General features: G+C 40.4%; 77 protein-coding genes, 3 tRNA genes and 1 CRISPR repeat array. Of the genes, 40 read left to right on the forward strand and 40 right to left on the reverse strand.

Annotation, left to right across the window (positions count from 1 at the left end; genetic code table 11):
• Positions 1 to 501: 501 nt before the first annotated feature.
• Genes abc-f through nudC form a run of 3 tightly spaced genes read left to right on the forward strand, consistent with a single transcriptional unit; the run spans position 502 to position 3,772 of the window.
• Positions 502 to 2,091: a ribosomal protection-like ABC-F family protein gene (gene abc-f, locus HCG69_RS13175; RefSeq protein WP_221650408.1), complete on the forward strand. Its 1,590-nt coding sequence runs from the start codon at positions 502 to 504 to the stop codon at positions 2,089 to 2,091.
• A gap of 59 nt (positions 2,092 to 2,150) precedes the next feature.
• Positions 2,151 to 2,996: a hypothetical protein gene (locus HCG69_RS13180; RefSeq protein ID WP_221650409.1), complete on the forward strand. Its 846-nt coding sequence runs from the start codon at positions 2,151 to 2,153 to the stop codon at positions 2,994 to 2,996.
• Positions 2,993 to 3,772, forward strand: a complete 780-nt coding sequence (gene nudC / locus HCG69_RS13185) for an NAD(+) diphosphatase (protein WP_221650410.1) — start codon at positions 2,993 to 2,995, stop codon at positions 3,770 to 3,772. Before HCG69_RS13180 ends, nudC begins: the two co-directional genes overlap by 4 nt.
• Positions 3,773 to 3,900: 128 nt before the next feature.
• On the opposite strand, the gene HCG69_RS13190 is transcribed toward nudC, so the two are convergent.
• The 6 genes from HCG69_RS13190 to HCG69_RS13215 all read right to left on the reverse strand — a co-directional run bounded on the left by HCG69_RS13190 (position 3,901) and on the right by HCG69_RS13215 (position 12,571).
• On the reverse strand, positions 3,901 to 5,334 hold the full coding sequence (locus HCG69_RS13190) for a basic amino acid/polyamine antiporter (protein ID WP_221650411.1): 1,434 nt from the start codon (positions 5,332 to 5,334) through the stop codon (positions 3,901 to 3,903).
• A 2-nt stretch (positions 5,335 to 5,336) separates the two neighbouring features.
• The gene (locus HCG69_RS13195; RefSeq protein WP_007486558.1) at positions 5,337 to 5,966 is read right to left on the reverse strand and encodes a pyruvoyl-dependent arginine decarboxylase; all 630 of its coding nucleotides are present in this window, start codon (positions 5,964 to 5,966) and stop codon (positions 5,337 to 5,339) included.
• Between the two features lie 45 nt (positions 5,967 to 6,011).
• A complete protein-coding gene (locus HCG69_RS13200; protein ID WP_221650412.1) occupies positions 6,012 to 6,899 on the reverse strand; it encodes a histidine decarboxylase, pyruvoyl type in 888 nt (295 codons plus the stop codon).
• A 498-nt stretch (positions 6,900 to 7,397) separates the two neighbouring features.
• Positions 7,398 to 9,143 carry a phospho-sugar mutase gene (locus tag HCG69_RS13205; RefSeq protein ID WP_195349319.1) on the reverse strand — a complete coding sequence of 582 codons (1,746 nt, stop codon included), beginning with the start codon at positions 9,141 to 9,143 and terminating at the stop codon, positions 7,398 to 7,400.
• A 107-nt stretch (positions 9,144 to 9,250) separates the two neighbouring features.
• On the reverse strand, positions 9,251 to 10,891 hold the full coding sequence (locus HCG69_RS13210) for a C69 family dipeptidase (RefSeq protein ID WP_221650413.1): 1,641 nt from the start codon (positions 10,889 to 10,891) through the stop codon (positions 9,251 to 9,253).
• Positions 10,892 to 10,921: 30 nt separating this feature from the next.
• Entirely contained in the window at positions 10,922 to 12,571 is a 1,650-nt protein-coding gene (locus HCG69_RS13215) for a M23 family metallopeptidase (RefSeq protein ID WP_221650414.1), read from the reverse strand.
• A gap of 398 nt (positions 12,572 to 12,969) precedes the next feature.
• Here HCG69_RS13215 and ald point away from each other — a divergent pair, with 398 nt between their 5' ends.
• Complete coding sequence (ald, locus tag HCG69_RS13220) at positions 12,970 to 14,061, forward strand: alanine dehydrogenase (protein WP_221650415.1); 1,092 nt, start codon at positions 12,970 to 12,972, stop codon at positions 14,059 to 14,061.
• 92 nt (positions 14,062 to 14,153) lie between these two features.
• Here ald and HCG69_RS13225 read toward each other — a convergent pair whose 3' ends face one another.
• The 7 genes from HCG69_RS13225 to HCG69_RS13255 form a co-directional block, all read right to left on the reverse strand.
• Positions 14,154 to 15,074: a nitronate monooxygenase family protein gene (locus HCG69_RS13225; protein ID WP_221650416.1), complete on the reverse strand. Its 921-nt coding sequence runs from the start codon at positions 15,072 to 15,074 to the stop codon at positions 14,154 to 14,156.
• Positions 15,075 to 15,284: 210 nt separating this feature from the next.
• Positions 15,285 to 15,968 carry a DUF4858 domain-containing protein gene (locus HCG69_RS13230; protein WP_221650417.1) on the reverse strand — a complete coding sequence of 228 codons (684 nt, stop codon included), beginning with the start codon at positions 15,966 to 15,968 and terminating at the stop codon, positions 15,285 to 15,287.
• 136 nt (positions 15,969 to 16,104) lie between these two features.
• Complete coding sequence (locus HCG69_RS13235; RefSeq protein WP_221650418.1) at positions 16,105 to 16,626, reverse strand: DUF4943 family protein; 522 nt, start codon at positions 16,624 to 16,626, stop codon at positions 16,105 to 16,107.
• Between the two features lie 20 nt (positions 16,627 to 16,646).
• Positions 16,647 to 17,699 (reverse strand): outer membrane beta-barrel protein, encoded by a 1,053-nt coding sequence (locus tag HCG69_RS13240; RefSeq protein WP_221650419.1) that lies wholly within the window; start codon positions 17,697 to 17,699, stop codon positions 16,647 to 16,649.
• Positions 17,683 to 18,231, reverse strand: coding sequence for an RNA polymerase sigma factor (locus HCG69_RS13245; protein ID WP_044095369.1), 549 nt, complete (start codon positions 18,229 to 18,231; stop codon positions 17,683 to 17,685). The genes HCG69_RS13240 and HCG69_RS13245 overlap by 17 nt, the downstream gene beginning before the upstream one ends.
• A gap of 379 nt (positions 18,232 to 18,610) precedes the next feature.
• A complete protein-coding gene (gene nadC, locus HCG69_RS13250) occupies positions 18,611 to 19,459 on the reverse strand; it encodes a carboxylating nicotinate-nucleotide diphosphorylase (protein WP_221650420.1) in 849 nt (282 codons plus the stop codon).
• Positions 19,452 to 19,844 (reverse strand): DUF4783 domain-containing protein, encoded by a 393-nt coding sequence (locus HCG69_RS13255; RefSeq protein WP_221650421.1) that lies wholly within the window; start codon positions 19,842 to 19,844, stop codon positions 19,452 to 19,454. The genes nadC and HCG69_RS13255 overlap by 8 nt, the downstream gene beginning before the upstream one ends.
• Before the next feature lie 127 nt (positions 19,845 to 19,971).
• On the opposite strand from HCG69_RS13255, the gene rlmH reads away from it, so the two are divergent.
• From rlmH to HCG69_RS13275, 4 genes are all read left to right on the forward strand, one after another.
• On the forward strand, positions 19,972 to 20,445 hold the full coding sequence (rlmH, locus tag HCG69_RS13260) for a 23S rRNA (pseudouridine(1915)-N(3))-methyltransferase RlmH (protein ID WP_025867180.1): 474 nt from the start codon (positions 19,972 to 19,974) through the stop codon (positions 20,443 to 20,445).
• A 731-nt stretch (positions 20,446 to 21,176) separates the two neighbouring features.
• On the forward strand, positions 21,177 to 21,350 hold the full coding sequence (locus HCG69_RS13265) for a hypothetical protein (RefSeq protein ID WP_221650422.1): 174 nt from the start codon (positions 21,177 to 21,179) through the stop codon (positions 21,348 to 21,350).
• 190 nt (positions 21,351 to 21,540) lie between these two features.
• Positions 21,541 to 21,867 carry a helix-turn-helix domain-containing protein gene (locus HCG69_RS13270; RefSeq protein WP_221650423.1) on the forward strand — a complete coding sequence of 109 codons (327 nt, stop codon included), beginning with the start codon at positions 21,541 to 21,543 and terminating at the stop codon, positions 21,865 to 21,867.
• Positions 21,851 to 22,963: a type II toxin-antitoxin system HipA family toxin gene (locus tag HCG69_RS13275; protein WP_221650424.1), complete on the forward strand. Its 1,113-nt coding sequence runs from the start codon at positions 21,851 to 21,853 to the stop codon at positions 22,961 to 22,963. Before HCG69_RS13270 ends, HCG69_RS13275 begins: the two co-directional genes overlap by 17 nt.
• 26 nt (positions 22,964 to 22,989) lie before the next feature.
• On the opposite strand, the gene queF is transcribed toward HCG69_RS13275, so the two are convergent.
• The 4 genes from queF to HCG69_RS20720 all read right to left on the reverse strand — a co-directional run bounded on the left by queF (position 22,990) and on the right by HCG69_RS20720 (position 26,080).
• Positions 22,990 to 23,445 carry a preQ(1) synthase gene (gene queF / locus HCG69_RS13280; protein WP_002561353.1) on the reverse strand — a complete coding sequence of 152 codons (456 nt, stop codon included), beginning with the start codon at positions 23,443 to 23,445 and terminating at the stop codon, positions 22,990 to 22,992.
• Between the two features lie 125 nt (positions 23,446 to 23,570).
• Positions 23,571 to 24,227, reverse strand: coding sequence for a 7-cyano-7-deazaguanine synthase QueC (gene queC / locus HCG69_RS13285; protein WP_221650425.1), 657 nt, complete (start codon positions 24,225 to 24,227; stop codon positions 23,571 to 23,573).
• A 106-nt stretch (positions 24,228 to 24,333) separates the two neighbouring features.
• The gene (locus HCG69_RS13290; protein WP_002561351.1) at positions 24,334 to 25,014 is read right to left on the reverse strand and encodes a queuosine precursor transporter; all 681 of its coding nucleotides are present in this window, start codon (positions 25,012 to 25,014) and stop codon (positions 24,334 to 24,336) included.
• Between the two features lie 940 nt (positions 25,015 to 25,954).
• Positions 25,955 to 26,080 (reverse strand): hypothetical protein, encoded by a 126-nt coding sequence (locus tag HCG69_RS20720; protein ID WP_255585954.1) that lies wholly within the window; start codon positions 26,078 to 26,080, stop codon positions 25,955 to 25,957.
• Positions 26,081 to 26,275: 195 nt separating this feature from the next.
• On the opposite strand from HCG69_RS20720, the gene HCG69_RS13295 reads away from it, so the two are divergent.
• From HCG69_RS13295 to HCG69_RS13315, 5 genes are all read left to right on the forward strand, one after another.
• Positions 26,276 to 27,199, forward strand: coding sequence for an IS1595 family transposase (locus tag HCG69_RS13295; RefSeq protein WP_221650426.1), 924 nt, complete (start codon positions 26,276 to 26,278; stop codon positions 27,197 to 27,199).
• A 422-nt stretch (positions 27,200 to 27,621) separates the two neighbouring features.
• Entirely contained in the window at positions 27,622 to 27,846 is a 225-nt protein-coding gene (locus HCG69_RS13300) for a hypothetical protein (protein WP_221650427.1), read from the forward strand.
• A 91-nt stretch (positions 27,847 to 27,937) separates the two neighbouring features.
• Positions 27,938 to 28,915, forward strand: coding sequence for a hypothetical protein (locus HCG69_RS13305; protein ID WP_221650428.1), 978 nt, complete (start codon positions 27,938 to 27,940; stop codon positions 28,913 to 28,915).
• A 1,402-nt stretch (positions 28,916 to 30,317) separates the two neighbouring features.
• Entirely contained in the window at positions 30,318 to 31,280 is a 963-nt protein-coding gene (locus tag HCG69_RS13310) for a hypothetical protein (RefSeq protein ID WP_221650429.1), read from the forward strand.
• 95 nt (positions 31,281 to 31,375) lie between these two features.
• Positions 31,376 to 31,765, forward strand: a complete 390-nt coding sequence (locus HCG69_RS13315; protein ID WP_221650430.1) for a hypothetical protein — start codon at positions 31,376 to 31,378, stop codon at positions 31,763 to 31,765.
• A gap of 246 nt (positions 31,766 to 32,011) precedes the next feature.
• On the opposite strand, the gene HCG69_RS13320 is transcribed toward HCG69_RS13315, so the two are convergent.
• Positions 32,012 to 32,512 (reverse strand): RNA polymerase sigma factor, encoded by a 501-nt coding sequence (locus HCG69_RS13320; protein ID WP_007486503.1) that lies wholly within the window; start codon positions 32,510 to 32,512, stop codon positions 32,012 to 32,014.
• A gap of 246 nt (positions 32,513 to 32,758) precedes the next feature.
• Here HCG69_RS13320 and HCG69_RS13325 point away from each other — a divergent pair, with 246 nt between their 5' ends.
• Positions 32,759 to 34,045, forward strand: a complete 1,287-nt coding sequence (locus HCG69_RS13325; RefSeq protein ID WP_195348635.1) for a DcaP family trimeric outer membrane transporter — start codon at positions 32,759 to 32,761, stop codon at positions 34,043 to 34,045.
• Between the two features lie 114 nt (positions 34,046 to 34,159).
• Here the strand turns inward: HCG69_RS13325 and HCG69_RS13330 are convergent, their stop codons facing one another.
• On the reverse strand, positions 34,160 to 35,680 hold the full coding sequence (locus HCG69_RS13330) for an OmpP1/FadL family transporter (protein ID WP_221650431.1): 1,521 nt from the start codon (positions 35,678 to 35,680) through the stop codon (positions 34,160 to 34,162).
• 345 nt (positions 35,681 to 36,025) lie between these two features.
• Here HCG69_RS13330 and HCG69_RS13335 point away from each other — a divergent pair, with 345 nt between their 5' ends.
• From HCG69_RS13335 to HCG69_RS13360, 6 genes are all read left to right on the forward strand, one after another.
• Positions 36,026 to 37,027 carry a 2-hydroxyacid dehydrogenase gene (locus HCG69_RS13335; protein WP_221650432.1) on the forward strand — a complete coding sequence of 334 codons (1,002 nt, stop codon included), beginning with the start codon at positions 36,026 to 36,028 and terminating at the stop codon, positions 37,025 to 37,027.
• A 60-nt stretch (positions 37,028 to 37,087) separates the two neighbouring features.
• On the forward strand, positions 37,088 to 37,792 hold the full coding sequence (locus HCG69_RS13340; protein ID WP_221650433.1) for a pirin family protein: 705 nt from the start codon (positions 37,088 to 37,090) through the stop codon (positions 37,790 to 37,792).
• A gap of 13 nt (positions 37,793 to 37,805) precedes the next feature.
• Positions 37,806 to 38,450 carry a pyridoxamine 5'-phosphate oxidase gene (gene pdxH, locus HCG69_RS13345; RefSeq protein WP_221650434.1) on the forward strand — a complete coding sequence of 215 codons (645 nt, stop codon included), beginning with the start codon at positions 37,806 to 37,808 and terminating at the stop codon, positions 38,448 to 38,450.
• A 66-nt stretch (positions 38,451 to 38,516) separates the two neighbouring features.
• A complete protein-coding gene (locus HCG69_RS13350; RefSeq protein ID WP_221650435.1) occupies positions 38,517 to 39,248 on the forward strand; it encodes an MBL fold metallo-hydrolase in 732 nt (243 codons plus the stop codon).
• Positions 39,249 to 39,259: 11 nt separating this feature from the next.
• Positions 39,260 to 40,330, forward strand: a complete 1,071-nt coding sequence (locus HCG69_RS13355) for a DUF4468 domain-containing protein (RefSeq protein WP_196039688.1) — start codon at positions 39,260 to 39,262, stop codon at positions 40,328 to 40,330.
• Between the two features lie 93 nt (positions 40,331 to 40,423).
• Positions 40,424 to 40,804, forward strand: a complete 381-nt coding sequence (locus HCG69_RS13360; RefSeq protein WP_195660828.1) for a VOC family protein — start codon at positions 40,424 to 40,426, stop codon at positions 40,802 to 40,804.
• 82 nt (positions 40,805 to 40,886) lie between these two features.
• Here HCG69_RS13360 and HCG69_RS13365 read toward each other — a convergent pair whose 3' ends face one another.
• Positions 40,887 to 41,072 carry a hypothetical protein gene (locus HCG69_RS13365; RefSeq protein ID WP_195660829.1) on the reverse strand — a complete coding sequence of 62 codons (186 nt, stop codon included), beginning with the start codon at positions 41,070 to 41,072 and terminating at the stop codon, positions 40,887 to 40,889.
• 95 nt (positions 41,073 to 41,167) lie between these two features.
• Between HCG69_RS13365 and HCG69_RS13370 the strand changes: the two genes are divergently transcribed.
• Positions 41,168 to 41,899 carry a bifunctional 2-polyprenyl-6-hydroxyphenol methylase/3-demethylubiquinol 3-O-methyltransferase UbiG gene (locus HCG69_RS13370; protein ID WP_122200726.1) on the forward strand — a complete coding sequence of 244 codons (732 nt, stop codon included), beginning with the start codon at positions 41,168 to 41,170 and terminating at the stop codon, positions 41,897 to 41,899.
• Between the two features lie 87 nt (positions 41,900 to 41,986).
• Here HCG69_RS13370 and HCG69_RS13375 read toward each other — a convergent pair whose 3' ends face one another.
• Complete coding sequence (locus tag HCG69_RS13375; RefSeq protein ID WP_221650436.1) at positions 41,987 to 43,846, reverse strand: SLC13 family permease; 1,860 nt, start codon at positions 43,844 to 43,846, stop codon at positions 41,987 to 41,989.
• Between the two features lie 90 nt (positions 43,847 to 43,936).
• The gene (locus tag HCG69_RS13380; protein ID WP_221650437.1) at positions 43,937 to 44,542 is read right to left on the reverse strand and encodes a TlpA disulfide reductase family protein; all 606 of its coding nucleotides are present in this window, start codon (positions 44,540 to 44,542) and stop codon (positions 43,937 to 43,939) included.
• A 142-nt stretch (positions 44,543 to 44,684) separates the two neighbouring features.
• On the opposite strand from HCG69_RS13380, the gene HCG69_RS13385 reads away from it, so the two are divergent.
• The 3 genes from HCG69_RS13385 (at position 44,685) to HCG69_RS13395 (ending at position 46,882) form a co-directional block, all read left to right on the forward strand.
• A tRNA-Thr gene (locus tag HCG69_RS13385) sits at positions 44,685 to 44,758 on the forward strand.
• Between the two features lie 204 nt (positions 44,759 to 44,962).
• Positions 44,963 to 45,187, forward strand: coding sequence for a winged helix-turn-helix domain-containing protein (locus HCG69_RS13390; RefSeq protein WP_221650438.1), 225 nt, complete (start codon positions 44,963 to 44,965; stop codon positions 45,185 to 45,187).
• A 318-nt stretch (positions 45,188 to 45,505) separates the two neighbouring features.
• Positions 45,506 to 46,882, forward strand: a complete 1,377-nt coding sequence (locus HCG69_RS13395; RefSeq protein ID WP_221650439.1) for a sulfatase — start codon at positions 45,506 to 45,508, stop codon at positions 46,880 to 46,882.
• A 279-nt stretch (positions 46,883 to 47,161) separates the two neighbouring features.
• Positions 47,162 to 47,592: direct repeats of the CRISPR family, unit length 36 nt; unit sequence GCTGTTAAAGATACTAATTTGAAAGCTAATCACAAC.
• A 111-nt stretch (positions 47,593 to 47,703) separates the two neighbouring features.
• On the opposite strand, the gene HCG69_RS13400 is transcribed toward HCG69_RS13395, so the two are convergent.
• The 3 genes from HCG69_RS13400 to feoB form a co-directional block, all read right to left on the reverse strand.
• Positions 47,704 to 47,775, reverse strand: a tRNA-Cys gene (locus HCG69_RS13400).
• A 52-nt stretch (positions 47,776 to 47,827) separates the two neighbouring features.
• Positions 47,828 to 48,046 carry a hypothetical protein gene (locus tag HCG69_RS13405; protein ID WP_007486464.1) on the reverse strand — a complete coding sequence of 73 codons (219 nt, stop codon included), beginning with the start codon at positions 48,044 to 48,046 and terminating at the stop codon, positions 47,828 to 47,830.
• The gene (gene feoB / locus HCG69_RS13410) at positions 48,043 to 50,529 is read right to left on the reverse strand and encodes a ferrous iron transport protein B (RefSeq protein WP_221650440.1); all 2,487 of its coding nucleotides are present in this window, start codon (positions 50,527 to 50,529) and stop codon (positions 48,043 to 48,045) included. The genes HCG69_RS13405 and feoB overlap by 4 nt, the downstream gene beginning before the upstream one ends.
• A 163-nt stretch (positions 50,530 to 50,692) precedes the next feature.
• Here feoB and tilS point away from each other — a divergent pair, with 163 nt between their 5' ends.
• Positions 50,693 to 52,006 carry a tRNA lysidine(34) synthetase TilS gene (tilS, locus tag HCG69_RS13415; RefSeq protein ID WP_221650441.1) on the forward strand — a complete coding sequence of 438 codons (1,314 nt, stop codon included), beginning with the start codon at positions 50,693 to 50,695 and terminating at the stop codon, positions 52,004 to 52,006.
• 121 nt (positions 52,007 to 52,127) lie between these two features.
• Here tilS and HCG69_RS13420 read toward each other — a convergent pair whose 3' ends face one another.
• The gene (locus tag HCG69_RS13420; RefSeq protein ID WP_221650442.1) at positions 52,128 to 52,964 is read right to left on the reverse strand and encodes a 4Fe-4S binding protein; all 837 of its coding nucleotides are present in this window, start codon (positions 52,962 to 52,964) and stop codon (positions 52,128 to 52,130) included.
• 268 nt (positions 52,965 to 53,232) lie between these two features.
• Here HCG69_RS13420 and rho point away from each other — a divergent pair, with 268 nt between their 5' ends.
• The 9 genes from rho (at position 53,233) to HCG69_RS13465 (ending at position 67,103) form a co-directional block, all read left to right on the forward strand.
• Entirely contained in the window at positions 53,233 to 55,290 is a 2,058-nt protein-coding gene (gene rho / locus HCG69_RS13425) for a transcription termination factor Rho (protein ID WP_221650443.1), read from the forward strand.
• A gap of 260 nt (positions 55,291 to 55,550) precedes the next feature.
• The gene (locus HCG69_RS13430; protein WP_221650468.1) at positions 55,551 to 57,377 is read left to right on the forward strand and encodes a HAMP domain-containing sensor histidine kinase; all 1,827 of its coding nucleotides are present in this window, start codon (positions 55,551 to 55,553) and stop codon (positions 57,375 to 57,377) included.
• Entirely contained in the window at positions 57,374 to 59,332 is a 1,959-nt protein-coding gene (locus HCG69_RS13435; protein WP_221650444.1) for a histidine kinase dimerization/phospho-acceptor domain-containing protein, read from the forward strand. Before HCG69_RS13430 ends, HCG69_RS13435 begins: the two co-directional genes overlap by 4 nt.
• Positions 59,333 to 59,372: 40 nt before the next feature.
• Positions 59,373 to 60,695 carry an MATE family efflux transporter gene (locus HCG69_RS13440; RefSeq protein ID WP_221650445.1) on the forward strand — a complete coding sequence of 441 codons (1,323 nt, stop codon included), beginning with the start codon at positions 59,373 to 59,375 and terminating at the stop codon, positions 60,693 to 60,695.
• Positions 60,696 to 60,914: 219 nt separating this feature from the next.
• Entirely contained in the window at positions 60,915 to 62,237 is a 1,323-nt protein-coding gene (gene ffh / locus HCG69_RS13445; RefSeq protein WP_221650446.1) for a signal recognition particle protein, read from the forward strand.
• 342 nt (positions 62,238 to 62,579) lie between these two features.
• On the forward strand, positions 62,580 to 63,461 hold the full coding sequence (gene folD / locus HCG69_RS13450) for a bifunctional methylenetetrahydrofolate dehydrogenase/methenyltetrahydrofolate cyclohydrolase FolD (RefSeq protein WP_221650447.1): 882 nt from the start codon (positions 62,580 to 62,582) through the stop codon (positions 63,459 to 63,461).
• Entirely contained in the window at positions 63,458 to 64,600 is a 1,143-nt protein-coding gene (locus HCG69_RS13455) for a CapA family protein (protein WP_221650448.1), read from the forward strand. Before folD ends, HCG69_RS13455 begins: the two co-directional genes overlap by 4 nt.
• 73 nt (positions 64,601 to 64,673) lie before the next feature.
• Positions 64,674 to 64,752 (forward strand) — tRNA-His (locus tag HCG69_RS13460).
• A 116-nt stretch (positions 64,753 to 64,868) separates the two neighbouring features.
• Positions 64,869 to 67,103 (forward strand): ankyrin repeat domain-containing protein, encoded by a 2,235-nt coding sequence (locus HCG69_RS13465; RefSeq protein ID WP_221650449.1) that lies wholly within the window; start codon positions 64,869 to 64,871, stop codon positions 67,101 to 67,103.
• Between the two features lie 150 nt (positions 67,104 to 67,253).
• Here HCG69_RS13465 and HCG69_RS13470 read toward each other — a convergent pair whose 3' ends face one another.
• The gene (locus HCG69_RS13470; RefSeq protein WP_221650450.1) at positions 67,254 to 69,080 is read right to left on the reverse strand and encodes a DNA polymerase III subunit gamma/tau; all 1,827 of its coding nucleotides are present in this window, start codon (positions 69,078 to 69,080) and stop codon (positions 67,254 to 67,256) included.
• 223 nt (positions 69,081 to 69,303) lie between these two features.
• Between HCG69_RS13470 and HCG69_RS13475 the strand changes: the two genes are divergently transcribed.
• The gene (locus tag HCG69_RS13475; RefSeq protein WP_002561156.1) at positions 69,304 to 69,603 is read left to right on the forward strand and encodes a septum formation initiator family protein; all 300 of its coding nucleotides are present in this window, start codon (positions 69,304 to 69,306) and stop codon (positions 69,601 to 69,603) included.
• On the forward strand, positions 69,603 to 69,944 hold the full coding sequence (locus HCG69_RS13480; RefSeq protein WP_221650451.1) for a hypothetical protein: 342 nt from the start codon (positions 69,603 to 69,605) through the stop codon (positions 69,942 to 69,944). Before HCG69_RS13475 ends, HCG69_RS13480 begins: the two co-directional genes overlap by 1 nt.
• 359 nt (positions 69,945 to 70,303) lie before the next feature.
• On the opposite strand, the gene HCG69_RS13485 is transcribed toward HCG69_RS13480, so the two are convergent.
• Positions 70,304 to 70,915: an OmpH family outer membrane protein gene (locus HCG69_RS13485; protein WP_221650452.1), complete on the reverse strand. Its 612-nt coding sequence runs from the start codon at positions 70,913 to 70,915 to the stop codon at positions 70,304 to 70,306.
• Between the two features lie 27 nt (positions 70,916 to 70,942).
• Positions 70,943 to 71,173 (reverse strand): hypothetical protein, encoded by a 231-nt coding sequence (locus tag HCG69_RS13490; protein WP_221650453.1) that lies wholly within the window; start codon positions 71,171 to 71,173, stop codon positions 70,943 to 70,945.
• Positions 71,174 to 71,334: 161 nt separating this feature from the next.
• Between HCG69_RS13490 and HCG69_RS13495 the strand changes: the two genes are divergently transcribed.
• From HCG69_RS13495 to HCG69_RS13505, 3 genes are all read left to right on the forward strand, one after another.
• Complete coding sequence (locus HCG69_RS13495; RefSeq protein ID WP_221650454.1) at positions 71,335 to 72,795, forward strand: aminoacyl-histidine dipeptidase; 1,461 nt, start codon at positions 71,335 to 71,337, stop codon at positions 72,793 to 72,795.
• A 77-nt stretch (positions 72,796 to 72,872) separates the two neighbouring features.
• Positions 72,873 to 74,306, forward strand: coding sequence for a hypothetical protein (locus HCG69_RS13500; protein ID WP_221650455.1), 1,434 nt, complete (start codon positions 72,873 to 72,875; stop codon positions 74,304 to 74,306).
• A complete protein-coding gene (locus HCG69_RS13505) occupies positions 74,299 to 75,342 on the forward strand; it encodes an endonuclease/exonuclease/phosphatase family protein (protein WP_221650456.1) in 1,044 nt (347 codons plus the stop codon). Before HCG69_RS13500 ends, HCG69_RS13505 begins: the two co-directional genes overlap by 8 nt.
• 182 nt (positions 75,343 to 75,524) lie before the next feature.
• On the opposite strand, the gene HCG69_RS13510 is transcribed toward HCG69_RS13505, so the two are convergent.
• The 11 genes from HCG69_RS13510 to HCG69_RS13560 all read right to left on the reverse strand — a co-directional run bounded on the left by HCG69_RS13510 (position 75,525) and on the right by HCG69_RS13560 (position 98,868).
• The gene (locus tag HCG69_RS13510) at positions 75,525 to 77,054 is read right to left on the reverse strand and encodes a sulfatase (RefSeq protein ID WP_221650457.1); all 1,530 of its coding nucleotides are present in this window, start codon (positions 77,052 to 77,054) and stop codon (positions 75,525 to 75,527) included.
• A gap of 54 nt (positions 77,055 to 77,108) precedes the next feature.
• On the reverse strand, positions 77,109 to 78,923 hold the full coding sequence (locus HCG69_RS13515) for an alpha-L-fucosidase (protein WP_221650458.1): 1,815 nt from the start codon (positions 78,921 to 78,923) through the stop codon (positions 77,109 to 77,111).
• A gap of 125 nt (positions 78,924 to 79,048) precedes the next feature.
• Positions 79,049 to 81,715, reverse strand: coding sequence for a glycoside hydrolase family 2 TIM barrel-domain containing protein (locus tag HCG69_RS13520; RefSeq protein ID WP_221650459.1), 2,667 nt, complete (start codon positions 81,713 to 81,715; stop codon positions 79,049 to 79,051).
• A 34-nt stretch (positions 81,716 to 81,749) separates the two neighbouring features.
• Positions 81,750 to 82,880 carry an acyltransferase family protein gene (locus HCG69_RS13525; RefSeq protein ID WP_221650460.1) on the reverse strand — a complete coding sequence of 377 codons (1,131 nt, stop codon included), beginning with the start codon at positions 82,878 to 82,880 and terminating at the stop codon, positions 81,750 to 81,752.
• Positions 82,881 to 82,978: 98 nt separating this feature from the next.
• Positions 82,979 to 86,041: a glycoside hydrolase family 2 TIM barrel-domain containing protein gene (locus HCG69_RS13530; protein WP_221650461.1), complete on the reverse strand. Its 3,063-nt coding sequence runs from the start codon at positions 86,039 to 86,041 to the stop codon at positions 82,979 to 82,981.
• Positions 86,042 to 86,088: 47 nt separating this feature from the next.
• Positions 86,089 to 88,413, reverse strand: coding sequence for a glycoside hydrolase family 20 protein (locus tag HCG69_RS13535; RefSeq protein ID WP_221650462.1), 2,325 nt, complete (start codon positions 88,411 to 88,413; stop codon positions 86,089 to 86,091).
• Positions 88,414 to 88,434: 21 nt separating this feature from the next.
• The gene (locus HCG69_RS13540; RefSeq protein ID WP_221650463.1) at positions 88,435 to 90,015 is read right to left on the reverse strand and encodes a sulfatase; all 1,581 of its coding nucleotides are present in this window, start codon (positions 90,013 to 90,015) and stop codon (positions 88,435 to 88,437) included.
• 304 nt (positions 90,016 to 90,319) lie between these two features.
• Entirely contained in the window at positions 90,320 to 92,026 is a 1,707-nt protein-coding gene (locus tag HCG69_RS13545; RefSeq protein ID WP_221650464.1) for a RagB/SusD family nutrient uptake outer membrane protein, read from the reverse strand.
• A gap of 9 nt (positions 92,027 to 92,035) precedes the next feature.
• On the reverse strand, positions 92,036 to 95,236 hold the full coding sequence (locus HCG69_RS13550; protein ID WP_221650465.1) for a TonB-dependent receptor: 3,201 nt from the start codon (positions 95,234 to 95,236) through the stop codon (positions 92,036 to 92,038).
• Between the two features lie 24 nt (positions 95,237 to 95,260).
• A complete protein-coding gene (locus HCG69_RS13555; RefSeq protein ID WP_370634150.1) occupies positions 95,261 to 97,870 on the reverse strand; it encodes a LamG-like jellyroll fold domain-containing protein in 2,610 nt (869 codons plus the stop codon).
• Between the two features lie 20 nt (positions 97,871 to 97,890).
• Positions 97,891 to 98,868, reverse strand: a complete 978-nt coding sequence (locus HCG69_RS13560; protein WP_221650466.1) for a T9SS type A sorting domain-containing protein — start codon at positions 98,866 to 98,868, stop codon at positions 97,891 to 97,893.
• An 894-nt stretch (positions 98,869 to 99,762) separates the two neighbouring features.
• Between HCG69_RS13560 and HCG69_RS13565 the strand changes: the two genes are divergently transcribed.
• Positions 99,763 to 100,278, forward strand: a complete 516-nt coding sequence (locus HCG69_RS13565) for an outer membrane protein (RefSeq protein WP_221650467.1) — start codon at positions 99,763 to 99,765, stop codon at positions 100,276 to 100,278.
• The last annotated feature ends 528 nt before the right edge of the window (positions 100,279 to 100,806 follow it).

Genomic DNA, 100,806 nt, shown 5'->3' on the forward strand with positions numbered 1-100,806 from the left:
TGATTTTGAATCCCATAGAGCCTACTTTGCAAAAGTGACTTATCAAACACGGTTCAACTAAATTGAAGAAGAACCATTTTAGTATGACAAAGGTGTACAATTAACACTCGCATAATTGTACACTCTTGCCTATCTTTAAACTGGAGGTTTATATTCATTATAAATCAGCAGATTACATCAGAGTGAGTATTTATATTCTACCTTATATTCTCTCTTAAAGGATTTTTATAATTGCTTTTTTGACAACTACACATTTATCAAATGAATCTTTATTTTGTCTATTCCATTTTTTAATCTATCTTTGCCGCCGAATCAATTTAAACTACCCCGATGAGAATATCCAAGTAAGACAACACATTTCGGTAAACATCACTTTTTATATGCTATCTTTCTATTGACGCTAAGCATCACAAACGTGCATGTTTAGTCACTATTGTGTTTGTCCCTCCCCTCCCTTTTTTAATTATCCCAAGTATTTAACATTCAAACCCAGTAGTTAGTATGAGTATATCCATTCAACAAATCACGTATATACATGCAGATAAAGAAATTCTGTTTAAAGACCTTAACCTCTCCGTAAACAAGGGACAAAAGATTGCATTAATCGGAAATAATGGTTCGGGCAAATCGACCCTGCTACAGATTATAGCCGGATGGCTGCCGCCTTCATCAGGAACGGTAGTCCGGCCGGACGATATCTATTATATTCCCCAACATTTCGGACAATATGACGGGCAGACCATTGCACAAGCCTTACGAGTAGACAAAAAAATAGAAGCACTACACGCCATACTGAACGGTGATGTGTCTGTAGAAAACTTTAATACTCTTGATGAAGATTGGAATATTGAAGAAAGAATACAAGCTGCTTTAGAGTCCTGGGGATTAGGAGATAAACCAGCCTCACTCCCCCTGTGCCAACTCAGTGGCGGAGAGAAAACCCGGGTATTCCTGGCTGGTATGGAAATACATTCTCCTTCCGTAATTCTGCTGGATGAACCGACCAACCATCTGGATATTCAGGGAAGAAAACGGCTTTATGATTTCGTAAAGAAAGCAGCTTCCACACTTATTGTTGTCAGCCATGACCGGACACTGCTCAATCTGCTGAACACCACCTGTGAACTTACAAAAAACAACATCACCACTTATGGAGGCAACTATGAGTTTTATAAAGAACAAAAAGGGATCATGCTAAATGCCCTGCAACAACAACTCGAAGAAAAAGAGAAAGAACTACGATTAGCCAGAAAGATAGCCCGCGAAGTGGCCGAACGAAAAGAAAAACAGAATGTGCGTGGCGAGAAAGCAAGTGCCAGGAAAGGTACTCCCCGCATTATGATGAATGTGCTGAAAGACAGAGCAGAAAAGAGTACCACCAAACTTAATGATATACATGCTGAGAAAGCGGAAAAGTTAACCGGTGAAATGACTCAAATCAGAAGTTCCCTTTCTGATGCGGCAGTATTAAAAACCGATTTTGATACTTCAGGATTACGCACCGGGAAAATTCTGATTACGGCAACCGATATTAATTTTGGCTATGAAGACGAACTATTATGGAAAGCTCCACTCAACTTTCAATTGAAAAGTGGTGACCGTCTTTGCATTGAAGGTTCAAATGGATGCGGTAAGACCACTTTGCTCAAACTCATCACCGGAGATGTCACGCCCAAGGAAGGAACATTACTCCGTGCCGATTTCAAATATGTCTACCTCAATCAGGAGTACTCTATCATTCAGAATGAACGGAGTGTTCTTCAGCAAGCGGAAGCTTTCAACATTCGCAACCTGCCCGAACATGAGGTAAAAATCAGGCTCAACCGCTATCTGTTTCCCTCCACAGTATGGGATAAACCTTGTAAGAAACTCAGTGGCGGAGAAAAGATGCGGCTTGCCTTCTGTTGTCTGATGATCAGTAACAATACACCCGATATGTTTATTCTGGATGAACCGACCAACAACCTGGATATTCAAAGTATAGAAATTATCACATCGACCATCAGAGATTATACAGGCACAGTGCTGGTAGTATCACATGATAAATATTTTATAAATGAAATAGGAGTGGAAAGGAAAATCATCCTTTAAAATTCATATCTTTGTAACTCTATTAAATCAGAGGTATTCCTGATGAGAGCATAAAGAGAATGAAAGAACTAAGCAACAAGCTACTACCTATACAGATAGAAGGAGAACTGAATAAAGAGTGGGATTTTTTATCCGAAGAATATATCGGACTACTGGCAAGAACCGGACGGGGAATGAAGTATTCCCTGTCGTTTCCGGTAGAGAGCCATGTGAGTGTCACCTCTCCCCGCACAGGAATAGTATGGAACATTATGATCATGCTTGAAGATCCAAAGGTCATTCATTACGCCTTTTATACCTTCTATACCAACGAATATGGTGAAAGAGGCATCTACCTCATCGACGAATACAGGTGTAGCCGGGTGACGCCCCACTATATGAAGAGGCTCAACAGCCGGTATCTGAAGCCAAAAGGTATCCGGTATAATGACGAACATGACATAATCAGATTCATCTATCTGTCTCTTCTGAAAGATACCGTCATGTGTGGGCATCGCAATACAAAATACCTGGCACACAACGAAGGACTAAGTGTAATAGACCACGCCGGAAACGGAACGGTTACTTACATCACTTTTGTAAACAAAGAAATGCTGCGGGAATATCAGGAACCTTTTGACAAGCGCCGAAAACTGATGTACCTCATCAAAGAACACCCGAATGCTAAAGAACCACGCCGGCAGCTAAAATTATTAATGGAAGAATTAGGACTCGATTTTCCAAAAGAATATTCCAGTATCAAACCCCGTCGGAAAGATCCCATGCAAGCCATGCAAACAGCTTGCGAAAAGGCGCAAATGAGGCAGGTGAGAATGCCGGAAACGGGAACTACTATTGGATGCGGACGCCCGTCACAACAGCAATGGATTAATGAATCGGATATAAAAAAGTTATTAAAGAAATGAGCAAATTAACTACTACCTGGTGGATTGTATTCTACAAAGACCAGCTACTACTTAAAAAGCAGAATAATAAGTTGACAATCCCTTGTAACGAACAACCTCCTATACCTATCCCGACAGATACCCATGTACACGAAATATGTATTCTGGAGGGACACCCTTGCAAAGCCTTCGTCATCAGCCATCCCATAGAAGAATCCGACGAATATTGTATGACCGGGCTACGTGCTTCTTATGATTTTATCCCGTTGAAACAATACCATACAGCCGGAAAAGCTTTTGAAATACTACATTGGGATCAGCATAGCCGCTTCTGCCCGGTATGTGGCACAAAAACGGAAATGAAAGATGCCATCATGAAAAGGTGTCCGGCATGCGGAAACGAAATGTATCCTTCTATTTCGGCAGCCATACTGGTGTTGGTACGTAAAGAAGATTCGTTACTATTGGTACATGCACGAAATTTTAAAGGAACTTTCTATAGCCTGGTAGCAGGGTTTCTGGAAACCGGAGAAACACTGGAAGAATGTGTAATGCGCGAAGTAAAAGAGGAAACAGGACTTGATATTAAAAACATCACTTATTTTGGTAACGAGCCGTGGCCCTATCCCAGCGGACTAATGGTAGGATTCATTGCCGATTATGCCGGTGGAGAAATCAGTTTACAAGACGAAGAGTTGAGTTCAGGGGCTTTCTACACACGTGAGAACCTACCGGAACTGCCACGTAAACTCAGCCTGGCACGTAAAATGATCGATTGGTGGATAAAAAACAATTAAAAAAGAGATACAGGTTACGAAGCACTTACAAACTACAAACGAACAACTTATGAATGAAACGAACACTCCGTTCCTCTCTCAAAAGTATCAATAAACCCGTGTGCCCTCGCAACCTGTATTTTCTCTTTCTATAATCCTGCCTTTCCCTCAGCCATGAGCACCACAGCTATTACAGAACAAACCGCAATAGCTATAGCCAACCAGCATTCGGGACGGGAGAATACCTTTTCACCCTTTACCATATTCTGCTTGCGAGCCACTACATAGAAATAGAATCCCGCCAGATAGAAAATGGAAGTAATGAGCAATAACAACAGACTGCCTGCATACAATAACCACAGGCAAAAAACGGAAGATATGATACCGATAATCCGGTATTGCATAATCTTCTTTGTATCGGTAGTCTTCAACTCCCCTTTTGTAAAGCTCGCCTTCACCAGATAAAGGCCGCAGAAAAGGTAAGCAGGAAGGATCATTACGCCGGTAATATCTATTGCCGCATCGTAAACCGACTTGGCCATAGCTACCAGTATCATAAACACCTGCATGATAATGCTCGATATGAGCAATGCATGAATCGGTGTCTCTTGTTTGTTCTCACGCAGAAACGACTTCGGAAGGATTTTCACCTGTGCCGCTGTATAAGGTACTTGTGCACACAACAGTGTCCATGCAATCCATCCTCCGATAACGGAGACAATCACACTAAGGACTACAAAGGTGTATGCCCATTCTCCCACCGCAGCTTTCAATACGTAAGCCACTGAAGGATCATCTAACTTAGCCAGTTCGGGTTGCTTCATGATACCGTAGGATAAAATACTGATAAGCGCATAAAGCACCAATGCCAGCAAAAAACCGATGACACCGGCTTTACCCACATCCTGACTGTTCCGGGCGCGGGCAGACATTACAACTGCACCTTCTACACCAATGAAACACCACAATGTTACAAGCATTGTACTCTTGATTTGTGTACCGAGAGAACCCAAATCAGAAACATGCCCCCAAAAGTCATAACTCAGCGCTCCTACCTTAAAAAAGATAAAGAGAATGACAACAATAAGAATCAGTGCAGCAAACTTCACGATAGTAACAACGGTATTCATTGCCGCCGCTGCTTTTACGCCACGCGCCACAATGAGGTACATTGCCCAAATGAAGAAAGAACCGAAAACTACTGTCTGCCAGCCATGCTTTAGCAATACAGGGAAGAACTCTCCGAACGAATCATTGAGCATCACAGCAAAAGCTACATTTCCCATCGCGGCACAGAGCCAATAGCCCCAGGCTACATTGAAACCTACATAGTTACCAAAACCTTCTTTCGCATACTGATAAATTCCTGCATTGAGATCAGGACGGGCATCAGCCAGTATCTTGAAGTTGAGCACAAGGAACAACACTCCTACCCCTGAGATAACCCAGGAGATGAGAGTAGCCCCTAGCCCTGCCCCCTGAGCCATGTTCTGTGAGATATTGAAAATACCTCCACCGATCATAGACCCAAAGACAATGGCAACCAGCCCGCCCAATCCTAATTTCTTTGAACCATCAGCCATGATTATTTAACTAAAGGTGCATATCCGAAGTTGAGGAAACCAATAGCCGTAAGGCAGTAAGCAAACGGATTATCACTCGGAATGTTAATGAAGTTGTGAAACAGCTCCTTATCGCCATCCTGTTCTAATCCACGCATTGAAAGTTCATGATTCAACGATTTGGTTAGCCACATCCGGGCTTCTGCTCCAGCAATCTCATCATCAATCTTTGAGTCGTAGAACTGTACATATTCTGCGGCAAAGCCACCTATAAACTTACCATTCTTCTTTGCCCACACAATACCAACTCCTGTAGCAATAGCCTTATGCTCGGCATAGTTGGCACCATGACCGGCTATGATTACTTCGAGTATTGCCCCATGATGGAATTGATCTTTCAAGTCGGGACGGAAAGGTAAATAAGGAAATTTATCATTCATCTCAGGAGTGATAGACACCAGATTCCCCCTCATTTCGGGAGGCATCACAGAAGTATAAGGTATCACATTGAAGTTTTCAATTCCAGCCTGATGCAAAGCAAGGTCATATGCAAATGTTTCGTACGGCTGAGGTGGTATGCCATCATTAAACGCTCCGGTTCCACCGGTTACAAATCCGAAAACCGGATAGCGGGTTCCTCTTTTTTCATCCATAATTCTTTTGGTTTTAATGGTTAATAATCAGAAGGGAAGGCTCCATTACCAGATAGTCAACTCTTCAAGTTTCAATTTCTTTTCCCACTCACTGATAGTGAGTTGACGCAGGTCGGAAGCTTGCATACCCTCAGGAATTGCATTCTGAGCGAGGTTAATATAAGGGGCACAGGTAAGAGCACAACCTACCTGATGAGGTTCTACGAATGTGTATTTGTAACCTACATAGATACGTTCGTATTCCACTCCCTGATCTTGTCCGCACAAGGCGATACTATTGGTCACTTTGCGAAGAGTACCTTCAAGATAGCCAATCATCTCAGACTCTGTAGTAGAATCATTGCCGTAGGTATTGGCATCTTCAATAAAAAGAGAAGAACCTTTGCTACGGTCTTTCAGAATGGCGATACCAATGGCAGACCATACCCATAGCGGACCACGGGCAGTGACATCTTTATTAGCACAGATAATGTGTGAACCGGGCATAGGCGGAAAACGGCGTTGTTGCTCTTTACCGAACAAGCGCTCGGTAGCTTCGAGTAGCGGACGAACATTGTAAACAGGAATATCAGGTCCATCGGGTTGAGATTGCATGTACATCGGCTTCTCTGTTCCACTTGCAATGTCGTCATGTTTAGCAAGGTCAAAACCCCAGACCGCACCATTCAGTCCACAAAAAGAAGAGACAGTAAGCATGTTGATCTGGCCGATATAAGCATCATTCTTCTCGCAACGGTCATAAGAAACAATGTTCTCAGTTACTGCATCGAGGTCTTTCACATCGACTGTACCGACGGAGAGCTTCATGGTAGAGATGTATCCCTCACCAGCACCGGGATTCATATACCCCATGCAAAATTCTTTACTTGGCCCCACGGCCTGATTAATCACTTCTGAGGCATCATACTTGATGTCAGCTACTAAATCTTTCATATTACTATTGGTTTAGATGTTGCTCATAGAACAACGTTTAACACAGAATGATTAGCCCCAATAGTCTAAAGAATCAAAAAAAAACGAAATGTACTTCCTTCCCGCAACGGGGAGATTCGCCAAGCGATGGAAAAAAAGAAATACAAAAATAAAATAGCTTCCGGAACGGAGGTGTTCCAAAGGCTATCTATCAATTTCCAAGAGAACTTTCATCATATCCTTTAGTCATGAGATATCCACTCTGATAAATCATCTGTATCGGATTCCATGAACTAGAGTCAATACTATTCAGTATATCAGAGATAGCTTCACCATTAGTCAGCCGACGTAAATCAACTAAAATTTTCTGTCTTGATGATCAATTGACCAATAAGAAAACAGATACCAATAAATATTTGCCTTTGAAAGGCATGAAGTAATAAAAGAAGCGGCTGGTCCTATTCGAACCAGCCGCTTCTTTATTATCGCTCGGCGTATCTCCCCGTGCGGGAAGCACCACTAAATACCTAATGATTTCATTACAGCTTCGATCTTCTCGTCAGCGGCAGCATCGGCACTGGCAAAGCAGTTGCGACAGCCCATCTCGCCCTTCACCTCGATATAGAACTTAATCTTAGGTTCTGTTCCCGACGGACGGATAGAAACCTTACCACCATCTTCGGTGAAATACTGAAGAACATTTGATTTATCCGGCATATCAATCTTCGTCACACGACCGTCAGCATCAATCTGCTTCAAAGTCTGGAAGTCCTTCCAAAGAATTACTTTAGAACCAGCTAATTCGCGTGGAGGATTGTTGCGGAAGTCTACCATCATCTGTTTGATCTCTTCGGCACCACTCTTACCCGGCTTCACTACGCTGATACCCTTTTCTTTGGAGAATCCGTATTCTACGTAGATATCCAACAGCATTTCATACAATGACTTACCGTTATCTTTTGCCCATGCAGCTATTTCAGAGATGAGGCAACAAGCAGAAACTGCATCTTTATCGCGAACGAAATCTTCGGCAAGGAAACCATAGCTTTCTTCTCCACCACCGATATATACTTTTTCACCCTCACGCAGACGAATTTCACGGGCAATCCATTTGAAACCGGTGTAGCAATCGAGCATTTCAATATTATTCTTTTCAGCAATCTTCTTGATAAGTTCAGTAGTTACGATGGTCTTCACAACGAACTCCTTGCCGGTCATCTTACCCAACTTCTTGTACTGAGTGATGATGTAATACAGATACATCAGACAAGTCTGGTTACCATTGATAAGTACCCACTCGCCCTTATCGTCTTTGCAGGCAATACCTACACGGTCGGCATCAGGATCACTTGCCATCACCAAGTCGGCATCTATCTCTTTAGCCAGATTCACAGCCATAGTCAATGCTTCAGCATTTTCCGGATTCGGAGAAACTACAGTCGGGAAGTTACCATCCTTAATCATCTGTTCGGGAACGGTATATACATTCTCAAATCCCCACATCTTCAATGCACGCGGAATAAGTTTCATACCCGTACCATGAATCGGTGTATAAACGATCTTCATATCTTTCTGGTGAGCGATAGCCTCCGGATCGATAGAGATAGTCTTTACCATATCCAAATAAGGTTTATCGATGTCTTCACCAACAATCTGAATCAAATCAGGATTACCCTTAAAATTAATATCGGCAGCCGAAGTTACCTTGTTTACTTCGTCAATAATCCCTTTGTCATGCGGAGCTAATACCTGTGCACCATCGTCCCAGTACGCCTTATAACCGTTGTATTCTTTCGGGTTGTGAGAAGCTGTCAGGATGATACCACTCTGACAACCAAGATGACGAATGGCAAATGACATTTCCGGTGTAGGACGCATATCTTCAAACAGATACACTTTAATACCATTACCAGAGAATATATCAGCAGAGATACGGGCAAAAAGATCACTGTTGTTACGGCAATCATATCCTACCACTACAGAAATCTGAGGGAGATCTTTGAAATTCTTCTTCAGATAGTTGGAAAGTCCCTGCGTAGCAGCACCCACTGTATAGATATTCATACGGTTGCTACCAACACCCATGATACCGCGTAAACCGCCTGTACCAAATTCAAGGTCTTTATAGAATGCTTCTATCAACTCAGTTTTATCTTCGTTTGCCAACATACGTTTCACTTCAGCCTGAGTTTCGGCATCATAGGCCGGGGTTAGCCATTTTTCGGCTTTCTCAGTTACCTGCTTGATGAGTTCCTGATTCTCCATTTAGATTGTTATTTATTGGTTAATGTTTGATTAATCTTTTCTCAGAGTCACAAATGTAAAAGAATAAAATAAGAATTCCTAATAAATAATTTTAAATAATCTATTATTTACTCTTTCACTTTATAGCGTTCACCCGTCTGTTTTACGTATTCTTCAAGGAATTCTTTCGGATACCCCGGACGGATAACACCTGCCGGCTGACCAATAGAGTTGCGCTCAAATTTACCATCTTTCATTTTGCGAATTACCCCATCAGCATATTTCACAATAATGAACTCGCCCAACCGTTTCCAGGTGTCAAAAGTGCTTTGTGCCGTCATATTGGTATAATTGGTTAAAAAAGCTTTTGCTTCATCCGGATTTTTCTGATAAAGACGGGTAGCCATACTCTCAATACCGGCCTGTGCCTCATGGAAGGTACCTTCCAATTCGTGCTGTGTAGCACGGATATCACCAATCATAAGATCATAGCGGGGATATACCATATTGGATACCCAGTTGAAAATCCAGAAAGAAGAATCCCAGGAGAAAGTAATATAATCGGCTCCACCTACGCGGGTATAACATACAGGAACTTTATCCGTACAGCAATATACCGGAGTGAAAACTGTCATATTCGCATCATCCGTACCAAACCAGAGCACTCCACCCACCGCATCGGGCATACTGGCACGCATCTGTGCTACAAATACAAATCCACTCTGCTGAGTAGAGATAGGACGCTCATTGAAGTATTCCTGACCATCCACCTTGAAATTCAACGGAGAGAGACGATAAGGAGTTTTATAAGGACCGGCACCAAAGTCATTGCTAATGTCGAGCGGCGTTCCTTCATAATGATCACGCATTGCATTCTGTACATCCTGCACGGAGATTTTACGATTCGGTTTTATAAACAACGGCATGGGGTCATTTGTCTCACCCTGTATATAGGGAAGGAATGCCTTACCCTGATCTGTGAACATATTGAAGTAACTCCACACACGGGCCTCACAAAAGCGGCGTGCACCAAAATCAAGCGGAGCATAGGCATCGGCAAAACTAAAATCTTTATTCACACCGCTGAAGTATCCTTTCTCGCGGGCAAAAGAAATCACATCCGGCGAATAGAGGCAATTCTCCTTATCATTCATATCAAACTGATGGATGCGCGACTGGTTGGCATGTGCCGAAATACAATCATCGGGCACGCGGACAGCTACCCATACAGCTCCACGGATTCCGGAGCCTTTACCTATTAGTTCCATGATCCATATTTCATTAGGATCGGCAATAGTGAAAGACTCTCCGCTACTATAATAGCCATACTCCTGCACGAGATCCGTCATAATCTTAATAGCCTCACGCGCCGTACGCGAACGTTGCAAACCGATATAAATCAAGCTTCCATAATCGATGACACCGGTAGAATCGACCAGTTCGGGACGTCCACCAAAAGTAGTTTCACCGATAGTCACCTGAAACTCATTCATATTACCAATGACATTGTAGGTCTGGCGTGCCTGTTCAATCTTCCCGAGATATTTACCGGTATCCCACTCATAGACATCGAGCAAAGTACCCTTCTTATAGGTAGCAGCCGGATAGTGGTATAATTCTCCGAAGAGCCCGTATGAATCGGCAGAATAGGAAACGATGGTTGAACCATCAGCAGAAGCATTCTTGCCGACAATGAGATTGGTACAGGCGAAAGCATTCGCCACAGCCGCCACAAGAAAGGCAGCACAAAGGATCAGTTTCTTGTTCATTGTTGTTATATTACTTTATTATGTGATTATTTACCATACGAAAGTGTTACGCACCACCGTTTCATTACCACAGTCATCCGTGGCGACCATCTCTACTGTATGTTTACCGCCTTTCTTCACACGCTTCGGATCAAGCTTGTATACGTACTGTGAACGAATCATATTGGGCCTGCCAAATAACGCATACTTCCCGTCAATGGTTCCGCGATAAGAACGGATTCCGGTAGACTTATCTTTGATGGTATACACTATTTCTCCCGTACGTGCCCAATTTTTAGGATTGACCGGAGTAATCACAGGAGGGACTGTATCTATTGCAACCGTGTAAGTGCCTAACTCACGAATGCGCGTTTTCATAAACCCGTCTTCATACTTACCGCCTGCACCATACAAACCTTTGGGAGTTACACGTGCCACATAATACTTCGTAGTATCCTCTATTGGTTTACGCCGCAAGCCAATGCGCAATTCACAACTGTTATGCAATGAAACAGGTTTATCATGCAACTGATAGGTGAAAGCAATGGCACCACTATCGGCTTTTACCTGATAATTCAAAGCAACATCATCATAAAGCATTCCTTTGGGTACAACCAACGTTAACCCCGGTTCTTGCAGAAAATTGGTTTTATCCCAGGCAAAGAAATATTTCTCACGGTGTTGTAACGGCTCTATCGGCTGTTTTTTTCCACGCACTGTAAAACGACATCGTGAAGTATTGCCAAACGCATCCGTCAGCGTATACAAAAACTGATAGTCTCTTTCTTCATTAATAGTCACCAAACCGCGATTACCATTAGAGGCCTTCAGCAAACGAAGGGTATTTCCCGGATCAATAAACGACTTCATGTATTGTCCGCATGTCCAGGAATTTATCATCCGGTTCTCTTCCTGAGAAAAACGATCCACAGTGCTGCGAAACACCTCTTCCCCATCTACGGTAAGGACAACCGTATGTACTCCGTAACGATTGTGTACACCATCCATGTAGTCGTATGCTTTGATACCGGTGCCAATCACTCCCCAGGCTTCAACAGGATGTGCCACATTAGGTAAGAATGTACGATGTTCCGGACTTCCTTCCACTACCCCTTTGCCCGGTTGAGGAAACAACATAATACCCTCCACTTTCGGTGCAGTCGTATCTTTGATCTTTTTAAGGAAAAAAGGCATCGGATCTACATAATCACCCGTAGCCGTTTCAAAGACATCCAGGTGCAAGTGCGGACCAAAAGAATAGCCTGTGTTACCACTCCACGCAATCTGCTGTCCTGCTTTGACAGGATATTCACCCGGTTCGGGAATAATTTCCACTTCATAACTCTCCTCTTTATACTGCAAATCTTCTACCCGCTTTGCAATAGCTCCTGTAAATCCGCTAAGGTGCCGATTGATGGTAGAATAGCCATTATCATAACAAACATCGAGTACATACCCCGATCCGTGAGTAACACGAATACGTGAGATATACCCGTCTGCCAACGCCCGAACCGGCTTTCCAATAACACCTCCGGTCTTAAAATCGAGCCCGCCGTGAAAATGATTGGTACGTATTTCTCCGAAATTACCACTCAAAGTCAACGGAAAGTCAAATGGCGGGACAAAAGATGCCTGTGGCTTTTCCTGCGAAAAAGCCTGTACACTACAGATAAGCAACAAAGCTGCAATATATAGTTTCATATAGTTCATTAAGTGGTACTTCAAATTTAATTCATACTATACCAATGTTTTATTGAAACGCAAATGATCGCAGATTTTCGCAGATTAGATGGCTTGCTACACTTAAGGGACGATATTCTTTGCGTAAATTTGCGATAATCTGCGTTTCAATGATACGATCATTTAATTAGGATACAGTACTTATCTATTTAGAATCACAAATGTACGTCATTCCGGGTAAATATTAAAACCCACCGGCAGAATTAATTCAAAAAACAGTAAGATCGACCTATTATAAACAGAAATAGTCAAAGGCTACTCATTTTTGACAATATGCTGTTAAACATCCGGTTACGAGTAATAGTATAAGGATCTTTTCCGTACATTCGCCTATAATTAATCCTTAATACAATAACATTATGATTATCGGAGTACCAAAGGAGATCAAGAACAATGAGAATCGCGTGGGTATGACACCCTCCGGAGTTGCTGAAGTTGTGAAATGCGGGCATACTGTGTATATACAGCATACTGCAGGTATCAACAGCGGCTTTCCGGACGAGGCATACACTGCCGTGGGTGCACAGATTCTGCCGACAATGGAAGAAGTTTATGCCATTGCCGAAATGATTGTGAAGGTAAAGGAGCCGATAGCTCCTGAGTACAAGCTTATTAAAAAGGGACAATTACTGTTCACTTACTTCCACTTCGCCTCCGATAAAGAGTTGACACTGGCAATGATGGAGAATGGTTCTGTATGCCTGGCGTATGAAACAGTAGAAAAGGCAGATCACTCACTCCCCCTGTTAATACCGATGAGTGAAGTTGCCGGACGAATGGCAACCCAGGAGGGGGCCCGTTTTCTGGAACGTCCGCAAGGTGGTAAAGGGATCTTGTTGGGCGGTGTACCTGGCGTAAAACCGGCCAAAGTACTGATTCTTGGTGGCGGTATCGTGGGAAGTAATGCAGCACAAATGGCAGCAGGCATGGGAGCAGACGTAACAATAGCTGATATCAACCTGGCCCGCTTACGTTATTTAAGCGAAACATTACCCAAAAACGTAAAAACACTCTATGCTTCAGAGCTACGATTAAAAATGGAATTGCCGACGGTAGATCTCGTGATAGGTTCCGTACTTATTCCGGGAGATAAAGCTCCTCACATCATTACACGTGATATGCTGAAAATGATGCAACCGGGTACGGTATTAGTAGATGTGGCCATTGACCAGGGAGGATGTTTCGAGACTTCACATCCCACCACACACAGTGACCCAACCTATATAATAGATGGCATCGTACATTACGCTGTAGCCAATATTCCGGGAGCCGTACCATATACCTCTACCTTAGCATTGACAAATGCAACACTACCGTATATAAAAGCTCTTGCCGGAAAAGGATGGAAACAAGCCTGTAAAGATGATCCCGCATTAGCACTCGGTCTTAATATAGTAGAAGGTAAAGTAGTGTATAAGGCTATAGCGGATGTTTTTGGAATTGAAAATTGAAAGTTGAAAATTGAAAGTTAGCTGCGCTTCTATAATGGACAGTGGACAATTGACAATGGACAGTGGTCAATTGTCAATTATAGAAGCGCTGCCTAACTTTCAATTTTCAACTCTTTAGTCAGTTCTTTCATAACTTCTGCCACCGATTGTTGCTGACGAAACAAAGCAGCTACTTGTCCTATTTCCAATTCTCCTTCTTCAAGATCACCTTCAAAAATACCTTTCTTCGCACGCCCTCTTCCCAATAGTTCACGCAGTTCATCTGCCGAAGCACCACGCGCCTCAGCTTCTTCTACCGCATTACGAAAATGATTCGTAACCAAACGGGTGGGGGCTAATTTTTTAAGTAATAATTTCGTATCACCTTCATTCAGCCGCAGACAGTACTCTTTGAAAACATCACTGGCAGAACTTTCATAAGTCAGTGCAAAACGGGTACCTATTTGTACACCTTCGGCCCCCAGCACCATAGCAGCCAGAACACCTTCGCTTGTAGCAATACCGCCGGCAGCAATCAAAGGAAGAGTCGTTGCACGACGTACTGCCGGAATAAGACAGAATGTAGTCGTCTCTTCGCGCCCGTTGTGTCCGCCTGCCTCAAAACCTTCAGCAACAACAGCATCTACTCCGGCTTCTTCACACTTCACAGCAAATTTAGAAGAAGACACTACATGGACGACAGTTATACCACGTTCTTTTAACCAACCTGTCCACGTTTTAGGATTACCGGCAGAGGTGAATACGATTTTCACTCCTTCTTCGACCACAATATTCATTATCTCCTCAATTTGAGGGTACATCAAAGGGATATTTACTCCAAAAGGAAAATCGGTAGCTGCCTTACATTTACGGATGTGCTGGCGAAGAACCTCCGGATGCATAGACCCGGCACCAATAAGTCCCAATCCACCTGAATTACTTACTGCCGATACCAGACGCCAACCGCTGCACCACACCATACCGCCTTGAATGATAGGGTAACGAATACCCAATAGAGTAGAAATTCTATTCATAAACTGAATTTGTTTTGATTTTATTTTGTATACTAATACGTCTTTTATTAAACGCAGATTAACGCAAATTTTCGCAAACTATAAAGCAACGCGATAATTGAATTGAATCAATTCTTTGCGAAAATTTGCGTTAATCTGCGTTTCAACTAAATTATTTGAATGCTGAATACTCCTTAACTATTTACTAAACAAATCGGGCTTTCAGATAGTTCAATGAGCGATGGGCTGCAATATAGGCATCGGAATAAGCCTGGTAGTCGAATCGCCATAGGCTTTCAGTACCTCTAACGTACGGCCACGTCGTTCACGCCCTTTCACATCCCAAAAATCTTTTGTAAAGATAGACATAAAATCAAGGCCACCAATGCCCACACCCGCCATTGCACCATTTGCCTGCCCCATCAACGGATTATATCGCAGGTTCACAGCTTCAATATCGGATGGTACCCCTCCTGTTCTTTTCGGCTTTTGAGGAACTTTTTCCATGTTAGTATAGGATCTCAGCGTCTTTATCCTATAAAAGGGATCTCCCCGCCAGGTGTCCTGCCCTACTTTTATCTTTTTTTGATATACCGGATCCCAGTCATAAGGTGTATTCGGCTTATAAGGACGCAGGGTAAGCATCTGTTTTTTATTCAGTGGCAACGTATTAGGCAATACAGACGGAAGCGTCGCATCCGGCAACATCCAGCTCTTTTCCGTAGACATGAGAGGAGTGCCCATAACTTCAGAACCGAAATCAATCTGTTTCACAGCCTCCGGGTTCAGTTTAATCTCTTCGTTGCCCTGCAGGATTCGATTCAATTTAATAGAATCCTGTGTGGTCCATTCTTGCGAACAGACTACTGAGGCAGTCAGACTGATTAATATAAATAATATAAAGCGCTTCGTCATTCTCTAATGCATTAATCATTTTAATAAGTTAGTAGTACATCCTTCTTTTTCCATCGGGCATGTACTGTCCCGGCCACTGAAAAAATCAGCAGCAATAGATTAAAACGTTTAGCCATGTTCAGTTGTTTAGTCTACCCTACCACCAGCGGTAACCGCTACCACAAAGCGGCTCGTCGTAGCAAGGATCAATGGTCCATGCCGTTCGCGGATACTGCCTGTTTTCCCACCAGCGACGGTAACGGACTGCAGCATCCAGCAGTTCTTCATCGGACAAGAAATAGATTGCTTCGTAATTTTCGGCATTCACTTCTACCATATGACACCCCATCGAAGCCGGAAAACCCAGACGAATACTTTCTACTGTCCATAAAATGCATTCGCCCAAACGGATCTTGCCACTATTGCTGTTATATACGGAAGGAAATGAGGGGATCACACTCATATCCTCGGCATAATTCAGCAATTCGGGAATGTCATTTTCGGTAAAATGAGGGACTTCAACAATCCCTTTGTCATTTTTTGTATTATAGGTTCCGGCTTTGAGTTGCTTCACAAAAAGATCAACATCCGGATTATTATAGTCCAGGGTTTCTTTACTGCATCCGGTCAATGCGAAAACCGCAAAAACGGTGAGCAGCAGTATCCATGTCTTTTTCATAACGTTCGTTCTTTTAATGGTTAATAAGTCATGCGAATTCCGCACATAAGGTTAAAATTCGTGGGACGCTTTGTACGTATCGTTTCAAGTTTTGAATCCGTATTGAAATGATGCGATACTCCCGGCTCTGCAAAAAGTGCTATCCGGTCATTTACTTTATAATTAACCCCTACTCCGGCTATTACAGCCAACTGTACAGGCTCATTCTTAAAATCATTATTCGGCGCACCTGCTATACATTTTTCAACTATTCCTCCTATAGAAGCATACAAATCCAGCTTCTTTGTTTCCGCCAGATGCACATTCACTTTTACCGGAACACCCAGATAATGAAGATTCTGATTCTCTGAACGAAAATTTGAATAAGTCAATCCGGTTTCTACTCCCAGGTACTTATTCAACATCTTCTCTACCGTGACACCTGCCATTACAGGCATCTTATATTTCCCGTTTCCTGCCGGAAGAGCCGTACCAACAGCAGCTTTCACAGCCCAGGTACGTGGTTTCTTAACCTCTGCCAACACCGGCTTCACAGGTTGTTCTTCTGTAACAGTAGTAGCAGGCTCATTGTTTACTCCTGCCTTCCAAATATTTTCTCCGGAATTCTCCGTTTCTCTTCCATACCCATGATGACTTGAGGTGGTTGATGAAAAGCTGAATGACAAAGATACAGTTACTGATATCGAATCATCCTCTTCTCCTTCGGACTGAACCAACATAGCATACCGACCAGGAGCCGGTTTCTGCAATACCGGTTCGGTATGGGCAGGTGAGAACGATTGATTCACCCGATCACCATCCAGATTTCCTACACCGGAAACTGCTAATTGTGTAAATGCCTCTTCTATTTCTTCTTTCGGTGAGAAAAACCAGAAAGCTGCCGAAGATGCTGCCAGCACTAATAAAACAGAGGCTGCGGCAGCTACCCGGAAGAATAGCACACGACGGCGCTGATGGCTACTAACTGCCACATCACAGCTCAACTCTTCCCAAAAACCATCCCTTACCGTCATCTCGGCATGCCCAAGACGCGAACGGAACAGATCGGTTATTTCATCATTTTCTCTCTTCATGGTTTCTATATTCTTTAATCCTTTTTGCTAACAAATATTTGGCCCGGTGAAGTTGCGAAGTAGACGAATGCTCTTTTATATGAAGCATGCCTGCTATTTCTTTGTGCGACTTCTCCTCAAACACATAGAGGTTAAACACGGTTCGGCACCCATCGGGTAGTTCAGCCACAAACGCCATCAGTTGTTCTTCGGAGATACTGCTTCCTCTATCAGATGATATATCGGGGATATCGGGCAGTTGTTCTTCATGAACCATCACCTGTGTGATGCGTTTTTGCCGTCGGAGATAATCAAGTGCCTGAGTTACCATCACCCTCGTGATCCATGTAGACAGTGATGCCTCTCCACGAAACGAGAAATTGGTGAATATCTTGATAAAACCGTCGTGCAACACATCATGGGCCGCATCCATATCGCCCGTATAACGGTAACATACCGCCAGCATCTGCTTAGAATAGAGGGTATAAAGCTCCTTTCGAGCGGAATCTTTCCCTGCCCGGCAGCCCTTTATCAGTTCTATCTCGTTTTCCAATGTCAGTGCTTTTTTTACGGACGCCTCTCTGCGTCGTTTGTTAGTTAGACGCAGCATTCTGAGAAATGCTGCAATGATAATATTTAAAAGAAGTTAAAGACAAAAAACAATAGACTTTAAGTAGTACTTCAAATTTAGTTCATACTATGACAACATTTTATTGAAACGCAAATGATCGCAGATTTTCGCAGATTAAATGGCTGCGCTATACTTGAGCGATGATATGCTTTGCGTGAATCTGTGAGTTTCTGCGTTTCAATAAGAGTATCATATAATTTTGAACGATTACTTACCTATAATAAACAACCTCCTGCATACTACAATAGATTGAGCATACAGGAGGTTAAGTCTATTTTATTTTATCAGAATAAATCAGTTGTCAACAGGCCTTGAAACTCATATCAAGTCCTTTCACCGAATGCGTCAAAGCACCCACAGATATAAAGTCCACTCCACATTCGGCATAATCGCGCAATGTATCGAAAGTGATACCGCCGGATGATTCCGTCTCATATTTGCCAGCCACCATCTCAACAGCTTTCTTTGTCATCTCAGGAGTGAAATTATCAAACATAATACGATCTACTCCACCCAAATCAAGCACTTGTTGCAATTCGTCGAAGTTACGCACTTCAATTTCTATTTTCAGATCTTTGCCTTTCTCCTTGCAATACTCCTTTGCACGAGTGATAGCCTTATCAATGCCACCTGCAAAATCCACATGATTATCTTTCAGGAGGATCATATCAAACAGCCCTATGCGATGATTCACCCCACCACCAATCTTCACAGCCATCTTTTCAAGAATACGCATGCCCGGTGTTGTTTTACGGGTATCAAGCACATGAGTATTCGTACCAACCAGCTTTTGAGCGTATTTACGGGTCATAGTAGCAATACCGCTCATACGTTGCATTACGTTCAGCATCAGACGCTCTGTTTGCAATAACGATTGTACTTTTCCTTCTACTATCATTACCACATCACCAGGTTTTACTTCAGTACCGTCATTGATAAACACTTCCACCTTCATAGTGGGGTCGAAACGATTAAATATCTCTTTAGCAACTTCAACGCCCGCCAATACACCGGTTTCTTTAATGAGGAGTTTTGATTTTCCCATTGCTGTAGCAGGGATACACGAAAGGGTGGTATGGTCACCATCACCTATATCTTCAGAAAAGGCAAGGTCAATCAACTTGTCTATAAGTTCTTTTTCCTTATTCATTGGTTTTGTCAATTCTTATTTGATGAATTAAATATTTGTTCTGTACTCTTTTGAAGAAACAATTCACCCGAAAGTTTCCATTAGCAGTTGTCAAGGTACCAATGACAAAACTCGATTCGTCACGCTTTCCCTGATGATTTACATTAAAAGCACTGACCTTATTTTCAGTAAAAAAAGTATTCATGGTACTTTCTGCTGCTTGCTTGTCAGCATTCGTCGAACGATTCTGAATGATGAGGTCTACCTTATCACCCAGGAATTTGTTCAGCTCCTGAGAGCTTCCTTTTTTAAATGCCAGAACTACACCCACCGGTACATCTTGTGCCAAAAGCGCAGACGCGGAAAAGAGCAATCCGGCAATCCATAAAAATACTTGTTTTTTCATAACCACAAGCTTTTCAGATATCAGTTTTCAACTTAATCTGGTATCTAATGATACGCAAAGGTAAGCATTTATTGCAGAATACAATAAAAAATGCCTATTTTTGTGCGATAATCAGAACTGTATCAGCATGAAAACGACTTTGCTCGTCGTAGGACGAACGGTAGAACAACATTATATTACTGCTATCAACGACTATATCCAACGTACAAAACGCTTCATATCTTTCGATATGGAAGTCATTCCTGAACTTAAAAACACCAAAAGCCTCTCGATGGAACAACAGAAAGAGAAAGAAGGAGAACTTATATGCAAAGCCTTACAACCGGGAGACGTGGTGGTGCTGCTTGATGAACATGGCAAAGAAATGCGTTCTCTCGAATTTGCCGAATACATGAAACGAAAGATGAATACGGTGAACAAACGGCTGGTGTTCGTCATCGGAGGTCCTTACGGTTTCTCGCAGCGGGTATATGATGCCGCACAGGAGAAGATTTCAATGTCGAAAATGACCTTCTCTCATCAGATGATACGCCTTATCTTTGTAGAGCAGATATATCGTGCAATGACAATATTGAATGGAGGCCCCTATCATCATGAATAATTGCTTCGGGGAGCCTGAATTGGATTTCTTTTCAACTTACTATTTGACAAAGTGATATTCCTGACGTCACAGACTCCTCTTATTTGGATCTGAATGAAGTACCAGTCACTAAAATCGCCTTGATTTCCATATTCATTTTTTCAGATAACACGGATTATTGTCCATCAAGTAACATTTTCCTTCTTTCTTTCATATTTACTACACAATATATTATCAAAACCAGCAGATATAATTCTTTTTTCTACCTGAAGACAGATCAAATATCAGTATCAGTTAGCCTAAAAAAAGGGACTTTACGGAGAAATATTTTTTCCCCGTAGAGTCTCGGAATGTTTCTCTACGAGACTTGGACCGTTCCCCGTAGAGAAACCGGACTTATCTTACCAGGATAAATGAGTTTACACACCGGGATACAGTACATATCTATGCAGATAGAGCAAAAATATACAATACAGACCGCATATTATTACAAGTATTTATGCAATTCGTCCTCTAACAGCAACATTTGTCCCAAAGCACGTGTTATAGGATCGGCCAACAAAAGAGCAAAACGAAAGTTATTCTTAAATTTTAAAAACTTTTAGGCTAATTCTTTATTTTAGTCTACACCTATTTGCCCCAACAGGTGTAGACTAAAATAATTGTATTTTTCCCCACTAAATTATATCTTTGCAACGTTACCAAACAAAAAAAGAATACAACAAACAGAAGAGGATCCTACCAGCGAAGTTGTGGATACTGCTGACGAAGATACAACAGAGCAACAGCAAACAGCTACAGCCGATTCCTCTCCGGACATTACGAACGACACGGAATCAGAGACGGAAAAGAAAATGAGCAGTAAAGAACTGGAGAACCTCAAAATCTTTGACCGCCTTGTGTTTTTCGTGAGAAATACAGCATGACACCGGCGGAGTTCAGAAAAAGCTTAGAATAACTCTGTTATTCGTGATTCATCAACCGACACAGGAATAGGCATTAACAAATCGAAATAAAAGCAGGAATATTTTGTTTGTCAGCAAAAAAGGAATACTTTTGTATTGGATACAATGATATTCAATATATCCTATTTTCTATTTTTTCAAATACAATAGTATGCCATTACTTTATAATTTCGACATTGATACACCCGATGAATTATTAGCGATACTTGCTTCTAATCTACAAAAGCGCAGATTAGAAAAGGGGCTGTCACGGGAAGCTCTTACAGAACTTAGCGGAGTTCCAACTCCCACTATTGCTAAATTTGAACAAAAACATACCATTTCACTGGCTTCCTTCGTGGCATTAGCAAAAGCATTGGGTTATACCAAAGACATGAAAGCACTACTCTCCGAACCACTCTACAACACAATGGAGGAACTGGAGATGATTAACAAGAACAAAAACAGAAAAAAAGGGCGAAATGAGATTTACAAATAAAGTAACAGTCACGTATCACAATCGTACTGTTGGAACACTTAGTATGACTCCCGACAACCGATTATGCGCATTTCAATATGATAAAGATTGGTCAGTAAACGGGTTTTCCATTTCACCACTTGACTTGCCCTTAAAGTCGGATCTGTTCATCGCCAAACCGGAACCATTTTGGGGTAACTTTGGTATTTTCGAAGACAGTCTGCCCGACGGATACGGGCGCTATTTACTGAATCGTATGCTGAAAAAACAAGGAATCAACGATAGTAAGCTAACTCCTTTGCAGCGTTTGAGCATTGTCGGTACATCGGGAATGGGGGCTTTGTGCTATATTCCCGAAACATATATAGGCGAAGAAAAAACATTACCGGAGCTGGACGATCTCCAACAGATGGCACTGGACGTACTATCTGAAAGGTCTGATAAAGATGAAGATATCTTATATTTTAATAGCGGTAATTCGGGAGGATGTCGCCCTAAGTGCCTGTATCACGATGCAGAGGGGGCATGGTTAGTAAAATTCAGACACACATACGACCCCAAAGATATGGGGGTAATGGAATACCAATATAATGAGATAGCACGTAAATGCGGTATCACTGTACCTGATTATAAGTTAATGAACGGAAAGTATTTTTCAACCAAACGTTTTGATATTGAGCATGGAGAAAGGTTGCATATCGCTACAGCCGGGGCAATCTTAAACGAATCGATTATGCAACCCAAACTGGAGTACAAAACCTTACTCCATCTGACGGGATACCTCACACAAGACCCGAAACAAGTTGCTGAAATGTTTCGACGCATGGTATTCAACGTTTTAACCGACAATAAAGACGACCATGCCAAAAATTTCAGCTTCATTTATCGGGAAGGTACCTGGTCATTAGCTCCGGCTTACGACTTAACCCGATGTAGCAATGGCTATAATGGAGAACATGCCACCTCTGTCAATAATAACGACAATCCAACTATCGAAGATATGCTTGTTGTAGGTGAAAGTATTCGCATTCCCAGAAAAAAAGGAACAGACATTATTATGAGTATTGCCGAAGAATGCTCGGAAATTCTATCGACGGAATACAAACGAATAATATAAACTATACTTTGTATCCAATACTTCATCTATTCGTGATTCATCAACCGGTGTTCCGCCATTTGCTCATATTTCGTTCCCGGACGACCATAGTTAGCATACGGATAGATGGAAATACCTCCACGCGGAGTAAAGATGCCGGTCACTTCGATATATTTCGGATCCATCAGGCGGATAAGATCTTTCATAATGATATTCACACAATCTTCATGGAATGCGCCATGGCTACGGAAGCTGAAGAGATAAAGTTTCAGGCTCTTGCTTTCCACCATCTTCACATCCGGAAGATAACTGATACGTATCTCAGCAAAATCCGGCTGTCCGGTAATGGGACAAAGGCTGGTAAACTCAGGACAGTTAAAACGTACCCAGTAATCATTTTCGGGATGCTTATTATCAAAAGCTTCCAATACTTCGGGAGCATAATCTTGTTTGTACTCTGTTTTTCTACCCAAAAGGGAGAGTTGATCTTTTAATTCAGTCATAAAATGAAAAGTTGTGCTTCCCGCACGGGGAGGTACGACAAGCGATGATTATATATAAAAGAAACAGTGGTAAAAGAGAGATAACAGCTCTTTTATCTGCGTTTTATTAAAGAAAATACTCTATGTTACTCTCTGGCGAGATACTCTTCCAATCCCTGCTGACGTAATTTACATGCCGGACAATGCCCACAGCCATCACCCTGTATACCGTTATAGCAAGTCAATGTATCATTACGGATGATGTCAAGCACCCCTAATTCGTCAGCTAATGCCCAGGTCTGTGCTTTATCAATCCACATCAACGGAGTATGCAAAACGAACTGTTCATCCATTGCCAGATTCAATGTTACATTGAGAGACTTAATAAAAGCATCCCGGCAATCGGGATAGCCACTGAAATCGGTTTGCGACACACCGGTCACAATATGGTTGATACCTCTTTCACGTGCATATACGGCGGCAATACTAAGAAAAAACAAGTTACGCCCCGGTACAAACGTATTCGGAAAACTATCGGCAGGCTTATCCTGATCCATCTCCATCGTTGTATCCGTCAATGAATTGTGCCCCAATTGTCCTATAAAGGAAACATCCATTGCTTCAAATTCCACACCGGCATTACGGGCTATCTCACGTGCCAGTTCTACCTCCTTCTTATGTTTCTGCCCATAAAGAAAACTCAGGGCAACCACTTTCTTAAATTCACGCTTTGCCCAAAACAGGCAGGTCGTTGAATCTTGCCCACCGCTGAACACGACTAAGGCTGTATCTTTATTAATCATAAATTATGACTTTTGAGTAGTGATAAGTGAGTAGTGATTAGTGATTAGTGCCATGCGGATCATAGCGCAGCTTACTAATCACTTATCACTACTCACTTATCACTTATTAAACGTCTTTTATTTTAAGTACATTATAGGAAATATCTTTATCGTAGACATCGCTGCCGTCTATCTTCTTGATAGCATTTACAACCCGAATCGTCACAGGAAGGATAATAACCTCGTACATAGATTTCAGCACGATTTGGATTCCCATCATTACCAACAGTTCCGGCCAGGCAATGATACCACCAAAAGCAACAGGAAAGAAGATAAAAGAGTCCGCCGTTTCTCCGACAACCGTAGAAATAATAGCACGTGCGGAGAAGTTCTTTCCACCGCTGGCAACTTTCATCTTACTCATCACATAAGCATTAAGGAATGAACCCACCAGAAATGCCATCAAACTGGCAAAGACAATACGTGGTGCCATACCAAACACAAAATCAAAATGCTCTTCCCCCTCCCAAAAAGGAGCAGCAGGAATAGCTACGGCAATCAAGCCCAATGCTACAACAAAGAAGTTCATGGCGAAACCACTCCAGATAATGAGACGGGCTTTTTTGAATCCCCATACTTCGGCAATACAGTCGTTGATTATATAGGAAATAGGAAATACAAGCAATCCGGCAGTAACGGTAATACTACCTACCTGAATCACTTTGGTTTCAAGAAGATTGGCTGCAATAAGGCATACATTAAACAATATGCCAAGCAACATGAAGGGAATGGATACTTTTTCTTTCATACTCCTGTTTTTTACGTGGTGTTCTAGAATACACGACCGCTATTCACGGCATCATACGTTTTTTTAATTCGGGCAACAAAGATACGGCATCTTTAGAAAACCGACAAGCGATTAGGATGTTTTTTCAAGAAATCAAAAAAGGGTAACGGATACTATATCATTTTTCACAAAATAATTGAACATAATTATTCGCAACTATATACTTTATTGTACCAACGATTGTGTACAATGATTGGTTATACCAATAATAACGAGTTCACTCCAAGGTTAACTTTTGCTCACCGTACTTATTCTCTTGATTTAGCTGAGAAAAATACAAAATGTGCCACAATGTCTGTCTATTTGGCAGATATTGCGGCATTAAAGATTATTTGTATTAATTGGTACTGTTTTTGAAAGTTTTTATCAGTGTCATCGGCATTCCGTTTTGCTTAAAATTCATTTTTTGGATATAACGGCAGTTTACACCTATCTTTCTGAAATCAAGATGGCGGAGTTCCTTCCGTTGAAAAGGAAAATTCACATGTTTAACTAAGGAAAATGTTATTATGGGTATCAAAACAGGTCCAAAAAGAATTGCTATTTCCACAGGAAAGCCTGACCGTCGTCAAAGAGACAACAAGCAGACTCCAGGAAATACACCATCTTTGAAACCCCATATTCATAAGAAGGGGGATTAAACTCCAAGTAAAAACGGATGCCTTTGTCTGACATCCGTGGAGTAAAATGTTAATGTTCATCCTCATCGTGTAGCAGCACAATTTTGAGGTCTATCAAAGCTTCTGTCATTTTGACATTATGACGGTGGCTTTTTTATAATGGTGCAAATGTAACGCATCAAGATGAAATAGGTTGTGTTACTCTGAAAAAAATTAAGATTTATTGTCATTACAATTATATCATTCTACAACATTTGGTTTCAACCAATCTTCGAGTAAACTTAATCATTTTCTTCATTTGTTGTTCCTTCTTGTTTCTCTTCTGATTGACTATCTGCCATTTTTACAATTTCTATTTGCAACGTATTTTCCAACGTTTCATTCAGGGTTTCTGTAAGAGTTTTCATTTCGATACAATTTTGATTTGATAGAATATGTATTTACTCTCATAAAACAAATAAAAATCTACGTTTTAATGCAACCAATAACCTAATAATCAGTTGCTATTATTTTTTTTGCGAAAATTCTTAAGATTCTTCTCTAAAACTGAAATTATCCTCCCATTTCGTGTACAATTTCTCTATTAATCAATAATTGTACACATGAAACCATTCCACTCACTACTTCAAATGATAGATACTTTGCATACCGAAGAGGATTGCAGAGAGTATCTTGAAGATATGCGGTGGCATGGTGAGCCTGTTTGTCCGCATTGTGGCTCTATAACTAAGCACCACTATAAACTGACTCAAAACGGAGAGTTTAAAGGTTTGTACAAGTGTAAAGATTGTCGGGAACGGTTTACGGTTCGGATTGGTACAATGTTTGAGGATTCCAATCTTCCGTTAAAGAAGTGGTTCTATGCTATCTTTCTGTTCCTTTCGCACAAGAAAGGCATTAGTAGCTGCCAATTGGCGCGTGATATCCATGTAACCCAAAAGACAGCATGGTTTATGCTGCACCGCATTCGTCATAACATAAAGGATGATGATGCAACTTTTGATGATATGACTCAAATGGACGAAACCTATATGGGTGGTAAAAGTAGAAGTCATGGTAACGGTACACAAGGTCGTAGCCTCAAGGAAAAAACACCTATATTCGGCATGGTTTCAGACGGTCTTGTTTATGCACAAGTAGTGCCTAATGTTCAGAAAACAACTTTATACCCGATTATCAAGGAACGTGTGCGTAAAGGGTCTACAATCATTACAGATGAACTAAATGTATATAACACATTAAGTAAAGATTACGAGCATAAGACTATTCCACACAAGCAACATATTTACGCTTTGAACGGATTTCATACAAACTCAATAGAAGGATTTTGGAGTCATATTAAGCGTGGCATCAAAGGGATATATCACCTTGCGAGTAAAAAACATCTTTCTAAGTATTGCAAGGAGTTTGTATTCCGATACAACACACGTAAACAAACAGATGGCGAGCGTTTCAATGATTTCTTGCAAAGTTTCACGGAACGGTTGTACTATGGCGAATTGTTAATGAAACCTGAATGGGCATAGGAATCAAATTAAGAAACAATTATATAAGTAGTCTGTGATTTGTCTAAAGCATATTTGTCTGTTTCCACCTTTTTTGTTTACTTTGTACACTAACTAAAAAATGAGGTATAAGAACAGATATTATTTCTAAATAGACATATTGCATAACTTGCAGACAATTATTTGACTTGGTAAAATCTGGTAAATTTTAAATGAAGTTCAAAATAATGAGTCTAAGCATAGTTTGCACCCTCAATCGAGGGCGCAGACTGCTTTTTCTTATTTGAACTTCGGGCTTACCAGAGCCTTACCAATCAATGAGGAAGAGTATGTTTGTGCCCTTTTCTTGTATCTACTCATTTGATTATCCAAAAGGCAAAACTCTTCTCTAAAAGTCTATAATACATATATCAAATATTAATCATTAAAAAAAGGAGAAACCTATGGGTAAAATTGCAACAAGAGCGTTTTGTAACATACTAAAAGCTGGTGCGTTTAGTTCAGATTTGACTAAATGCCCGATTAGAAGTGAAATTGAAGCAATCTCTGGATTCTTTGTAAAGGGCACTTACGCCAATAATCAATTAGTAATGGAAGGAGATATTATTGGTCCTGTTACCGTTGTTATAGTTGGTGCAAGTGGTAATATTATAAAGACACAAGTATAAATTGTAAAACAGGAAAGTGCCGTTTCCGGAACAACCCGCTTTCTTGAAATTATCTCATCCCAGTGGTTGTGGGATAAAACAAATTTAAATAATGAAAACAAAAATCTTTTGTATGATGGTACTGTGTACCGGATTATTGATTGGGTGTGACAAAGAACCTATAATTCCCGAAATTCCGGTTAAGCCTCCTGTTGAAGAACCAGAGAAACCCGAAAAGCCAGACGAGCCTGGAGAACCCGAGGAACCAGAAGAACCTGAGAAACCAATAGAACCGGGAGAATTACCTTCAACAGAAAAGATTATTAACTTTAATAACGAATTTATGATAGTAGGAGCTGATAACAATGTATGGTGGAGTGGCATTACCTATGGAAATGGGAAATATGTTGCAGTAGGAAATGGAACATCAGACAGTGGTTATATCACTACATCCACCGATGGAGAAAATTGGTCACCAGTTAAAACATTAGGAATGAAAGGTTGGTATAATATTGCATACGGAAATGGGAAGTTTGTAGTAGTAAGTTCGGCATTTGATTCATATGCAGCTTCATCAATTGATGGTGAAAACTGGTCAGAACTGATTCATTTTGATAATGAAATTGGTTTTAGAAGAATTATATTTGGTAATGGGAAATTTGTAGCGGTGACTCGTAGCGGAATAAAAGAAGGCTCACCAATTATATCATCAACAGATGGAATGAATTGGACAGAACCAGTATATACAGGAAGAACCTATGCCACAATAAATGACATTGCCTATGGAAATGGGAAATTTGTAGCTATTGGCAAAGTTAACAATGCAAACTTCGCTATAACATCAACGGATGGAAGAAGTTGGTCTGCTCCTAATGTAATTGCAGGAAGCAACACCGTGAATACTATAGGTTTTGGTAATGGGAAATTTGTAGTAGGAACTATGAATGGTGAAATTACTGTATCAACAGATGGAATTAACTGGTCACCGATAAAAGTGATACAATCTGGTATGCAAATTATGGATATAACACTTGGAAAAGGGAAATTTATTATGACAGGTATTGTTTTCAATCCTGTATATGGTGGATAGTTTCAACGTCTGTTGATGGAGAGAATTGGTCTGAGCCCCAACAGGTAAGTAATAAACCGTTAAGTGACATTTGCGCTATGCCATAGACAATCGAACTCTATATCAAATATTAGTAGGGTATGCTGGGAAACTGGCATGCCCTCTTGTTGCTTGAAGAAGTTTCTAACAACATCTCCCTATTCATTTATCCCAAGTTAAGATTATATCAATGTGAATCCTTTAGAATATAGCTGCTTAAATTGTAGCTCACGAGGGACTTTTACTTCAATATAATGAAACCCTTCAAATTTTTTAAAGATGAAATACTGATAGTTTGGTATTGGGTAACATATCGGATATGCTATCAGTGTTTTATTGAAAAAGCTATTGTTTAAAGCGTCGAATCCTTGATAGCATACAAACTTATCGTTGTTTTGTATGTTGGGTTTTAATTGCATTTTAGGATTTTGGTATGCCCCAATAGCAGTTGGTTCATATGCATTGTAGAATAAAGTACCTAATGGATAAGACATTATTGTATCAATTTGGTAATATAATGATTGGGATGTTAAGCTATAAAGAAAACCAAATCTTTTTCCGTTATGGTTTAGGCAATAGAATCCTGTATGTATTACCTCATTATCTAAATCTAAATTATGTTCTGAATGTATTGCTGTGTTTATAATATTCAATACATCTTGAACATTAGGCGAATACAGATAAAGTATAGCATTGTAAAAGTCCATTTTATGAGGTGGTTTGAATGTGTAGCAATGTACTGTACAGTTTTTATAAAGAGATTAATCATCAAAAAAATCAAGATAATCTTCATCCCTTTCACTTTAGTTTTCTATCCCAATCTGATGGCGAACTGTGCTTTTTATTATTTCTCCGTTGGCGTCGTAATGTTTCCATAATAATTGTTTGTAAGATTGATATCTATTCGTATTTATCTGCAAATATAATTAAAATTAACGGTAAAATGAAATTTGAAAATGATTTCAATAACGACTGATGTGGTTTTAATAATGCCAATCTGCTAAGTCGCAGATTGGCACATTAAAGTCCAACCAGTCATTATACACAATCGTTGGTACAATAAAGTATATAGTTGCGTAATTATTTATATAAATAGAGTAAAAAAGATAGAATATCTCTTGATTAATTCAGAATAATTTCTTAACATTGCGAATATTGGGTGTTAAAGCTTATTTATCTTCGGTTCTCCAGCATTCATTTATGAAGATACAAAATGATAAAGACGTATGGTATATCTGAAACTTACCTGCCGTGCTATTTTGAGTGATTACTACATAAATAGTAATACATTAAAAGTAAGCACGTTATAACAAACCTTACATGACTCCTATGAGTGCTGAAATGGGAAAAGCAATGAAATAATAATCTTAAATACAATACAGATATGAAGAATTTTATAGGGTTCATCGTTTTAATAGTTGCAGTTTGTTCTAAGTTACAAGCGCAACATTCCGAAGGAAATCCTTTTCTCCGCTTGGGCTATAAAGCTGATGTATATACTTTCGGAGAAAAGAAAGAATTTCACGATCAAGAGGAAATTGTAGAGATAGGTGATGTATTTTTTAATACGAAAACAAATGAAGTGGTCGGATTTGTAGAAAATAATACAGATTCATTGATAGAATTGCAGCCTGAATTACAGAGTATGTCAATAGATCCACATTGTGAGAAGTATTATTCAATTAGTCCTTATGTATATTGTATGAATAATCCAGTTAAACTTATTGACCCAGATGGAAAAGATGTATATGGGTTTGATATTAATACAGGACAACTATCAATAACTCAACATACGGATGATGACTATGATAGAATAATGATAGGAAACTTCAATAAAGAAAATGAATTTACCGTTACAGATAAAGATAATTATTTAGATATCTCGAAAGGAATTCTTTTAGGAGATTATTTTGATGATATTTCAAAATCAGGACTCGTATTTAGTGAAGCTCATTTAAATGAAGGTATTAGCACCATCAAATTTTTATCATTCAATTCCAATATTGAGATGTCGGCATGGGGATATAAAACAAGTGTAGGTGAAGGACTTGCAGTTTCTCCATGGGTTTTCAATAAAACAATTAAAGAAAATGGTGTTGAATATATGACATCTAAAGATTTTTATGGTAAAAAGGAAAGAGTTGGATATTTAGGAGAAAAAGATTTTAACATTCACACTCACCCTGGTTCAAAAGATGGACGAGGTGGTTTAGGAACTCCTTCGAAAAAAGATATTTCCAATATAAAAAATGATGACAAACACTCTTATTATATACTATCTAAAAGAGATGGAATAACTCAATATTATCCTAATGGAAAATGGAAAAAATCTGCTATAAAATTCTGAATATATTATTGTTTCTTTTCATCTGTATTAGTTGTACAACTAATACAGATGAAATTATTAAAGAAGTATGTACCAAACTTTCTTACCAAGAAAGGATGATACAGAAAGAAATTTCTGTAATATCTTACTTAATGGTAATTGAACAACCTTCTAAAGGTAATTATTGCATTTACACAATAGACTCTAATGTTTATCAAGAAGGAGACACATTGATAAAATACACAAAATATTTTAGATTAAACGATGTCTATGTTTTCATTGAACAAAAAAATAATCTCAAACAATCAATATCAAAGAATATACAAGAAGAAATATATAATTGGGGAGAAGGGCTGATAACATACGAAGCTCCTCAATATACACTTATTATTGATACTTCTAATAATAAATACAAATTATTCAATGATTATGAAGATTTTTGTTTTTCGTATGATTCTTTACTGTTGTGGGACGTAAAAAAAATAGAATCCATATTTCATAATTAACAATTATAGTTACCAATACTTATAAATGAATATATTCCCCTCATACGAATTAACTCCAACAAAAATTAGCTCAATAAATCCATACTACAACTCACCAAAAATAGTAACATCGTAGATACAAACAGGAAATATGTATATAAAAGCGTGGAACAAACGTGCTGAACAATATGACATAGAATTAATCCGTGCCGATTTTCCAACACAAAAAATCAGCAGTTATAAACACCGACAATGCATCTTTAATTATTATTTACCAAATTCTTTCAATTCCCTCTGCAACCTTTTACGCACAAAGAACAAACGACTTTTTATCGTACCAATCGGAAGCCCCATTTTCTCTGCGATCTCATTGTATTTGAATCCGGCAACGTACATGAGAAAAGGTTTTCGCATAGATTCCGGTACCGCATTAATCACTTTATGAAGTTCCTTCAGATCATAAGCATATTCAAAACGTTCTCCATCTTCTACCTCCAACAGATTCTGACGGCCAATGCTATAACTATCATCCATCATAGACATTTCACGCGTAACCCGACGATAATTATTAATAAAAAGATTACGCATGATTGTGTACATCCAGCCCTTAAAGTTTTGCGCATGAACAAACTTCTCCTTATTATCCAGAGCTTTCAACATACAATCCTGCACCAAATCATTAGCCGAATCCTGATCGGCAGTCAGCTTGAGAGCAAAGTGACGCAACTCTGATTCCATCCCTACTATTTTACTTGTCAGTTTATCCATTGTGGTTTTATTATTCAAATTATTACTGAATGCAAAGATGAGGTTTCTAAAAGAATTTACCTATGGCAATACTTCCGCAATATTTGTCTATTTTTCCCAAAGATAATGCAAACCGAGAGCAGAATAAAATGAACGAGTTCATTTTTTATGCCAAGGTGCAGCTTATCTTCGCTTTTTTGGCAAAGATGTCTCAACCTTTTCAAATTTTAGTTGTTCTTTGCACATTCACCTAAAACTTAACTTATAATGGAAACAACATTTAGAACAGTAGCGCTGCTACTTGGAATGGGACTACTCCCACTCTGCGCAAATGCCCAGAAAAAAGTAATCATTGAAGACAAAGAGCCAAACTCTATCATGTTTGTCTCAAGGGATAAAGCCGGAGATGAGATTATCCGAATCATGGAGGAGACACAACTTAAACGCTTTCACGAACCCAAAGCTCCCCGCTTCTTGCTGACAGATCAAAAAGGGAAGTTTGCCCTCGGTATTGGAGGATACGTACGTGCTACGGCAGAATATGACTTCGGAGGTATCGTTAAAGATGTAGATTTCTATCCGGCACTTATACCCAACAGAGGGACGGATTATGCAAGAAATCAGTTTCAGATGGATGCTACCACTTCTACCCTATTTTTAAAGCTGGTAGGGCATACCAAGAATCTGGGAGACTTTGTTGTCTACACTGCAGGAAACTTCCGGGGAAATGGAAAAACATTTGAACTCCAGAATGCATACGCTTCATTCTTAGGATTTACATTAGGATACAGCTATGGTTCATTTATGGATTTAGCAGCACTTCCCCCTACCATAGACTTTGCCGGGCCTAACGGTTCTGCATTCTATCGTACCACTCAGTTAAGTTATATGTATAGCGGATTGAAGAACTGGAAATTCGGTATTGCTGCCGAGATGCCTTCGGTAGACGGAACAACCACCGACAAACTGTCTATCAGCACACAACGTATGCCGGACTTTGCCACTTCTGCTCAATACAACTGGAATAAGAACAGCCACATCCGCCTGGCAGCTATTCTTCGCAGTATGACTTATTCAAGTGATGTTTATCAGAAAGCCTATTCCACCACCGGATTCGGATTGCAGGCATCCACCACATTTGCTGTTACTCCGAAATGGCAACTATTCGGACAGTTTAATTATGGAAAGGGAATCGGGCAGTTTCTCAACGATCTTAGCAATCTGAATGTAGACCTTGTTCCAAATCCGGAGAAAGAGGGCAAAATGCAAGCACTTCCTATGCTCGGATGGTATGCAGGAGTACAATACAATTTATGCAAGAATATGTTTGTATCAGGGACTTATAGTTTGTCAAGACTTTACTCCGAACATGGATATCCAAGTGAAAATCCGGAAGCATATCGTAAAGGACAGTATCTGGTAGCTAATTTATTCTGGAATGTAACCAGCAACCTACAGGTAGGTGCCGAGTATCTGAGAGGATGGCGCACGGATTTTAATGATGATACCCGCAATGCGAACCGTATGAATCTGTTGGTACAGTATTCTTTCTAAAAAAGAAAATATTTCATCTCTATAAAAACGAAAAAGGAGATTTCACCGCCTTCTCAATAGAAGTAGCAGAGAAATCTCCTTTTATTTATATATAAGAGAATTAGTTCGTGTTATTTAGAACTTATAGTCAAGACCGATACCGAATACTTTATTGGTACGTGAGAAAACATCTGTTCCCGGAATGGCTTGTCCTGCCAAAGCAGAAATCCCGTTATAGTCACTCCAATTCTTTGTATAATCTTCATAATCAGTCCAGAAGTAAGCTATATTCAACTTCAGGTTTTTAGCGATATTGAAACCGGCACCAAAACCAAAAGAGTAAGAACTTACAGCAAAGCTCATATCACTTTGATAACTATCTTCCACACCATATTTTGTGCGTTGCATACCGGCACTGATTTGTGCCCATTTGCATACATCCCATTCGATACCAGCCAGATATTCATTAGTACCTTTATCTATGAAATGCTGTTTCCCGGTTCTTTCTCCAGTAATTAGATTAGTAGCATCGGCCATCTTAGCATGAGTATCGAAGAAATGATGATAACCTACAGAAGTACGAAGCACAGGAAGAATTTCATAAGACACACCAACAGTTAATAAACTTGGAATATCATGTGGAGTGTTTACACCCGGAGCAAATAACTTAGTATCATCCACACGTGTTTTATTCTCTACATTCAGTTTGGTATTAAACTCATATTTCACACCAACATTCCATTTGTTCATCTTAAAGTCAGCACCAATAATAGGTGTTACTCCCCAACCGGTCTGGTCGCAATCCAAATATTTATCTTGAGTATTTTTCGCATACTTATTAGCCATTGCAGCAGCTGCTGCATACTTTTTTGCCGCTTCAGGTTGTCCGGCAACTTCCGCTGCTGCCGCCAGTTTATTAAACTGGTCTGCATAGGCAGTAAACGTCTGGTTCAAATTCACCATTTTATCGCCTATATTAGCCTGAATGTCACGAATATGTCCTTCATACCCATTACTTACATAATTCATACGTAGTCCACCAAAAACAGACAGATAATCTGTTATTTTATAGGTGGCTCCCAATTGAAGACCAAAAATCATCTGCTTTCCACGCATATAACTATCTACAGAATACTTATTCGTATTTGCAAACGGATTTTCAGGAAGCAATCCTCCGCTTACTAAACCCGCTCCAGCTGCTTTCATCGCCATTGGAATGACAGATACCTGAGACTCAAAAGAACCAAGCCCTTCATTAAAGGTAGCCTTACCACCACCTCCTGTCACGGCAAAACTTCCTGAGAATGCCCAGTCACCTTTTTTATATACAGCAAAAAAACTGGGGACAAACGGAGCAGAAGCTTCGCCCTTATATTCTTTAGTAGCATTTCCACCGAAGCCGGCAAATGGAGCAAACGTAGAAGTTATTGTTCTCGTCTGAAACGCACTCTGACCATTAAAAGAGAGATGAAATCCATCTTCCATAAAAGCCAGACCGGCAGGATTGGAATATACAGCATCAATATCTGTTGAAGCATCACGAGCCAACATTCTTAAAAATAAAACATGCTGATTAGTATTTGTCAGGAGACCTCCCGCAAAAGTTGGAATTGAAACGATCAGCAACACAATGCTAATCAAAGATAATTTTCTCATTTAAATCTTTTTTAAGTTATTTCGGGCGCAAAGGTACAATAATATTGCACACAAGAGGCATCTTTGTGCATTTAATTTCACTAATAAGAAGTATTTGATGAAAAAACGAAATAGTTTCGTTTGTAACAAACACATCAAAGCCCAATTAACAATATTAACATACGGACAAACTATCCATCTTTAGTGATGCAAAGTATAGTACTTTTGAAGTATAAACTATGCATTTTCACAGTGACTTAAATAGGTATTTAACACACTGTTAAAATAGAACTTTTAAAAGCAAGATAACAGATACGAACTTATTGAGGTTTTCCAGTGTTATTATAGATAATAAACATAGAAATTATGGCATATACAATCGCATTTTTTGGTACCAAGCCCTATGATGAAACTTCATTCAACGAAAAAAATAAAGAGTTCGGATATGAAATACGTTATTTCAAAGGACATCTGAACAAGAACAATGTGTTATTAACCCAAGGTGTGGATGCCGTCTGTATCTTCGTTAATGATACAGCTGATGCAGAAGTCATCCGCACGCTGGCAGCCAATGGCGTAAAACTCCTGGCGCTAAGATGTGCCGGATATAACAATGTGGACCTCGATGCTGCGGCCGACAACGGAATAACCGTATTACGTGTTCCTGCCTACTCTCCCTATGCTGTAGCAGAATATACCGTAGCACTCATGTTATCACTCAACCGTAAAATACCACGTGCTTCCTGGCGTACCCGCGACGGAAACTTCTCCCTGCACGGGCTTATGGGCTTTGACATGCATGGAAAAACTGCCGGTATCATCGGTACGGGAAAAATAGCTAAAATACTGATTCATATCCTACGCGGATTCGGAATGAATATACTGGCATATGATCTCTATCCGGATTATAACTTCGCCCGTGAAAACCAGGTAGTATATACTTCATTGGACGAACTGTATCATAGCTCGGATATTATTTCTCTGCATTGTCCGCTTACCGAACAAACCAAATATCTGATCAACGATTACTCTATCAGCAAGATGAAGGATGGAGTAATGATTATCAATACCGGACGTGGGCAACTCATCCACACCAATGCGCTTATAGAAGGTTTAAAAAATAAGAAGGTAGGTTCTGCCGGACTGGATGTTTACGAAGAAGAAGGTGAATATTTCTACGAAGATAAGTCCGACCGTATCATCGATGATGATGTACTGGCACGCTTGCTATCATTCAATAATGTAATTGTTACCTCTCATCAGGCTTTCTTCACCAAAGAGGCATTAGGAAATATTGCAACGACCACTTTACAAAATATCCGTGATTTTATAAATCATAAACCCTTGCTAAATGAAGTGAAGAGATAGAACCTTTCGTTATCCGCAACTGTTGACTGTATATATAAACTTATAAACCAAGAAGAAATAATGAAAAAGGTAATACATAAAGCGGATACCCGCGGACGTTCACGCTACGATTGGCTGGATAGTCACCATACATTTAGTTTTGATGAATATTTTGACTCGGAACGTATCAATTTTGGTGCATTACGGGTATTGAATGATGATCGTGTTGCTCCCGGAGAAGGCTTCCAGACACATCCTCACAAGAATATGGAGATTGTATCTATCCCCCTGAAAGGAAAACTGGAACACGGAGACAGTAAGAAGAACAACCGGGTGATTACTGTGGGCGATATACAAGTAATGAGTGCCGGTACGGGTATCTTCCATAGTGAAATAAATGGTAGCAAAACGGAACCTGTGGAATTCCTGCAGATCTGGATCATGCCACGCGAACGGAATACACATCCTGCTTACAATGATTACAGTATCCGCGAACTGGAACGAAAAAATGAACTGTCACTGATTGTATCACCTGACGGTAGTACTCCCGCCTCACTACTACAGGATACATGGTTCTCCATCGGTAAAGTGGAAGCCGGTAAAAAGTTAGGTTATCATCTGCATCAGACTCACGGAGGAGTTTACATTTTCCTTATTGAAGGAGAGATAGTAGTGGATGGTACAGTGATGCAACGCCGGGATGGCATGGGCATCTATGATACCAACAGTTTTGAGCTTGAGACTCTGAAAGACTCACATATTCTGTTAATAGAAGTTCCAATGTAATAGCATTAAAATCATGGAAATAAATCTCGCCGGCATCCGGCAAGAATACACCAAAGGCGGATTGAAGGAAAGTGAACTTCCCGACAATCCGCTTTTGCTGTTTAGCCGCTGGCTCCAGGAAGCCATTGATGCCAAAGTAGACGAACCTACTGCAGTGGTCGTAGGCACTGTGTCGCCCGAAGGACAACCCTCGACACGAACCGTTTTATTGAAAGACCTTCATAATGGCAAGTTCATATTCTACACGAATTATGAAAGCCGTAAAGGCAGGCATCTGGCAAATAATCCACACGTGTCTTTGTCATTCATCTGGCATCAGCTGGAAAGGCAGGTACATATAGAAGGCATTGTAGCCAAAGTTCCGGCCCATGAATCGGATGAATATTTTAAAAACCGTCCATATAAAAGCCGTATCGGAGCCCGTATCTCTCCACAAAGCCAGCCCATCAAAAGCCGGATGCAGTTAATACGAAGCTTCGTGAAAGAAGCAGCACAATGGATAGGAAAAGAAGTGGAACGCCCGCAGCAATGGGGAGGATATGCCGTCACTCCTACCCGGATAGAATTCTGGCAAGGCAGGCCCAACAGGCTACATGACCGTTTTCTGTATACGCTACAGAAAGACGGAACCTGGAAAGTAACACGTCTGGCTCCCTGATTTTCTTACTTTTTCTTGTTTGTAATGAGAAGAATATGTAATATTGCATTCCTAAACCATTAACCCATGAAACTGGATTATATCTACCACAGTGGTTTTGCCATCGAAGCCGAAGGTGTAACCCTTATTATTGATTATTATAAAGATTCGTCAGAAACAGAACGAAACCGGGGAATCGTACATGACTATCTATTGGAGAAACCCGGTAAGCTATATGTTCTTTCTACCCATTTCCATCCCGATCATTTTAATCGCGAGATACTGACGTGGAAAGAACAACGTCCGGACATCATCTATATTTTCTCAAAAGATATCCTGAAACATCGTCGTGCCAAGCAGGAAGATGCTATTTATATTAATAAAGGAGAAAGCTATGAGGATGATGCTTTGAGAATTGACGCATTCGGCTCGACAGACGTGGGAATTTCTTTCCTCATTCACCTGCAAGCTATGCATATATTCCATGCCGGCGATCTCAACAATTGGCATTGGAGTGAAGAATCTACCGAAGAGGAAATACGTAAAGCGAATGGCGATTTTCTGGCAGAAGTGAAATATCTGAAGCAACAAGCTCCTGCCATTGACCTCGTCTTATTTCCGGTAGACCGGCGAATGGGAAAAGATTACATGAAAGGAGCCAAACAATTCATTGAACAAATAAAAACTACTATATTTGTACCCATGCACTTCAGTGAAGATTATGAGGGAGGAAATGCTTTCCGAAACATAGCAGAGGCCAATGGATGCCATTTTATCAACATCACTCACCGAGGAGAAACTTTTGATATTACTAAATAAAACATAGAATTATGAACAGATTAACACACTTTTTTCTTGTATTATTTCTTCTCTGCCTGCCGGTAAGTATCATGGCACAGAAAGATAAAGATGACAACGACGACAGCAGATACCTTGTTGGTGCGGTTCCCGAAGTAGATGGAAAAGTTGTATTTTCCAAAGAATTCAGCATACCAGGTATGTCACAGGATCAGATATTCGACAGAATGATGAAATGGATGGAAAACAGGCTGAAAGAGAATAAAAACCAGGGAAGCCGTATTGCTTACTGGGACAAAGAAAAAGGAATGATAGCGGGAATTGGCGAAGAATGGATCGTATTCAGATCGAGTGCCTTGTCATTAGACCGCACACTGACAAACTATCAGATTACTGTAACCTGCAAACCCGGTCAGTGCCTGATGGAAATAGAAAAGATACGTTTCAGTTATCGTGAAACCGAAAGATATACCGCCGAAGAGTGGATTACTGATAAATATGCACTCAACAAATCAAAGACCAAGTTGATACGCGGTCTGGCCAAATGGCGTAAAAAGACAGTAGACTTTGCAGATGATCTATTTGCCAGTGCAGCCCGGGCATTAGGAGCAGCAGAAGCAGTAGAACCTGAAGTACAGACTACGAAAAAAGCAGTAACAGCTCCCGGACCGGTAGTTATCACTCCGGCAACACCCGTTACTGTTGCCACCCCGTCTGCAAGTGCCACTCCGTCTGCATCAGGTAGCATACCCGGTTATACGGAAGTAGAACCTTCAAAGGTACCGGCCAGTGCTATTCAGATGGGTGCAGGCAAACTTGTAATTGCTATTGGTAAAGATGCATTCAACATGACGATGATGACTGCCAATGCAGGTGGTTCATTAGGAAAAATGGACGGTAAACCTGTTGTTTTCACCATATTCTCTCCCGATCAGTCCAACGAACAGATAGAGAAAGCAGAAACTTACTCTGTAAGATTCTATCCTTCTAACCAGACAGAGCCTTCGGTAATTCTTGAATGCAAGAAACTCCCGTCACAAGCTCCACTGGAAGGGCAACCACGTACATATGCAGGAGAAATTGTAAAAGCCTGGATTAAATAATTATTCAATGTGCCAATATGCCAATTGGCTGCGCTATTACCCTGCACAGCAATTGGCACATTGGCATATTAGCAAATTATCACATTATTAAATATGGAAATAAAAAGCAGATTTGATCACTTCAACATCAATGTAACCAATTTAGAGCGCAGTATCGCATTTTATGAAAAAGCGCTCGGCCTGAAAGAACATCATCGTAAAGAGGCTAAAGACGGCTCATTCATATTGGTTTATCTCACTGATAATACGACCGGATTCCTACTGGAACTTACCTGGTTGAAAGAACATACAGAGGCTTATGAATTAGGAGAAAACGAAAGCCATCTTTGCTTTCGCGTAGCTGGCGATTATGATGCCATCCGTCAGTATCACAAAGAGATGAACTGCGTATGCTTTGAAAATACAGCTATGGGATTGTATTTCATCAATGATCCGGACGATTACTGGATTGAAATATTACCTTTATTTAGTTGAAAATTGAAAGTTGAAAATTGAAAATTAGTTGCGCTGTCACGCTGCATAGTAATTTTCAATTTTCAACTTTCAATTTTCAATTCTACTTACGTCTTCCCGCCCTTTTCCTTCTTATTTCCGCCTTCATTTTTGCAGCGCCAGAGCCATGCGTTCCTTTAATATAAGTTGTTTTCTTAGCTTTCGTCTTCACCTTATCTTCCTCTTTTTTAGGACCGTCTTTCTTCCCTTTAAAAACGATACCCCCCATCATTGCATCTTCTAAGCTCATAATCTTACTTCTTTAATTCATATTTTCAATGTACAAAGATAATCCTTTTCTCCGAATTATCTATCTTTGCTTCCTTAACAACCAATAACGACGTAATGGAAACAACCTTACTCACAACAGACAAAGATCCTATGGGAGCTGCCATAGCCGACTATTTCAATCATCATAAGGCTAACCGCTTACAAGTATTCTCATCACAGTTCGATGAGGACGAAATCCCCGTAAGACAGCTTTTCCGTAATGCCAAAACAATGCCATTGCTTGAACGCACCGCTCTGCAACTGGCAAACGGAAGTATTCTCGATGTTGGTGCCGGAAGTGGTTGCCATGCCATCGCTCTTCAGGAAATGGGGAAAGAAGTATGTGCTATCGACATTTCCCCGTTGTCTGTAGAGGTAATGAAACAACGTGGTGTTACTAACGCCCGACTTATTAATTTGTTCGATGAACAGTTTGTTGACACATTCGATACAATCCTAATGTTGATGAATGGATCCGGTATCATCGGACGACTGGAAAATATGCCTGCTTTTTTCCGGAGAATGAAAATGTTACTTCGCCCGGGCGGCTGTATATTAATGGACTCAAGTGATTTACGCTATCTTTTTGAAGACGAAGATGGTAGTTTTGAAATAGACCTTGCCGGAGACTACTATGGTGAGATTGATTTTCAAATGCAATATAAAGATATTAAAGGAGACTCATTCGACTGGCTATATATCGATTTCCAGACTCTCAGCCTCTATGCTGCTGAATATGGTTTCAAAGCCGAGCTTGTCAAAGAAGGAAAGCATTACGATTATCTGGCTAAATTAATAATGTGTTAATGTGCCAATATGCCAATGTGCCAATTGCTGCGCAGTGTAATAGCACAGCCAATTGGCACATTGGCATATTATCATATTGGCACATTATCAAAACGGAAACAGTAGTGGCAATGCAAATACCATCACTACCCCCATTATTATTTGAAGTGGTAATCCTACTTTTATATAATCCATAAACGTATATTGCCCTGCCGGCATCACCAAAGCATTGGGAGGTGTTGAGAACGGAGATGCAAAACACATACTGGCAGCTACAGTGACAGCAAACAAGAAGGGCACGGGGCTAACCCCTACCTGCAAGGCACTTTGTAAGGCAATAGGTGCCATCAATACTGCCGTCACAGTATTACTGATAAACATTGTCATCAGTGAGGTAGTGAAATAAATACCTGCCATCAAAACAATCGGTCCATAGCTCCCCAATCCACTGACAAGGCTATTGGATATGTATTCTGACGCTCCCGTTTTTTCCAATGCCAACGACATGGGAAGCATACCTGCAAACAATACGATTGTTTCCCAGTTTATTGTTTTATAAGCCGCCTCTACATTTCGGAAACAACCTGTAAGCACCATTAATACTCCCGCAATCATCACCGCAGTAACAGGAGCCACCGGGATAAAATCGAATACCATCATCACTACCATCAGGAGCATGATAGCAGCCGCCACAGGAGCTTTATAATCCAATGTTACTTTAGCTGCCTCATCCAAAGGTTGACCCAACACTACCCAATCGGCATCTTCCTTACTCAATCGTGCTATATCCTGCCAGGTACCCTGCACCAAAAGTACATCTCCACTGTGCATCTTCTCATTACCCAGTCCTTGCAGGATATACTCTTTTTTACGGCGGATACCCAACACGTTCAAATTAAACTTATCGCGGAAACCAGCCTCTTTCACGGTACGATTCGATAAATTGGAAGAAGGCATCAATACGATTTCAGCAATACCAATATCATAAAAATCAAGTGATTTATCAGCCTTTGCGGCTTCTTCTGTTGTATGCCCGTCGAGCATTTCCAACAGATAATCCTGAGCAAACCGATCCACATTCTCAACCTCACCTGTAATATAAAGCACATCTTCAGCCTGCATCACGGTATCAGGAGAGGCCAGTTTTTGTGTAATCGTTTTCAGAAAACGATTTTGAGAAGCATCTCCACGACGTACCTCCAGAATATTCAGTCCATATTTACGCCGTACATCCAGATCGATAATTGTTTTTCCTATCAATGCAGATGTAGAAACAGCACGCAAACGGAATAAATTACTGGATAACCCATACTCTTTCACCAACTGGTTCAATGACTTCCCGGAAGAGAGTCCATCCTGTTTCTTTCCTTTCTTTGAAAGAAACCACTTGGTAAGGGGCAACAACACGAGTGTACCTACTACTACACAAATGATACCCACAGGTAAAAAAGAGAAAAAAGACAAAGGTTCAAATCCGGCACTTGTCAATGTATTCTGAATCACAAGGTTGGGTGGTGTACCAATCAGAGTCATCATACCTCCCATGCTACTTGCAAAAGCCAATGGCATCAACAAGCGGCTGGGATTCATACCCGCACTGACAGCCAGGCTCACTACAATGGGGAGCATCAGCGCTACAGTACCTGTGTTACTAACAAAAGCTCCGATAGCAGAAGTAACCAACATCACCAATAAAAATAATCGTAATTCACTTTTACCTGCCAGCTTCAATATCTTACTACTAATCATTTTTGCCAGCCCTGTCTGAAAGATAGCCCCACCAACCACAAACAGTCCTACCATCATAATAACTACCGAATTGGAGAAGCCCGAAAGAGCCTCTTCAGGAGTCAGTATCTGGAAAATAAGTAAAGAAATCAATGCACAAAGAGCAACGAGGTCAGAACGCACCTTACCACTCATAAAAAAAGCTGCAGATAGTACTAAAATAATGAGAGTTATAATCATAAAATGAGTTTAGGGATTAATAAAGTTTAAGTATTCCGTTCGTTTCAAAAAGACAAAAGCCAGTCAACACCGGCTTTTGTCTTTTTAAAACTACTTCTTTAGCATTTCATCAATTTTTTGCACCAAAGAGGCAAATTCTTCTTCATTATACAAGCGTGTGAGCTTCACAATCTTCCCATCACGATCAATCAATACATTTCTTGTAATTCCCGAATCGCGAAGTGCATATTTAGCAAAGATATCCGCTCCCGGGTCAAGTCCCAACGGATAAGTAACTCCGGTAGCTTTTGCAAAAGCAAGTACTTTATCCAACGGTTCATCACGATCAATACCGATCAAAGCAAAATTGGGATTATTCTTATGCTTCAACCAGATATCTTTCTCAATAAAAGGCATCTCTTTACGACATACACCACACCAACTGGCGGTGAACTGCAACATTACCACCTTCCCACGAAGTGTGGAAAGATTCACCTGTTTTCCATCGGTCAACGTCACCGTAAAATCGGGAGCCATCTCTCCTACCTTAACAATGTATCCCGTACTATCAGCCTGTACGGCACTATTATTTCCTATAGCAACCGATACGCTATCCGTAGCAGCACTCTCTTTATCCTTTTTTCCCTGTCCGGAACAAGCTAAAACGCCTGTAACCAACAAGACCAGACAAGACACATTAAAAAAAATCTTCTTCATTTTCTTTTATACCTAATTAATTGATTTGCAAAAGTAAACAAATCATATGACTTATCAAATAGCATTTTCATCCTATTTTTTTCATTTCCTTATTTGGAATTTTGGAGTAAATGATTACCTTTGCACCCGCAAAACAGAAAACGCCTCTTTAGCTCAGTTGGCCAGAGCACGTGATTTGTAATCTCGGGGTCGTTGGTTCGAATCCGACAAGAGGCTCACTCATCTTTTAAACGTTTTCCGAATATCGGAAAACGTTTTTCATTTATCGAAACTTTTCCACTTTTCGTACCTATTTAGTTTCAAAGTTACAAAATCAGAACCGCTATTTCATTTATAGTGTTCATTCAGAAGCATTATACCCGACTTTTTCACCCCTCTGTTTTGTTATATAATCAGGGAAACAATAAATATATCTGCATTATGGAAAAAGCAAGAATTGGAGAAAATTCAGGCAAAGTATGGCGGGTACTTAACGAGATGAAGAAAATCTCCGTTCACGAACTATGTACAATAACCAATCTGGCTATTGAAGATGTAATGTTGGCTATCGGATGGCTGGCAAGAGAAAACTGTATCTTTATTGAAAAAAGAGAAGATACCCTCTACATCAGTAACGGTTCGGAATATTACTTCTGTTTCGGATAAGAACACGAAGAAATAATCCGCTACAAATTCAATAAAAGAAAGTGTATTCTGTTACATATTACCGTAACAGACCACTTTCTTTTTGAATAGCACCTTCCTTCTAACGACATATACCAATCACATTCAAAATGGCTGTCACATAGCAATGAAGTGGTATTTGCACAAAATTACAGGTAATTCACACAAAATTGATAGCTTAATAAACATTCCATTGAACAAAAAGGACATAAATATCAATCCAAACAGACAAAAAAGAGTAACTTAGCAATCAGGAAAATAATCCTCCCAAAGATGATTTATTTATCAAAACTAAATAACATGGTAAAACCTATTTCAATGAAGTATCTGGCATCACTCTCTTTGTTATGCCCCTCTGTGGCTTTTGCCGCCGAACACCCCAACATTATCTACATCTTCACTGACCAACAAACAGCCAATGCCATGAGTTGTGCCGGAAATCCGGATTTACATACTCCTAATCTTGACAGGTTGGCTGCTGCCGGTGTGATGTTCAACAATGCTTATTGTACCTCTCCCCTTAGTGGCCCTTCACGCGGTGCAATGTTTACGGGCCACTATCCCGGCGCAGTAGGATTATCCGTAAACGGCTCACCAATGCCCGATTCACTCAAGAACCAAACATTGGGTACATTGATAAAAAATGCCGGATACGATTGTGCTTATGGTGGCAAATGGCATATCCCTTTGCTTGATATACCCGATAAGGAATATGGCTTCGACAATATATATAAACATAGCGATGACGGATTGGCGGAAGCTTGTGCCGAATACCTTTCACGCGAGCACAAGAAGCCATTCTTTTTGGTCGCTTCGTACGATAACCCGCACAACATCTGTGAATATGCACGAAGTCAGAATTTACCTTATGGCAATATAGACACCCCCGACATTCGGGACTGTCCGGGGCTACCCGCCAATTTTGCAAAAAGTCCTTATGATGCTGATATCATAGAAAACGAAAGAGCAAATAACTATAATGTATATCCTACAGCTAACTATACCCCCGAAAACTGGCGCATGTACCGGTATAACTACTACCGTCTGGTAGAAAAGGTAGACAAGGAAATCGGAAAAATTATTGATGCTATCGATAAAAACAACCTTTGGAAGAATACAGTCGTTATCTTCTCCAGCGATCATGGAGATGGTATAGGTGCTCACCACTGGAATCAGAAATCTGCCTTATATGAAGAAGTGGTTAATATTCCTCTCATCATCACATTACCAGGTAAGAAGCATGCAGGTAAAGTACTGCCTCAGCTCATCAGCAATGGTATAGATTTCTTTGCTTCTATCTGTGATTGGGCAGGTGCTGAAATGCCAAAGGGTGCAACCGGAAAATCATTTCGTAAAATTGTGGAAGAAGGAAACCCGCAAAGCCCGCATCAGGACTATATCATCACCGAAACACAGTTTGATGGCAGCAAAACCAGAGGTTGGATGGTACGTAGCAAACGTTATAAATATGTACTTTACGATAAAGGGAATCATCGTGAACAACTATTTGACATGCAAGAAGATAGAGGCGAAACAAGAAACCTGACAATGGAAAATACTTACAATAATGAGTTACAAAAGCATCGTGATATTCTTGAAAATTGGATGAATACCTATAATATCCGCCCAACTCGTCCGAAATTACACGATGTCCCCGGAAAGAAACTTAAAAAATAAAACCAATATCATATAATCTCTTACATTCAGGCTGAAAGCTGAGCACAATGTTTTTTTGTGTTCAGCTTTTAATCTTTAGTATTTGGCCACCGTTTCATAAACAAATGAAAAAAGCAAGCAATTAGATGTTGACCTCATCTTCCTATTTTATAGCTTTGGAACTCTACAATTCGAACCATTTTTTTTATTTATAACAAAGGATAAGCAACTATCTTCACTCAAAAAATTCTATATACAAGGCTCGTAAACTACTTAAAAACAGCACTTACCGAAGTTAGTGCTGTTAAAGATACTAATTTGAAAGCTAATCACAACAAGCCGAGGGGGCACTGTAAAAGACCCGACGCTGTTAAAGATACTAATTTGAAAGCTAATCACAACGCGGGAAGATGGGACATATGGATTTGTTAAGCTGTTAAAGATACTAATTTGAAAGCTAATCACAACCGGGTCTCTGATATGGAACTGATAAATAACGCTGTTAAAGATACTAATTTGAAAGCTAATCACAACCTTATCTCCATCTTTGAACTGAATATTGTAGCTGTTAAAGATACTAATTTGAAAGCTAATCACAACAAGCATCATCGTCTTGTTCCCACACTTTAGCTGTTAAAGATACTAATTTGAAAGCTAATCACAACCATTTGGATCGTATTCAATTTAGAAGTACTGCTGTTAAAGATACTAATTTAAAAGCTAATCCCCCTGGTTATTGATACTTTTACATCTTCAGTTGTTAAAGCATGATCCCAAATGGCCCCCACAAAGAAAAATCCCTTGAAAGTTAAGTACTTTCAAGGGATTTAGAGTAATAATTGAGGTTCCTGGCGGATTCGAACCGCCGTACACGGTTTTGCAGACCGCTGACTAAGCCACTCATCCAAGGAACCTTATTTCCTCGTTTGCGGTTGCAAAGGTAATACTAATTTTCAAATCTCCAAACTATCCGCAGCAATTTTTCTTTGGACGACTTTTGGTTTCTTTACATTCCTGTTGCTTCTTTTCAAGCTGACGCTTTAATTCACAGCCACTTGCACAGTTTGCACAAGGATTCTCATTATTTTTCGTGCGACGAAAAAAATTATAAATTCCATACACAATGCGAATCACACAAAGAACTAATAATACAGCAACAACGCATTCCTGCCAGTTCAAAGTCATAAAAATAATCCTCCTATCTGATAAACAGCAAAAGTTAATACCCATGCTAACACAGTAGTATATCCGGCTGTGAAAAATGCCCATTTCCAACTTCCAGACTCTTGCTTAATAGCTGCAAATGTAGCAATACATGGAAAATATATCAGTACGAACAACATATAGCAGAAAGCTACAAATGGCGTAATAGGGATTCGTTCGCCCAAAGTGGTATCATCCACATTAGCATCATTTGTATAAAGTACACCAAGCGTACTAACAACCAACTCCTTTGCACCAACTCCGGAAATCAGTCCAATACCTAATTTCCAATCAAAACCCATAGGTTCGATAACAGGTTCAATGGCTTTTCCAATCCGCCCGATATAAGAATTTTCCTGTTGTTCGGCTACGGTTTCATAGGCATCGTGATTGGGATAATATCCCAGGAACCAAATAACAACGGATGCAATCATAATAATTCCTCCCATTTTACGAAGATATTGTTCGCCTTTATCCCAGGTATGCCGGAAAATAGATTTCATAGTTGGCATACGATACGGCGGTAATTCCATCACAAACGGGGTATCATCTCCTTTAACCAGAAACTTACTGAACAGACGTGCCAATAACACTGCCAACAATATGCCAATACAATAGATAGAAAACAATACCAGCCCCGCATTGTTCGGAAAGAATGCACCCACCAACAGTAGATAAATAGGGAGACGAGCACTACACGACATCAATGGGTTAACAAGCATGGTAACAAGACGGCTCTTCCGGTTCTCAATGGTACGAGAGGCCATAATAGCAGGCACATTACACCCGAATCCCATAATCAGAGGAATAAACGATTTACCATGAAGTCCCATCTTATGCATTATCTTATCCATAATAAAAGCTGCACGAGCCATATATCCGGAATCTTCCATCAGAGAGATAAAGAAATAGAGAATAAGAATATTAGGCAGGAAAACAATAACTCCTCCTACTCCACCTACAATACCATCGACCAACATGTCTTTCAACGGACCTTCGGACATGTTATTATTTATAAGATTTCCTAATGCCTCTACCAACCACTCAATCCCCATCATCGGATACTCTCCAAGTACAAACGTACCCTCAAACATGATATACATGAAAAGGAAAAAGATTGGATACCCCCATATACGATGTGTCACAATAGAATCAAGCACTTTCGTCATCTGTGCCTTTTCCTGGTGGTTATCTGTGAAGGTTTCTTTCAGTGCACCACTGATAAAACCATACTTAGCATCGGTTATAGCAGATTCACTATCCTCATTCAATGCAGTCATCACACGTTTCGCCGCTTTTTCGCGTATACGGATAATCTCTTCTGCATTGGGCAAGGTTCGGATAATCCGTTCAACATCCGGATCATTCTCTAAAAGTTTGATTGCAAGAAAACGGGTAGAATATTTAGACCGGATGGCTTCATTTTTTGAAATCTCCTCTTTTACCGCATCAATGGCCTTTTCCAGATCGGGCCCATGATTGATATGTATATGGCGGAAAACACGTTCACCCGATTTATGAGGATGAATATAATCTTCAAAATGTTCCTCATGATGAGTTTCATCGACATGCGTACGATGCCAATCCTGCAATTCTTTAACTACCTCAGGATTAATATTACCATTTTTATCAAAGAAATCCCCCCCTTCATAAAGATTAATAATCACATGAAACAGATGATCAATACCTAGATTCTTTTTACAAACAGTGGGAACCATAGGTACGCCGAATAGTTTACTCAACAGACGATAATCGAGGGTATTGCCACTGGCTTCAAGCTCGTCATACATATTAAGAGCAATTACCATACGGACATTCATATCAATAAGTTGAGTCGTAAGATAAAGATTACGTTCCAGGTTGGAAGAATCTACAACGTTAATAATTACATCGGGAGTTTCGTCAATAATATGACGACGTACATATATTTCCTCTGGTGTGTATGCCGAAAGTGAATAAGTACCGGGGAGGTCGACTATTTTAAAATGATAACCTTCAAAGTTGAAATAACCTTCTTTTGCATCGACAGTCACCCCGCTATAGTTGCCAACATGCTCATGGGCACCGGATGCAAGATTAAACAAAGAGGTTTTTCCACAGTTCGGATTGCCAACCAACGCAACATTGATTGTTCTTCGCTTACCAAGGGCCAGACGCTTCAATTCCTCTTCACCCGGATGAACATTCTCGCTGATACTCTGGTGATAATTCTCTTGTCGCTGTGCCTGTTCTGCCGCTTCTTGTTCACCTATAATTTCGATCATCTCAGCTTCTTGCCGACGAAGCGAAATTTCATAACCTAATACTTTGTATTTGATGGGATCTTTCAAAGGGGCATTGAGTAACACTTCTACGGTCTTACCTTTAATAAAGCCCATCTCGACAATACGTTTACGGAAACCTCCGTGGCCGAGTACTTTGACGATAACGCCCTTCTCTCCTGTTCTTAATTCGGACAAACGCATACTTTGTTCTCTTAATTTTCGGCAAAGATAACAGATTAGTTCCGAGGAGACAAATTATTTAGAATGTTTTTAAATAGCGCCCCGCATAGGGAAGTACCCGGATGATGGAAAAGAATATTTAATTATTAATTATTAATTTAATCACATTGTTTATCTTTGCGATATGATAGAAAAAAAGATTGCACAATATATTGATAATGAGAAGTTGTTCCCCTTAAATGCCCGGATAATAGTGGCGTTGAGCGGTGGCGCTGATTCGGTAGCACTATTACGTATACTTCACACATTAGGATATGACTGTGAAGCCGCCCACTGTAATTTTCATTTGCGGGGAGCAGAATCAGACAGGGACGAAATGTTTGTCCGAAAGTTATGCAAAACAATGAGAATTCCATTATATACCATTGATTTTGCAACAGAACAATATGCTATTGAAAAGAAAATATCGATAGAAATGGCAGCGCGCGAACTACGTTATCAATGGTTTGCGGAAATAAAAGAGAAAACCAAAGCGGATGTAATCGCTGTAGCCCACCATCAGGACGATAGTGTAGAAACTGTATTACTCAACCTCATACGAGGAACGGGTATCAACGGATTATTAGGAATACGCCCTAAAAACGGAGATATTGTACGTCCGCTCCTATGCATCAGTCGCAAAGAAATTACAGACTACCTGCAAAATGCCGGACAAGAATACGTGACGGACAGTACAAACCTACAGGACGAGTATACACGCAATAAGATACGTCTAAACCTACTGCCACTGATGCAGGAAATCAATCCTTTAGTCAAAGAGCATATTATTGATACAAGCAATTATCTGAATGATGTAAATCGGATATATAATAAAGGTATAGAAGAAGGAAAGCAACGGGTTATAGAGAAAGGAAATATCCGTATCGTCCCCCTTTTAAAAGAGCCTTCACCAGGAGCTTTATTATTCGAGATACTCTATCCACTTGGATTCAATGCAGCACAAACAAAAAATATTCTGGCTATACTGGAAGGGCAAACCGGAAAACAGTTTATCAGTAAAGACGGCTGGAGAGTAGTCAAAGACAGAGAGTTATTATTAATCGACAAGAAAGAAAAGCAAGAAATCCCTCCTTTCTGCCTGATTAAAGAAGAGAAAGAATACACAAGAGATTTTATTATTCCCCATGAGAAACATATTGCCTGTTTCGACACCGACAAACTAATCGGAGAACTTAACTTAAGAAAATGGCAAACGGGAGATATATTTATTCCCTTCGGTATGAAAGGCAAAAAGAAAGTCAGTGATTATCTGACAGACAGGAAGTTTTCAATTATCCAGAAAGAAAACCAATGGGTATTATGTTGTGGAGACAAAATAATCTGGATCGTAGGAGAACGAACTGACAATCGCTTCCGGATAGACGAAAAAACCAAGAAAGTAACAGTATTCAAGATGAGTGAGAAAGCAACAGATAACCCACTAATAATCAACACTTAAAAGAATGTACACTTTTGTATAACAAGAATGTACAACCTTGCACCACAAAGATGTACACTCTTGTATGACAGAAGTGTACACTCTTGCAATATCTATTATTCGAGCCTTTTTGCAACCCTTATTACAAGATTGTTCTTGGCTCTTTCTGACGGGTAAAACATTGGGAAAGCAACACAGCAAACGGAGTATCATAAACCCTCGCCTGTTGTGTACATGATTTGACACAGGCACAGCACTTAATACATTTTTCAGCATCCGTATGTACTTCATCTCCTTTTACAATAGCGCCAACAGGACAATGACGTACGCATGTACCACAATGCGTACAAAGACTTTCATCATCCAGCCACGGAGTACGTGGCAAGGGTACCCCACTCTTACGTAGTTTTATTACTTTACGTAAAAAACGGAATAAAGGGAAAAAAGGTTGTTGCGGACGAGGAATAGAACGAAGATTAACCGGATACAGAGTCTCCAGGCAAGAGGCTGCCTCAACTTTTGCCCTCAACTTCTTACCAAAATCTCTGGCAAGCTCTAAATCATGAGTATCAGGACGGCCTGCTGCAATGGGACATTTAGTACTGCTATAAGAATGCTCTCCAATAAAAGTAGCTCCAGCTATTACTTTAAAGCCATTCAGTAAAACAAAAGCATCCAACTCCGTCAGCGCATTTTCGTAGGCACGATTCCCATAAACTACTACCAAAGCTACCGGAGTATCCGTACCACGGATATTCTCCAGGCGCTCCATAGCCAAAGGAGCTACATGTCCACCATATACCGGGACAACAACAATAGCCAATGCCGAAGTAGGAAGTTCCATTTCATCAACCGATTTTAAAGTCAAATCCGTCGTCAACACATTTGTTGCCCCCGTTCCATGAACAATTGCCTCTCCTACTTGTTTAGAAGTATGGGTAGGTGAAAAATAAATAAGATGAGCTTCAGTAATTATCATAATGTTATAATTTGAGTAACAAAGATACACTTTATAAATGAAAAAAATGATGATTTATTTATGAAACCAAAATTATTTATTATCTTTGCGCCGTTGAAATACTTTGCCTTCTCTCATAGGAGAGAAACAGGTAGATATCCAATTCAACAGAAACATCCCTGATTCATAATAATTAAAGCATATGTTCGCATAACCAATGACTGGTGAAGTTGTGTTGTGACGTCCGTATTCCAGCTGAACAAAAAATATTAATAACTTACTATACTGTATGTATAACATTATCCAATTAAACGACAAAGATTTGTCGGAACTACAAACTATTGCCCGCGAACTGGGTATAAAAAAGACAGACTCACTAAAGAAAGAAGAACTTGTTTACAAAATCCTTGACGAACAAGCTATCGCAGGCGCTACTAAGAAAGTTGCCGCAGATAAATTGAAAGAGGAGCGTAATGAAGACAAGAAAAAACGTTCACGGGTAGCAATGAAGAAAGAAAACAAAGTATTCTCCGCTACCAAAAATGGTGAGATAACCAAAACTGAAACAACTGCTCCCACTCCGACTCCGGCAGCCAAAGTACAACCTAAAGAAGCTAAGCCTGTAAAAGCAGAAGTTATAAAAACTGAAGTTACTACTCCTGCAACAGAAAAAACAGCAGTAACTCCCAAAAAGAAAGTAGGCCGTCCTCGTAAAAATGCTACAGAAAACAAGCCTAAAGAAGAGCAAGTAGCTCCAGTTGCAGCAGCCGAAACTGAAAAACCGGTTGAAGTAAAAAAGACAGAGGCAAAAAAGGTTGAGGTAAAGAAAATAGAGACAAAACCTATTTCAAAGCCCATTATTAAACCCAAAGCACCAGCAGTTATCGATGAAGAAAGCAATATCTTATCCGAAGGTGCTGATGACGATTTTATCCCAATAGAAGATCTCCCTTCTGAGAAAGTAGAATTACCAACAGAACTTTTCGGTAAATTCGAATCAACCAAAACAGAGCCTGTGGTTACTCCTGTTCCTGAACAGGCACAGAACCAACAGCGTCCCCGCGTTATCCGTCCCCGCGATAACAACAATAATCCTAACAACAATAACGCACCAAGAAATAATCCCCCCCGCCTGCCTATGCAGAGACCTGCCCAACAGCAGAATATGGGAGAGAATGCTCCGGCTCCGGAACGTAAAGTGATTGAGCGCGAAAAGCCTTATGAGTTTGATGATATCCTCACCGGTACAGGAGTTCTGGAAATCATGCAGGATGGCTATGGTTTTCTTCGTTCTTCTGATTATAACTACCTTTCATCTCCGGACGATATCTACGTATCTCAATCACAAATCAAATTATTCGGTCTAAAAACCGGTGATGTAGTAGAGGGTATCATTCGTCCTCCTAAAGAAGGAGAAAAATACTTTCCGCTGGTAAAAGTATCTAAAATAGATGGTCGTGATGCCGCATTCGTACGTGACCGTGTACCTTTTGACCACCTGACTCCCCTCTTCCCGGATGAGAAGTTCAGACTCTGTAAAGGCGGATACTCCGATTCGATGTCCGCACGCGTAGTAGATCTGTTTTCACCAATTGGTAAGGGGCAACGTGCTTTGATCGTGGCTCAGCCTAAAACAGGTAAGACCCTGTTGATGAAAGATATTGCTAACGCCATCGCAGCCAATCATCCGGAAGTATATATGATAATGCTATTGATCGACGAACGCCCGGAAGAAGTAACCGATATGGCACGTAGTGTAAACGCCGAAGTTATCGCCTCTACTTTTGATGAACCGGCAGAACGCCACGTGAAGATTGCAGGTATCGTACTTGAAAAAGCAAAGAGACTGGTAGAATGTGGACATGACGTAGTTATCTTCCTGGACTCTATCACACGCCTGGCACGTGCTTACAATACCGTTTCTCCGGCATCAGGTAAAGTATTGTCCGGTGGTGTGGATGCCAATGCATTGCACAAACCCAAACGCTTCTTTGGTGCTGCACGTAATATTGAGAATGGCGGTTCGCTAACCATCATCGCAACAGCATTAATCGATACCGGTTCCAAAATGGATGAGGTTATCTTCGAAGAATTCAAAGGTACAGGTAATATGGAGCTGCAGCTTGATCGCAATCTATCCAACAAGCGTATCTTCCCAGCTGTCAATATTGTGGCTTCAAGTACACGTCGTGACGACTTGTTACTTGACAAGACAACACTTGACCGCATGTGGATCCTACGCAAATACCTGGCAGATATGAATCCGATAGAAGCTATGGATTTCGTAAGAGATCGTCTTGAAAAGACAAAAGACAACGACGAGTTCCTGATGAGTATGAATAGCTAAACATATAATCTCTTAGTACTCAAATGCCGGACCCAAAATGACTATTACAGCCTAAAAGTAGACACAGATAAACACTGGCGTAGTCACCTTCGGTTATCCCAATCATGAAGGTCCTGGAGTACAGAACCTGATAGACAGAAAATAAATAAGTAAAAAGAGTGAAGATATCGTGATATCTTCACTCTTTTTACTTATTTTTGCACCAAACATCGCGAACAGGACATCAAACAGTGAGAATTTATATCTATTACATATTAGGAATGCTGGCCGGTTTTCTATATTCTGTCCCAGTCTATTCTGTGAATAACACTTCGGAACACCTTGCCGACTTACAAATTCTCATAGACAACAACTTACCTTATGCAAAAAATATAACTGCCGACAGTATTATTTTATGGGAGAAAGAGCTTGATCCACAACTAGAAAAAAACAAACAATATAGTAGCCTTTTTCATCTGAGACAATTGGTATCCAGTGCATATGCTATTCGTGGTGATATTACAATAGCTGTAGATAAAGCACACACCATGTATGAGAAAGCCAAGGAAATGAACTATGATAAAGGCATTGCCCTTTCCCTTCGTGCTATCGGAGACGCCTATCTGGGTGCAAATATGAGACAACAAGCCATCGATTCTTACACAGAAGCATTAAATATTCTAAACACTTCGGAAGATGCAGATCATCTGAAAATACATATTTTCCCAAATCTGATTCTCACACTGTTAAAGATAAGAGATACAGATAAGGCACTTACATATTTAAAACAGTTCGAAGCTCTTTTCGACAAATACCCAACTACTTCCACTCTTTTTTACGTTTCGATATGCCGGGCCTACTATTATGTCGCAATCAATCAACCAGACAAAGCACTCATATATATCACACAGGCTACAAAAGCAAACTCTGAACATAACAATCTATATATGCGTTTTGTTTTGAATTACCTGTATGCCAGCTATTATAAGCAAAGTAGTCAATATGATCTGGCTCTAGAGAAATATAGCAATCTCACCAAAGAGATAAATCCAGCCTACTCTCCTAACCAGCACATACAGTTAAATCTTCAGCAAGCCCAACTTCTGTCCAAATTAGGACAAACTGACAAAGCATGCCTCATTTACCAAACGACCAATATATTGCAGGATTCTTTGGATAATCTCAGCTATGTGCGTCAGATTAACGAACTGCGAACCATTTATCAAATAGATCAAATGGAAATTCAGAACCAACAGGAACGTAACCAGACTATCCTATGGGGTATTCTGGTAGTACTTTCTCTATCAATTCTTATCACAGTACTCATTTTCCACATACGAACAGAAAACAAACGCTTGCGCCATTCAAAAGAAGAACAGGAAAAAGCACAGAGACATGCAAGAAATTCCATCAAAACCAAAAGTCTGTTCCTTTCAAATATGAGTCATGAGATTCGCACTCCATTGAATGCTCTATCGGGGTTCTCCGCCATTCTCACAGATGATTCTATTGACAATGAAACACGGCGGCAATGCAATGATATCATACAGCAAAACTCCGAATTACTATTAAACCTGATCAACGATGTAATAGACCTGTCCAATCTGGATATGACTAAATTGGTATTTAATTTTAAAAAGTGTGATGCAGTAGTCATATGCCGTAATGTTATCGACACCGTAAAGAAAGTAAAGCAAACGCAAGCCGATGTTCACTTTGTCACCACACTGGAATCATTGCCATTGTTAACCGATGATTCACGCCTGCAACAGCTACTTATCAACCTACTAATTAATGCTACAAAGTTCACTACGGAAGGTTCCATTACTCTTGAGATACAAAAAGAATCAGATGATACCGCCATCTTTTCGGTCACTGATACCGGTTGCGGTATTCCTCTAGAAAATCAAAACCGGATATTCAACCGCTTCGAAAAGCTGAATGAAGGCGCCCAGGGTACAGGTTTGGGACTTTCTATCTGCCAGCTTATTGTTGAACAGATCGGAGGAAAAATATGGATTGATCCGGAATATACAGCAGGTGCCCGTTTCATGTTCACCCATCCTATAAAACCAGATGCAGCAACCAAAAACAAAAAGCTACAATGAAACGACTGATCTTCATATTCGCTTTATGCTGCCATATCCTGATAAGTCTGGCAGTTCCGTCAACAACCAATGCTGATAGTCTGGAAAGACTGTTGCCCGACATGCCGCATGATTCTCTACGCCTGCACACTATACAAAGCATAACACGGATGGAACAGACAAGCCCCAAATGCATCTATTACTCAAATATGTTGTTAAAGGAGGCTATCACTCAAAACAATCCCAAGTATGCCGGAATCGCACTCTACTTTCAGGTTATTTATTACTATAATCAGAATGAGCTGGATAGCGTAGTCAAAAAGATATCGGACATGGAGCCTTACGCCCGGCAAGCTGGTTTGTGGGATTATTACTTCGATTCACAAAGATGCCAGATAGATCTATACTCCTACAGAGAGCAAATCGAGCTTGCTATCAACAAGTCGCTTGAAATGTATAAGAAAGCACAAGAGGCCAAGAACATACGTGGTCTGATAGGCGCCAAGCAATGTCTCGCCAATGCCTATATGGGTACAGGCCGATGGAAAGAAGGTAAACAAGCTTTGGAAGAAGCTCATAAACTTCTTCCTCAAATGAATAATGTGATTGTAAGAAACTCCGTACTTTGCCAACTTATCTCACTCAGCAAAGCCAACAAAGATCTCCAGGATCAGAAAAAGTATCTGGATGAACAAAAGAAAATTCTGTCTGATTATATCGCAGAAAATCCAACGATGAAAGAGGCTTTTCAGGATCCGATGATTTTCAATGATATCTACTATACATATTATTATGTAGAGATGAAACAACCTCTGCTGGCCCTCCAACATCTTGAAAAAAGCACCGAATACCTCACTTCCAATACTTATTTTATGTATCGGGTACTTTATCACGATGCATATTCCTCTTATTACCGTCTTTGCAAAGAATACAACCGTGCTATCAACCAATTGGATTCTACTGTTGTACTATTAAAAGACGCTTTCAGCAGCGATTACGTCAATCAACTGTCCGCCAAAGCTGATATTCTAACCGAAGCCGGACGTAGTCAGGAAGCAATACCAATCTACGAAAAGGTTATACAGATGAAAGACTCACTGATTACCGAACTGTCCGATAAACAAATGAATCTGATACAAAGCAACTACCATATAGATAAAATGGAGCTTGAAGAAGAACAGTTGAAGAGTAAAATCCAACTTCTGGTATTCTGCATTATCGCTATTGCCCTGATCATATTAATCTTCTTCACGATACGTGCCTACCAGGTGCGAAAAGCTTTGAAGATAGCAGAAAGCGAAACCCGTAAAGCCACCCTGATGATTGAGAAAGCTAACGAGACTAAAAATCATTTTCTCTCTAATATGAGCTACAATATCCGTATCCCTCTCAACGGAGTTGTTGGTTTTTCACAACTTATAGCTTCGGAACCCAATATGGACGAAAATACGAGACAAGAGTATTCGGCCATCATCCAGAAGAATTCTGAAGAACTGATACAACTGGTAAATGATGTACTCGATCTATCCCGCCTCGAAGCCAATATGATGAAGTTTCAAATACAGACTTACGATGCAATTGCACTTTGTAATGATGCTATCTATATGGCGCAGATGAGAAACGAGGGAGTCATAGAAGTTCTGTTTAAGGCTAATATCAGCACACAGGACATCACAACAGATACCGGACGGATAACACAAGCCTTGCTCAGCACATTGATCTATCCGGACAAAAGCAAAGAAAGAAGAAAAATTACCTTTACAGTAAACCAGAGCGATACTTCAGGAATCATTCATTTCCAAATTATCAATAGCCCACTGGCTGATCCGAAATACCATTCACAACAAGCAAGCATCCGCCATGAAATAAATAAGCTGTTATTGAAACATTTCGGAGGTAGTTATACCGTCACTACCGATAAACACGGCAAACACACAATTGATTTAACTCTTCCCCCCGACAGTATATCCGGATAAAAGCGTTATCTTTGCAAATTGCAAACCTAAACGCTCATTTATGTACACTAACAAGCAAATTTGGAGTGTCAGTTACCCGATACTTCTTAGTTTACTGGCACAAAATGTTATTAACGTCACTGATACCGCCTTTCTCGGACGTGTAGGTGAAGTAGCACTCGGAGCTTCGGCTATGGGTGGACTTTTCTATATCTGCATCTTTACTATTGCTTTCGGCTTCAGTACCGGCTCGCAAATTGTTATTGCCCGCCGTAATGGCGAAGGTCGTTACTCTGACGTAGGACCGGTAATGATACAAGGTGTTATGTTCATGCTGCTGATGGCATTACTATTATTCAGCTTTACAAAGGCTTTCGGAGGCAATATTATGCGGATGCTGGTTTCCTCCGAATCCATATACGATGCCACAATGGAATTTCTGGACTGGCGTATCTACGGATTCTTCTTTTCGTTTATCAACGTAATGTTCCGGGCACTTTATATCGGCATTACGCGTACAAAGGTACTTACCATCAATGCCGTCGTCATGGCACTGACAAACGTAGTGCTGGACTATGCAATGATATTCGGGCATTTCGGCTTCCCGGAAATGGGTATCAAAGGAGCTGCCATTGCTTCTGTAATAGCAGAAGCCAGTTCCATTCTGTTCTTCCTCATTTATACGTATATCACCGTCGACCTGAAAAAGTATGGCCTGAATAAATTACGTTCTTTCGATCCTCAGTTACTGATGCGTATACTTAGTATCTCCTGTTTCACTATGTTGCAGTACTTCTTGTCAATGGCTACCTGGTTCATATTCTTCGTAGCTGTAGAAAGGTTGGGACAACGTGAACTTGCCATTGCCAATATTGTGCGAAGCATATACATCGTAATGCTCATTCCGGTAAACGCACTGGCCACCACTACTAATAGCTTGGTCAGTAACGCCATTGGCGCAGGAGGAATACAATACGTAATGACACTCATCAATAAGATAGCCCGTTTTTCATTCTTCGTTATGCTGGCATTGGTCGTCATCACCGCAACATTTCCGCAAGCTATGCTCTCCATCTATACAAATGAAGCTGCCCTGATAGCCGAGTCTGTTCCATCTGTCTATGTCATCTGCATTGCCATGCTCATAGCCTCCGTAGCCAATATCGTATTTAACGGAATATCCGGTACCGGTAACACACAAGCTGCCTTGTTACTTGAAGTAATAACCATCGTCATTTATGGTTCGTATATAATCTTCATCGGAATGTGGTTGAAAGCTCCCATCGAATGGTGCTTTACCATTGAGATTGTGTACTATACATTGTTACTTACCACAAGCTATATTTACTTCAAAAAAGCAAAATGGCAGAATAAAAAGATATAAATACAAGAGATTTTTGTACATTTGCATCCCGGTTTACCACAGAGGATACAGAGGGTACAGTTTTTTAGTGAGTAGTGATAAGTGATTAGTGATTAACTGGCTGCACTATCATGCTGCATGATACTAAATTACTTATCGTTATTCACTACTCACTAAAAATTTTGTATCCTCTGTGGTAAACCGGTCTATAAGTTTAGTAATCAGTAATTAGTATAAGATATGTTCGATAATTTAAGCGAGAGACTAGAGAGGTCGTTTAAGATTTTGAAAGGTGAGGGTCAAATCACCGAGATCAATGTAGCAGAAACACTGAAAGATGTGCGTAAAGCCCTGTTGGATGCCGATGTTAACTACAAGGTAGCAAAAACTTTTACCGATGCAGTAAAAGAGAAAGCACTGGGACAAAACGTACTTACTGCCGTGAAACCAAGCCAGTTGATGGTGAAAATCGTTCACGACGAACTTACTCAGTTAATGGGTGGAGAAACTGTTGAAATTAACACAGATGGCCATCCGGCTGTTATCCTGATGTCTGGTCTGCAAGGTTCAGGTAAGACTACCTTTTCCGGAAAGCTGGCCCGGATGCTCAAAACTAAAAAGAATCGCAAACCGTTGCTCGTAGCCTGTGACGTGTATCGTCCTGCTGCTATCGAACAGCTCCGTGTACTGGCTGAACAGATTGAAGTACCGATGTACTCTGAACCGGATAGTAAGAATCCGGTAGAAATTGCACAAAATGCAATTAAAGAAGCTAAAGCCAAAGGATACGATCTTGTAATCGTCGATACAGCCGGTCGTCTGGCTGTAGACGAAGAGATGATGAACGAAATTGCTGCTATTAAAAAAGCCATCAACCCGAATGAAATCCTTTTCGTGGTAGACTCCATGACCGGACAAGATGCTGTTAATACTGCAAAAGAATTTAATGATCGCCTCGACTTCAATGGTGTAGTATTGACAAAGCTTGACGGTGACACCCGTGGTGGTGCAGCACTCTCCATCCGTTCGGTTGTCAACAAGCCCATCAAGTTTGTAGGTACAGGCGAAAAGCTGGATGCTATTGATCAGTTCCACCCTGCACGTATGGCAGACCGTATCCTAGGTATGGGTGACATCGTTTCACTGGTAGAACGTGCACAAGAACAGTACGACGAAGAAGAAGCAAAACGTCTGCAAAAGAAAATTGCCAAGAATCAGTTCGACTTCAATGATTTCCTTAGCCAAATAGCTCAGATCAAGAAGATGGGTAACCTCAAAGAGCTTGCATCTATGATCCCTGGTGTAGGAAAGGCCATCAAAGATATTGATATTGACGATAACGCTTTCAAGAGCATTGAAGCCATCATTTATTCTATGACTCCTGCAGAACGTTCCAATCCGGAAATACTGAATGGTTCGCGCCGTACCCGTATCGCTAAAGGTAGTGGTACAACTATTCAGGAAGTAAACCGCCTGCTGAAACAATTTGATCAGACTCGTAAAATGATGAAGATGGTAACTGGCAGCAAGATGGGTAAAATGATGCCAAAAATGAAACGCTAATCTTTTAAGGAGTAAACGTTTGACTTTGGTCTTTTTATTTTGTGCCCTTGGCATCGTTAATCATAAAGTAGATTGAAACAAAACCAGTATATAAGGAGAGAGCTATGGCTTTCTCCTTTTTTCGTACCATTAATTCACAAAAGAGTTCCAATCAAGCCGATTTCAAATAAAAAGTGAGTGAGTTTCACATATAACCGTTATTTTGATGAAATACCGACTCCTCTTCTCCAAGCTTTTCGCTCCATTAATAATCTATAAATCGGCTATTGACAAAAAATGAATTCCTTTTGGCTGATTCAGTTATTTATTTTACTTTTGTCCTTCACCAAAATACTATTGAACATGACCCTTATAGATGGAAAAGCCATTTCCGAGCAAGTAAAGCAAGAGATTGCAGCTGAAGTGGCAGAAATTGTAGCCCATGGTGGCAAACGTCCTCATCTGGCTGCTATCCTTGTTGGCCACGATGGAGGTAGCGAAACGTATGTAGCTGCCAAAGTAAAAGCCTGTGAAGTTTGCGGCTTCAAATCTTCCCTCATCCGCTACGAAAGTGATGTGACAGAGGAGGAGCTGTTGGCCAAAGTACGCGAACTCAATGAAGATGCGGACGTAGACGGCTTTATCGTACAATTACCCCTACCCAAACACATCTCCGAACAAAAAGTAATCGAAACCATCGATTATCGGAAGGATGTAGATGGCTTTCATCCCATCAACGTGGGACGTATGTCCATCGGATTGCCTTGCTACGTGTCTGCCACCCCGAACGGTATTCTTGAACTGCTGAAACGCTATAAGATAGAAACCTCAGGGAAGAAGTGCGTAGTGCTGGGACGCAGTAACATTGTCGGTAAGCCCATGGCTGCCCTCATGATGCAAAAAGCCTATCCGGGCGATGCTACAGTGACTGTCTGCCACAGTCGATCCCGCGATCTGGTAAAAGAATGCCAGGAAGCTGATATCATCATTGCCGCTTTAGGACAACCGAACTTCGTAAAAGAAAATATGGTAAAAGAAGGTGCAGTAATCATCGACGTAGGTACCACACGTGTACCCGACGCTACCAAAAAATCCGGTTTTAAGCTGACAGGTGACGTTAAATTTGACGAAGTAGCACCCAAATGCTCATACATCACTCCTGTGCCGGGAGGTGTAGGTCCGATGACTATTGTTTCTTTAATGAAGAATACATTGTTGGCGGGTAAAAAAGCCATCTATAAATGAGAAATATCTCTTTGGTAATCCTCTTCTTTCTCTCCTACTCCTGCACATCCATGTCGCAGGAAAGGAGAGATTCTGTTATTAATACTTCGGATTCTATTTCCTGCCCAAAAGATAGTATTACCACCTCACGGATCACCCTCCTCTTTGCCGGAGACCTTATGCAACACCAGGCGCAGATTAATGCCGCCCGTACCTCTACAGGATACGATTACTCAGATTGTTTTAAATTCGTTAAGGAAGAAATAGACCGGGCAGACATTGCAATTGCAAACCTTGAAGTAACATTGGGGGGGAAACCCTATCGCGGCTACCCTGCCTTTAGTGCACCGGATGAATATCTTTTCGCCATTCGCGATGCAGGTTTCGATGTTTTGATAACAGCTAATAACCATTGTCTTGATAAAGGTAGAAAAGGATTAGAGAGGACCTTGCTAATGCTCGATTCATTACAAATTCCACATGCAGGAACTTATGTCAATACTGAATCACGTGACCAACAATACCCTTTATTACTGGAAAAGAATGGCTTTCGCATTGCCCTTTTAAATTATACTTATGGTACAAACGGTATCAAAGTAACCTCTCCCAATGTGGTAAACTATATCGATAAAGCAGTAATGGCACAAGATATTGAAGCTGCCAGGGCACAACATCCCGATGCCCTCATTGCCTGTATGCATTGGGGTGATGAATATCAGTCACTTCCCAATAAAGAACAAAAGAATCTCACAGACTGGTTATTACAGCAGGGAGTTACCCACATTATCGGTTCGCACCCACACGTAGTGCAACCCATGGAGCTCCTTACGGACAGCATAACCGGAAATCAGCATGTGATAGTCTATTCTCTCGGAAATTTCATCTCTAATATGTCTGCCCGGCGTACTGATGGTGGTTTACTATTTAAGTTAGAACTCGAAAAAGACAGTGTCACTCGTGTAGCCAATTGTGGTTATAGCTTAGTGTGGACATCACGTCCCGTTCTCTCCCGAAAAAAAAATCATATATTATATCCCATTAATTATCCGGCAGACTCACTTTCTGTTACAGAGCGTAACCACCTGAAAATCTTCATAAATGATGCTCAATCACTATTTAGGAAGCATAACAAAGGAATAAAAGAGTACACTTTTTATTAAAAAAATCTCATGGAATATTTGCAGATTAAAAGTTTATATCTATCTTTGCACCGCGTTAGAGAAACGCAAACATGGTGGATGTAGTTCAGTTGGTTAGAGCGTCAGATTGTGGTTCTGAATGTCGCCGGTTCGAGTCCGGTCTTCCACCCCCAAAGAAAGAGGAATTTCAGTAATGAGATTCCTCTTTCTTTTTGTTTATAAGACATTTGCGGATGTATTTCTACTTTTTCATACTTTCGTAGATTAGATTCAACAACAATTATTAGATATGATAAAGACCAAACTACTATTGAAGCTTCTATGTTGCCTTCTTTTCCTATCAATTCAGGCACAAAACACAAAAAGAACTCTTCTCCCGGCTCAATATACCTCCATAAAAACGGGTGATACTTTGACATTACGTCAGATGTTGAATGAGGGAGTCCCGATGGATGCTGCAGAGGAAGACGGAAAAACACTGTTGATGAAAGCTGCTGCCAAAGGCGATTTAGTACAAATAAAATTCTTACTCGAAGCCGGTGCCGATGTGGAGCAAAAAAGCAATAAGGGGTATACTCCATTATATTATGCAGCCAGTGAAAACCAGAAAGAAGCCATTGATATGCTACTGAAGGCTGGTGCCGACCTGAACAAAAAAGGACCATTAGGATTATCCATCACTGCAGAAATCAGTTTTTTCCACAACCTTACTATGACGCGTTATCTGTTGGAAAAAGGAGCCAAAGTGGATGAAAAGGAGATAAAAGAGTTATTGTGTTACCTGACCTACCAGCATAATGAAAAAAAACACATGAGAGCAGATGTTTACACGCCGGCATTAAAACTCTGGTTGCAACAGGGTGAAAAAATAACAGTCAGCCCACAGGACATTAAAAACAGTAAACTTCTGAGCATGTATGCTATTTCTTCCGAACAAGCTACGAAACTTAGCCTTAAGTTCAGATTGCTTCGACTGCAATTCATAGAAGAGGCCAAACAAGAACAACAAAAAGAGCAACAAAGAAAAGAACGAAAACTGGCAGAATTGCGCGAACAGGATAGCTTGCGCAATCTGATGGAAACCGGAAACTATGATCATAAAAAGTGGGAACTAAATACATCTATCCGCATTATCATAGAAGAAGACGGGACGAGCAGGACGGGAAGCTGGATCCATGCTTCTCCCCGGGTAGATTACCTGCACAATCATATTGGAGAAGGTGCTACGCCAACGCTCGTGCTACTTTCAATACTCGTTGCAGTCATCTTTGTCTGGGTGATGTCCAAAAAAGTATTCCCTTCTATCCGCAAAGAAGAAGGCATGTTTTTTCTCATGCTATACTTTGTCGTCATACAAAGTATCATACTTTATTTTATGTTTTCTTCCCTATATACTGATTTTGACGAACTAATCGTAAGGAATACAGGAAAGGAATATGCCGCCAAGTATGATTACACTGGTTTCCACTTTATCACAGCAGACAGTATCGCTGTTGTAGTAAAAGGAGTATGCACATTCGATGGCGGAGTAGACTCAGAGACATGCATTCCCATTCGTTACGATGATACAGCAATGAAGCTGGTTGTCGATATGCAGAAATACACGCTTCGAAATTGGAACCAGATACTCCTTACCGGTATTCTCCTGCTGCTGAACTTCCTGTTGTGCTATGGTAAGTTCAACTTCCTATTAAAGAAGGTATTTCGCACCCGGCATTCAAAACATGATACTCCCTATCAAGATTATATCTATTTCCCATGGCACTTCAAAAATAAGAAGTACGAAACATTCGACCAATTCAAGAGTGAACTGGAACATTGCCGTGCAGAATGGGACATGGAGGATTATTCTGATAAAACATATGAGACACCCTGTATTCTAATCCGATACAATAGAATGACTGAAAAGAACTCACCTCACTTTGAAATAGAAATCCTTCCCGATAACGGAAAATACATTTCTATGGACGAATGGATATATAAACTTCAGAATGAACTCGCTCCTTATATGGAAAGCCTGGGAGAACCTGACAGTGCGAATGTATGGATTCTCAAAGGATGGACAGCAGGAAAGGAAATGAAATGCGATTTATCACTCTTCTCGTCTTTGGAAGATAGTGATGTGATATTGGCAGATGTCATCTGGAAGTTTACAGAAACGGAATATACGGATTACCGCACCTTTATAAGAGAAGTAATCGTATTTCAATCGGAACACGGAAACCATTTCTGGAATCCGGATGTTGTCGTGATTAAACAACCATCCTTCACCCTTTGCTATTACAGCCCGCAAACAAGGCACATGGAGGTATATGATATGGAAGCAGATAACGGTGCAACCTTCACAGAAGGAGAAATTCTGTATAAAATACACAACCGGATGAAAGATATACTGCCCGGTCAGGAGTTTTGCTATCTCCAGTATCTTATCTTCAGATCGTTCGAAGCAGATACGCTGGAAGAATTAGAAAAAAAACAAAACGAAAAGGAACTTTATGACCTGTTTACGACAAATGAGATATAAGCATCTGATGAATTGAAAGGGACGTTTCTAAAAGTATGCAACTCTACAAAGCAGCATTAAATGTAATGCCCCGTTACATATATTATTATCCATGATAACATATATTGTAACGGGGCATTACATATATTGGCTTAATCTTTACAACTTACACTAATATAATTCCAACCCGAACTCCTCCTTCAAATGCAACAGCGCTTCGTTTTTCTTTGCCATCATCTGGAACTTCTCCACACGACTAAACGCCCGTACATTTTCTGCTGCCTCACTGACACGGACCGTCATTCTCACTTTCCGGTTCTTTAAACGGCTTCGAAGATAGTTCTGTACATCCGGAATCATAGAAGTGAAATCCTTTGCTACAATCTCATTATCTACCACAACCTCGAAAGTAATAGCATCACTAAGCAATGTCAAACGTATATTCTGCATACGCATAGCAAGTGCTTTATGCTCCACAGGAAGACGACCGGCATACTCCTGCCAGTAATAATTCAAATCCTTTTCATTGAATATATAATCCTCTTCAGGTTGAACCTGTGCGTGAGCAGGTGTCTGGACAGCTGTTGTACTCTGCGCAGCAGCTTCCTTTTGAGGATGCCTGATAGACACTCCAAGACTGGACTTACTCATTACAGGAATTTTCTTCTCTTCCTGCACAGCGGCTTTCACCACAGCATCAGGTACACCCGCAGGAGACGAAGTAGAAGATCCGACAGCAGAAACAGGTTGAACCGGAGCAGCCTGAGCCGGTTGAGCAGTTGCAGTTTGTTGCTGAGTTTGAGGTGCAACAGGAGCAGTCTGTGGTTGCTGAGCAGCTACAGATTGCGTAAATATGGGTTTTATAGCTTGTTTAGGGCCACGCCCACCACCCACATCATCCCCCTCGATGGTAAGCTGGGCAACCTGTATCAAGGTCAGTTCTACCAGCAAACGCTTATTTTTGCTGGCCCGGTAATTCAGATCACAATCATTACAGAGCTTCATAGCCCGATACAAAAAAGGTAACGGACACTTCTGTGCCTGCTCCTGATAACGCTGACGAATACTTGCTCCCACTTCAAGCAATGCCAAAGTAGCGGGATCTTTACTCACAAGCAAATCACGAAAATGTGACGAAAGCCCTGTTATGAAGTGACTGCCATCAAAGCCTTTATTCAATACATCGTTGAACAACAGCAATGCATCACTTACTTTATTTTCGAGAAAACAATCGGTCAGCCTGAAATAATATTCATAATCCAGCACATTGAGATTCTCAATAACACTTTTATAGGTAATATGCCCACCGGTGAAACTAACTACCTGATCAAAGATAGAAAGAGCATCACGCATACCACCATCTGCTTTCAGTGCTATTACATTCAGCGCTTCGGGTTCGGCTGTTATATTCTCTTTGGAAGCAACATAAGTTAAGTGTTGTACCGTATCGTCCACACTGATACGATTGAAATCATAAATCTGGCAACGCGACAAGATAGTAGGAAGTATTTTATGCTTCTCCGTTGTAGCCAAAATAAAAATAGCATGACGGGGAGGCTCTTCCAGCGTTTTCAAGAACGCATTAAAAGCAGAAGCAGACAACATATGCACCTCATCAATGATATACACTTTATACTTACCTATCTGAGGCGGGATACGCACCTGCTCTACCAACTGACGGATATCATCCACCGAGTTATTGGAAGCTGCATCAAGTTCATGAATATTATACGAACGTTGCTCATTGAAAGCCACACAAGATTCACAAGCATTACACGCTTCTCCATCCGCAGTAAGCGACATACAGTTGATAGTCTTGGCAAAAATACGGGCGCAAGTTGTTTTTCCTACTCCACGGGGACCACAAAACAGATAGGCATGAGCCAGTTTCTGTGTGGCGATGGCATTTTTCAGTGTAGTAGTCAATGCCCGCTGACCTACCACCGACTCAAAGGTGGACGGACGATACTTACGGGCAGATACAATATAGTTTTCCATACGTCAGAATCTCTCTGTTTTTTTTGAGTTTATGCAAAAATAGCGCAATGAGAACAGAGGCAAGCCTGCCTGAGCTATGTCAAGTGAACCTATTTTTGCTTTCACTGCAAATGTACGCAAAAAAAGTAAGAAGTAATAAGTGACGAGTGAGAAGTTTTAGGCAAGAAGTGGCAACTTTTAAGTTATAAGTTTTATCTTTGCATTCAGAATTAAAGGAGAAATCATGGGCAATTTACTAACAATCTGGGAGTTCATCGGTAAGCATAAATACCTTATCACTATTCTGATTTTTGCAGCCATCATTGGTTTTCTGGATGAGAACAGTGCCATTCGCCGTATTGGATACACGCGTGAAATCAGCCGCTTGCAGAGTGAAATTGATAAATACCGTGCCGATTACGAAGAGAATACAAAGAAGCTCAACGAACTAAGCAGTAATCCGGATGCCATTGAGCAGATAGCGCGTGAAAAGTATCTGATGAAGAAACCGAACGAAGACATTTACGTATTTGAAGATAAATAATGAAGCAACTCATACCCGCACTTTTCGCCGTAGGCGCTCTCATGGCTCTTGTTGGAGCAGCAGTATTCATCACCGGATGGGTTTATGCACCTTATATATATACCATTGGTGCAGGCTTTGTAGCACTGGCACAAATCAATACCCCCGTTCGCGGTAAAAGTAAAACACTGAAGCGCCTCCGTATTCAACAAATATTCGGAGCAATTGCACTTGTACTAACCGGAGCTTTCATGTTTTTCACGCGTGGTAATGACTGGATCGCATGTCTCACTATCGCCGCTATTCTCGAACTCTACACAGCTTTCCGTATTCCACAGGAAGAAGCCAAACTACAACAATAATATTTCCGGCATCGGAAGGTACATCAGTAATGGTCATTATTGACGCAGATTAGTGCGATTTTGATCAATATTTCACCACAGAGAACGCAGAGAACACGGAGTTTTAAATCTTTATTAAAACGCAGATGAACGCAAATTCTCGCAAAGGGAAATAATGATAAAATAAAGAACTACAGTTTTTTAATCTGTGTTCATCCACGATCATCCGTGTTTCATCAGAGAAAATAATATCTCTGTGCCCTCCGTGTCCTCTGTGGTAAACTGATTCATTTCCGGTCAGCTTTGAACTCATTACTAATAAAGAAAAAAGGCAACCCCGTTTATCACGAAACTGCCTTTAGCTCTAAGTTTTTTATCTATTACTTCTTAGCAGCAGAAGTATATCTTGCATTCAAACCGTCGATAATCTCTTGTGTGATATTAAACGAACTATCGGCATAAAGCAGATTATCAAAACCTGTATTACTTAAAATCAGATTATAACCTTTAGTCTTGTTATACTCTTTCAAGAAAACGTTGATAGAGTCACGCAACTGCAAACTATTCTTCTGATTCTCTGTAGCCAGCTGATTGGACAGGTTATTTTGTAATACCTGCAAATCCTGTTGCATCTTCATCAAACGGTTATACTCCTGTTGAGCTCTTTCCGGAGAGATGAATGCATTGTTTTCATATTTCTTTTGGAATTCTTTCTGTTCCTTATCAAGAGCAGCAGCCTTCTGATTCAACGTCATACGGATGTTCTCTTCCTTTTTCATCATGGCCTCATTCAGGTCAATGCAAAAATTATATTTGGAAAGCAATGTATCTACTTCAACGTAAGCGATTTTTAAATCACCGGATACAGTAGCAGTTGCTGCTTCTCCGCCAGTTGTCGTAGTTTGTGTGTCAGCTTTACCTGCGCATTGTGAAAATAAAACGATGATCGCAAGAGCAGCAAAACCGTTAATGAGGCAATTTATTCTCTTCATAACTTGTAAAATATAGTTTTTAATTAATTAGTTCATACTATCATTTAAGGCTTTTTCAAGATCAGCAATAGAACGACGCTTTTGTTGCGCTTCACGGTCCTGAGACTGAGCACAGCCAATTCCCTTTTCTCTCAGTGATTTATTACCACTCACATGTCCATTAGGGAATTTTCCACCCTTTACAAAAAAGACTTTGAGACCTAATAATACGAGACAAATAGCAACTATTAACAGAGTAAACAGTATTGTATTAAGCATTTCTATTAATTTTGTGGGTGCAAATATAGACTTTTGTATGGACTCAACCGCCTTTTTTATTATAAAAAAAGAGAAACGTGCTCATAAACCTCAAGAGTTTTAACCATATTTAGCAGAATGACGTTAAATTTTAATCATTCACTTAAATAAAAAGAAAAAGAATGGAAAAACAAGAACTAAAGCCGGCAGGCGTATTCAAGTATTTCGCAGAAATATGCCAAGTGCCACGTCCTTCAAAGAAGGAAGAAAAAATTATTGCATATTTAAAAGAATTCGGAGAAAAACATAATCTGGAAACAAAAGTAGACGAAGCCGGAAACGTATTAATCAAGAAGCCTGCTACTCCAGGCAAAGAAAACCTGCAAACCGTAGTATTACAATCGCATGTAGACATGGTATGCGAAAAGAATAATAATGTGGAGCATGACTTCCTCACGGACCCTATTGAAACAGAAATAGACGGTGAATGGTTGAAAGCAAAAGGTACAACACTGGGAGCAGACAACGGCATCGGTGTAGCCACCGAACTTACCATCCTTGCCGATGACACCATTGAACACGGACCATTGGAGTGTCTGTTCACTGTAGACGAAGAAACCGGCCTCACCGGAGCATTTGCCCTGAAAGAAGGATTTATGAACGGAGATATCCTGTTGAACCTCGATTCAGAAGACGAAGGAGAATTGTTTATCGGGTGTGCAGGAGGAATTGATTCTGTTGCCGAATTCACATATAAAGAGGTAGAAGTACCAGACGGATATTTCTTCTTTAAAGTAGAAGTGAAAGGCCTGAAAGGTGGACACTCCGGTGGTGATATCCATTTGGGACGTGGCAATGCCAATAAAATACTAAATCGCTTCCTTAGTCAGATGAGTACGAAGTACGACTTATATCTGTGCGAAATCAATGGAGGAAACCTACGCAATGCCATCCCTCGCGAAGCATATGCCATCTGTGCTGTTCCTGAAGATGCCAAACACGACGTACGGGCAGATCTCAACGTATTCACAGCTGAAGTAGAGAACGAACTTGCCGTAACAGAACCTGATTTAAAACTTGTATTAGAATCAGAAGCTCCCCGTGCTAAAGCAATTGATCAGGATACTACCGCCCGTTTACTCAAAGCACTCTATGCAGTACCTCACGGAGTATATGCCATGAGTCAGGATATTCCGGGATTGGTAGAAACATCTACTAATCTGGCATCTGTCAAGATGAAACCGGATAACGTCATCCGCATTGAAACCAGCCAACGCAGTTCTATCCTTTCTGCCCGCAACGACATGGCAAATACAGTTCGTGCAGCTTTCCAACTGGCAGGTGCAAAGGTCAGTTTCGGAGAAGGCTACCCAGGCTGGAAACCCAACCCACACTCAGCCATCCTTGAAGTGGCAGCCGCCTCTTACAAACGTTTGTTTGGTGTAGACGCTAAAGTTAAAGCTATCCATGCCGGTCTGGAATGCGGACTCTTTCTCGACAAATATCCCTCATTAGACATGATTTCCTTTGGTCCTACATTGACCGGAGTTCACTCACCGGATGAGCGTATGCACATTCCTTCGGTAGATAAATTCTGGCGTCATCTGCTGGACGTACTGGCAAATATCCCGGAAAAGAAATAATAAACCAACGCATTTGCCGTTAATATTAGGCACGGATTCCTCTATCCGTGCCTGATTTTTATATATAAGATTAAGGTATGAAAAGAAATCTGGTACATATTCTCCTCTTTCTGTTTACAGGTCTGGCATTGTTTTCGGCTTGTGACGATGAGAACTTTTCTACCGATTCTTCTCTCAAACTGGCTTTCTCTTATGACACCCTGCGTATGGATACTGTACTTGCAGGTATCGGTACCTCCACTTATCAGCTAAAAGTGTACAATCGCAATAAGGAGTCGCTGGTCATTTCATCCATCACCTTAGCAGATGCAGCCAACTCCGGTTTCCGTATCAATGTAGACGGAGCTAAAGGCAGCCACTTTTCAGACGTTGAATTACGGGGCAAAGATAGCTTGCTTATTTTTGTAGAAGCTACGTTAGCTCCCGGAGACCGTGATGTTCCTTTTTTCAAAAAAGACTCCATCGTGTTTATCACGAATGGTAACTGGCAGGATGTTAAATTACAAGCATACGGACAAGACTTTCTTTCTTTACGTAAAAAAGAAATCACCCAGGACACACTAATCAGCTCGTCCCGCCCTATCGTTATTTATGATAGTTTAAGCATAAAAGAAGGTGCACGGCTTACTCTTGCCGCCGGAACACGCCTTTATTTCCATGGTAAATCAAGTATACAGGTACATGGACAACTTGTGGCAGAAGGCACACTGAATGCTCCTGTTGTATTCCGGGGCGACCGTACTGATAAAATGTTCTCTAACCTCCCCTACGACCGTTTGCCGGGTCAATGGGATGGTATTCGCTTCCACACCTCCAGCTATGAGAATTCACTGAACTTTGTCGATATTCACGGAGGAATATATGGTATCCGCTGCGATTCGGCTGCTGTAGACCGAAAGAAACTCACACTTACTAATTCTGTTATCCGCCAGGTATCGGGCAACGGATTGGAAATGACTTCCTGCCAGGCAACCATAGGAAACAGTGAGATTAGTAATGCCGGCAACCACTGTGTCAGCCTGCTTGGAGGTGATTATGAATTCGTACACTGCACACTGGCCAATTATTACAGTTGGGATATCAAGCAAGGGGTCGCCCTTGCCCTCAGCAACGAGAAGAAAGAAATTGCTTACCCACTGACATTAGCTGCGTTCCGTAATTGTATCATAGCCGGTTCGTCCAGTGATGAGATTAGTGGCGGACGTTCCAAAGACTCTTCTATACCTTTCAATTATTATTTCTCCTATTGCCTTATAAACTCAATAGAGGAGAAAAATGATAAGATAGTGAATGTTATATGGAAAAAAGATGATAACTTCCAATTGATAGACAAACGCGGAGAACAATTGTACGATTTCCAATTAACTCCAAAATCAGCAGCCATCAATATAGGATTGGCTGAAGATGCCCGTAACTATCCGCAGGACTTAAAAGGAATGCCCCGTCTTGAAGATGAAGCACCGGATGCCGGATGTTACGAATGGAAAGAAAAAACAGAAGAAAATGAATAAAGGGATAATTATCTTATTATTCCTTTTCTTATCCCCCTCCTTACTCACAGCGCAAAAAGAAAAGAATTTCCGTGTGATGTGCTGGAATGTGGAAAACCTGTTCGATACCCGTCATGACTCTCTAAAGAATGATTATGAATTTCTCCCCAATGCGCTTCGTCACTGGAATTACAGCCGTTACAAAAAGAAACTGGTAAGTATAGCACGTGTTATTACAGCGGTTGGAGAATGGACTCCTCCTGCATTAGTAGGACTTTGCGAAGTAGAGAATGACAGTGTCATGCGGGATCTTGTACATTACTCCCCTTTAAAAGAACATGGATATCGTTATGTTATGACTCACTCTCCCGACGAACGGGGTATCAATGTGGCCTTGCTTTATCAGCGTGACCGTTTTAAATTATTATTCCATCGATCTGTTCCAATAGACAACGTCCATTTACACAAGCGCCCTACAAGAGATATTCTCCACGTATGCGGACTTTTATCCACCGGAGACAGCCTGGATGTATTGGTAGTTCATCTTCCTTCCCGTTCAGGAGGAGCCAAAGAATCGGAACCTTATCGCCTGTCTGTTGCAAAGAAAATCCGATTGGAAGCAGACAGTATACTAACCTCCCGCCATCATCCACAACTGATCATCATGGGAGACTTCAATGACTATCCGGAAAATAAATCCATTGCGGAAGTCCTTGCAGCCATTGCACCTCCTCCCTATCCCCAGGCATTAAAACTCTATCATTTATTAGCCGGAAAAGCCAAAGCCGGAAAACATACATTCGGCTCTTATAAATATCAGGGAGAATGGGGGCTATTGGATCACATGATTGTTTCCGGCACTCTTCTGAATGTTTCTGCACCTTTCTTTACCAATGAAGAAAGGGCAAACGTAAGCCGCCTGCCCTTTCTGTTATCCGATGATGATAAATATGGTGGAAAACAACCTTTCCGCACTTATTATGGTATGAAATATTTAGGTGGATACAGTGACCATCTACCTATATATACTGATTTTGAACTGAAAGAGATACATTAAGAAACTGTTTTGATTTTATTTTAGCTTTCTTCTGAGAGTTATTTTTGAGGATTTCATCTGTTTTAATGAGGAGCATAGCGGGCTATGTGACAAATGAAAACAGGTAAAAAGACCGAAAATAAACTCAGAAGGTGCTAATAAAAACTTTTAAAAAGAAAATCAAAACAGTTTCTAATATTCCATTATTCCACTCCTGCCCCATCCGGGTATTTCACAAAATCTCCGGTAGCTTTTACTACAGGCATAGTAGCATTTGTCTTCTTTAAATGGCGGGTCAAATCCTTTGCCAGTTTCAAAGCTATCTTCTGATATGCTTTTTCGCCGATAAGATTATGTTGTTCCGAGATATCTTCTTTCAGATTGAACAGAGCCGATGTCTGCGATTCATAGTAGTAAATCAACTTCCAGTCTCCTTCAATAACAGCACTTTGCGGAGCACCGGTCGTTTCGTGCCGTTCTCCCCAGTTATTAGGATAATGAAAATACAAAGGTCTCTTTTGATCTCCCTGTTTCCCTTTTAACTGTGCAACAAAACTTCTACCATCAATAGTCTGTGGAGTATGTATTTTCCCTTTCATACCGGCTAACTCCAGTATACTGGGAAAGAAATCTTCTATAATCACAGGGGTTGTATTCACAGTAGCAGGTTGTGTGACTCCCGGCCAATAAACAATCATTGGCTCACGAATCCCACCTTCTTTTAATGAACCCTTTCCCTCACTCAACGGGTAATTTTTATTTGTACGTCCAATGGTATATCCCCCGTTATCGGACATAAAGATAATAACTGTGTTTTGAGTAATACCTTTTATTTCCAGATAATCCATAAGGTCTCCCAAACTCTTATCCATGCCTTCCACCAATCCGGCATACTGCGCTTCCTTATGCGATAACCCTTTGGTTACGTATCTATCATAAAACCTTTTGTCAGTAGCAAAAGGAGCATGAACAGCATAATGGCTCATGTACAAAAAGAATGGTTTTTCTTTGGCAAGTGCTTTGTCCATAAGCCCTTTGGCTTCCAAAGTCAAAGCCTCAGTCAAGAAAGTATCCGTACCGTGATATTTCTCCAGATCCGGTACTGCCCATATCTTTGCCCATTCCGGATTTCCGCTTGCACCATACCCTTCTTCTCCCAGATAGCTTCCCATAGCCCCGGCAGCATGTCCGGCGATGTTATAATCGAAACCAATAGTCAACGGATCAGCAGCCGGAGTATCCAAGGAGCCAAAATGCGCCTTACCTACCATCATGGTCGTATATCCGTTTTCACGAAGCAATTCCGGCAGACATTTAGCATAAAAAGTGTAAGGTATACCTTCCTGCGGGCACAAGCCATTATAATTCCAATCACCAAATGTCAACAAATCATCATTACGATCTGTTGAAACATCTTTTTTCAAGGTCCAGTTAGTCACCCGGTGCCTTGCTGCATTAGCTCCGGTGAAAAGGCTCACCCGTGATGGTGAACTGATAGAGTTGGCATAAGCATGAGTAAACTTAACCCCCATTTGTGCCAGTCGCTCCATATTGGGCGTATGATAAATCTGGTTTAGTTCCGTTGTCTCTGTCCAGAAAGGAACCGAAGTATCCTGCCACCCCATATCATCCACCAAAAAGAGAATGATATTAGGCTGTTGCTGGGCTGTTAGCGGTCCGGATAAAATCAAGACAGAAGCAGCAGTCCATAATTTACGCTTATCTACATTCATGGTATTTTCTTGTTTAATAGATTTTTTCTGTTACAACTTAGAAACTGCTTTAATTTACTTTTCAGCAGTTACACCAATCTCATTTATTTCCACCTTTGCAGGAGTGTCGGTCGGCGTAGTAGCTTCCAACCTGATAAAACGTGCTTTCACTTTTTCCTTAAATGGTACTGTTTGCGGAAGAGGATTGTGCATAATATTACTAAATTCACCATTTACAGGTACTTCCTGCCAATTATTTCCGTCTGTACTTACAAAGAATTTATACCTGAATGCCATAGTCGGTTTTGCCTCTGCCTTAGCAGGAGCATATGTAAAAGCACTTAATATTACCGATTTACCTAAATCAATGGTAAGTGGAGAATCAGACACCTGTTTCCAGGTAGTACGCGGCAAATTATTCCAATCCACCTCTTCACTTTCTTCTTGCAAAGGAGCCACATAGAAAGCTGCTACCCGGCTGATATTAGCAGTCAGACGACAATTTTTAATTTTAATTCTTAACTGATTGGCCTTTACATCAGGAAAGCGCAACAAACGTTTATAACCAACCGTAGTCCCTTGAGCTATCTCTTTCCAACCATCAGCAGTCTGTGCCTCCACAGAAAAAGCTTCCACACGCTGTCCTCTTGCGATATCTTCCTGCAACATCACTACATTTATTTCCGAACCGGATTTCAGTTTATAGGTACGCTCTCCATTCGGAGTAGCCTCCCATAACTTCTGCCCCTCTTTCACCCTGTCATCTGCAAAAGCCTGTTTACGATACTCGGCAAACTCTTTCAAACGAGTCACATCCGCCTCATTAATCAATCCGAGACGATCCGGCGGAATATTCAATAACAAGACAGAATTGTAACCAACGGATTGGAAATAAATATCCGCCAGATGCTTCAGACTTTTCACCTTGCTATCCTCTTCTTTATGATAGAACCATCCCGGACGAATAGAAACATCCACCTCAGACGGGTACCAGAAGAGTTCGGTTGCATTCTTCAGTATATCACGACTCCCTAAATCTTCTGCCTTACTGAACACTCCCAACCGTTTATTATTTTCCTCCGAACGGGTATAGATTCCCGGAGTAAGTACCGTAGCATTCCATTCCGTTTCACGGCCAATTCCTTTTTCATTGCCAACCCAACGTACATCATCTCCCATTATAGCCATCACAGCCTTGGGCTGCAACTTCTGAATCGTTTTATAAAATGCATCCCAGTCATAGACCTGTTTTTTCCCGTTAGGACCTTCACCATTTGCACCGTCAAACCACACTTCGTGTACTTCTCCGTAGTTAGTAAGCAACTCCGTCAATTGTTGAATAAAAAACTGATTATATTTCGGAGAATCACCATAACATGAAGCGTTTCTGTCCCATGGAGAGAGATAAACACCGAACTTCATTCCATATTTATCACAAGCGTCACGAAGGTCTTTCACAACATCCCCTTTACCATTCTTCCAAGGAGAAGAGGCTACGGAATGGGGTGTAGTTTTGGTAGGCCACAAACAGAAACCATCATGATGTTTAGCCGTTAAAAGGACCATTTTAAAACCGGCATCTTTCAGTGTACGTACCCACTGCTCTGCATCCAACTGTGAAGGATTAAACAAAGCCGGATCTTCCGTCCCGTCTCCCCATTCACGCCCGGTAAAAGTATTAATACCGAAATGCAGGAATGCTGTCAGCTCCATCTGTTGCCAGGCCAATTGCTGTGGAGTCGGCACTAACCTCGCCGCCATATCTACTTTCTCCTGAAGCGTGGCATTCTGTGGAAACTCCAGATGCTTCACATAATACCCTTTCTCATTTTGTGCCTGTCCACTACAAATCGAAGCGAACAGAATGACTGATAATAAAAGCTTTTTCATTGGTTGAATATTTACGTTTACTTCACTATATTTACCACAGCGTCTCACAGAGTACCACAGAGTGTTATTGTTGAAACTAAATTAAATAAAACTCTGTGTGACTCTGTGAAACTCTGTGGTGAATATTATCTTTTTTCTCCGAAATCAGTTTGTTGCTGTTCCACTTCTTTTAATTTATATTGATTCAGCTCCATCTGCAACTTCTTAACTTCACGGGCGCAATCTTCATCTCCCACTTTATCTGCACTTTTCTCCCGAACCATTTTAACGGCTGCGTTTTCTTCCGCTACATCAAAAATTAAAGGATAAGTGACCGGATGTGTTTCTATCTCAATCGTTTCACTGGCAGGCATCTGCTTACCTTCTATCAATACAGAAGCACGAATTTTAATTTTTCCCGGAGTGGTCGTGGACTTCACAAGCACAGGTGCCGTACCCCACTGTACAGGACGCGGATTGGCCATCACATCCTCTCCACCCAAAATTACACCTTCACCCTCTATTTCAAAACGAATAAAATAATTATTCAAACGCTTAATATTTCCATTATCATCGGCAACAGCAGCAATCACCGTCACAATGTCCGAACCGTTAGCCTCCATATTCATACCTTCATTATCAACCCATAACAAAAGCCTGGAAGGACGACGCGACGGCGACACCTTATGAGTAGCCACTACTTTTCCATCCACAAGTCCTTCTGCAAGCATATATACATCTGCTTGTTTTCTCTGACGGGACAAAGCCTTATCCTGCATAAAATCATATACATCTTTAAATGTTATCACAGGCGAAGGCATCCCTTTCTCTCTTTTTTCTTTTTTATAATTATACTGTTTACCATCCTTAAATACCGTCAGGCGAACTTCTTCACAATTGGAGTAAACCGTCACATCCTTTGGTGAGAAAGGAGTCATAGCATGCGCAATAAATACCATTGGCCCGGTTTCGGCAATCAAATCTGTCTTTTTCGGACTACGCTGTGACTTAAACATATAATATGAATATTTGGGCTGGCGGAAAGCATCCATAATCCCTCCATAAAACGGATCGGGATGATATCCCCGCTGATGATCGAATGAATGCCACAAACAGCCTCCGATATGTTGACGGGTTGTTTGGAACAACGTTTCATAGCAAGTATACGGATAAGAAGGATTAGCATATCCCTGTGCCTGGATCAACATAGGTGTTTCTCCCCAGGCACGGCTGGCGCGACTGGGAGAATTATGCGAACTCCAATCATCTACATTATCGCCCCATTCACGAGTGAAATACGTTATTTCCGGATGTTCTGCTTCCTCTTTATCTACTCCTCCCAAATAAGGATGTTTGAAAAGCACAGGGAAGTATTCATGCCCTTTAGCCTCAGAATCACAACCTGTATAGCAATAAGGGTATGGATATTCTTCCATCACAATATCTCTCACTTTCTGTGCAAAGTCGGCTGGATACCAGGTCTCATTCAGAATAGGTTCCCACATCCATACAGAAGGATGGTTACGATCTCGCCGCACCATGTTCCGGATATCCGAATATACCCGCTGAGCAAACTCGGGAGCCTCATTCCAGAACTGCCATCCCGGAGTATTGACTATCACGAAAAGTCCAAGTTCATCACAAGCATCCATAAAAGCCGGATCTTGTGGATAATGGGCGTTCCTGATCACTTTCAGTCCTGCATCTCTCAACTTCTTCGCATCCCGCCAGTGCATACTGTTAGAAAGTGCATTGCCTACAACAGCAAAATCCTGATGGCGATTGGCTCCAATCAATGGAGCATCATAAGGTTTTCCATTCAGCCAGAAACCGTCTTTTCCTTTAAATTCGATACTGCGTACACCAATACGGCGCTTATATCCATCAATCGTATTTCCGTAGTTATCCTGTACATATACATGCAGTTGATACAAATAAGGAGAATCCGGCGACCAAAGGTGAGGGTCAGAAATTCTGATCTTATTGGCAACAACCGCAGCCTTTTGTTTTCCAACAGAAAGTTTGTGAGTAGCTTCACCTACCTTTTCAGCATCTGCATCCAACAGTTCATAAACGACTCTCCCGTTAAAAGACTGTTTACGGTCATTTCTAACTTGTATACTCAGTAAAATATCTGCTGTCTGCTCTGACACTTTATCAAAAGCCACAAACAAACCACCCCCTGCTATCTGATTCTCATAATTCGGATCAGTTATATAAACATCATTGTGAGCTATCAACCAACAATCCCGGTAAATACCCCCGCAATAGGTAAAGTCCAATACATCCTGTGCCTTACCGGGAGGATAAGAAGGATCATCGCTATTATCGGCCCATACCGCTATTACATTCTCTTTTTCAAAAGTCACATAAGGAGTTATATCGGCAATTACGGGCAGAAACCCTCCTAAATGTTCATTAATCAACTGACCATTTATCCATACCTTTGACTTCCCCATAATAGCTTCGAAATGGAGAAACAGCTTTTTACTTTTAAGACTATTGTCAGGAGTGAAATGCTTACGATACCATACTTCCCCCTGATAATTTATACATCCACTTGCTTCAGTCGGTAAATATTCTATTCCGTCCGGCAATGAAACAACCGCCCAGTTATCATCATCAAAATCTACCCGATAAGCCTCCGGAACACTTCCTTTATAAAAACGCCAGACCGGATTCATCGAATATACTTCACGCCCTGTGTGCTCCAGCGGATAAAAACCTGCCACAGAATATTGAGGCTGATAAGCTGATCTCACCGGAACTGTCCATAGTAGAAACAGAAATAATAAATAAAAAACTTTTTTCATATTATTCTTGGAATTAGTTATGCTATCTATACAATCAAACCTTCAAAAATAACCTACATTTATACATTGCCCTCAGAAGTACAAAGAGAATAAAATAATTGGCAAAAGTCAACCACACTGGATAATAATTTCCAAAATATTGCTCCAAACCATAACTAACCGAAGCTGCAATACAACGGAAATTCACTACCTCACCGAGCACGTAGGCAGTAATAGAATTCATGCCATACACTTTCAACCAATTCAATCCCCGTGTATGCCCTTTATAATCAATCCAGTAATAAAACAATGCCATGAGCAAAAAGCAATATCCACCGGACAGTAACGTCATACTGGCTGTCCATAAACGCTTAATGACAGGCATTTGCAAACTCCACAATTCTGCCAGACCGATCAATAACAGACCGGTAAGCAGTAATATTTGTACCACCTTTTTCCGGTTCGTCTTGCCCTCTTTCATTATCTTTCCGGCAAAAGCTCCAAGCATCACAGTAACCCCAAATGTCAGGCTACTCCATATCCATGTATAATTGTATTGGGATGAAAAGCTCCAGGTTCCGTCTTCATTCCAAAAAACTCCATCCCGGAAACGTCCCAGAACCCATCGATCTACCTGCTCTGCAAAATTTCCTGCTGGGGTAAAATCACCCAAAAATGTCATAGGAATCCAGTAGACAAGAAGCAATAACAGCGTTATTATTATCTGCCATCTGAATGAAAAATGTAATTGGATAACTGCTGCAATAAAATAACCAACAGCAATCGATTGTAATGTATTAGAATAGAAATAAATGTGCTTGCCATCAAATCCAAGCAAATTTCCCTGGACAATCATTCCGAAGATAAAAAGTAAAATAACCCGTTTAAGAATCCGTCGGTAAACAGGCCAATAATCTACAGAAGCAGTTTTGTATTTAGATAAGGAAAAAGGCATTGAAGCCCCTGTCATAAAGAGAAAAAGCGGCATTACAAGATCCCAGAAACGAAACCCTTCCCAGACTTCATGGTCGAACTGATATAGAACCTCATCGAGAAATGGCAGATTCAACTGTCGTGCCAGTGCAACGAACACCGGCTGAAAAAAGACAAGAAGAAATAAGTCAAAACCTCTAAGTATATCCAATGAGGCTAATCGGATAAAATCATTTTCCGGTATTTTGTTCATGGTATTTTATAGATTTAACCCCGGAAGAAAAACAGAAAAACCAATGAGGTACCTCCTTCCGGAGATATCCTCATTAGTATATATCACTCTCTCTCTTTTTACTTCACAGGATAAATAGTGAAATCAAAGGTTTGCTTTGTCAATGGAACCAGATAGGAAGGCAAAACTCCCGGACCACAAGTAGCAGTACCTACTCCAGCTTGTTCAGCATCCAGATGTATTGTTATTTTGCCGTCCCGTTTCAATTCATTAATATGACGTGCCTTCTCTAATATTACATCTGAGAAAGGAACAGTGCTAAACTGGAATAAAGAATTTGCCTCTATCCAGCAACCTTTCCCATGTTCGTCAGTCAGTTGCATCCACCGGACATCCGTCCGGTTACCTGTAGACTGAGGAACAACGTAATAATGGAACATCCGTTCAGGAATTGTTTTATAAACACCTATTTTTCCCGATTGATTCCGGTCAGTATAGGTTTCATGTTCCCCACGGCCCAGATAAGTTACATTTTCGTAGGTATCCTTCATTTCAAAAGTAATTCCCAATCGAGCCATCGATTTTACCAATGAAGTATCCGGCTCAAAAGTAGTCTGCACTTTCATAGAACCATCACGGTTCAAAGCATATATAAACTCGGCATTTCCTATTTTCTTTCCTTCGGCATTCAGAATATCAGCTTTCACAGTCGTCTTATTCTTACCTTCTTTCAAAGAAACCACCTTTTGTGTCAAATGGTCCAAACCAGCCTGTCTCCAGAGTTTAGCTCCATTCTGATCGCGGTTATCATTATCCGTAGCCGGACGGAACAAGCTCAAAGTTATCGGACTTGCCAATAATTCTTCTCCATCCAGACAAAGAGACTTCAAAGCACCGGTAGCCTCATCAACTACAAACGTTGTGTTCCCCGCTTTGGCAGGTTTGCCGGACCAACTGTTTTTAGATACAGGAAGTACAAACTGATCATAGGCAACCTCCCAATCGGATGTTACTAACGGAGTAGCCTTCACCCGCGTCCAACTCAGATTCAGATAAGCCTCACGAAGCGTTTTAGGAAGTTTCACAGCTCCCAAAGTGATATCCACTACGGCATGCGGAGCACAAGTCACCTCTTTACTTCCTTCAGCAACAATCGTTCCGTCATCTCCCGTCACACTCCAATGAAGAAGATACTCATTCAAATCCGAAAAATCGAACCAATTCTTCACACGGATAGTCAGGTTCTTCTTATCAACCAATGTACTCTTGATATTCTGATAGATCTTCTTCACCTCCAACAGATGCGGATGGGGCTCACGAACGGCATTCACCAAACCATTACAACAGAAGTTGCCAAAGCTCGGCACGTCTTTAGGGCCGTAATCGCCACCGTACGTCCAATACCAGTTGCCATCCTTGTCTACCTCACGGAAAGACTGGTCCACCCAATCCCAGATGCAACCACCCTGAGCCATCGGTTCATTTTCAAAAACATCCCAATATTCCTTCATGCCACCGCAACTATTCCCCATTGCATGCAGATATTCGCAAAGAATAAAAGGACGGTAAATATCCTTACGGGCTACGTACTCTTTAATGACATCCACACTGCGGTACATACGGCAATAGATATCCGTATTGTAATTTTCTTCCGCACGTTCATATTGTACGGGACGATTCTTTTCTACCGACTTCAGCCAGTCATACGTACGCTCAAAATTAATTCCATTACCGGCTTCATTGCCTAATGACCAAATCACAATGGCAGGATGATTCTTCGAACGCTCATACATACGATGCGTACGATCCATATGAGCCGTAAGCCACGTACTGTCTTTTGCCAAAGAGGCAGGTCCGTAGCCCATACCGTGAGATTCGATATTTGCTTCATCAATCATATAAAGGCCATACCGGTCACAAAGCTGATACCAGTAAGGATGAGCAGGATAATGGGAATTACGGACGGTATTGATATTATGCTGTTTCATCAGCCTGATATCCTCTTCCATCAGTTCCTTACTTACTGTCCGCCCCAACTGTGAATGCTCATGACGGTTTACCCCTTTCACCAATACAGGCACACCATTGATGCAGAAACGACCGTCCTTTATTTCAGAAGTACGGAAACCGACTTTCGTCCCGGTCACCTCAGTCACTTTTCCATTAGCATCTTTCAATTCCAATATCAATGTATACAGGTTCGGATGTTCTGCACTCCATTTTTCAACATCCGGAATACGTTTCTCATCAAAAGTAATCAAATTGCTCAAACCACGGGATTTAACCGGTTGACTACCATTCAATACCGTTTTTCCGGCCTCATTCTGCAATTCATAGGCAATGGTAGCTATTCCGGCTGCTGCTCCTTCTACAGTCACATCAAGTTCGAAAACTCCGTCTTTATAAGTATTCTTTTCAAGGATAGAAGTCACTTTATAATCGGCAATATATTGCTTGGGAGTACTGTAGAGATACACATCCCGCTCAATACCGCTTAACCGCCACATATCCTGACACTCAAGATAAGCACCCGCACTCCAGCGGTAGACTTCAAGGGCTATTGTATTTTCCCCATTTTTCAGTTTGTCGGTAATATCCCATTCGGCAGGGGTCTTAGAATCCTGATTGTATCCTAAAAACTCTCCATTTACCCATGCATAATAAAATGAAATGACCCCTTCACAGCAAAGTATCACGCGACGGCCTTCCCAACCGGCAGGAATCGTAAAAGTACGACGATAAGACCCCACCTCATTCTCTTCAGATGGAACCAACGGCGGATTCTTCCTGAAGTTGAACATCTTATCATCAAATTCATAAGTCTCGTTTACATAAATAGCCGTACCATACCCCTGACGCTCCCAGTTACCCGGCACATTGATATCGGCCCATCCTCCGGTATAAAACGAAGGTTTATAAAAATCTTTCGGACGGGTATCGGGATTCTTCACCCAATGGAACTTCCATTTGCCATTCAGACTCATATAATAAGGAGATTCTTCATAAGCTCCTTTCTGCACATCAGCAGCAGTTGCATACGGCCAGACATAGGCATGGGGATTCAGCTTATTCAATCCTACCGCATACTGGCTCTGCCATTCGGGCTGTTGTTGTGCCGCAGCGGGAATGATAACCAGCACTGCCAGTATCATCAGATAAATTCGTTTTAATAAGTTATTCATGGTTTTATGTTTTTATAGTAGTTACTACTGGGCTACTTACTACTAAATTACTTCACTATCACTTCATCAAACATCACTCTGGACTCCTGTCCCGGGCGTACATGATCTTCCGGGCAAGCCCCTGGTCCTTTGGCAGTCACACGGATATAGCGTGCCTGTTTCCCGTTGATATTCAAAGACAGATCTTCCACAAAATTCCACTCCCGGAAGATCTCCTGAGGAGTAAAGCTTAATGTCCCCACCTTCCTGAATTTACGGTTATCATCTGATATTTCTACTTCTATCGATGCCGGTTTATGTATTGCCATTCCATAATTTGTAATACACCCTACTGTAACCGTATGGAGTGTTTCCTTTTTCAATAAATCAATAGTAAAAGATACCGTATCACTTTTTTCCCAGGAAGCCCATTCATAGTCTGTTTGTTTCAGGCTTCCCCGTATCCCGTTGGTTACTACTTCCACATTTTTATTATCGGCAAGAACAGGCTTACCGGTAGCCTTATTCCAGATAACAGGTAAAATCAATGTTTTTCCCATTTTCTTATCCCCCACAAAGGTAGCACACTTTAAAGTTTGTACGCCCCGAATAGTCAATTCTTTGATATAGCGGGGGGATTTTGCAGAAGGTTCACTATCATCCAGCGTATAACGAATTTCCACATCCGGACGTATACATTCCAGATTAACTTTTAAAGCCCCGTTTTCAGGTGTTATTGTATGCTGAATATTATACATTGAACGGGAATACCCCACTCCTTTAGCTGCAATATGGCAGTTATATACATCCAATCCTTTTAAAAAACGATTCCAATCTTTCAATTCCGGTTTAGCCCAGCCCCCTTCGGCCACTGCTGCCAAACGCGGAAAGAGCAGATAGTCCACATCCTCGGGTTTATTGCAAAACTCAGTCCACATGCAACCCTGTATCCCCATCAAAAGAGACTTATATTCAGGTTTCCAATCATCCTGTATCGGTTCATAATCAAATACATCCCTCAAAGTTATATTACCAAAATAAGTCACAGGTTCAAACCACTGAGGTCCCTGATAGCGTATCAGATACATAATACGCGCCGGAGTCATAATAAACCGGTGTCCCTGCTCTGCAGCTTTCAAGGCAGCAGTACCCAATCCCTGCCAGCCTAAGATGATGGTTCCGTCCGGTATAGTCGTATTCGTCAATTCATCCCAGCCTATCACTTCACGGCCTTTACTCTGTACATATTCGCACATCCGTTTCATAAAGTACCCCTGCAAATCTTCTTCATTGGCCAGATGCTCTTTTTTCATCCGTGCCTGGCAAAGCGGACATTTTTCCCAGTTCGTTTTTCTGGCCTCATCACCTCCCAAATGAATATAACGGGAAGGAAACAATTCCAGTACTTCATCAATCACATCTTGTAAAAAAGTAAACACACTGTCATTCCCGGCACAATAGATAACCTCAGCATGTGCACCTCCCAACCCGGGTAATACACCTATGAAATTCTTTACTACCGGACAAGCCAATCCAGGATAAGAGGCCAAGGCAGCATTGCTATGTGCCGGCATCTCTATTTCAGGGATCACTTCTATCTGGCGATCGGTAGCATACGCTATTATCTCCTTCATATCTTCCTGAGTATAAAATCCACCAATTGGAGTAGATTCTCCTAACATCGGATTCCTTCGGGAATGAAAAGGAACGTCGGTACGATCTACCCGCCATGCACCTATATCTGTCAGACGAGGGTGTTTCTTTATTTCCAGGCGCCAACCGTTATCATCACACAAATGAAAATGCAGTTTATTTATTTTCAGCATTGCCATACAATCTATGATGCGCAATACATTCTTTTTGGGTATAAAAAAACGGGCAGCATCCAATAATAACCCGCGATAGCCAAAGCGGGGTTCATCACTGATTTTTACCGAAGGAATGGCCCAGCCAACATCTCCGCCTACATTTCTTGCATTCTCTATAGAAGCCGGCAGCAACATACGGATCGTCTGCAAGGCATAGAAGAAGCCTTTTACATCCGAAGCATTAATCACAATCTTATCCGAAGTGACATCCAACCGATAGGCCTCACTCTTCAAGCTACGATCTGTTATAAAACAAACATCCCCGGTGTTACTTCCTTCTTTCAACAACGGAGTGAATCCGCCAGCACAAGTAAAAAGACCGATAAAATTACGAGCGATTTCTGCTTGCCCTGCATTCTCTACAGCAAATACCGTATTCTCCGAAAAACGATAGCTCCCCTCCCCTGGCACAACTTGCACAGGGGTGGGTACTATAGAGATCGTTTGTGTTAAATCTTCAGCCTGTACTGCTATGATAGGGGAAAACAGTAACGCTATTATAATTGATAAGGTGTATTTCATCATAAATCAATATATTCCTTTTTTTTACTCTTTATCTCTTTCCGGTGAAAAACGAACCGGATCGTTGTATTGCTCCTGCAACTTCAGCATTTCTTCTTTAAGTTCTCCCACTACAGGTTCATACTCTGCTTTTCCATATAAGTTATGCATCTCAGCAGGATCTTTCTGAAGATCATACAACTCCCACCAGTTTATATCATTATAAAAGTGAATCAACTTATATCGTTCCGTGCGAACACCGTAATGGCGTTTTACCATGTGTTCGGCAGGATATTCATAAAAGTGATAATACAACGCTTTTCTCCAATCTTTGGGATGCTCTCCTCTCAGCAAAGGCAATAGAGATACTCCCTGAATATCATCAGGAACAGGAGCACCTGCCAACTCAAGAAAAGTAGGTGCATAATCGATATTCTGTACCATTTCCGTTATATCACCTTTCCGGTCGAATCCTTTAGGTAAACGCATTATAAGCGGAGTACGCATAGATTCCTCATACATAAAGCGTTTGTCAAACCAGCCATGTTCGCCCATATAAAATCCCTGATCGGAAGTATAAACCACCAACGTATTGTCCAGCATTCCCTTTTCTTTCAGATAGTCGAGTACACGCCCTACATTATCATCCAAAGATTTCACTGTCTTCATGTAGTCGCGCATATACCGTTGAAACTTCCAGTTGGCCAGTTCTTTTCCTTTTAGGTTCTGCTTATAAAAATCATCAATCACCGGACCATAAAACTTATCCCAGGCAGCCCGCTGCTCCGTATTCATACGTCCGAGGAATTTCTCATACAAAGATTTCAAACGTGAATTCTTATTCGGGCGAAGCATTTTCAGGTCATAGATCATATCCATATCCTTCACAATACTCATTTCCTGCGCAGCAGCAGCCGGACGGCCTTCATAATCATCAAAGAAGTTTCCGGGAAGAGAAAATGTCTTATCTTCATACAGTGCCAGATTACAGGTATCTGCCATCCAATTACGATGAATAGCCTTATGGTGAATCAACAGACAGAAAGGTTTATCCTTATCCCGTTTGTTCTCCATCCAGTCAATAGCCTCATCCGTGATAATATTTGTAACGTAACCTTGTTTCTGAATCGTATCATTATCCTGAGTGATAAAATCCGGATTATAATAATCGCCCTGGCCTGGCACTATCTCCCAGTAGTTGAACCCTGTAGGCAGGCTCTCTAAATGCCACTTCCCTACCAAAGCAGTCTGATAACCAGCCTTCTGTAACAACTTCGGAAAAGTTTGTTGTGCACTATCAAAAACACAAGTCGTGTTATCATAGAATTTATTGGCACAACTATGCTTACCGGTAATCATACAGGCACGGCTTGGACCACTCAGCGAATTAGCAACAAAACTATTGGTAAAGCGTACACCATCATTGGCTATACGATCCAGATTAGGAGTTTCCATATAACGGGTATCATAACAACTCATCATTTGAGCCGTATGGTCGTCCGTCATAATATATACAATATTATATGGTTTTGCTTCTTCCTTTTTTTGTTGTTGACAAGAAGTTACGGCAGCCAATGTTGCCAATCCGGCAAAGGGATAAACTATTTTTAAGTCTGGTCGGTTCATGGTAAAACAAGATTAATATAAATACAATAATTTCTCTACCCTTTATTATTTAGTAGTTCTATGTTTCTTTTAAATACAAATTTACGACAGCAGGTACTAATCCAATGTTCGAAAATAATTTTATATATTCCAAAAATGTCCCAAATATGTCTTTTTTTGAATTTTATTTGAAAGAAAGAACAAAAACAATAAACGATAGCTCTTAAATAGAGTAGTAGCAAACCATGCTACTACCCCTGTTGCAGAAAACAAAACTCTTTCGGATGTTTCTGCTGCTTCATTACAAATCAACAGAATAATAAAATTAGTATCCGTAATTTTGATCGCTGGCAGATATTGACTCGTTAGTATTCAATTCTTCCTGTGGTATAGGTAACCGCAAATTTTTCTTCAAGAAATTTTCCGTTAAATCTCCATTATTAAACAGACGTTCTTTAAATCGATGTTCACCTAATTCCTTGTTCTCAACAATAGCTCTTGTAATATGATGATTATTCTGAATTTCCAAAACCTTCTTCAAATATTCAGTTCCTCGTCTGCGTGCATCACAATACATCGTTTGTTCACCAGCCAATTCAACCAAACGTTCCCAGAATATTTTATCTCTCACCTGATCTTTAGTAAGATTAGTTTCCCAGTCCTTAGGGTAAACAGCATTCGGCGTACCTGACTGCCGCGCTCTCTGTAATACTTCTTTCACCAGACTAATAGCCTTTCCTGTTTCACCAGATTCATTCAGCACATCCGCCATCATCAATAAGAAATCAGCATAACGATATACAATAAGATTCATATGCGAATTTTGAGCAGTAGAATTCAAGTCCATCGCTTTCTTATAATAAGACCATCCGTAATGTTCTCCGGTAGGCTGTACAAAACGTTTCACCAACTTATCATCAACCGCCTCTAACTCTTCAACTGTAGGATTGGTAGGATCGTTACATATACTATAATTTATTTCTACATTATGAGTAACCCGACCCTCTTTGTAACTCAATTTCGGATAAGCAAACTGATTTTCACCATTACTCTTATTTACCCATGTTGAAAGAACAGTTGCACCATATCTCGGATCGTCCGGATAGGTACCTTTCAGATAGTCATGAAAAGCTTTTGAAATACGAATACGTCCCCATGATATACCGGCTGTAGAGTTTTGAGGAGCAAATATCCAACTTCCACGATTACCGGTAGTAGAAGATTCTGTTGAAAAATTGAGTTGGAATATAGATTCTTTCGAGTTTGAATGTTGTACAAACAAGTTTGAATAGTTTGGTTCCAATTGAAATTTTCCATATACAAATTCACATTGTTCCAAAGCTAACTCCCAATAAGTCTTGCTACCCGAAGCTTGTTTTCCCTGGCATGCCAAATACCAATATAGTTTAGCCAAATAAGCATGCGCTGCAAGTCCCGAAGCTTTTCCGGCATCTGCGGTTTCAGTCAATCCACCAATAGCATCTTTCCAATCACTTTCAATCTGTGCTGCAATCTCTTCTTCAGTAGCTCTCGGAATAGAAAGCGACTTGAGAGATGGAATTGTATTACGCAAAGGTACTCCACCAAAAGTAGTCAACAGATGGTAATATGAGAATCCCCTCAGAAATTTAGCTTGTGCTACTAATCCGTTTTTAAAGTCCTCGTCCAATGGGCTCTCTTTCATATTCTCTATAAAAAATGTTGTCTCTGAGACCGTTTTATATAAACTTCTCCAAAACATCTTGGTTATCACACAACCAGAAGATACGTTCAGAGATACGTAACGGTCCTGATCACTGGCATTTGTCTGTGCCCATCCCAAACCGGATGCTCCCACCAGTAATTCCTGAGCAGCCTGCCCAAAACCATCATAAGTAGTCAACTGTCCATAACAGGAAAGCAGTGCCAACTGAGCTGTATTCTCATCCAAAAACACAGATTCACTATTCAAAGCATATTGCGGATCTTCATCCAGGCAGGAAGAAAAAGTACAAATAGCTAATAAGAAATATATTAATTTTAATTTTTTCATAATACCTGATTAGAATGTTACACTTAAACCAAAGATATAAGAACGTGACTGAGGAAATGAGTTCATATCAACGCCTCTTTTTAAACCATCGAATGCAAAAGTATTCACCTCCGGATCATATCCAGAATAATTGGTAATAATGAATGCATTTTTTACAGAAGCAAAAATATTTATATTCTCGAAACCTATTTTACTGACAATACTTTTCGGCATAGTATATCCCAATGTTATATCCGAACATCTCAGGAAGCTACCATCTTCAATATATCTGTCAAGTACAGCTGAAGACGGATTTGTACTATTTACTCCCGGATAAAGGTTTGTAGGATTATCAGCCCTCCATATATTAGCATAAACCTCTTTACGAATATTATTAGATGAATTCTTGGCAGGCATAGCTTCATAGCGCAGATTACTATTTAATAAATCATTTCCGTAAACTCCATTAAAGGAAGCTGATAAAGAAATGTCTTTATAAGTCAATCTGGTTTGGAAACCATATGTAAAATCCGGATTCGGATCTCCCAGAATTACTTTATCATCTTCAGTAATCATACCATCACCGTTACTATCGACAAATTTAATATTACCCGGGTCCGTACTACCTGCAATCGTATTCTTGTTTTCACTTTTCTGAGGAACATCATCTCCCTCCTGAATTATACCATCTGTTTTATATCCCCAAAACAAACCCGGAGCTTTTCCTTCAATAAAGATATTTGCAACACCAAAATGGTCACCTATTGAGTTCCCTAAATAAGCTGAATATTGATTATTGCCATAAAAAGCAAGAGGTAATCCTAATTTTCTGATCTTAGAACTGTTAAAACCGATATTACCCGATACATTCCAAGTGAAATCTTTAGAACGGATAACATCTGCATCCAAAGAAATTTCAAACCCCCTATTTGACAAAGAACCTTGATTCATCAGGATATTCGCAAAACCTGTAGTGAAAGAAACAGAACGATCGATGAGTAAGTCATCTGTACGTTTATAATACCAGTCTAATGTACCGGACAGGCGATTATTGAATATAGCAAAATCAAGACCAATATTATAGGAAGTTGTCGATTCCCATTTCAATTCAGGATTCTGCAAATTACTTACAGCCAAAGCCAACTCTTTATTACCGTTAGCATCTGCATAATCAATTGTCTTTTTATAATTATAAAAACTATTGTATGGATCTATAGACTGATTTCCTGTCTGTCCATATCCTAAACGAAATTTCAACTGATCAATCCAAGGAGTATTTTCTCTGATAAAGTCCTCTTGTTCCATACGCCATGCCAAAGCTGCGGAAGGGAAGTATGCCCAGCGGTTGGATTTCACAAACTTACTTGTACCATCCGCACGGAATGTAGCCGTCAGCAAATAACGTCCTTCAATAAAAGATAAATTTAAGCGTCCCAGATAAGAGAGCAACTGATAGTCTTTCTGAATGGGTTGCTCTTCATTAATGGTACCTGCCATATGTAACCCTTTGGTACGGAACGAATGATTTTCAAAATTACGAGCCGAAGTAACTTTGTTCAAATATCCATAGTCATCATAAGTGACACCTACAGTGGCTGCAATATCAACAATGTTTTTAATCTTCGTATTGTAATTTACAATATTCTCAACCGTATAATGGTTCTTTTCCAAATTTGTCAGACCAAGAGAACCATTATCATTTTCTCCTTTAAATAATTGGAGTCCAAACCAGCGTCCGCGATTTTGTGTAAAGATATCACCTCCTACACGTGCATTATATGAAAAACCTGCACCGATATTCCATGTCAGATCTGCCGAAGCTCTGAATGTTTTTTCTGTCGTAATATCATCATAATCATTAATCCAGCTCCATACAGTTGTTTTTTGTTCTGCCGACAGATTTTGCTCACCCGATGGAGCCACATAAGGTGCCGAGTCAAGAGCTGTACGAGTAACAGATCCGGTTGCTCCCCCTCTGGTATCTCCTCCCGACATCATATCATTCTGTTTGATAGAGCCATTCAGTGCCAAATTAAGTTTCACGCTCTTAGACAAATCCATCGAAAGATTTGTACGCAGGTCACCCTGTTTTAAACCTGTATTATAAACAATACCATTGATATCTTTAAAAGAAGCAGAAACATAATAAGTAGTTTTATCGTTACCACCATTAATAGTGGCTGAATAATTCTGAGAAAAAGCACTCTGATAGATCTCTTTTTGCCAATTATGATAAGTTAATACATTGTAAGATTCCGGATTTTCAGGATCATACTCTCCACCGGAATAAATATAACGCACTTCATTGTTTTCAAAAAAGAATTGTGCAGCCTTTTCTCCCAGTTGCTCGTTACGAAAACGTCCATACTCTTCCAGATTCAACATATCCTTCAGTTTCGTAGCATTCGCTATTGTAAAGTTGGCACTTAAACTTACTTTTGGTTTCCCACTCTTTCCTTTCTTCGTCGTGATAAGGATAACTCCATTAGCACCGCGCGAACCATAAATAGCCGTAGCCGATGCATCTTTCAGAATCTGGATATCTTCAATATCCTGTGGATTCAAACTGGTCAATGGATTTTGAGCTGTCTGAAAATCACCATCACCAAATGCACTGGCGGCAAACTCACCGGTTGAAGCCTGCGGTATGTTGTCAATTACATACAAAGGCTGATTATCACCACGCAGAGAGTTGGCACCACGAATTGTCACCGAAGAAGCTGCACCTGGAGTAGCTACAGTGGCTCCTACATTTACACCAGCTATTTTACCTTGTAACAGATTATCGATAGAAACAACTTTTGCTGCTTCATTCTGATCAGGTTTCAAAGAAGAGATAGCACCGGTAACATCTCCCTTACGAACTGTTCCGTATCCTACAACTACTACTTCATCTAATACTTCTGAATCCTCAACCAATTTGATATTAATAGTTGTTTGATTACCAACTTTTATTTCCTGGGTTTTATATCCGATAAATGAAATTACCAAAACAGCATTACTGCCAGATACAGAGATTGAATAATTACCGTCAATATCTGTAATGACTCCATTTGTAGTCCCTTTTACCAAAACATTTGCACCAATAACTCCCTCATTTGACTCGTCTGTGATCTGTCCTTTCACTACCTTAGACTGCTGTACATCGTCAACAGCAGCATGTAACGATAGAAAAGGAATAATCATAAACAGAGCAAAAGCCAATAAACTAAATTGCCATTTGTTTTTCATACGTTATTATATTAAGTTTCACTGTTATTTTATCTGTACTTTCGCTGTAGCTCCACCCGTAGAAGAACTTACTTTCAGTACGTATAATCCCTCCCAAAGGGAATCTAATGAAAATCGAATTTGTTTTTCACCTACTGTACTATATACCTTATTACCGGATATAGAAAACAGATCACACACAACTTTACCTTCAAAAGGTACGTCTACCTGAAAATTACCATCAGAAGGATTGGGATATACATTGATCTGAGCTGATTGGGAATATTTTTCTTTTATTATGCCTACAGGGCCTTTATCCACCTTTGTTACTAATGTATCTACATTGGAATGAATAGCCATACTCAAAGCACGCACCAGACTCAACTCATTTTGTACACTTAAATCATTTCCCATATCAAAATACATACACCCACCAGTATTATTATCAACCAATAACTGCATTTTCTTTTGTACTTCCTTCACTCCATTAAATGTATAACTCACACCACTGATAGTGCCTGTATTCGATTCCGGTGTCACTGTAGAAAAATCCAAGTCTTTATATCCTTTTACATTTTTTGCAGAGTTATCACTCATAACAGCCGTTGTTGCCATAGAAAGACGAATCTTTTCTGCAGGATAACCATAATTCACAGCAGTAGTATAAAAAGAAGAATAAGCATCCCATACCAAACTGCTCTTTCGTGGTCCATAATTCTGGAAAGTAACAAAGTCAACTGCTTCAATAGCATCCAAAGGCATTGTGTATGAAACCGGATGCAAACTTACACTAAAAATTTTATTATCCGGCATTACTGCACGTATAGCTTTTACCATTGCTCCATAAGATGCCCATTTAGAATTATTCGGATTATTATCCAACCACTCCAAATCAATATCCACACCATCGCAATAAGGAAGTAACGCCTCAATTCCTTTAGCTATATTAGTACGCCAGAATTCATTACCTATATAGTTAGGCCAGTTTTTATTTCCACTCGCATCACTATCCGAACTGATCAGGCCTATTCTTATTTTAAATCCTCTGTAACCTTCATATAAATTCCGGGTCTGTTCGATCATCGCTTTCCAACCTCTGGAATTATATCCAATATTATTTTCCCGGTCAAATCTCCAATAACCATCAAAGTATATCGCATCACTTCCACCACCCGGAAATTTTGCAGCAGATAATGTTCCATCCATATCTGAAGCAAAAGAAGTACGCGCATTTCTCCAAACCATCAAATCATCCATCTTCCCTATAAAACCGGAACCTACCATAGCATCAGCATCTATATCCTTAAGAGTATACATCGTACCATCAGAAGGCTTTGTTATGGTTCCTTTAGCACTTTGATTATTAACATAAAGACGAATCGGATTACGGGATGAATTGGGATCCATTGTCACAGCAATATGTTGCCATTGGCCTACATTGAAGACGTCATTACACTCCATCTGCCATCCATCTGCTTTAATAATCAACTGTTTGTTTTCCTCTTTTCCCAGATATATACCAAATAAATTAGCATCACTCTCTTTTTGCTCAAATAGAACAGCATTCTCTGCCCATTCTTTCACATTAAACCAGCCTTCAATAGTTGCCGCTGCACTTGCTGGTGCCCCTTCACGAAGCGCTTTACCTAAATTCACTTCGCCGGTGCCATCTAAAACTAAAACGCCCGAACGTTCTCCATCCATAGCCAGATAGGTAGCTCCTCCTGTCACAGTAGCATCGTCTAAAGCTGTCATCGTCACTTCACCGGTTTTTCCATTCACCGAAGCATTCAAAAAAATCAGATCATTTGTCAGTAAATGCATATCCTGATCGATCTGTAAACGGTCGGAATGACGATTAAAATCAGAATATCCACTCACAACACGATAACGGAAATAATCATTATCTGTCACTTTTTCACGTTGAGCAATCCCATTTAAAGTACCATGATGTGTAAATTTGTAGTCCACGATATCCGGACACTGCTCCTGGTCAAACTTGTAATACAAAACAAGATGTTCCCACTGCGGATGAAATTTATTAACCGTATTCTGAAACATCAAAAGCTCCTTACTATCACTCGGCATTGCAGTATTCCACAAACGAAATTCATCCAAACGCCCTTTAAAACCTTGACCTAATACCAGATTTTCATTAGATGAAGGCATTTGTAGTTTATTATTGGCATTCCACGTCTTCACTCCATTCACCCAAGTATCTGCTCCGTTTGCAAATACTCCGAACGAAACCTGTGTCCATCCATTAACAGAAATTCCTGTAACCGTAATTTCCTGATCTGCTACTTTGAAAATGATATTTCCCTGAACAGAGGATAATCTAACTGAAAATTCACTGGTCCCAGAACCCCGCTTAAAAATATAAGCACCCGTACTCCACTCCTGTGGAGACATCAGAAACTGAACGGCATATTCATTTTTTCCATCCACTTCAGATACTTGTCCACAAGTAACATAATCACTTCCAGAAAGTCTTAAAGCATAATTAACGACTTGTGCCTGTACCCAAGAGAAACAGAAGCAACAGCCCACAACCAATGAAAATATCTTCCCTACCTGTCCCATAGTTATATTAAATTTAAAGAAATAGAAATTAAAAGAGGCCGGAACTATACCGGCACCCTTTTTCTTTGTCACCTGAAATAATATTCAACTGATTACAATACTACTTTGGTTGATTTAGTACCTACTTTTACAATATAAGCTCCTGAAGCCATTGGAATTTCCATAAATCCGGGTGTTGCTTCAGCACTGTAAACTAACTGTCCAACCAAATTATAGATATGAACCTCTTCACCGTTGTTTGCATTATTTACATAGATTGAATGACGATCCCAGGCAACAAACGGAGCATTTGTATCTTCCATTGAGCCAATACCTACAGAACCACCACCTTCTGCCCCATTCGGTTTGTCCATACCATGCATAGAGTCATCTGAATTTGGAGTACCTTCTGTATTTACAAAGTCTCCTTCCGGATTTTTTATAAAAGTAATTTCATAAAGATACAAAGCGGACTCTCCCATCATTTGCCCATCAAAGCCAACACGAGCACGGAAAGGATCTGTAGTACCAGTGACTGCACCAACCTGGAATTGCCACCAACCGGTATCTCCAGTATACAATACTTCATTTTTTGATCCAAGCAGTTTATTATTACCACCACCGGAAACTAACTCTAAATTTATTTTTTTAGCACCTACCGCCAGACTGGAAGCTAATTTCATCTGAAAAGTAACACGATAATTGTTTCCTCCCTCAGCACTTGCCGGTCCAACAAACGCCAAGTTAAACCAACCCATAGATAAATTTCCCGTAGAAGCCGGGCCTGCTACAGACGCAGGGGCATCCTTCCCTTTTAATAATAAAAGATGTCCAAACTCACTATCAACAATGGAGAGACCAGAAGATATGGCTTCTTCAGTTGTAATGTTCGCAGGAGCCACACCTGCAACAATAGAACCTGCTACATTCAATTCTGCAACACTGGGATTAGCCCCGGTTCCCCAATACATCTGGACGGGTCCTACCGGAAGATCTTTAAACTTAAATGATGCAGGAGTTACATCTTCTTGTGCGAAAACATTAGCAGCCATCATCAGTGCGACTGCTGAAAGGAGTACATTTCTTCTCATAATAATAGAAAATTAAAAGTTAATAATTTGACTCCAATCGTTCTTTACTGATTTTCACTAATCAAATACATAACGACTTTTGTCTTTGCAAACATATGACTTGAATCACAAATCAATGTTCAAAAACAACTTTTTATACTTCCAAAAACATCTAAATTACCCATTAATAGCAAGTTTTAGATATTCCTGGAAGTGAAAATAAGAAATAGTGGAGATACCACAAATACGTATCCTTAAATCTCCTGCCCCTGATGTACTTATGTTGAATAATCAAAGCCTTCCGGAATGATTATATCATGACAGCAAACAGTATAATGAGGCAATCGAATACAACAGAAAGTAATGAAGAATGCTGGGCAGAAGGATTAATTTACCGAATAACCCTCTAATAGTTGTTTTTTCAACAACTATACTATATTCTGTTTTTTCCCAATGAAAGCTATTTTATCTGGAAATCCTTTAAGAGAAGTAGCTTTACTGCTTATAATCAACACTATAAACAATACATAATTTAGAATGAAAAAGTACGTATTTAATAGTGTATTAATTACTATCTTTTAGGATACAAAGTAACGTTACTTTGTATCCTAAAAGATAGTAGTTTTACATTGCTAAGGTTGTATATTCAAATTTCCCATTAACAATGTTAACAGATTTTCTATTTTCATTTTTCACAAAAACATTACATACTACAAACTACTCATATTCTAAAATTATAAATTAATCATTATTTTATAGGCAAAACATAAATCATTATCATACTCTGTTAATAAAATAAATATGACCAAGATTTACTCCTTTGTCCGAAAACAATAATCGATCAGGGATTGTTGGTTGGACAGAGAAAGCAAAAGTTTTCAATCAAAAAAATAGTATTAACTAAACGCTTCAATTATGAAAAAATTATTTTTAGCATTTATGATAGCGATAGCAGCTACTGGATTAAATGCCCAAACATTAAAAGGTGAAGGTTCTCTTCTTGGGAATGTAGGTTATCAGACCAATTATGAAAGGTTTGGATTGGGAGTACAAGGACGTTATGTAATAGCAAAAAATCTTCGGATAGCCCCGGATCTTACATTTTTCTTTCCTAAAGATAAAGTTACGGGATTAGATGTAAATATCAATTTTCATTATGTCTTTAATTTCAGTAAAGACGGGCAGGGATTTTCTGTTTATCCCCTTGCCGGGTTTGGTATGCAAAACAATTTTTATGGGAAACAAGATACTGAAATTGATGGACAGCATGTAAAAATAGGCAGAGACAATACAAGTAAATTTGCCTTCAATCTTGGTGGTGGTATAACGCTGCCATTGTCTGAACACAGTTACTTAAATGCAGAAGCGAAGTTCATGTTTGCCCACGATGACAATGTCGTTATCATGTTGGGATACGGATATAAATTCTAAATACTGATAACTAAAGCTACACCAATCGCTTTCTATACTTATAACTATGAGGCTATTTCCTTACGGGAGACAGCCTCTTTTTTGTGGTAAAGCTCCTATGGAAAAATGCATAAGGGAAAAGGGGGACATCCTTTTAGCATTCTGTCAAAATGATATTCTTAATCCTGTAAAATAAGATATTTAAGGCATAAGTATGGGGTAGTGTAAAAAATACCCGTATTTTCCCGGTTAGATAATTCAGATAGTTTGTATCATATTTCACTTCGTGTTAATATACTATGTATATCGTCTGTTTTTATTACATTTTATTTGCAAACAATTCACATATCAACCATCTTGCTATTTTCCACTTATACACATACCGAGGGCAACCAGCAAAAAAGAGCCTCTTTTGAGGACAAATAAACTTTTCCCGTAGAGCATCGGGGTGATCTCCGTAGAGTTTCGAGTCGTTCCTCGTATACTCTATTAAAACCAAATGTTTCCGCAGAATATTGCTTTAATAAATGTTAACTACGAAAGATATGT

It is taken from the genome of Bacteroides sp. K03, from assembly GCF_019734355.1.
GTDB classification, from domain to species: Bacteria; Bacteroidota; Bacteroidia; order Bacteroidales; family Bacteroidaceae; genus Bacteroides; species Bacteroides nordii.

Excerpts from the sequence above, each read along its gene's own strand:
- abc-f (WP_221650408.1), top strand. The coding sequence starts at position 502 with ATGAGTATATCCATTCAACAAATCACGTATATACATGCAGATAAAGAA.
- HCG69_RS13180 (WP_221650409.1), top strand. The coding sequence starts at position 2,151 with ATGAAAGAACTAAGCAACAAGCTACTACCTATACAGATAGAAGGAGAA.
- nudC (WP_221650410.1), top strand. The coding sequence starts at position 2,993 with ATGAGCAAATTAACTACTACCTGGTGGATTGTATTCTACAAAGACCAG.
- HCG69_RS13190 (WP_221650411.1), bottom strand. The coding sequence starts at position 5,334 with ATGGCTGATGGTTCAAAGAAATTAGGATTGGGCGGGCTGGTTGCCATT.
- HCG69_RS13195 (WP_007486558.1), bottom strand. The coding sequence starts at position 5,966 with ATGGATGAAAAAAGAGGAACCCGCTATCCGGTTTTCGGATTTGTAACC.
- HCG69_RS13200 (WP_221650412.1), bottom strand. The coding sequence starts at position 6,899 with ATGAAAGATTTAGTAGCTGACATCAAGTATGATGCCTCAGAAGTGATT.
- HCG69_RS13205 (WP_195349319.1), bottom strand. The coding sequence starts at position 9,143 with ATGGAGAATCAGGAACTCATCAAGCAGGTAACTGAGAAAGCCGAAAAA.
- HCG69_RS13210 (WP_221650413.1), bottom strand. The coding sequence starts at position 10,891 with ATGAACAAGAAACTGATCCTTTGTGCTGCCTTTCTTGTGGCGGCTGTG.
- HCG69_RS13215 (WP_221650414.1), bottom strand. The coding sequence starts at position 12,571 with ATGAAACTATATATTGCAGCTTTGTTGCTTATCTGTAGTGTACAGGCT.
- ald (WP_221650415.1), top strand. The coding sequence starts at position 12,970 with ATGATTATCGGAGTACCAAAGGAGATCAAGAACAATGAGAATCGCGTG.
- HCG69_RS13225 (WP_221650416.1), bottom strand. The coding sequence starts at position 15,074 with ATGAATAGAATTTCTACTCTATTGGGTATTCGTTACCCTATCATTCAA.
- HCG69_RS13230 (WP_221650417.1), bottom strand. The coding sequence starts at position 15,968 with ATGACGAAGCGCTTTATATTATTTATATTAATCAGTCTGACTGCCTCA.
- HCG69_RS13235 (WP_221650418.1), bottom strand. The coding sequence starts at position 16,626 with ATGAAAAAGACATGGATACTGCTGCTCACCGTTTTTGCGGTTTTCGCA.
- HCG69_RS13240 (WP_221650419.1), bottom strand. The coding sequence starts at position 17,699 with ATGAAGAGAGAAAATGATGAAATAACCGATCTGTTCCGTTCGCGTCTT.
- nadC (WP_221650420.1), bottom strand. The coding sequence starts at position 19,459 with ATGAATAAGGAAAAAGAACTTATAGACAAGTTGATTGACCTTGCCTTT.
- HCG69_RS13255 (WP_221650421.1), bottom strand. The coding sequence starts at position 19,844 with ATGAAAAAACAAGTATTTTTATGGATTGCCGGATTGCTCTTTTCCGCG.
- rlmH (WP_025867180.1), top strand. The coding sequence starts at position 19,972 with ATGAAAACGACTTTGCTCGTCGTAGGACGAACGGTAGAACAACATTAT.
- HCG69_RS13270 (WP_221650423.1), top strand. The coding sequence starts at position 21,541 with ATGCCATTACTTTATAATTTCGACATTGATACACCCGATGAATTATTA.
- HCG69_RS13275 (WP_221650424.1), top strand. The coding sequence starts at position 21,851 with ATGAGATTTACAAATAAAGTAACAGTCACGTATCACAATCGTACTGTT.
- queF (WP_002561353.1), bottom strand. The coding sequence starts at position 23,445 with ATGACTGAATTAAAAGATCAACTCTCCCTTTTGGGTAGAAAAACAGAG.
- queC (WP_221650425.1), bottom strand. The coding sequence starts at position 24,227 with ATGATTAATAAAGATACAGCCTTAGTCGTGTTCAGCGGTGGGCAAGAT.
- HCG69_RS13290 (WP_002561351.1), bottom strand. The coding sequence starts at position 25,014 with ATGAAAGAAAAAGTATCCATTCCCTTCATGTTGCTTGGCATATTGTTT.
- HCG69_RS20720 (WP_255585954.1), bottom strand. The coding sequence starts at position 26,080 with ATGAAAACTCTTACAGAAACCCTGAATGAAACGTTGGAAAATACGTTG.
- HCG69_RS13295 (WP_221650426.1), top strand. The coding sequence starts at position 26,276 with ATGAAACCATTCCACTCACTACTTCAAATGATAGATACTTTGCATACC.
- HCG69_RS13300 (WP_221650427.1), top strand. The coding sequence starts at position 27,622 with ATGGGTAAAATTGCAACAAGAGCGTTTTGTAACATACTAAAAGCTGGT.
- HCG69_RS13305 (WP_221650428.1), top strand. The coding sequence starts at position 27,938 with ATGAAAACAAAAATCTTTTGTATGATGGTACTGTGTACCGGATTATTG.
- HCG69_RS13310 (WP_221650429.1), top strand. The coding sequence starts at position 30,318 with ATGAAGAATTTTATAGGGTTCATCGTTTTAATAGTTGCAGTTTGTTCT.
- HCG69_RS13315 (WP_221650430.1), top strand. The coding sequence starts at position 31,376 with ATGATACAGAAAGAAATTTCTGTAATATCTTACTTAATGGTAATTGAA.
- HCG69_RS13320 (WP_007486503.1), bottom strand. The coding sequence starts at position 32,512 with ATGGATAAACTGACAAGTAAAATAGTAGGGATGGAATCAGAGTTGCGT.
- HCG69_RS13325 (WP_195348635.1), top strand. The coding sequence starts at position 32,759 with ATGGAAACAACATTTAGAACAGTAGCGCTGCTACTTGGAATGGGACTA.
- HCG69_RS13330 (WP_221650431.1), bottom strand. The coding sequence starts at position 35,680 with ATGAGAAAATTATCTTTGATTAGCATTGTGTTGCTGATCGTTTCAATT.
- HCG69_RS13335 (WP_221650432.1), top strand. The coding sequence starts at position 36,026 with ATGGCATATACAATCGCATTTTTTGGTACCAAGCCCTATGATGAAACT.
- HCG69_RS13340 (WP_221650433.1), top strand. The coding sequence starts at position 37,088 with ATGAAAAAGGTAATACATAAAGCGGATACCCGCGGACGTTCACGCTAC.
- pdxH (WP_221650434.1), top strand. The coding sequence starts at position 37,806 with ATGGAAATAAATCTCGCCGGCATCCGGCAAGAATACACCAAAGGCGGA.
- HCG69_RS13350 (WP_221650435.1), top strand. The coding sequence starts at position 38,517 with ATGAAACTGGATTATATCTACCACAGTGGTTTTGCCATCGAAGCCGAA.
- HCG69_RS13355 (WP_196039688.1), top strand. The coding sequence starts at position 39,260 with ATGAACAGATTAACACACTTTTTTCTTGTATTATTTCTTCTCTGCCTG.
- HCG69_RS13360 (WP_195660828.1), top strand. The coding sequence starts at position 40,424 with ATGGAAATAAAAAGCAGATTTGATCACTTCAACATCAATGTAACCAAT.
- HCG69_RS13365 (WP_195660829.1), bottom strand. The coding sequence starts at position 41,072 with ATGAGCTTAGAAGATGCAATGATGGGGGGTATCGTTTTTAAAGGGAAG.
- HCG69_RS13370 (WP_122200726.1), top strand. The coding sequence starts at position 41,168 with ATGGAAACAACCTTACTCACAACAGACAAAGATCCTATGGGAGCTGCC.
- HCG69_RS13375 (WP_221650436.1), bottom strand. The coding sequence starts at position 43,846 with ATGATTATAACTCTCATTATTTTAGTACTATCTGCAGCTTTTTTTATG.
- HCG69_RS13380 (WP_221650437.1), bottom strand. The coding sequence starts at position 44,542 with ATGAAGAAGATTTTTTTTAATGTGTCTTGTCTGGTCTTGTTGGTTACA.
- HCG69_RS13390 (WP_221650438.1), top strand. The coding sequence starts at position 44,963 with ATGGAAAAAGCAAGAATTGGAGAAAATTCAGGCAAAGTATGGCGGGTA.
- HCG69_RS13395 (WP_221650439.1), top strand. The coding sequence starts at position 45,506 with ATGGTAAAACCTATTTCAATGAAGTATCTGGCATCACTCTCTTTGTTA.
- HCG69_RS13405 (WP_007486464.1), bottom strand. The coding sequence starts at position 48,046 with ATGACTTTGAACTGGCAGGAATGCGTTGTTGCTGTATTATTAGTTCTT.
- feoB (WP_221650440.1), bottom strand. The coding sequence starts at position 50,529 with ATGCGTTTGTCCGAATTAAGAACAGGAGAGAAGGGCGTTATCGTCAAA.
- tilS (WP_221650441.1), top strand. The coding sequence starts at position 50,693 with ATGATAGAAAAAAAGATTGCACAATATATTGATAATGAGAAGTTGTTC.
- HCG69_RS13420 (WP_221650442.1), bottom strand. The coding sequence starts at position 52,964 with ATGATAATTACTGAAGCTCATCTTATTTATTTTTCACCTACCCATACT.
- rho (WP_221650443.1), top strand. The coding sequence starts at position 53,233 with ATGTATAACATTATCCAATTAAACGACAAAGATTTGTCGGAACTACAA.
- HCG69_RS13430 (WP_221650468.1), top strand. The coding sequence starts at position 55,551 with ATGCTGGCCGGTTTTCTATATTCTGTCCCAGTCTATTCTGTGAATAAC.
- HCG69_RS13435 (WP_221650444.1), top strand. The coding sequence starts at position 57,374 with ATGAAACGACTGATCTTCATATTCGCTTTATGCTGCCATATCCTGATA.
- HCG69_RS13440 (WP_221650445.1), top strand. The coding sequence starts at position 59,373 with ATGTACACTAACAAGCAAATTTGGAGTGTCAGTTACCCGATACTTCTT.
- ffh (WP_221650446.1), top strand. The coding sequence starts at position 60,915 with ATGTTCGATAATTTAAGCGAGAGACTAGAGAGGTCGTTTAAGATTTTG.
- folD (WP_221650447.1), top strand. The coding sequence starts at position 62,580 with ATGACCCTTATAGATGGAAAAGCCATTTCCGAGCAAGTAAAGCAAGAG.
- HCG69_RS13455 (WP_221650448.1), top strand. The coding sequence starts at position 63,458 with ATGAGAAATATCTCTTTGGTAATCCTCTTCTTTCTCTCCTACTCCTGC.
- HCG69_RS13465 (WP_221650449.1), top strand. The coding sequence starts at position 64,869 with ATGATAAAGACCAAACTACTATTGAAGCTTCTATGTTGCCTTCTTTTC.
- HCG69_RS13470 (WP_221650450.1), bottom strand. The coding sequence starts at position 69,080 with ATGGAAAACTATATTGTATCTGCCCGTAAGTATCGTCCGTCCACCTTT.
- HCG69_RS13475 (WP_002561156.1), top strand. The coding sequence starts at position 69,304 with ATGGGCAATTTACTAACAATCTGGGAGTTCATCGGTAAGCATAAATAC.
- HCG69_RS13480 (WP_221650451.1), top strand. The coding sequence starts at position 69,603 with ATGAAGCAACTCATACCCGCACTTTTCGCCGTAGGCGCTCTCATGGCT.
- HCG69_RS13485 (WP_221650452.1), bottom strand. The coding sequence starts at position 70,915 with ATGAAGAGAATAAATTGCCTCATTAACGGTTTTGCTGCTCTTGCGATC.
- HCG69_RS13490 (WP_221650453.1), bottom strand. The coding sequence starts at position 71,173 with ATGCTTAATACAATACTGTTTACTCTGTTAATAGTTGCTATTTGTCTC.
- HCG69_RS13495 (WP_221650454.1), top strand. The coding sequence starts at position 71,335 with ATGGAAAAACAAGAACTAAAGCCGGCAGGCGTATTCAAGTATTTCGCA.
- HCG69_RS13500 (WP_221650455.1), top strand. The coding sequence starts at position 72,873 with ATGAAAAGAAATCTGGTACATATTCTCCTCTTTCTGTTTACAGGTCTG.
- HCG69_RS13505 (WP_221650456.1), top strand. The coding sequence starts at position 74,299 with ATGAATAAAGGGATAATTATCTTATTATTCCTTTTCTTATCCCCCTCC.
- HCG69_RS13510 (WP_221650457.1), bottom strand. The coding sequence starts at position 77,054 with ATGAATGTAGATAAGCGTAAATTATGGACTGCTGCTTCTGTCTTGATT.
- HCG69_RS13515 (WP_221650458.1), bottom strand. The coding sequence starts at position 78,923 with ATGAAAAAGCTTTTATTATCAGTCATTCTGTTCGCTTCGATTTGTAGT.
- HCG69_RS13520 (WP_221650459.1), bottom strand. The coding sequence starts at position 81,715 with ATGAAAAAAGTTTTTTATTTATTATTTCTGTTTCTACTATGGACAGTT.
- HCG69_RS13525 (WP_221650460.1), bottom strand. The coding sequence starts at position 82,880 with ATGAACAAAATACCGGAAAATGATTTTATCCGATTAGCCTCATTGGAT.
- HCG69_RS13530 (WP_221650461.1), bottom strand. The coding sequence starts at position 86,041 with ATGAATAACTTATTAAAACGAATTTATCTGATGATACTGGCAGTGCTG.
- HCG69_RS13535 (WP_221650462.1), bottom strand. The coding sequence starts at position 88,413 with ATGATGAAATACACCTTATCAATTATAATAGCGTTACTGTTTTCCCCT.
- HCG69_RS13540 (WP_221650463.1), bottom strand. The coding sequence starts at position 90,015 with ATGAACCGACCAGACTTAAAAATAGTTTATCCCTTTGCCGGATTGGCA.
- HCG69_RS13545 (WP_221650464.1), bottom strand. The coding sequence starts at position 92,026 with ATGAAAAAATTAAAATTAATATATTTCTTATTAGCTATTTGTACTTTT.
- HCG69_RS13550 (WP_221650465.1), bottom strand. The coding sequence starts at position 95,236 with ATGAAAAACAAATGGCAATTTAGTTTATTGGCTTTTGCTCTGTTTATG.
- HCG69_RS13560 (WP_221650466.1), bottom strand. The coding sequence starts at position 98,868 with ATGAGAAGAAATGTACTCCTTTCAGCAGTCGCACTGATGATGGCTGCT.
- HCG69_RS13565 (WP_221650467.1), top strand. The coding sequence starts at position 99,763 with ATGAAAAAATTATTTTTAGCATTTATGATAGCGATAGCAGCTACTGGA.